Genomic DNA, 115,343 nt, shown 5'->3' on the forward strand with positions numbered 1-115,343 from the left:
TAAAATAAAAAAGATAGCCTACATAGGCTATCTTTTTTATTTTATTTAATTACTGGCACCACTATATGCTACATGTCGTTTCTCAATTCTCTCTTCAATTTCTTTCATATTTTCTTTATTATTTAATAGTGATTGTTTATTTTCAATTAATAATTGTTTAAAAGATTTTCTCACTTTTTTTCTCATTTTCATTGTCCTCCTTGGGGGATGGTTTATATAAAAGATAAAGAATTATCTGTGTGTTCTTATAATAATTGATTGTTGTGAATTCTATTTGAACTTCATATGAAAATCTCGTTTATTTTCTGACAACTTTGTGAACACGAAAAAAAAGACTCTCTAAAACTATGTTGAAATTAATTCACTTCATGATAAAAGTTATTATTTCCATCAACTTTTATCATTATATCTTGTCGAAATATTTATATATTTAAAATTGAGTTCGACATAATTTTATTTATTATCATACTGTTTACAAAAACAAAAAGAAGGTGTCACCAAGTCAAAGTTCGACTTATGCAACATCCCTCTTTCCAAACTATTTATAGCATATTTATTAATATTTCAGGTCTTCCCCAATTCATTTCTTCACAAACAAATCTAAGTTTTTCTTCATCCATTGTGTGTAATCCCTCTTCTAGTAAACATGAAATTGGAACTTCACAGTGAATTTGTGCTAATTGCAACGAAATATTTAAGTTCTCTAAATCACTTTCAATCTTCGTACGCTGCGCTTTTGTTAATGATTCTACATTTTCTAGTACAGCGGATACTGTTCCGTGCTCTTGAATAAGCTTATACGCTGTTTTTTCACCGATACCTTTTACACCTGGATAATTATCACTTGTATCTCCCATGAAAGCTTTTGCATGGACGATTTGCCACGGCTCTACACCTTTTTCTTCCATGATTCTCTCCGGTGTGTAATATTCGTAATTTCCAATTCCTTTACGCAGAAGCATAACTGTAACGTTCTTATCAACAAGTTGAAGTAAATCTGTATCACCAGTTAAAATATAAACTTCAGCTTCATTGCAGTATTGTTTTGCAAGCGTGCCGATACAATCGTCCGCTTCGTAGCCTTTCATACCGATAACTGGAATGGATAATTTCGCAGTCATTTCTTGCACTAAATCAAATTGAGGAATTAATTCTTCTGGTGGCGCTGCACGATTTGCTTTATAATTCGAGAACGATTCTGTTCTAAATGTCGTACTTCCCATATCCCAGCATGTAACGATATGTGTTGGTTCGATCGCTTGCGTAGCTGTTAACAAGTGTTTCATATAACCATGAATCCCGTTCGTAGGGGTTCCATCTTGTCGTTTCATAAATTGTCCGTAGACACTTGTTGCGTAAAAAGCACGAAATAATAGTGCCATACCATCAACTAATAATACTTTTTTCATAATTCCTCTCCTATTAAAAAAATAATAACCTCACGTTATCACGTAAGGTTATATAAATAGATTACCATTCTACGTTTTTGCTCAACTTTGTCTATTATACATTGTTTTTGTATATTTAGCACCATTAACACATTAAGACGTTCTACTACAACAAGTATGCAATATGCCTGAATACGTATTTTTTCCAGTAGAAACAACGACAGCCTTTGCATTTCCACTAACGATATGTGAACCTTTAAAACATACATTTTCAAGCTCAAGTGGATTATAATCTTTCATCCGTTTTAATGGAATAAATCGTTTACGTTCAAGGTGATAGCAGCTTTCAAACTTCTCTATATTCGCTTCGTTTCCCGTTAACACAGACTCATTCACTAATAAATCATCTGCATAAATAATACGTACATCAGCCGGCACAGCATCTCCAGCCGAAAGAAAAATTATATCTCCAGGTACAAGTTCTTGCACTGGTATCTCCATCATTTTCAGTTCACTATTTAGCCCTGTACTACTAGAACATTCTACTCTAGATACAGTAATCGTTTCACGTTGTAATTCATCACACACACGTTGTTTTGAAAAACCTGGAATCATGCCACCAAGCTTCATCATTACTTCTGCGAGAAGTGCTCTTTTTGAAGTTAGTTCATTTCGGCCATATACTTGAATACGTTTTTGTGCCTCTTTCATTGATAGTCCGTCTCTTGTTGTTTTAAAATATGCAAATACAGATTTTACATCTCTTGTTGCAATTTCAATTAATAAATCTTTATTTTTTTGGAGCATTGTTTGTTCTTTTATTGATTTTTTACTTAGTTTATATGACGTGTTACCCACAGTTTTGTTTGCATATAACATATTATCGTCTCCTCCTTTACAACATAGGAAGAAACGCTTTGTTTCTCAATTTATCCACTTTACTGTGAAAGTGTCTCGCGTTTTATAAACGCTACATTATGATAAATATAGAGGGAGGAACAAATCGTTTCCTGCCTACATCATATATTTTTGATTTGAAGTATATGGGTAACGGAACCGAGTCAGAATTTGACATGCTCCTCACCTCCTCGTTTAATTTTATAGTTTATACTATGAAATTACTCATAGCTTGGTAACAAAAAAGGCCCCTACCCTTAAGAGAGTAGCGGCCATTACATACACAAATAAACGATTTCTAATATAATTAGAAATCTACGGACCTCTCCCTCACCGAGTTTTAGCACTGTATAGCATAGGTACATTACCAGCTACGTTAAGAAAAACCTTAATTCGATCATTCCTGTTGACCCATTGGCGTCTCTCGACATTTTTGGGCAGTAGCATTTCTCTATACAGGAGCCTCACCTAACAGAGACTTATTTTCATTACATTGAAAATGTTACTCTTATTTAAAATAGATGTCAACCGTAGCCTATAATTTTTTCAAAAGGTATGGCAAACTAACATATATAAAGTGAAACTTTAATCAGCCCTCACCAATCGGGCTTTTACGGGATAAAATAAAAAACTTTACGTTTAAACGTAAAGTTTTTAATAAGTTATACAACCAGCAATTACAATCCCAATTGAAATTGATAAAAACATAAGAAAAAGACCGACTGCTTGATTATCTTCTTCGAGACTTTTGTTTATATTAAAGCGTGGTGTAAGCCACTCAGCTAAATAAAAGACGATAATTTGAGCCAAAATCCCAACTGCTCCCCACGAAATCATATCAAGAAGTGAAATTGAATTAGCTGCTGTCGAATATAAAACAACAGCTAACCCAAGTAATCGTCCTCCAAGCACATAGCTTACCGCCTTATTTCCTTGGGCCATTAACTTAAATTCCTTTACTTTCGTTGTCACTTCCATCAAGAACAGACCTATACATAAAAGGCCGAGTGTTACTACTAAATATAATAAAAAATTAATCATTTTTTCCCCTCCTTTTTATACCTACCGGTAAATAGTACGATTCATTTCCTGTAATCTTTTCTCCCGCACGAATACCGATACTACTCGCTTTTCCAGCAATTAAAAACGAACCAAACACATATGACAGTTTCTCGATCCCTTTTTCTGTTTCCAAGGATACGACTGGCAGTTCGATATACTTTTGAAATATCGGCAGTGACGCTTTATATGTTTGGTGTGCATTTTGAAGCATAATATTTTCGTCTTTATCGCGAATCGTAATTGTATCTCCTTCTCTCCCAAATGAAGGTTTTTGAACGAAAGAACCTTTTCCTAAAAATAAATCTGGTTCTAAATATGTAGGTAACATATATTCTTTAATCCACTGTTGTTCCTCATTTGTATAAAAGGCCTCTTCTTCTGCTAACCCCCAAATAAGACACTGAATTGATTTTGGCTGAAGTAAAAATGCTGACAAAGGATTTATTATAAAAAGCTTTCCGGCTTTTACAAGTTGTAACAATTCCACACCTACCAAATCTCCTGTTTCAGGATCTTGATCCTCAATTAAATCTTCTATCGGATATGTTTGGCGATATAAAACATCAATCTTCGCCCCATCTTTATCGACTAGAGCATCCTTTGTAATTCTAAGTTCTGACATTGGCACTACTTTATTTTCAACATGGCATAGCTGACTTAAATACATAGTGGTATTCCAATCCTCGATATGTTCATGATGTGCTGTAAAAACAACATTTGGATTATCTAATCCCTTTGTCGCTTCCATTACTGCTTTCGTTACACCAGAAGATAGCAATCGTTCTTGATCCGAGTTTGGATCATCATAGCCTAGATTTCCACATACTTTCCCATTCATTTGAAAGCATTCCATAATAAAAGTTGGTGTATCACTATTAAACTCAAGCATTTTGATTTGGTTATCCTCTGTTACGGCAAAATCAAATCGCGAAATTACAGATTCAGGATAAAGCCCTTTCATTCTAATGAATGATAAGCTCGCAGGAGGAAAACCAAGCTCAAGAAGCTGTTCGTCACTTAAATTTCGCAAAAGTCTAGCAGTCTTAAAAAATATTTTACCCATTCGTTCAGTCGCTAAGTGTACTTGTTCCAAAGTCTGATTTGTTATAGAAAAAACATGAAACAAACTATACTCACATTCATATAAATCCGACCAAAAATTCGGATATTTTAAATAAAATTCTTTTCTATCCCTTATGTATTGCGACATATTTTAGCCCCCAAATCCTCCCTTTGAACCGCTTCCAATTCCACCTTTAAATTCAGCAGACGATTGATACGATTTAAACGCCGATGAATTTTTAAAAGTGGATTTATTTTGATAGTATCGTCCACCATAGAAGTAATGCCCACGATAACCTGAACTACTATCATCACACTGCCATACCCCAAGTTCATCATCCCAATCCCAATCAGAACAACTATTATCATTCGGTTTTGGGGGAAGATCTTGTGCGCAACCAAATAAAGTGCCAGTCATTAAAGACGTTACGACACCACCTACTAGCCATTTCGTTTTTGTCACCTTCGCACTCCCCTTTTTAAATTCTATTCCTATTATATAGGATGGCATGATAAAGTAGAAGAAAAAGGAAGAAGAGGGATTAAATGCGCTTAGAATATCGACTTAATGATGAAACGAAAGGGTATCCTGCTTTATGGAACTACGCCAATATTTCTAATTCTGAAATTATCGCACGCATGACTTGTGAATATTTTATTAAAGAGAAAAATACTTATGTTGTTACTGCAACTTCGGTTGATCCAGACGGAACAGCAGTTATTTATATTCAAAAAGAAGTTTTCACAAATGACCCTTCAGACCCTACATACTCCTACATCGGTTTTGAAATTAGAGAACTAAGTGAAACGAGTTCAAACATAGTAGATAGTCAAGATGTATGGAACTATGAAGAAATTTTACCATCTCTTCATTCAGATATTATATATATTCAGCGAGACGGCATGTCTATGGAGTTCTCCTTAGATTCAAGAGAGATTGATGAAGACAGAAAGTGCTACATTTATTACGGAAACTTCACAGGTGAATCAAGATAATATTGATATATCTATGCAACAAAAAAACCTTACGTATAAAACGTAAGGTTTTTATATAGCCCCACATATGCCGTTCTCTCTAGATGTCCATAAACCTGCTCTCACAGGTGGATGCTCTCACAAATGTTTGTAACTTCCTTCTTAAAAAGATGGCATGTTAGCTACATTTAAATATTGAACTTCCATATTAAACTTATTGGTTTAAGACATGCATAAGCTACGTACACCGTAGGAATTTTATATAAGGTTAGTTGAAATAAGACCCCCGCACGTGCCGCTCCTCGTAAATGTCCAAAAACCCGCTACTCGCAGGTGGATGCCCTCACAGTTACCGTACATCTTCCTCCACAAGGAAGGCTTGATGATGGTCGCTAAATATTGAGCTTCCGTATAACTAACATCGGTTTTAGACATAAATAAGTTACGTACACCGCAGGATGTATTATTTACTTGTCGTTATATTATCACATTGTTTCCAATGTGTAAAATACAAAGTTTTTCGAGCAATCTCTTGCTTGTGACCTTATTTTAATACAAATTATTTTTGCATGCAAGTGATTAATCTTCTTCTTTTGCAATTTGATTTTCTGTATAAGAAATCCAATCACTCCAGCTACCTGCATACAATTTAACATTTTGGAATCCAGCTAATTTTAATGCAACGATATTTGGGCACGCTGTAACACCAGAACCACAATATACAATGGTTTCCTTATCTTTCGAAAGATTTTGGAAGCGTTCTTGTTGCCCAGCTCCATTCTTAAATTGTCCTGATTGCAACATTCCATCCTTCCAAAAATGGTTTACCGCTGTCGGAATATGACCTGCTTTATGATCGACAAGTTCCTCGACACCAGCATAACGCTTTGGCTCTCTAGAATCAATTAATGTAACATCCGCACCTGCACGGATATTCTCTCTGACCGTTTCCATCGTTACAAGCATATGATCTTGTATGTTTGTTTTGAATGTTTTTCGTATAACAACAGGAATTTCCGTTGTTGTCGGTAGTCCATTCTCTTTCCAAGCCGGGAAACCACCATCTAATATATATACTTTCTCATGTCCTACATAGTTACATAACCACCATAAACGAGCAGCATTTGCACCGGCTTGACTGTCATACGCAATTACTTTCGTATGTTCATCAATACCAGCCTCCGAAAGCTTGTCTGCAAACTCCTCAATATTTGGTAAAGGATGGCGGCCACCATGTTCTGCTATAGGACTTGATAAATCTAAATTCAAATCAAAATATAACGCATGAGGAATATGTCCTTCTTCATACTTTTCTCTACCCCAATTAGGATTCGCTAAATCAAAACGACAATCGATTATACGGACATTCTCATCTTCTATATGCTCACGTAACCATTCGACTGTAACTATCATCTTTAAAGACCTTCTTTCTCTTTCAAACGACTTACATACTCCATAACCATTTCTTCTGTAACATATTTACGCTGCAAGGTAACACCATTTTTTGCAAGATCATTAATTTGCTTCGTTACAACATTAATGACATCAACCGAAAATTCTTTCCCATTTGACGCAAGAGATACGGCAGCTTCAATAGCTGCTTCACGCTGTGCATCTAATTGTAAACATGCTTTTACACTTTCATTTTGTTTACGAGAATGTGCTGTAATTGCTTTATGTACTTCCATCTTCTCTTCCCCCTAAATAGTTATACGTTTTTATTCAATTCCATTGCAAGCCGGATCATATCACGACATACAATCCCATTTTCAATAATCTCTTCTTCATAATGCTTCGAAAAGTAATCAAAATCAATAGAAAAAATACGAAATCCACATTTTTGATATAAAGCAAATTGTGAAACACTAGAATTGCCTGTACCAACTTCAAGTTTTGACATACCATATCCTTTAGCAGTTTCTACAGCATGCCTTAATAGCTTCTTCCCAATCCCTTTTCCTTGTAAATGCTCTGCAACCGCAATATTCATGATTTCCATCGTCTTTGGCCTTGTTTCCAAAAGAACATATACACCGATAACACTCCCCCCCTGCTTAGCTACGTATGTTAATCCTCTTTGTACATATGTAGCTATTTGCCGTTCACTTGGATCAGCAAGTAGCAATAAAGACTTCGGTATAGCCTCTTTTGGAATACGTTCTATTACAACAGACATAAAAAATTCCCCCTTCTCTATTGTTCTAAACCCTCCTTGTCTACCATAAGTAATAGAAAGGAGGGATTCACCATGGACAACAATGAGAAAAAATGCAACGTCATCTCTATTGATGGAAAGAAGAAGAAAAGCGACACGTATTCCTATCCAAAATTAGTAGTTGAAAACAAAACATATGAATTTTCTTCATTCGTCTTATGCGGTGAAACACCAGATGGCAGACGACTCGTTCTTACTCATATGATTTCTACCGATGAATTTGCTGGATTTGTAAAATCTTTAGATACTGTACTGCAAAAGAAAATTGAACGAATCTTTTTCTCATAACGACTATATAACATAAATTTCTTTTTCAATCTCTACTAACTGCTTTTGCAATTGTTCTTTACTTTGTTCATATAGAGATACATCGATCGTTTCAGCCAATGCAAACAATATACTTTCATAATAGTTCATCACATCTTGCTGCATCACTTTTTGGAATAAGTTCCACTTCATATCCCACTCTTGCTTATAATGATGAACAAATAAATCTTTTTCATCAGCTACATAGTTTGATACGAACGGTTCTAATACAGATTTAGCGTCTTCTTGCATAAAAGCTTTGTCATTCTTTTCAAAAAAGCTTTTCTCATTTTTAAAATGTGCCAGTGCTTTTTTGAAATCTTTTATTTCAACTGAAGGGAACGGTTCTTTATGTGTAATATCTTTATATTCATACTCCACTATTCCATTCATAGAAATTGATTCATTTTCTACTTTACAGTTCACTACAATTTCGTCCTTTGCACGCTTCATCGCTTCGTCTATCCATTTTTCAAGGCGTAATGATGTCGCACGCATTTCTTGCAATAAATCATGCTGAATAAATGCTACTAATTCCATAACACACTGTTGCAATTGTGTTTTCACATTTCCATCCGTTCGAAGTGACGCCGGATTAATAAATTCAGTAAACACATCGTTATAGCGTAGGAATAGACGCTGTTGCACGTAATAAAGCAACTCTTTCACTTCATTTTGCATCGCCTGTTCTTCAGCAAGTACACTATATGATGAAATGATATGAAGTAGTTGATCACGCTCTGCTTCATATTTTTTCGTTTGCTTCTCTTTCTCTTCATTCCCCTGTTTTGCACCCTTTATCATGTTTACTAAAAGCTGATCTGCCCCTTGCAAAGCACCATATAGAGCATGCACAGAAACAAGCATTAAATCTCTCATCATAAAGGACGTAAATGATTCCTCAAACTTCGTAACCCCAGAGTTTTGTAAAATACCATACTTCTCTTTTTCAACATTCTTTCCTTGTTTCTCTTCAAGCGCACATAAACTTGAAATTGCAAATAAACGCGGATTTCTAATACCGTATTGCAGCAGCTGATCTGCGATATAACCTTTTACCATTTCAAGTTCTTCTTCAGACTCTGCTAAATCCGCCGCATTAATTAAGAAGAACATTTTATCAAGGGCAAAAGTATCTTTTACACGACCAAGCTGAATTAAAAATTCACGGTCAGCACGAGAGAATACATGGTTATAATATGTTACAAATAAAATAGCATCTGCGTTTTTAATATACTGGAATGCAACATCCGTATGGCGAGCATTAATAGAATCCGCTCCAGGTGTGTCTACAAGCGCTACTCCCTGCCTTGTTAAAGCACAATCATAATAAAGTTCCATATACTCAACGAAGCATGATTTCTCTTCATTCGCTACATAATCAGAGAACTCTTCTAATGTAACTTGTACTTGTTCTCCTAAATAAGTAGAAACTGCATCATACCCTTTTTGTACCGCTCGTAAAAAGCTAAATGTTGTTTTTTGCTTCCCAGTTGGTGAAGGATATTTCATAACTTTATCGATTTGCGCTAACGCTTCATCTAACGTAGCAATCTCATAATGAAACAGCTTATAAACAGCTTTCATATCTTCTAATAACGCTTGCTTTGATTTAAACTGAACAATTACTGTTCCGTGTGGTTTTTCCTCTGTAACCGGCAAAATTTGATTAATCGTTGCCGTCGTCGGGTTTGGTGATACAGGAAGTACTTTCTCACCGAGTAAGGCATTGGCAAATGATGATTTTCCAGCACTAAATGCCCCGAATAACGCTACTGTAAATTGTTTTGTTTCCACACGTCTTCTTTTCTCTATTACCTCTTGCTGTACATGTTTCAGCGCAGGCAATGGCTCTAATATCGTTTCAGCTTTTTTCACTTTCTCTAATATCCGCTGAATATTTAAAGCCACCGTTCCTTTCAGCTCTTCTTCATGAACCGCTACGTTATTGTTTACGATTTCCTGCTCTTGTAGTGTAAATTTCTCACTAACAATTTGTGCCTCCCTTTGCAATATCTCATCTATTTGCAACCCTTCAGGCGTAGCAACATGATCGTGCCAAACATTTCGTAAATAGTCTTCATATGCCTCCAAATTGTTACTGTATTGTAATTGTGTTTCTTTCGCCGTTTGCAACATCGTATATGTTTCAATCTCTTCTTCAATACGAGCAACTGCTTCTCTCACCTTTTGCTTTAAAACGACCGCACTTTTATCAAAAATTTGCTGCGCTTTTATAAAATAACGTTTCTTCAGTTCATTCGCTACATCCGCTGTATAAAGAAGTAAGTAATCACCTGTGAAACCTGCGCCTTGTTTAATTACTTCAGCCAACATTTCTGGTCCGAAAGCAATTTCTAACCCATATATGTCTTTCCCAATTTCCTCCGTGAACAATCCTTCTTCTTTTAAGAAGGCTACAATAAATTCCTTCACATGAAAATCAAGCTGCGTTTCAACAGTCTTTTGAAGGGCAGAATAAAACGCCTCTACACGTCTTTGTTTTTCTTGCTCCGTCTTTCCTTTCGCAAATAGCAAACCGACCTTAAATTTTGTTAATTTCGTTTCTAAATATGCATTTGCCAATTCTCTCATTTCAAACGGCATTAAATATGCGTTATCTAATATAGCTTGTAAACCTTTTATAAATTCATTTCTCACATAAGATTCTTTACTTGCCTCACGATTTTTCGCTTCCGTTAACTCTTCCTTCTTTTCAACTACCTCTGAAATAGAAAGTGGTGATGCTAACTCTTCCTCATATTTCAAGAGAGCTTTTTCATTTTCAGAAACAATAAACGAGAAATGTTCCCCCATTAAATATTCTGTTTCTCGCTCCATTCCAGTCCTTACATACTGCTCTTTTTCTTTCATAATAGAAGTAATTAACGCTTCTAAGCTTCTAATTTCATTATGTGGATGGTTCATCATTCGTAATGACGTATAATAAACACCATCTACTTCAATATCCCAGTTAGAGAATGATTGTTTTACACTATCTTTATAATTCTCAAACGATAATTCATTTTCTTTATGTTTATCTATTTGATTTACAACGAGATAAACCGTTTTATTACGTTGTTTCAATTCTTTAACAAATTGTAAATTCACTTCCGATTGGACGTGATTATAATCCATCATATAAAAAATGACATCTGCCAGATGAAGTGTCGACTCTGTCGCTAATTGATGGGCATCATCTGTTGAATCGATCCCTGGTGTATCAACTAACATAACCCCTTCAGGAATCGGCGCGTCGTTTCGATAAATATGAACACCAATTACTTCATCGCCGTCTTTACAAATTTGTTTTAATTCTTCTGCTGAATATGCACCGTCATATTCGTACTGCTCTCCAGATTTAACCGTTACAACAACACGATCCATTCCTTTTTCAATTTTGACAACGTTAGCGCTTGTCGGAATTGGACTTGTCGGTAACAACTGCGCTTTATATAGATGATTCATCATCGTTGATTTCCCTGCAGAGAAGTGACCGCAGAACGCTATCATAAGCTGTTCTTGTTTATATTTTTGAATTACCTCAAACAACTTTAAACTATTCTCTGCATCGCCGTGTTTTTGCCACTCTTCATAAAAACAAACAAGTTTTTTCATACCGTTTGTCTGTACTATGTTTGTCATCCCCTTGTTCCCCTTTATCCAAGATGTATATACTTTTCCCCGCTATTTGCGAGCTCATAACCAGTGAGAGTTACACCTACCCATTGATTACAGTTTCACTTTACTATCATACTAAATTTTCAGCATATTCTCATTAAAAATAAAAAATCCCTTTCATTCTTTTTACAAATGAAAGGGATTTTATGTCATATCACTCATTTTGCTGTTCCTACTCCATTTAAAACATACTTCGCAATAACTGCATATACAGCGACTGTACCTGCTACTAATGCATATACCATACTTACGCACCAACCTTTTTTTGATAATGATTATCACTTTTGAATACAGTTTATCATTAAAGAGAATCATTATCAACACTTTTCATAAAGAAAGCTCCTTATAAGAAGGAGCTTTACTGCCTGTTTTGAAAAAGGTTAAAACTTGTTGTGCACTCTTATTATATCTCATCCTACATAACTTAACAGTTTAAAAAAATGGAAATATCCCCTATCTCCTCCACCTTACATTTCGTATAATAAAAGGGGATTACTTAACAAGGAGGAAAAAAATGACACAAAATCTCACACAAGACGAGAGGATACACTCCATTGATATTATTAGAGGAATAGCTGTACTAGGTATTTTTCTTGTGAATTGGCCTGTTATCGCCGGGGTTGACTCACGTGATCTTTCAGGAATTTACGAAGGGATAGACAGCTACATTCGCCTATTTTACGATATGTTTATTCAAACGAAATTTTATACAATTTTTTCGTTTTTATTCGGATTAGGTTTTTATATTTTTATGAGTCGTGCTGAAGCGAAAACAGATCATCCAAAAATTTTATTTGTTCGCCGCTTACTTATTTTATTATTATTCGGTTTCTTACATTACGTTCTTTTATGGGACGGAGACATTTTACATACTTATGCGATTGCTGGATTTTTCTTATTTTTATTTTATAAGAGAGAACCTCGTACTATTTTAATATGGGCTATCGTTTTATTGAGTATTTTTCAATTCATTATGCTAATGGCTGGTATTACGGTTGCATTGGTACCAAAGGAAGAGCTAGGTTTTTCCTTACCTATCATGCCATTAGAAGACTGGCTGTCACAAATACAAAATCGTTTCCATGCATTTTACGCTGATGGAATTGGATTAAATTTACTTATGCTCCCAGAAACAGTTGGGCTGTTTTTACTTGGTTTATACGCCGGCAAAAAGGATATTTTCCGCCGCGCGAAAGAGTTAGATCCAAAGCTTAAAAAATGGCAAATTATTATGTTCCTTTTTACATTACCAATGTGGTTCTTCATGGTTCGTTACTTCTTATCAAAACCATTTTATGAACCAATTTATATGCAGGTCTTTACAATGTTTAGCGGAAAAACGTTATTCATATTCTACATTTTCACACTAATGCGTTTATTACAAAAAGAAAAATGGCAAACGTTATTACGTCCATTCCAATACGTTGGACGAATGGCATTAACAAATTACATCTCGCATACAATTGTTACATTACTTGTATTCGGGCTATTGTTTAAAAATGATTATCTGGCTCCACTATGGGTTGGACCACTATTCTGCATTAGTTTCTACACGTTACAAATCTTTATTAGCCGCTGGTGGCTTTCACATTACCAATACGGACCACTTGAGTACATTTGGCGTCTTGGTACTTATGGGAAAATGATGCCACTTAAAAAGAAAAGCAAGGTCTCATAACGAGACCTTGCTTTTTTACGCTTCTCTTACTGCACTTTGCATAGATACTGGCTCTTCTTCTACTTTCACTTTGCGCTGCGGCACCATATTAAATACGATATTTAAAAGTACTGCTGACGCACTTCCAAGTACAATTCCGTTATCTGTTAAAATACGAATGCTTTCTGGGAGTTGTGAAAATAATGTAGGAACGACTGTTACGCCAAGCCCAATTCCGACAGAACATGCAACGATTAATAAGTTTTCTTGTCTTCCGAAGTCAACGCTACTTAACATTTTAATACCATATGCCATAACCATACCGAACATCGCTAACATCGCACCGCCCAGTACTGATTTTGGAATAATTGTTGTAATAGCTGCGATTTTTGGAATGAAACCAAGTGCGATTAACATACCACCGCAAGTATAAATAATAACGCGATTTCTTACTCCAGTTAATTGAACAAGTCCTACGTTTTGAGAGTATGTTGTATATGGGAACGCGTTGAAAATGCCACCTAACACCATCGCTAATCCTTCTGCGCGATAGCCTTTTGTTAATTCTTTTTCACCGATTTTTTTATTGCAAATATCAGATAATGCAAAGTATACACCCGTTGCTTCTACAATCCCTACACAAGCAACGAGAATCATCGTAATAATTGGTGTTAATTCAAATGTTGGTGTACCAAAGTAAAATGGTTGAATACCGTGGAACCAATCCGCCTCTCCAACCGCTTGCAAACTTACTTTCCCCATAAACGCTGCAACGATAGTACCGAACAATAGACCTAGTAAAATAGAGATTGAACGAATAAATCCATCAAAGAAACGATACATAATGATGATAAATAATAACACACCAAATGCTAATGCTAAATTTTCAAGACTACCGAAATCCTTACTTCCTACTCCTCCAGCCATATCATTAATTGCTGCTGGAACAAGTGTAACTCCAATTACAGTAACAACAGATCCTGTTACAACAGGTGGAAACAGTTTTACAAGTTTTCCAAATAATTTCGCAAAAATAACCACGAATAACCCAGCAGCAATAATTGCTCCATAAATTGAAGACACACCGTATTGTTTTCCAATCGCAATCATCGGTCCAACGGCTGTAAATGTACAACCAAGTACAACGGGAAGTCCTATACCGAAAAAGCGATTTGATAATGCTTGTAAAATTGTCGCAACGCCGCACATTAATAAATCAATTGAGACTAAATATGTTAACTCTTTTTGATTTAAACCAAGTCCACCGCCCACAATAAGCGGAACGATAATTGCTCCAGCATACATTGCAAGCATATGCTGCATACCAAGCGATGCAATTTTAAATGGATGCTGCTTCATCGTTTATTTCACCTCCGCAGTTTCTTGCTGTACAAATGTAACTGTGTCGTTATCAAGTGATGCAATTTCTGCTAGTGATTCAACACGAACGCCTTGTTCACGAAGCTTCTTTCCTCCATCTTGAAATGCTTTTTCAATAACAATTCCAATTCCTGCAATACTCGCTCCAGCTTGCTCTACTAAACTCATTAAACCTAAAGCAGCCTGACCGTTTGCTAAAAAGTCATCGATGATTAATACACGATCATTTTCATCGATATGATTTCGAGATAATGAAATTTCATTTGTTTCTTGTTTTGTAAATGAATATACGTTTGCAACGTACATATTATCTTGTAACGTTAACGATTTACGTTTTCGTGCAAAAATTACTTTTACACCAAGCTCTAATGCAGCCATAACTGCTGGTGCAATGCCTGAAGATTCAATCGTCACGATTTTTGTAATGTTCTCTTCTTTAAAACGTTTAGCAAATTCTTTTCCGATTTCTTGCATAAGTACTGGATCAATTTGATGATTTAAAAAAGCATCTACCTTTAATACGTCACCAGATAAAACCTTTCCTTCGTTCAAAATCTTTTCTTGTAATACTTTCATGTTTGTTCCCCCTCTTATGCAATAAAAAAACTCCAAAAGCCGCCACCACTCGTTACAAGTGAGAGACGCGCTTTTGGAGTTTCGCAAAAAAAGAATGCTAAACAAGCAATTATATTCGTCCTCACTCATAGTCAAAGTATTTACGGTACTTCGGTAGAAACTTGCAGGCCATATCCCCGCGATTATATGAGTGTAGCTAACTATTTATTTTATAGAAGGATTATAACGTACTTTTTATGCTTTGAAAAGCATTTATCGAAAAAACACGTACAAATTTTTAAAAACTACTATTTTTGTTCGAGTTTTGCAAACTCTTTCATTTCCAATTACAACTTCGTTAAAATGATTGGCCCATCTTTTGTAATCGCAATTGTATGCTCATATTGAGCTGATAATTTCCTGTCCATCGTTCGTGCAGTCCACCCATTTAAATCTACTTTAGAATATCGCATACCTATATTTACAATCGGTTCAATTGTAATTACCATTCCTTCTTGTAACTGAGGTCCTTGTCCTTGTTTCCCAAAATGAAAAATTGCTGGTTCTTCATGAATCTCTTTACCGATTCCATGTCCCGTAAAGTCTCTTGCAACAGAAAAACCTTCATTTGTTACATAACTTTCAATTGCATAGCCAATATCTCCTACATGGTTATCGATTATCGCCTGGTCAATTCCTTTATACAAAGCATTCTCAGCTACTAACAACAACTTTTCTGCTTCATCAGAAACTTTTCCAACTCTATACGTCCAAGCAGAATCTGAAAGACCCCCATTTAAGTTTACTACCGTGTCAATTGTTACAATATCACCCTCAGTTAAAGGAACATCGGCCGGAAACGCATGACACATTTCATCGTTTACAGATGCACATATCGCATATGGATATCCGTTGTACCCTTTCTGCTCAGACGTTGCACCATGCTGTTCTAAATATGCTTCAACAAACGTATTAATTTCTTTTGTAGTAATACCTGGTTTCATCATCTTCGCAATTTCTCTATGACATGAAGCAAGTAATTTTCCAGATTCATGCATTAACTCTATTTCATTTTTCGTTTTAATTATACTCATGCTGTCTCTCCTTACTAAACTTGCTATTTACTATTAAACTTCAATCATACACATCCTCTTCCCAAATTTCAAAACTTCCAATTACAAAAAGTATGATTTATTTCTGCATAAAAAAACAGAAGGAGATTCTTCTGTTTTTTAATCATTTTTACATATATAATTCATTTTCAAAAACTCAAAACAACTACCATTTGTTTTCTGTATAAACGTTCCAACTACTTCAAACCCTGCCCTTTTATACACTTTAATCGCTCTCTCATTAAATATAGCTACTGATAGTGTTATATACTTGCATCCATATTTTTCTTTACTAAAAGCTAGTATAGCGTTTAAGAACTGTAAACCAAATCCGTTCCCAGTTATATTAGGTCTCATTCCAAGACCAATATCAACCGTTCCGTCATTTATTTTACAAACAGTAAAATAACCAATGAGAGTGCCATTTTCCTTCACAGAAAATGTATGATTCCCTCTACTTTCATCATGTAAAAATTCAGCTAAATCTTCTTCATCTGCCTCTATATCGTAAAAGGAATATTTCCCTTCATAATGCCAGTTGTATGCAATTTCTTCTGCTTCTTCTTGCGTCATTACTTTATATGTATAGTCCATTCTCCCATCCCCCTTTAAAAAAGAGCTGCAATTAAGCAGCTCTTTTTTTACAACTCATAAATCTCTTTATATTTCGCTTCTAAATAATCAGCTAAGTAGTTTGCATTTAAGCCTTCACCTGTTACATCTTCTAAAATTTCAAGTGGCTTTTTCGTTTTACCGTATTGGTGAATGTTTTCTGTTAACCATTCACGAATTGGTGTTACGTTTCCTTCTTCTAATAATGCATCAAAGTTCGGAATGTCTTTTAACATTCTTTGCTTAAATTGCGCTGCATACATATAACCAAGTGCATAAGATGGGAAGTATCCAAATGAGCCACCAGCCCAGTGAACATCTTGCAATACACCTTGCGCATCATTTTCCGGACGAATTCCTAAATATGCTTCCATCTTATCATTCCAAGCTGCTGGTAAGTCCTTCACTTGTAATGTACCATCAAATAATTCTTTCTCTAATTCATAACGCACCATAACATGAAGCGGGTATGTAAGCTCATCTGCTTCTATACGAATGAATGACGGCTTCGATTCGTTAATTGCATCATAAAATTCATCGACTGACATATCATCAAATTGACCATCGCTATACTCTTTTAATAAATCATAATTTTTCTTCCAGAATGATTTATTACGGCCGATAAAGTTCTCAAAGAATAATGATTGTGATTCGTGAATACCCATAGATGTACCACTGCAAAGTGGTGTACCTTCAAATTGTTCTGCAATGTTTTGTTCATATACTGCATGACCACATTCATGAATTGTTCCAAATACAGCCATACGGAAATCTTTTTCATCATAGCGTGTCGTAATACGAACATCCCCTCTATTTAATGTAATTTCGAAAGGATGTACTGTTTCATCAAGACGACCTGCTTCAAAGTCATAATTCAATTGCTTTAATAGTTCTAATGTAAAGTTCTTTTGTTTTTCTTTTGAAAACTGTTCCGATAAAGCACTTGTTTTTAATCCTTTTTTAGACTCAGAGATTTCTTTTACAAGCGGCACGATACGCTCACGAAGTTGACCAAATACGTGATCTAAAACTTCTACTGTAATACCTGGCTCATACATGTCTAATAATGTATTGTATTTATATGTTTCATAACCCCAATATGTAATAAATTTCTTTTTAAATTCAACAATTTTTTCTAAGTACGGGCGGAACATTTCGAAATCAGATTTTTCGCGAGCTTCTTCCCACACACTCTCTGCTTTCGCTTCTAATTTCACATAAGCCTCATATTCAGCTTGTGGAATTTTTTTATTTCTATCATATTCTTTCCGACACTCTTCAACCATTTTCTTTGTCGTTTCAGAAAGTTTATCTTCACGTATTAAAGCTTCAAGTTCTGTTAAATAGTTTCCCATCTCATCTGAAGTCGACATAGCAAACACTTCTGACGAAAGCATACCAATTACTTCTGAACGCTGATCTACACCTTTTTTTGGTGCACCTGTTCTTAAATCCCAAAACATTAAACTTAATGCTTCTCCGTAATTCTGTATCTTCTTCACGTATGTTAAAAATTGTTTTTCTACCTCATATGTAGCAACTGTCATCGTATAAAAGCCTCCTTTTTCTACCTCAAACTTAATTCGACACGGAAACATAAATTCCTTTTATAATAGAAAAAAAGCTTGGCAAGCGCCAAGCTTTCTCCTTATAATTCTTTACCTTCTACTGGCAGTACATTTTTCACAGCTGCAACTACTTTCTCATCTTCTGAATCAGATAAGAAGATTGATATAGCACCTTTATCTTCACTTGTACGAATTAAACGCCCAATTCCTTGACGAAGTCGTAAAATCATATATGGTACATCTACATCCCAGAATGGATCATTTACGTGCTTACGTTTCGCTTCAAACACAGGATCGTTTGGAGGGAATGGTAATGACCAAATAATAACGTGTGATAATGATGAACCAGGAATATCTAAACCTTCCCATAAATGAACCGCACAAAGTACAGTCTCTTCTTCATTTTGGAAACGAGAAACGAGCTGGCTAATTTCCTGATCTCCTTCATATAAGAACGGAACCGACATTTGCTCCTTACTTACATACTCTTTGAACGCTGCAAGCTCTTGCGTTGTACGGAATAATACAAGCGTACGTCCATTTGTTTTTTGTATATTTTCAAGTGTATATTGACACTTTCTTTCCCATTCATTTTCTTTCGTATGCGATAGTAAGTTTACTGCCATTTGCTCTTCGTAATCAAACGGTGAAGCAACTGAGAATGATAAGTAATCTTTTACCCCTAGGCTATTAGCTGTAAACGCGAATGAATCATTGTTCGATAATGTCGCAGAAGAGAAAATATACGGTATTTTCTTCGAGAACACTTTCTCTTGTAATACTTCTTCAACTGCACGCGGCATAATCACTAATGTGAAGGCACCATCACCTTCTTCACCCCAAGTAATTACATTTTTCTCGTGCATGAACAGACGAAGTGAATGTTCTAATACATCTAAATGCTCATCAACAATATTTAAATCATACGTGTTTACTGTATGCATTTCACTTTCGAATACTAATGCATCTCCAACTTCACCGATTTTTGCATAAAGTCGTTTCGCTTCAGCTGTTACTTTTTCTGTCACAGTAATTTCTAAACGATCAGAACCGGCAATTTCTTTTTTGTTTTCTTGTAACACATCAAAGAATCGCTCTGTTTGCCAAATTGTTTCTTCTACTAAATGTGCAAACTCCTCACGAATATCGTTTTGTAGCAATCTCGTTAAAAGTTGCTCCATCATTGTTTGCTTTAAACGGTATGTTAAAGCTTTTTGAGCTGCATATTCTACAAGATGTCCTTCATCGAATACAACGCAGCTACTTTCTGGTAATAACGGAATTTGCCCTTCACGCTTACGAGCATCGTACGTCCAAATATGATCCATATAGAAATCTTGAGAACAAATAATTAAATCTGCTGCTTTACGATAATGTTCACGAGAAAGAGTTTGTCCACAACGATGACGAGAATCACAAGTAAAGCAATCTTGGAAGTAATCCCAATTTACTTTTGACCATTCTTCGTCATTTAAAAGCGGAAATTCTTTTCTGTCACCATAGTGAGTAAAGTTTTGCATCGTACCATGATCGAATACAAACTGTGGTAACTCATAATATACGTCTTCAATTACTTCTGGAGCTCGTCCACTCATAACATCTTCAAGTTTACGTAAGCATAAATAATTATCCATTGATTTTGCAAGCCTTACATCAACAGATAGCCCTAATGCTTCAGATAACTTAGCGATGTCCCCTTCTTCTTTCACAAGCTGCTCAATTAACGTTTCATCTGCACAAGCAATAATAGCTGGTTTCCCAGTATAACGCGCGTAACAAATTGCATATAGAAGATATACAATTGTTTTCCCTGTTCCTACACCAGCTTCTGCGAACATAACTTTCTTTTCTTGGAAAGCGCGTTCTAACTGAAACGCCATAAAAATTTGTTCATCACGCTCTTCAAAGCCTTTTTCCGGAAGGATGTCGTAAAACACATCTCCAATCCACTCATTCAACTTATCATAAAAATTATCTTGTTTTCCTACTTCAAATGGTAATCTCTTCTCAGTAAACATCCTTAGCCTCCAACCAAAAAGTTTTTCTATAAAAAGATAATAGCAACTGCTACGCATATGTATGCATTTGCTTTCCCCTGTTGCAATACATAGAAATTCACGAAAAAAAATTTTCCTTTCGAAAAAGGAAAATTTTCTTCTATATTAATGACTTTAAATACCGTTTATCAATCGCTGTTTCATGTGAAAGAGCTGACAAATATTCTTCTTGTGCTTTTTGTATTTCATCTACAATCGCACCTTGACTATCCACTTCTTTTCCGAGCTCATCATACGTACGGTGAATAGCTTTTTGAATCATTGATAATTGAAAATTATCCATATGACTTCCTCCTTTACGCATTACATAATAGCCAGTATATGCGCGCTGGAGGAGTTTTATACTATGAATTACGCGGTGGACGTTTTCCGAAGTATTGGTAGTAATCTGCCACCAAAACAAACTCATAAACCTAGTAATTTAAAGGTTTCCTCTAATTTCTTTTTTCCGAATCATTTGTTACTACTTCCATAATAATATGTCTAGAAAAAAAATACAATGGATTTATGTATTAGACACATCGTTTTATCTTAACATAATTAGATAACATCTTCAATAATTTATTATATCCTAATTATGAGATGACTATTTGATTCAAAACTGGACAATCTCATCGCTTCTCATTAATCATCTGTATTAGCAAAAAGAAATCGCATGATACTAAAGAAAAATAAGAAGACAAAAAACCAGCAAAATACCCTGCTGTCACTAGCAAATTTGTATATTTCACATTAACATCTAATACATTCAAATAACCCAAAATAAGTAAATAGAAAGTAGATAAATTCACGCTCAATTCTGTTATATACCTTATCACATACCATCTTTCTCCATTTAACTTATAACAAGTAAGTTTCTCCCAATAAAAATGATATATAAGAAGTAAAAAAACTGATATTATCCCTCCTAATATCACTAAGTAGGCTAAAAAGTTCATTATCATTACAAATACTAACAGGACCTTCTTTAAATATTGATGAGCCATCAATCCCATAAATTGATTATTTAAATCTACAAAAAAATTATAATCAAAACTTTTAATAAAAAACAAAAAGGTCAACAATAAAAAAAGAATTACTTGTATTTTCTGTAATGAAATTTCTTTAAATTCCTTTATACTACGAATTGCTTGTGTTTCAAGTGCCATCTATTTACCTCAATTCTTAAACTTGTATTTTACAAAAATCACAGTATTTATACCCCTATATTTCTTACTAAATTCAACAATAACTTCCGGTTATTCGACATCTATTAATTTAGATATAAAATTCATCAATTATAACTTCTCCTTTTCAAAAAAGAATTCTTTTTTACACTAGCACACTAATCTCACTATTTTATTAACCTGCCAAAATACCAATAAAAACAAAAACTATAACAATAATTATAATTATAATTAAAACCACACCACATCCAACTATATCCATGGTTTGCCCTTTATTAAATTGCTCTTTCCTTCTTTTATACTCTTCTGCATCATATTCCATGTTAATGAATTCACTGTTTCCAGAACGTTTATTTTCTGCTACTTGTTGCAAAAGTTTGGTGTACAATTTAATATCACATTCTATCAAATCTACATATCCATTATGATATCTAATTATTACATGAAATGTAGAATCATTCTTTGCAGACAAAGCCCCTGCTAACGCTCCTGCACCACCTAATGCAATATTCCCAATAACGCCACGAACTACAGCACTTTGCACATTTTTCACACTATCTTCACTAACAATTTCAAGCATTGAAATATTCTGTTTCCATTTTTTTGTATCAATATTTATCAATTCACTTTTTACTTTTTGCCCAATGATTAATTCTTGATTACGCCAATTTAATGTATATCCTTCTTTTAGTATCTGCCCTGTTACCGTCACCCCTGTAAATGGTTCTAAATTCCCCATCCCTACGCCCTCTTTCCTTTAATAAAATTTGCACTTTACTAATAAAAATACCATATTTTTCCATACACATAAACTTCCTATTATGTACTATTTAAAACGATTTTATATTACCCTTAACAAAAAACAGAAAATTCAGTTTTTTGTTGAAAAACAATTAAGTATAATATCTATTATATTCTATTCTTGCTATCATTATTTATAAGAATCTATAAAATCCAAAGGAGGATATCATGAACGTTCAAACAAAGGGGAATGAACAGATTACAAAGTTATTAGATAACTGGTATATAGAAATTCGAAAAAGAAATTTAAATAATGCAAAGCAACTAAAAAAGGAACTCGATAAAAACATTACCAGTGTAAAAGACGATAAAAATGTACTTTTATACCACTCTTTATTGAACTTCCGTTATCAATACTTGATGGACAGTTTAAGTATTGGCAAAGATAGTTTTAAAGAAATAGAATCTTTTGATATACCAACAGATGAACCTTTATTATATTATTACCATTTTTTCAAGGCAATGCACTCAAACATAACTGGTGATTATAATTTGGCAAAAGAACATTATGAAAAAGCCGAAATTAAATTAAAACAAATCCCAGATCAACTTGAACAAGCAGAATTTTATTTTAAACTTTCTACCTTCAGTTGCCATAACCAACAATATGTTTTAGCACTTAAACAGGTTTCTAAGGCAAAAGAAATTTTTTCTAAATACAATGGTTATGAATTAAACATTGGTTACTGTAATAATCTTTATGGATTAGCATGTATACATTTGAAAGAATATGAATTAGCAGAAGAATGTCTTATCTCTGCATTGGATATATTCCAAAAACAAAACGAAGAACAAGCAACCTTATACGTTCGACATAACTTAGGTTTTATGTATGCAAATCAAAACCTTTCAGAATTAGCAATTCGCTATTTATCCGAAGTAACTGAAAAAATGCCAGCAAACTATAGAGCGATTTTAATTGAAGCATGTGAACATGCAAAAATTAATAATAAAGAAAAAGCATTAGAACTTTTAAAAACAGGTTTAGAAATCAGTTTAAAATTAAAAAATGAGGAATACCAACATCGCTTTAATATCTTACTAACGATAAACAATGAGGTTTCTGGAGAACAATTAGAATCAATAATACTAGCAGGAATGCTCTATTTTGAAAAAGAAAACCTATACGAGTACATTAATGAATATAATGAAAAATTAGCAGTGAAATTTTATCATGAAGGCAATCATTTAAAGGCAAGTAAATACTTCTATCTAAGTTCAAATGCAAGAGAAAAAATTCATGATAAGGGGGCGTTAAAATGAAAAAAGTAATAATTAGTTTAACGGGAATTATGACTGCACTAACATTAACATTTGGTGTACTGGATTCTAAAGATACACATGAAACAATTTATACTGTAAAACAAATGTCGGATGGTCATACTGGTGGTTAATAGGTTGAATTAAAAGGGTGGTTGTAAAATAGATAACCACCCTTTTTTATTTTCATACTTCTTTAAAATCTTTAATTAAATAATTTATTTTGCTTAAAATATCTTTTAAAGTTCATTTAAAACATTTTTATTATGTAAAAGAAGGGCAAAGCCCCACCGAACGAAGTGAGGTACTGAGCCGAAGGCGAATCAAAGAGCGTTAGCGACCTTCCTTTTATACTATCTATTCTTTTTACTATCTATTTTCTATACCTATCACTTTTTGTCCATTTTTGAGACACTTTTTGATATAAGTTTATCAGAAAATGTCACCTTATTTCTCATTTTCGGACAAAAAGTGATATCCCATCGCATTTTAAACAAGTAATTTAATATTCCAAAATGTCCAAGAGGGTATCCTTAATTGCAATTTGGTACTTTTGAGACATGATAAATCTCATTGTTATCAAGGGGTTTGAGGATTCTCTAATTTGCCAACTTTATATATTAAAACGAATTACGAAAACGAAAATCAAAAAGATTCACGACTCAAAAAAACGCCCTCCTAAATTTTGAAGTGAACCCGAATAGTGGTACATGAAAAAGGATGGATATTCCAATCGGACCATTATGGAGCAGTTTGGAATTAAAAATGTTTCCCAAATTAAGACGTGGATGAAGTGGTATCGTACCGGTCAAACGTACCGTTTTCAACAACCTGTAGGAAAACAATATTCTTATGGAAAAGGGCCAAAAGAGTTAAATGAATTGGAACAGCTACGGTTAGAAAATAAACAGTTAAAAACAAAATTACTGATATGGGGAAAGTATCTGGAAATCGAAAGGAATTAAACCCGGAAACTGTAGTTACTTTATGGACCGATTTCAAAACAAAACTAACGGTAAAAGAATTATGTAATGTATTAGAATTACCCTGGTCTACATTTTATCGTTGGTTACAACGAACAGTGGACCTAAGAGATGAGATAGAAGAGAAAATAAAGGATGTTTGTCTTCGGCATAAATTACGATATGGGTACCGAAGAGTGACCGCAACTCTTCGGAAAATGGGGCTGTGTGTATGGAATAGTAGCAACGGTTCTTTTCTTCCCATAAGTCATAATTGTCCTATTCCTCATGTCAATATCAGGCCACTTTAAATTAACTAATTCTTCTCTCCTAAGCCCTGTAGAAATCAATAGGACTATTACCATTTGATTTCTCATTAAAGCATAATTTGTCCCTTTATAATGCCCTCTATCAAAGTGTTCAAGAATACTCTTTACTTACTCATCTGTTAAAACATCTGTTATGGTATCTTCTTTACTAAATTTTATTTTTTTGAATGGGTTTTCTTCGACTATCCCTTCTTCTAGGTACTTAAAATACACCTTTAATGTTCGATTCTTTTCATTTATTGTAGATATACTATTTTTCAACTCATGCTTACAATAAATGAAAAACTCTTTTGCAACTTTTGACGTAACTTTATCAGTGTCAAATATCCCTTTATTTACCCAAAAGGACTCAAATCTTTTCAAAATTTCTTTATAAGATTTCAAAGTATGTTTACTTAAATTACGTAATTCCCTATCATCTAAAAATTCTTGCATTACAATTTTATACAACAAAAAACCTCACCCTTTCTTCCTTTTGGAAAAAAGAATGAGGTTTATTTATTGGGCTAATATTTAATAACTTGTTCTAAGCGAACCAATTATGTTTTAGCCCTTCAAATGCCTTTATACTATGAATTACGCGGTGGACGTTTTCCGAAGTATTGGTAGTAATCTGTACGGATAAATCCGTTAAACAGTTTACGCTTCTTCGACGCATCTTTTCCATAACACTTCTCAAATGCTTCGTAGCTTGTTAATACATACGCTGACCATGTATCTAACGGGCGGAATACTTGTCCCATTTCTTTATACAGTTGTTCAACGAGTGCTTTTTCACTTAAACGTTCTCCGTATGGAGGATTCGTTACAACGTAGCCATAATCCTCTTTTGTTGTGAAATCTTTTACTTGCATTTGTTTAAATGTAATTAAATCGCCTAAGCCTACTTCTTCTGCGTTATCTTGAGCAACTCGAATCATACGATGATCAATATCTGATCCAATGATTTGTAATCGTTGATCATAGTTCGCTAAATCTTCAGCTTCTTGACGAGCTTCACGCCAGTTTTGTTTACCTACCCAGCCCCACTCGTCAGATGCGAAACCACGGTTAAATCCTGGTGCAATGTTTTGTCCAATTAATGCTGCTTCAATCGGAATTGTACCTGATCCACAGAATGGATCAACAAATGGACGATCTGGCTTCCAGTTTGTTAATTTAATTAAAGACGCAGCTAATGTTTCTTTTAACGGAGCTTCCCCTTGATCCATACGGTATCCACGTTTATGAAGTCCAACACCGCTCGCATCAATTGTTAATGTTGCAATATCCTTGAGCATTGCAATCTCAATACGGAATAACGGACCATCTTCTTCAAACCAAGTTGTACGTTTATATGTTGTTTTTAATTTTTCAACGACAGCTTTTTTAACGATACGTTGGCAATCCGAAACACTGAATAATTCAGATTTTAAAGATTTACCGATAACAGGGAATTCGCCATTCTCTGGAATATAATCTCCCCAGTTTAATGCTTTCGTTTTTTCAAATAGCTCATCAAATGTCGTTGCTTTAAATTCGCCAACTTTAATTTTTACACGGTCTGCAGTACGTAACCATAAATTCGTACGACAAATCGCCTTTTCATCTGCTTCAAATGTTACTTTGCTGTTTTCTACTTGACATTCATAACCAAGATCGCGAACTTCTCGGGCAACTAACGCTTCAATACCCATTGCCGCTGTTGCAATTAAAGTAACTTTTCCCATTTGCATTCACCTCTTATGTATATTCAAACAATAATTAATAGCAATTGGTCCTATTAATTATTACATTTTACGAAAAATATTCTCATTAACCATTTTAACTCATACTTTATAACTTCATACAAATAAAAAGCCCTCCTCTAACAAAGGAGAGCTGAGTTATTTCATAGTTGGTTCATAACGTTCTGTAAGCCATGTTCTGTTCCTTTGTACTACAAACGGCCCACGCCTCGTACTCCGGTGGCAATCATCTATCTACAGGTTATAAAACCTGTCCTTTCCCGTCGTTCATTTCCTTGGAAAAGATTCCCCTACCATTATTTGGGTTTCTCGCTCGTGGGGTTTACCTCGTTCCACTCCTATCATTTCTTCAAGGACTTCGTCACTGTGGCACTTTAAAGGTAGTCAAACCATATCCGAAAGGACTTAGGTTTTTTCCCTGCCGTTAAACCAGCCTTACAGCCAGAATACCCTAGCTTATGAATTGGCTAGGCACGAACACTACAGCCATCTCAGGCCGTGCGAGCATGGACTTTCCTCTACAACGTTGGCGTTGCAGCGATTACCCAAACGTTATGACATCCATTAGTATAGTGGAAACAAAAAGATTTTGCAACGTTTTTTTCTATGTAAAATGCTTAAACCTTTTCCCACCTTACATCATTCGTATAACTTACTTCCAAATACAGCTTTTTCTAAGTTAGATAAGCGTTTTAAAATATCCGTATTCGTGTTGTTATAAACCGGTTGTGCCACTGGTGTTTGTACAGGTTGTTGTGGAACTTGCGTTACTGCTAGTTTTTGTTCCTCTAATTCACGCTTTAAACGAGCATTTTGTTGCTTTAATTGCTCAAACTCTTTGTGGAAAGCTTCATAGTCTTTAATGATCATATCAAGAAACTTGTCTACTTCTTCTTGCTGATAACCTCTCATACCTGTTTTAAATTCTTTTTCTAAAATATCTTTCGCTGTTAATTTAATTTTATCCGAAATCATTTTCTTCACCTCAAATTTTTACCAAAACTTTCATTAACTAAATTTTTTCAGAAACAATGCTTTTTGTCAATCATATATACGAGTACTATATTACATATTACTCTGCATTATTCCACTGTTCCTCTTCTATTATATCTTGTAAATCAGAAAAAAGAATGAAATAACTGTGATAATTTTCTATTTCCCCTTTTTTCTTTGCTGATTCTACAATATATTTGGGACTTCCTGGTTTTTCTTCATCGTATACCGCTAAAAGCGCATCACTTTTTTCAATAAAAAATTGATTTTTTAATTTAAATTGCTCTGGGCTTTCATACTTCCGTTTCGTGATACTATCAACATGGTCTGCTTGAGAAAGAATAAATTCGTAATATTCACGATTATCTTCTTTCCAATTTTCTTCTTGTTCTAAAAACGGAGTGAATACCGCTAATTTTAAATCAGGATATTCTACTTGCATTTCAAAAACAACTTCAGCAGCCCATAATTCTACACCTAATTGGCCGCTTATTATAACCCATTCTAAACCATCTTCTACAAAAGTGAGTAATTTACGGTGTAATGCTTTCTTTATACACTCTACTCCTGGATGATCATTTTTAAATATTCCAAGTTCAAATGGCTTATATCCTGTTACTGCAATAACTTTCATATCAACACTCCAATTACAAAAAAAGAACTAGCATTTCGCTAGTTCTAACATATCATTTACTTTTTAAATATTCCACCAACGTTTGGTCCGATATTTGGACCTACTGGTGATACATTGTTTGGTAAAAACGGTGATACATTTGGTCCTGGTCCAAACGGTGATACATTCGGTCCTGGCCCAAATGGAGATATTTGATGACCGTGGTGGTGATGATGATGACCATGGCCACACGGTCCACATCCGCCACCGAATCCTGGGTCGATTGGGTCCACAACATTTACATTTGAATTTGTTTGCGGGAAGAAGTTTTGGTTTTTAATTTGTTGATGATGTACATGTGTTGTATGTGTTGGGAAAATGTGTGGCACCACCGTTGTTGAAAAAGAGTGTGTTACGCATTGTTTCGTCGGATGAATGACAGGAGCAGTCGTACAAATAGGTCCTGTAGGCTTATGCCCTCCAAAGCAAGGATGACAATGATGCATAGTTTTTTCTCTCCTCTCTCGTTAAAAAAATCTGATTACACTTTACAGTATGAGAAAAGAGAGAAAGCCGTTTGTTATATATACCCATTTATTACAAGGAAATTTGTCTAGTCCTTTATTTCATTTATATTGTTTTTATAGACAATCCTTCAACATCACTTACCAAAAAAGCCTCCAACTTGCTTTACAATACCTGTCACTTGATTCATCGCATTCATCATTTGTCCAGCTGTATTCATCATTTTATTTACATCATAGTTACCATCTGATGTTTTAAATTGAGAAACAAAACTAGAAAACTGACTTGGCTGTTGTTGCTTTTGCTTACCCTGCGTCGGGTACGGTTGTTTTGGTGGATAAAACATCGCTTGTTGATTAGCATACGGCGATGGTGGTGGCATATAATATTGCGAATTCATATAAGGCTGCTGCTGTGGTTGATTCATGTATGGTTGCTGAGCTTGTGATTGTTGAGCTTGATTCACATAAGGTTGCTGCTGTTGTGGTTGTTGAGCTTGATTCACATAAGGTTGCTGCTGTTGTGGTTGTTGAGCTTGATTCATAAAGGACACTTCAAACGGTTGATAATAATTTTGATTTCCATAATGAGGCTCGAAAGGATACATATTATACCGTAAATATGTATCCGTATTATATTGGTACATATTTTGCTGTGCATATGGATTCGTTTGCTGATATAAGTTAGGTTGTTGAAACATGCATTCTCTCCTCCTTCACATAAGTTTCTACATATATAATATGTACCTATAAAATAATATGTGTGATGGAGTATCTGTCTATTTTTGTCGGAAGTTTAAATTTTTAAAAAATTAAAAAAGAAAACCCTTCCATGCTATGATAATAAAGAAGAAGATTCTCATGGGGGAGGAATCAACATGGTATTAGGGGATTTAAAACAAGCGTTTTCTCAAAAAAAGGGGTATTGCACAGAGAATGCAAATGAATTATTAGACTTTGCGAGACATTGGTATCTCGAAGGAAAAATATGCATATCAGATTATCGAACATTAATAAAAGAATTAGAAATAAACGGCGCAACAAAACCTACAACAATGACAGAAGCATAAAAATAACAAGAGGGCTCTCCCTCTTGTTATTTACATTGCTCAACTATATTTTGCAAAGTATACGAAATGGCTTGGTGTGTTTCAAAGAATCGTTTACCTTTACCTTTATTTACAAAGCATTGCAACACATTCGTTTGTAAATTATCATATACTTGATCAATTTGCTGTACATGTATATATTTTGGCTTTTCTTCTTTAATCCACTTATAAGCTAATTCTTTCCACTTCTTTAATTCCTCATCTACCATATCTACAAACGGTTTCATATCCTTATAAAAGTCGTATTCGGTTAGTTCTCTCTTTTTTACATTCGCTTCATTATTATACTGCATGAGTTTTTCTGAAGACTGTATTAATGCTTCATTCTTCATTTCTTTCCCACCTTATTATGCACTCACTACGACGTTTTGAAATGTCTTTACCCAATTCCCTTTCTCTTCGTGATGCACTAATTTATTTTCCATATGTTCAATATGCATTTCTGTTATTTCTATCTTATTGCATATTTTTTCACTCGCATCCTTTAATGCATGATTCATTCTAATCCCTATATTCATTTCCAGCAAATCGAGAGAACTTAACATTTGATCCATTTTTTTCATTACATCTTCCTTCTGAACCATCGCCATATACAAAACGCCTCCTTCTTTGCTTTTCCTTTGTCATGTAATTTCGCCGAATGATTCACCACTCCTGCCCACATGACAAAACTAGTTGTTATTCGTCAAAGAAATCATTTCGTATGTCATTTATAGAAATGGTAACAATACAAAAAGGAGGTGTATTACAATGGCAAAGAACAAAAATGAAAAAAAGAAAAACCAAAACAAACAACAAAATAAACCCGAGACTGGCAATCCAAAGCTAGATGGTCCAAACTTCCCTGCTACATAAAGCGAGACTTTATTACGAACAGTTAAATTTCAAGTCACCCTTAATCTCCTACTAGCATTACGTTTTGAGATTAAAGTTGTAGCACACATAGCAGGATTGTTTCAAATTAAGAAGTCCCGTCTTCAAAATGGAAGACGGGACTTCTTTTTTATTATATCATGAACTCATCCATCCTTTTAGCAAAACGATTTGCGATAGATAGCCTATAGATTTGTTCTCTCTTTCTTCTATACCATTCTGTTATATTAACTTCCCCTTTAGGTTCTTCAGGTACAAATAGCACATTCATTTTCATATTTGCACAAAACCAATCTCTCATTTTTATTTCTTCATGTAAAATAACAGGATAAATATCTCTAAGTGTTGGCGTATAAGACTTTCGAGTTTCCTTTGCGTAAACTTCATAATCTTCTCTAGACCCAGTATGTGTAGTTTGCAATGCAAACTTATAAAACGAACCATTATAAATTGGATGAAACAATAACCATGCTAATTTTTTTCCTAGTTCTATACGCTGTTGTAACGTTTCAAATTGATAAACCGAAAATCCATACATTCTCCCTTCAATTGTTGGGAAGATAACTGCACTAATATGAAGTCTTTCTTGTACTTTAAAAAGTGCAGTATGGAATACATGTTTTTTAAAATATGTGTTCTCAATGACTGGTTTTTGAATTTTATTTTGTTCATTTATAATAAGCGCTGTCATAAGCCTATTCATATCTCTTCTTTCCCAGAAAAGTAACCATTCTTTTTCCATAAAAATTGATACGTTGAAATATTGCAACAAATGAAAGAGAGGTGCACGTCTCTTCTTACTTTCCTCATACAATAATAGCTGAGGAAATGCATCTAAAAAAATAATCCAATTAGCCTGTTCGTACAGAATAAATAAATGTTTTTTTACCGTTCTAGGTAAAACAGTAGCATAATATCTCCCTTCTAAATCAGTCATATTCCAGCCCGCATTTCTCGAAACCATACTCGCTAAAAAGGCCCACCTGATTTCACTATTTCTTACATAATATTCTTGATAAGATTGTGTCCGAGAAATATTGTCCACATTAGCTATTTCTGTTTTCTTTTTAATATTGTGAATGATTGCTTTTTCTTCCTCTGTACAAAAATTTTTTTCTCGATTTTGTTTCATTTTCATATAATCATTCCATGTAAACATAAATAAGTCATCATACCTTTCATCAAAAAGGTCACATCTTTTTTCATTTTTTGATATAATCACCTTTGTAAGTAATTCTTAGCAAGTTGGGGGTGGACACACTATGACCATTCGTTACCCAAATGGAAAAAGGTATAATCAAGCTTCACAACCTCAAAAAACACCTATAAAAACACATACTTATAGTAATAGAGGTATGTCCCTTGAAGAGGAATTGAATGAAACAAATCAATATTACTTAACCCATAATATTGCATGTGTACATAAAAAGCCTACACCTCTTCAAATTGTAAAAGTAGATTACCCCGCTCGAAGTGCTGCAGTGGTAAAAGAAGCGTATTTTAAACAACCTTCTACAACAGATTACAACGGTGTATACAAAGGGAAATACATCGATTTTGAAGCAAAGGAAACAAAAAATAAAACTAGTTTCCCACTTCAAAACTTCCACCTTCATCAAATTGAACATATGAAGCAAGTGGTTGCTCATAATGGAATTGCATTTGTTATTATTAAATTTACACTTTTTGATGAATTTTATTTACTAGATGCAAAACATATTATTGCATTTTGGAATCGTCAAAATACTGGTGGACGCAAGTCGATTACGAAAGAAGAAATAGAAGAGCATGGATCCTTATTATCATGCGGTTATCACCCTCGGATTGACTATATCCGTGTACTAGACATGGTTTATTTTTCGTGATAGAGTCATCACTAAGGCTCTTTTTTCGACTTTTGGGGGAGAGAATGAAAGGTAGGAGAAAGTATAATGTCAGATAATTATCGTTCTCGTACAGAACGAAATCATGTGAAAAATCAAGAAAAAAAAACACATAAAGAAGAAAAACCAAAGAAAAAAGGCTCCTTTTTCAAGAAATTTCTTATAGGTTGTCTACTTCTTGGTATCGTTGGTCTTGTAGCCGGCGTTTCCGCTTTCTTTGTTATGGTAAAGGATGCTCCAAAATTAGACAAAGCCAAACTTGTTAATCCTTTATCAACAAAGTTTCTTGATAAAAACGGGAATTTCTTCTATGAATACGGTGCTGAAAAACGAACACACGTTACTTATGATCAAATTCCAAAAGTAGTTGAAAATGCATTCCTTGCAACTGAGGATTCGCGTTTCTATGATCATAATGGAATTGATTTTAAACGAACTACAAAAGCAGTTATGGAAAATGTCACTGGTGGTTTCGGTTCCCAAGGTGGTAGTACGATTACACAGCAAGTCGTTAAAAACTACTTTCTAACGATGGACAAAACTGCTAAAAGAAAAGTACAAGAATGGTACTTATCTTACAAATTAGAGCAACAATACTCTAAACATGAGATTTTAGAAATGTACTTAAATAAGATTAATTTGGGTAACCGTTCATACGGTATTGCGACAGCAGCGCAAAAATATTATGGTAAAGATTTAAAAGACTTGCAATTACATGAAGCTGCTATGCTCGCTGGTTTACCCCAAGGTCCAAACATTTATGATCCAACAAAAAAGGAAAATGTTGAACGAGCAACAAATCGTCGTAATGTCGTATTATCATTAATGAATCGACATGGTTATATAACAAAAGAAGAAATGAATAACGCCGTTAAGATCCCAGTAACTGAGGGCCTTCAACCGTCTTCAGAAGTAACTGAGATGAAGTATCAAGCATTTTTAGATGCGGTTGTAAAAGAAGTTGAAAAAGAATATCCTGATGTAAATATCGGTTCAGATGGTTTAACGATTCATACAACACTTGATCAAGATGCTCAAGATTACGCTGAAAAAATTATGGATAGTAATCTTATTAAGTATCCAAACGATCAATTCCAAGGATCATTCGTATTTATGGATACACAATCTGGAGAAGTTCGAGCAATTGGTGCTGGACGTAAAGAAAATAAGTCCACTTTCAAAGGTCATAATATGGCAACTGATTTAAAACGCCAAGTTGGTTCAACAATGAAACCAATTTTCGACTACGGTCCAGCGATTGAGAATCTTCAATGGTCTACTTACCATCAATTAAATGACTCTGAATATACTTATTCGGATGGCACAAAGATTAAAAATGCTACAGGGAGTTTTAAAGGTGACGTTTCACTTCGTGAAGCATTGAAGAAGTCATTAAACATCCCGGCTTTAAAGACAGCTCAAACAGTTGGACTTAATAAATCAAAAGAGTTTGCTGAAGGTTTAGGCATGACATTTGAAAATGGAGTACATGAATCTACTGCAATTGGTAGTAACGATAGTTCTCCATTAGCAGTAGCAGGTGCATATGCAACCTTCGGTAATGGTGGTAACTATAATAAACCACATTTCGTAAAAGAAGTAACCTTCCCGGACGGGAAAAAGAAAAGCTTTAAACCGAAAGAACAACGCGCTATGCAAGACTATACAGCTTACATGGTAACTGACGTTCTTCGTGACGTAGTAAAACCTGGTTCTGGTGGTACAGGACCAACAGCATATGTTTCAGGTGTTGACGTAGCGGGTAAAACTGGAACGCAAAACTTTGATGCAAAAGATTTAAAGAAATACGGCATTCCAGCTGATGCAAACAGGGATAGCTGGTTCGCTGGATATACACCACAATATACGATGGCTGTATGGACGGGTTACGTAAAGAATGGTCCAGAAAACTACATTAGTGATCGTTATACTAAAATTGCACAGCAAATGTTCCAAGTAATGATGAGCAAATTCGCTACAGATAAATCACGCTTTGAACGTCCTTCTTCTGTACAAGAAATAAACGGAGAATTATACGTAAAAGGTGCGAAAAAAGATGCAATTAAACAAATTAAAGTAGATGCCCCTAGTGGTCTGAATGTCACTTTTGATGGCGCTAGCACAGTTACACTAAACTGGTCTGGACCAGCAGAAGTCGATGCATATGCAGCCAGCTATAAAGCAACTGATGGTTCAAGTGGTAGCCTATCAATAAGTGGTACGACAGCTACTCTTGGTGGTATTAAACCAGGTGTTACTTACAGCTTCTCTGTAGTAGCGAAAAAAGGCACTGGAACAAGCCCAGCAGTTGGTGCATCCTTCACTGCGCCTGGCGGAACTCCAGATGCGAAAAAAGCTGAAGAAGAGGCTAAGAAAAAGGCCGATGAAGAAGCTAAGAAAAAAGCTGATGAAGAAGCCCAGAAAAAGGCTAATGAAGATAAAGTAAAACAAGACGAAGCTAAGAAAAAGGCTGAAGAAGAGGCTAAGAAACAACAAGAACAACAGCAAGAACAACAACGTAAACAGCAAGAAGAAGCTCAAAAGAAAGCTGATGAGGAAGCTAGAAGAAAAGCTGAAGAAGAAGCTAAGAAAAAAGCTGAAGAAGAAGCTAAGAAGAAAGCTGAAGAAGAGGCCAAGAAAAAAGCTGAAGAAGAGGCTAAGAAACAACAAGAACAGCAACACCAAAATACCGGAGGAGATACACCTCACGCAGACGGTGCTGTTGTTACAACAGAGTCCTAATATACAAAAAAGAAGTCCGTTTCTCTTAACGAGAAGCGGACTTCTTTTTTGTTATCATTTTCTTTACATACAGCTTTTCTATTTCGATATACAACTGCGCTAATTGAATATAAGAATGATAATTACTCGGTTTCTTTATAATGAATGAATATCTTTCCATAAAATTAACAGGTTGCACTTTTAATTTATTCGTATTTATTTGCATTTCATTCAAACTATGAACAGGTTGTTCATTTAGCCAATAGACAACCGATAACAAGTGAGCTGCAAAAAGAATCATTGGTCCCTCAGCCTCTTGCTTATTTCTATTTCGAAACAGTATAGCAATGTCTTCATGCTTATTTTTCCATACATTCAACATCGCTGGAATGCTGTTTTCAATTTCCTTCCACGGCTCATACTGTCTTTCAATATCAAATATAAAGTAAGTATTTTGTATTATCTCTTCAAAAGAATTGTCTGTATGATACTTAACTAAATTTACACTTTCTTTAAAAAATGGTAAACAGTGAAATTCTTTCGGTATTTCTATAACTCGCTCCATCCTTTATTTCACCTTCATTCGCTTCTTTCCTTCACGACATACTTCTAACAGTCTGCACTCCTCACATTGCGGTCGTTGTGCTTTACAGTGATAACGTCCAAAGAAAATCATACGATGATGTGTAACTCCCCACTCATCCATCGGTACTTTCTTCATTAATGTTTTTTCTACTTCTAACACCGAATCTTTCCATCTACAAATCGCTAACCGTTTGCTCACTCTTTCTACATGCGTATCAACAGCAATTGCCGGGATGCCATACGCTACCGAAACAACTACATTTGCTGTTTTTCTCCCTACTCCTGGTAATTTCGTCAACTCGTCACGGTCTTCTGGAACTTTTCCATTGTAATCATCCAGCAACATCTGACACAATTTTTGAATGTTTTTTGCTTTATTTCTATACAACCCAATAGAACGTATATCTTGTTGTAACTCTTCCAAAGATACACTTAAATAATCTTCTGGTGTTTTATATTTTTGAAATAAATTTTTCGTCACTTTATTTACAAGTGCATCTGTACATTGTGCAGATAGTGCTACCGCGATTACTAATTCAAAAGGATTCTCATGAATTAATTCACAATGTGCTTCTGGATACATATCCGCCATTGTGTCTAAACAATAGCGAATTTGCGTTTTATTTAACATATACTTCCTCCTATATTACTGCTCCAACCAATTATAAAAAGGCACTTTTCCAGTAAATTTCGTCTCTTGTTTTGTCATTTGTTGTGCTCTTTGTTGATTCGCTCTAAATTTTTGACCTTGATTTTGAGCCTGATCTACCGTTTTAATTCCATTCTTTTTCCATTCAAATAAAATACGATCAATATATCGGAAATTTAGTTTTCCACTCATTACAGCTTCTCTAAGAGCCGCTTGAATTAAATTGGGATGATGTTGATCTTGGTCCTCCCACATTCCTAACGTTTCACATTCGAACGGCGAAAGTGGTCTTCCAAATTCTTTTTCAAATACTGTATATAAATTTACTTGCAGCTGTTTTTTTTCTTTTTGCTCTTCCTCTATCGATTCATCCATTAAGAAATGTAATATTTTTTCCCATAACGGTTGTAAAGAATAACTTTCGCACATCATCGCTTCTGATCTTTGTCCACCTTCTAGTGATAAAAACCCTTTTTGAATCAATGCTTGAATTACTTCCATACATTTCATTTCCGTTATCGTCATCCGTTCAGAAATCTCTGAAGGAGTCGGAAACGAATTACCTGATTCTAAAAATGTGTGTACATGAAGTACGACCATAAATTCCGTCTCATTTAAACCTAATTTTTTATAATGCATCATAAGTAATTTTGGAATTGCAATGCTTCCCTGCTCAAACCACTGTAACATCATTTTCTTTTTCATCACCAAACACCTCGCTCTCTAGTATAACACACCTTTAGCTATTTCTTTTTGCCACAATTCGTCAAAAAAACCTCCCTATTAATGGGGAGGTTTTTTATATTACATGAATGAAATATAAAATTAAGCTTGCACTTTACTTTTCATAAATGTATGGATACGCTCTAATGCTTTCTCTACTTGTTCAAGAGATGTCGCATATGATAAGCGAACATTATTTGGAGCACCAAATCCTGTACCTGGTACAAGAGCCACTTTTTCCTCTTCTAATAGAGCTTTTGCCCAATCATCAACTGTTGCATATCCTGATAAAGCTACAGCTTCTTTTACGTTAGGGAATAAGTAAAATGCACCTTGCGGTTTAATGCAAGTAAAGCCAGGGATTTGAATTAATTTATCATAAATAATGTTTAATCTCTCTTCAAAGGCTTGACGCATTGTTTCCACAGGTTCTTGTGAGCCTGCATATGCCGCAATTGCGCCGTATTGAGCGATTGAAGTAGGGTTTGACGTACTATGACTCGCTAAGTTCGTCATCGCTTTAATAAGCTGCTTATTTCCTGCAGCATATCCAATACGCCATCCTGTCATAGAATGAGATTTAGATACACCATTAATAATAAGTGTTTGTTCTTTTAATGCATTAGAAAGCTGGGCAATTGAAGTATATTCTACGCCACCATAAATTAATTTTTCATAAATTTCATCAGAAACGATTAAAATATCATGTTCTAAACATACTTCTCCAAGCTGTTGTAATTCTTCTTTGCTATAAATCATTCCTGTTGGATTGCTCGGTGAATTAATAATAACTGCTTTCGTTTTCTCTGTAATTGCCTCACGCAGCTGCTTTGCTGTAATTTTGTACTCATTGTCTTCTAAACCTTCTACATAAACCGGCTTACCGCCAGCAAGCTTTACCTGCTCTGGATAGCTTACCCAGTAAGGAGTTGGGATGATAACTTCATCTCCTTCATCAAGTAATACTTGGAATAATGTATACAATGCATGCTTTGCACCATTACATACAATAATTTCAGATGGATCATACGCAATACCTTGATCGCGAGTAAATTTCTTCACAATTTCTTGTTTTAACGATTGTAATCCACCTGTTGGTGTATACTTCGTATGCCCTTCTAACATCGCTTTATGTGCAGCATCCATAATATGCTCTGGTGTATTAAAGTCAGGTTCCCCTGCCCCTAATGCAATTACATCATGACCCTCTGCTTTTAATGCTTGTGCCTTTGCTGTAATTTCTAAAGTTGAAGACGGTGTTAAAGCAGCTACTCGCTTTGCTAATTTCATTTGTAGTTCCCCCTACATCTATTTTTCAATGCTATATCGTCTTAAAAATTTTCCATCTTTAAATTCAAGATAGTAATAACTATAACGATTGTCATCATCAATATATGTAACTTCCCATAGTGGTACATCATTTTCAAAGCCTAATTTCACTTTCATAATCTCTTTCGGCTTACTTTTTGATTCCTTACTTTCATTGCCGACTTGCTCTATTGTTCTTTGTATAGCCTCTTTTTCAGAAATACCTTCGCTCTTTTTCCTTACTACAGTATCCCCTTTTTTCTCAGGCACCCAAACGATAAGTTGTTCTCCCTTTTCATCTGTACCTTGCACGACTATATATGCAGATTTTCCGTTGTAATAATCAACAGATTTCACCTTTGTAAGCTTTGCTTTTTCTTTAGCAATTTCTACAAATTTCGACTCTTTTGGAATTTTCTTTCCCATCGCTTTATTATAAACATACGCCCCATATATTCCGCTAGCAACGATAACAATAATGATTGCAAAGATCCACTTTTTCATTGTATCACTACGTTCTGTAAATCGTAAATACAGCTGTTTCTTTATCTTTTTCGTCTAATGCTAGTCCGAACATGAGGTCCTGCTCTTTTAACGTACGATTTAAACTATCAACAATTTTATACAAATCCGACGAATATTTAATACGCGTCGTTGATAGTACTTCGATTTTCTTCTCCATGAAAAAACTCCTCCGTTACACAAAAATTTCTAATTATAGAAGAACGCAATGCGGTTACAATAAGAGTACATTCTTTATAACCCCTGCTTCATCACCCATCTATTATAGCAGGACATGTACAGCAAAAAAAGGTTTCAAGTCGAAAACCAACACATTTTGTATACAAGAAGTAAGAAAAATAAAATTCCTCCTACCCACATTTTTTACGCCTGAAGTTTATAAGTACTTCAGGCGTATTTTTCTTCCATTTTTATTCATTTGGTGGTTCTTCTAATTGTACTAACAATCCTTCTAATGGTCCTTCATAAAGAGGTACGTTAGGAATCGATTGTAGAAATCGTTTTCCATAGGAAGAACTCGTCAAACGACGATCTAACACTACTACCGTTCCTGTATCTGTATTCGTTCGAATTAAGCGGCCGAATCCTTGTTTGAAACGTAATATTGCTTGTGGAAGCGCTAATTTAGCAAATACATCTTCACCTTGATTTTTTAGCCACTCACCTTTCGCTTCCATCATCGGCTGATGAGGAGGTGTAAATGGTAGACGGACTATAACAAGACAACTTAAGGCATCTCCTGGAATATCTATTCCTTCCCAGAAACTGCTCGTCCCTAATAAAATTGATTTGTCGAATTCTTGAAACTTTCGAATTAAGCGGCTTCGACTTCTATTATTCACACTTTGGGTCAGTAATAAATACCCCTCTAATTCATCATTATTTTTTAAATTCGCATACGCTTCTTTTAACATTTCATACGAAGTGAATAAAACGAGCATTCTGCCTTTTGTGGCTTTCGCTATCTTTGCAATATGTTCCGATACAGATTCAATATATCGCTCATTACTTACTTGCTTAATAAAAGGTACATCCGTTGACACCATTAATTTCATCTGTTCATCATAACGAAATGGCGACGGAACCTTTAAAGTATTTGGAGCGAAATCATGTAAACCAAGTTCCTCTTTTATATAATCAAACGTATCGTTAACTGTTAGTGTTGCGGATGTAAAAATAACACTCTTTTTTTCTGTTAAAAATTCATCAGCAAATCTTTCACCAATATGAACAGGCTGTGCATATAGAACTGTTGAATGAATCGTCCCTTTCGTTTCAGTCTCCATCCAAGTTACATACGAATTCTTTTCTAATACGAGTAACTGTAATGATTCTGCCATCTTTCTCAGCAACTCAATTAAATGCATAAATTCACCTGTTACAACATGCATCTCCCATTCTAACTTACTTTGCAATATATCCACTTGCTTCTCAAGAGCAGTTACTACCCTTCTTAATTCATATATAAAACGATTTGTTAATTCGACGATACTATCCCACAACTTACCTTTTTCTAGTTCTGCGTTATACCTATAGATGAGCGGCATATTATTCGTTCCTTGCTCTTGCTTTGTTTGTTTAAATATAAAAGTACGTAACATTTGGAAGAGTTCATCCGCATCAAACTTAAGTTCCTTCAAACTATAACTTATCATACGGAAAGTTGAACGAGATGCTTGCTCTGATTTTTTCATCATTTTATATACTTTGGAGAGTACATCTTCTGTTTCTAGTGTCCCAAGACGAGATATAACCAATTGAAAATACATACAAGAGAACTGTTCACCCAATGTTCTACTCGCGGCTTCTTCAATATGGTGAGCTTCATCAAAAATAATATGTTCGCATGAAGCGAACAACGGTTCTTCACTTGAAAAATCTTGAAATAATAACGCATGATTTGTAATAACGATATCTGCAAATAAAGCTTTATTCTTCGCTCGCTGGTAAAAACAACGACTAAACCAATTACTTTGCATACCGCCTGGACTATACGCATCGCTACAAATACGATTCCAAAGTAACTTTCCGCCCTCAGGAATATTTAATTCGTCTCGATCACCTGTTTCAGTTTGCAATAGCCAAACTAAAATCTTCGCCTTTGTAAGTGCCATATCATAATTTTTTTCTTCCTCTTGCAAAGCATACTCAAATTTATGTAAGCATAAATAATGCTTTCTTCCTTTTAGAAGAGCTGCCTCAAATGAAAATGGCATTATTTTTTGTAATAACGGAATTTCTTTTTCTAATATTTGTTGTTGGAGTTGTACCGTTTGTGTACTTATAATGACAGGTTCTTCTTTTCTCTTTGCAAAATAAAGACTAGGAAGCAAATAAGCGAGAGTCTTTCCTGTTCCTGTACCGGCTTCAATTAGTGAAAAACGAGAATCTCTTAACGCCGTATATATCTCTTTCATCATCAGTTGTTGACTTTCTCTTCTTTCAAACTTTGGCATATGTGATTCCAATTTATCCATCGTTTTATTCAAGAAAGCATCAAACTTTGATGAACACGTTTCTCCAAGGTTTAAGGAATAGTTCCGCTTTTTCAGCGCAATATTTCGATGTATTTCATACTCCGTTATATCTTCTTTACCGTGCATTACTTTCTTTAAAATATTTTCAGAAAGCACATCAGCTATATCGCTTTGGAACACATCACTTAATTCATAAAGCGATTGCAACGTGACAAGTGGTAACTTTTCAATTTCATTTAAAAATTGTAAAAATAATTCCGCTGTTGCAAGAGCATCACTATCCGCACGATGTGGTTGATCGTGCTCTAGTTCATGTTTCTTAGCTAAATCACGTAATTTATAACTATCGGCTGTCGGCAAAAGAATTTGAGCCAATTCAACCGTGTCGATTTTCGGACAATGTATTTCTGTATATCCAGCTTGCCTTAATTCTTCATTTAAAAAATTCCAATCAAAGTGAACATTATGCGCAACGAAAGCCGCACCTTGTAATAGCTCAACAATCATCGGGGCTACATCTTGAAATAACGGGGCTTGTTTTACAAGACTTTCATCAATCCCTGTTAATTCTGTAATAAATGGTGGGATCTCTCTCTTTGGGTTAACAAAAGATGAAAAAATCTCCAATATCTCTCCATCTTCTACTACAACAGCTGCAATTTGGGTAATTTTATCCTTCCCATCTTTCCAGGAGTTCCCTGTCGTCTCTAAATCAACAACGACATAACGCTTACTCATATATGTAACACCTCAATTTCTTACCTTTCAAACAACAATAATTTATATAATGTTACTATACCACGTTTTATCTCATCTTAATGAAAAGATGCACAAAAAAGCTATCTCCGCAATGGAGATAGCCTTTCTACTTATAATATCGTACCCGCTTTTTCAGCACCTAACATTTCAATAATTTGATTATTATCGTCTAGTACTGCAATTTTTGGTTCTTGTGTATGAATCTCTTCTTCCGTAACTAGCCCATAACAAATAATAATTACTTTGTCCCCTGGTTGTACAAGTCTTGCCGCAGCACCGTTTAAACAAACAACACCACTACCGCGTTCCCCTTTAATAACGTATGTCTCTAAGCGAGCACCATTATTATTATTTACAATTTGGACTTTTTCGTTTTCTACAATATTTACTGCATCCATTAAGTCTTCATCAATTGTAATACTACCTACATAATTTAAATTTGCCTCCGTTACAGTTGCACGATGTAACTTTGCTCTCATCATTGTGCGAAACATAGATGCTCCCCCTTATTTAACCGTTAATGTTATATTGTCAATTAATCTTACATTTTCAAACTTAACTGCAATAGCTAAAATGATTCTTCCTTCGACTTTCTCTACCATTGTTAATGACGGATATGCATATAAATCCGCATAATCTACAGTGCCTTTCGTATGCGTCTCAATATAATCTTTCACAAGATTTGTAATGATTTCCGGATTACGTTCACCTGCCTCAATTCTTTCTTTCGCTATACATAGGCTGCGGTATAAATGAAGAGCTTCTTCACGTTCATCTTGTGATAGGTACACGTTACGAGAACTTTTCGCTAAACCATCTTCTTCCCTTACAATATCAACTGGTACGATTGTAACTGGAATATTGAAATCAGTTACAAATCCTTCAATTACTGCAACTTGTTGAGCATCTTTCATACCGAAATAAGCACGCGTTGGCACCGTAATATTAAATAGTTTCATCAGTACAGTTGCAACACCAGCGAAATGACCAGGTCTTTGTTGACCGCATAATACGTCCGTGCGCTTCACAACTTCTACTGTTATTGTTTGTTCTGCTGGATACATTTCTTCTACACTCGGATAAAATAAATAATCTACACCGTTTTCTTTTGCTACATTTTCATCTCTATCAATATCACGAGGATATCGATCTAAATCTTCATTTGGGCCGAATTGTAGTGGGTTTACAAATACACTTAAAACTACAATTTCATTTTCTTCTCTTGCCTTACGTAATAAAGTAGCATGACCTTCATGTAAATAACCCATTGTTGGAACAAAACCAATACTCTTTCCACTTGCACGAAGTTCGCTTGTAATTTGCTGCATCTCTTGCACTGTAGTTACGATTTTCATTATTGTTTTCCTCCGTATAACGCTAAGCATTCTTCCTCTTTCATTGTGAACGAATGTTTTTCTTCAGGAAATTGCCTTGTCTTTACTTCAGTAACATATTGTGAAATCCCACGCACAATCTCCTCTTGAACAGACGTATATTGCTTCACAAATTTCGGAACACGATTTACGCCGTATGAGATAAGATCATGATAAACAAGCACTTGCCCATCTACTTTTTGTCCTGCACCAATCCCAATTGTTGGTATTGTTAGTTGCTCTGAAATAAGTTCTGCTAACTGCATTGGTACACATTCTAACACAAGCGCTATTGCACCAGCTTCTTCACATTTCTTTGCATCTTCTATTAATTTTTTTGCACTCTCCGCATCTTTTCCTTGCACTTTATATCCACCCAACACTCCTACAGATTGAGGGGTTAAACCTAAATGCGCTACAACAGGAATTCCTGCGTTCGTCAAATATTGAATCGTCGATATAACTTCTCCAGCACCTTCTACCTTCAGTGCGTGTGCCCCGCTCTCTTGAACGATGCGACGTGCATTCACCATCGTTTCTTGTAATGATACGTGATACGACATAAATGGCATATCAGTTACAATAAACGTCTCTTTCGCTCCACGGCGTACAGCTTTCGTATGATGAATCATATCCTCTACTGTTACAGGTACTGTTGAATCGTATCCGAGTACAACCATTCCAAGAGAATCTCCAACTAGAATCATATCAACTTCAGCTTCTTCTGCTAATTTAGCAGATGGATAATCATACGCCGTTAGCATTGTAATCGGCTCACCTTGCTCTTTCATCTTCAAAAAATCTGTTTTTGTTTTCAAAAACTACTCCTCCTTTATGCAGGAGAGAGGAGATGGCCGAAATCATATAAAAAACCCCTCTGACCATAAAAGGGCAGAAGGGTTGTGTGTTAGTCGGCATTATTCATCCCTCTGTCCCAGTCCGTTATTGGATCAAGGCAGAATCCAAGTTATTATTTTTCGTATGACTTCGAATCATGGTGCAGTTCGCTCTGATACTGCCCACATTCGAACTAATTATAGCAAACTACAAAAAGGAATTACTACATTTTTTTGAAAAAATAATTTTTTATTCTTATTACGGTATATGAAATTTAACACGAGAGTATATATGCTATACAGTTTTTATGGAGAATTCAATCCTGAAAAGATACATGTTTTTTCAACGCATGCTAAAAAAGTCCAAGTTAATTTTTTCTGTAATCCATTTAACTGTATAGTATAACTCTTAAACTAATGATGCAGGTTAATTGAGGAAAGTACTTAACAAAGGAGAATTGCAGATGTCTATGAACAGGTGGTTATTTCGATTCAGCAGTTTGCTTGTAATGATTGTATGGTGGATGTCTTTAGGATCCTCCCATGTATTTGCCTCAGTTACTGTCGTAACACCCCCCACCGATTTAACGAAAGTGATTGAGGTTGAACTAAATGATGATTACTTTAATCCAAATGTTATCACGATTCCGCTTGAAGGATCAACAACATTACTATTGAAAAATAAAGGTAAAAACGAGCACACCTTTACAGTGAAAAAACTCGGCATTGACGTCGTAATCGAGTCAGGAAAAGAAAAGAATATTACCGTGAAACCTAAAAATACTGGTACATATGAATTAATATGTCGATACCATCTTCTTAAAGGAATGGCAGGCAAAGTAATCGTCAAATAACATGCCCTGCCAACTCGACGGAAGATATTTTGAAATGAACTTTAAATATGAAAAAAATTTATTATCATGTTACAAATTCAACTCAAAACTATTGAAATAAAAAGAAGTTCCAAAAGAGGAACTTCTTTTACTTAATTTCAATATCTGCAGAATGAATATGATGTACTTTCCCCTCATGATCCTCCAGAAGTAATACACCATCCTCTGTGATTCCTTTTGCTAACCCCGTAATTGTCTCTCTCATCGTTCGAGCGGTAATTTCTTTCCCGATGCTCACAGCGTAACTTTCCCAAAGAATTTTAATGACAGAGAAACCATTTTGTAAATACTCTTCATATAATTTTTCTAGTTGTAAATAGATTTGTTGCATAAGTTCTGCACGAACAATCGGCTTACCTGATTCAATCGCTAATGAAGTAGCAATGTGCTGAATTTCTTCATCAAAATGTTCTTGCTTTTGATTCGCATTAATACCAATGCCCATAATGACAGCATTAATTTTATCAGGATCCGCTTGCATTTCTGTTAATATACCTACAGCCTTTTTACCTTGAATTAAAATATCATTTGGCCATTTTATTCCTACGTTTACACCCGTGCATTTTTCAATTGCCTGTGCAACACTAACGGCCGCTAACAAAGTAAGTTGCGGTGCATGATGAACTGGGATTGATGGGCGTAAAATAATACTCATCCAAATCCCTGTTCCTTTCGGTGAATGCCATTTTCTGCTTAAACGACCTCTTCCCGCTGTTTGTTCTTCTGCTACAACGACAGTTCCTTCTTCTGCACCTTCATAAGCAAGTTTTGCTGCAATGTGCTGCGTTGATTCAACAGTTTCTTCAAAATACACTGTTCTACCAATCCGCTTCGTTTGTAGCCCTAACTGAATTTCATTAGCGGTCACTTTGTCTGGCTTACTTGCAATTCGGTAACCTAATCGACGCACAGCTTCAAGTTCATATCCCTCACTCCGCAGATCCTCCATATGTTTCCACACAGCAGTTCTTGAACAACCAAGTTTATCACTAATTGTTTGGCCGGATACAAACTCGCCATCCGCTTCAGAAAAAACTTGCAATAACTGCTTTCTTATAGTAGATTGCATCCTTGTAGCCACTCCCTTATACGCTCTTTCTCATTAACTACGTTTCCTTGTACGATTGCTTCTTCGATTTTCTGAAGCATCTCAGCAACCCACGGACCAGGCTTTTTGTTTGCCCAGTTTAATAAATCATTACCAGTCACATTCATTTCTTGACGCTCCTGGATTGGCAATGCATGAAACATTGATTGTACTCGTTCAACAGATGTAGGGTCATAGCGTTCAATCATCGCTTCATATACTCTCTCTGCCATTTCAGCGATATGAATTCCCGTTTTATAAAGAAGGACTGTATCCCAATCCTTCTCCTTTCTAGTACGGATTGTCAATAAAACTGCAACAATATCTTTTATTTTTTTATTCGAAAACTTCCATTGACGTAAAAAGACAGATGGATGTTCTTCTCCGATACAATATAAGAAAAATGCCCACGCCTCAATATCCGTTTCGAAAGAATCCCATTTATACTGCGTAGCTTTTAACAGTCTCTCTTCTGACATTTGTAAATATGGCAAATGAGAAAATAGCTTCGTCTCTACTAATTCTTTGAGACCTTTCACACAATATGTACCAGTTAACAGTTTCTCAAACTCTACTGTAATACGCTCAATTGCTATATGTTCTAGCAAATGCCCATACGTTTCAATCGCTTGCTTCGTTTTCATTTCTAATGAAAAACCTAACGTGCTTACAAACCGAATACCACGCATCATTCGCAGGGCATCTTCTTGAAAACGATCCGCAGCATTTCCAACTGTCACAATTTCTCTCTGTTGAATGGCTTCCTGTCCAGCAAATAAATCGACCATTTTGCCTTCTTCTGTCATAGCAATTGCATTCATCGTGAAATCACGACGTTTTAAATCCTCTTCTAATGAACGAACAAATTGAACACTACTAGGTCTTCGAAAATCTTCATATTCGCTTTCTGTTCGAAAAGTAGTTACCTCATAGGGCTCACCATTTTCTACAACAATTACAGTTCCATGCTCAAGACCAACAGGAACATTTCTTGGGAATATAGCCATCACTTCTTCTGGTAGAGCAGATGTCGCAATATCAATATCTCCAATCGGCCTATCGATAATAAGATCTCGTACGCTCCCACCAACAAAATAAGCCTCATGTCCTTGTTGCTTTAATGTCTCAATAATAGAACTAGCTTTTTTAAATCTTTCCATTTTTGTCATCCCTTAGTACGTCATAGTAAATCGTTTCATATTGTGAAACAATTTTTTCTGAGCGAAATTGCTCATAAACACTTTCTCTTGCTCGTTCTCCCATATTACGGTGAAGTTCCTCGTCCTTTAATAGCTGAATAGCTTGATTTGCCACTCCTGTTGTATCGCCAACTTCACATAAATATCCTGTTTCCCCGTGTTGAATAACCTCTGGAATACCTCCAACCCGCGTTCCGATACAAGGTACACCACACGCCATTGCTTCTAATAAAACAAGACCAAAACTTTCCTTCTCTGATAGAAGCAACATTAAATCACTCATCGCAAGTAGTTCTGCAACATTATCTTGCTTCCCTAGGAATAAAACGCGATCTTCAATATGTAAATTCTTCACTATCTGTAAAATCGTACAGAATTCTGGTCCGTCTCCAACAAGAAGCAACTTCGCATCTACTTCTTTAACAATTTTAGCAAATGCGTGAACAACATCCTGCACACGTTTCACTTTACGGAAATTCGAAATATGAATAAGTACTTTTTCACTCTCACTTATACCATATTCTTTCTTTAATTGAGACATATTACGCTTGAAATATACACGTTCGTCTATAAAGTTATATACTGTTTGAATTTCTTTACTTGGTTTTACAAGCTCATGTGTTTCGTTAATTAATGAATGCGAGACAGCAGTAACAACATCCGATTGCTCAATACCAAAACGAATTAAATTATTTAACGAAGGGTCGGAACCTAACACAGTAATATCTGTTCCATGTAAGGTTGTAACAATTTTAATACGCTCTCCGATCATTTGTTTTGCTAAATATGCACAAATTGCATGTGGTATTGCGTAATGCACATGTAAAATGTCTAAGTTTTCTCTTTGTGCAACCTCGGCCATTTTACTTGCTAACGCTAAATCGTATGGTGGATATTGAAATACAGAGTATTGATTTACCGTCACTTCATGAAAATAAATGTTTGGATATACTTTATTTAACCGGAATGGTAAACCCGATGTAATAAAGTGAATTTCATGCCCACGTTCCGCCAATTGCTTTCCTAATTCTGTTCCAACAACTCCAGAACCACCTACAGAAGGATAACATGTAATACCTATTTTTAATTTCATTTACATCCCCCTAATAAATCAGCATGTAATAAAACCGGTTTCTTACTCATAAATCCCTCGGCATACAAGACTCCAACTTCTTTTCCAAACATCTTCTCACGAGCAATCACAGTTTCAACGTAACCTTCTGTTAACGGTGTCTTAACACCATCACTCCCTGTTGAAAACTGACTTTCATACGCTTCTAATGCTTCCACCTTTATAGAGAGGTACTCACTTATATCTATACAAAAATTCGGTTTATGAAAACCATTAATCATATAATTATAAAAAGACTCCACACGATGTGGTGAAAGTTCCGGCATATATTTACGGATTCCTGCTGAAAAAATAGCCTCTTCCACAAGCTTTGCACAATTTGCATGATCTGGATGGCGATCTTCATAGTACGGCGCAAAAACTAGTTTTGGTTTATATGTACGGATCACCTTGACAATTTCACGTATATACTCTTCTTTCATATACAAACCACGGTCTGGCATCGCTAAATTCAGCCTCGTTTTTACTCCCATTATACGAGCTGCGACCTTCGCTTCTTCTTTTCTCAACTCTATCGTTCCATTTGAAGAAAGATCAGCTTCTGTTAAATCACAAATACCTACTTCATACCCTTGCTTTGTATATTTAGCGATGGTACCAGCCATGCCGATTTCAACATCATCGGCATGAGCACCAAACGCTAATATATGTAATCCACTCATAATTGTTCCCCTCATTTTCTTAACTTACGATAATCTAAATCTCCTCGCTCTAATGCGTGCATTAACATTTCAGCACTTGCCATATTCGTTGCAAGTGGAATCGCATATACATCACATAAACGAAGTAATGCATTCACATCCGGTTCATGCGGCTGTGCTGTTAATGGATCGCGGAAGAAAATCACCATATCTAAATCGTTCTTTGCAATCATTGCACCAATTTCTTGATCTCCACCAAGAGGGCCAGATTGATATCTTGTTACAACTAATCCAGTCGCTTCCATAATGCGAAGCCCTGTCGTTCCTGTTGCAAATAATTCATGTTGTTCAAAAATTGGTTTATATGCGTATGCAAACGAAACCATATCATTTTTCTTTTTGTCATGTGCGATTAAGGCAATTTTCATCCGTTGTCTCCCCTTTAGTCGATAATATTTTCTAAACCGTACACAAGATGATCAAGGTTCATTACTGTCTCAATTGATAGTTTTACACCTGACATAAATGATGCACGATTGAATGAATCATGACGAACTGTTAACATTTGTCCATCTCCACCAAACATTACTTCTTGGTGTGCAATAAGCCCTGGCAAACGTACACTATGAATGTGAATACCGTCTACATTTGCACCTCGTGCACCTGCTAGTTGCTCTACTTCATTTGGATGACCTTGCTGCTTTGATTCACGATTTTGACGAATTAACTCTACCGTTTTTACAGCTGTACCAGATGGTGCGTCTAATTTTTGATCATGATGTAATTCAATTACCTCAACATCTTGGAAATATTTCGCTGCCATTTGTGAGAATTTCATCATAAGAACTGCACCAATTGCAAAGTTTGGAGCAATAATTGTTCCTACTGCTTTTTCTTTTGCATTCTCTGTTAAACGTGCCAATTCTTCTTCTGTAAATCCAGTTGTACCAATAACCGAACGAAGTCCACGCTCAACTGCAAGTGTAACGTGTTGTTTCCCCACTTCTGGTGTTGTTAAATCTAACAACACATCTGCTTCTACTTCATCTAAACAAGTATGTAAATCAGCGTAAATCGGCGCATGTAATGCTGGCATGCCAGGTAAATCAGAAATCTTCTCACCACCATGCTTATAATCCACTGCTGCTACTAAATTAAAATGTTCCGTTCTTTCCATAAGAAGGACTGCTTCATGTCCCATACGTCCTCTTGGTCCGGCGATAATTACTTTAATTTCTTTCATTATTCTTTCTCTCCCTCATCAATACGTGTCCAGCGATCTTTATCACGTGTATTAAATTTATTCATTACAATGTTATGTGCTGTCTCTAAATCAATATTTAAACTATTTGCCATACAAATCATAACAAATAATACATCTCCAAGCTCTTCTTCAATACTTCTTTCTTTTTCAGTTGTTTTCTTCGGTTTCTCGCCATAATAATGATTTACCTCTCTTGCAAGCTCTCCCATTTCTTCCGTTAAACGAGCCATCATTGCAAGCGGACTGAAATAACCTTCTTTAAACTGACCAATATATGCATCTACTTCTTTCTGCATATCTTTCATCGTTTTTGCTTCCATACTATTCACCTCTAATCCTTCCTCTTTCATGTTAGCCAATTCATCGCGATTTGACAAATATTATTCCCCGCCAAACACCTATTTGCGACCCATTTTTGGATAGACTATAATAAAGTGAAACTTCTTTTGCGATTTTTTTGCAAAAGATTAGTTGAACTAATCGGGTTCCTATGGCTGGTTCGCCTTTCTTCAGAGCTTTATCTCCTAACAGCCGTTGGTACGGGGTAAAGTGAAACTTCTTTTGCGATTTTTGCAAAAGATCAGCCCACACCAATCGGGTTCCTACGGCTGGTTTGCCCCTCTTCTTTGCTTCATCTCCTATCAGCCTTTAGAGCGGGATAAAGTGAAACTTTCTTTTGCACTTTTCACAAAAAATCAGTCCACATCAATCAGGTTCTTACTATTTTCACTAGCAACTAGAAATTACTTATTATTATGTTTTACCGTTTCAGCGGAGCAATGCAATCATTACATAATTAGGGGGATTTCTATATGACATCAAAATTGAAGATGCGAAATATTATTTTTATTTTAATTGGTTCCGCTATATTTTCTTTCGGTATTGTCAATATCAATATTGAAAACCACCTTGCAGAGGGTGGGTTTACTGGTATTACACTATTATTGTATTTTTTATTTAAGTTTGATCCTTCCTACTCAAACTTAATTTTAAATATCCCTATATTTTTTATTGGCTGGAGGTTACTTGGCAGAACGACATTTTTATATACATTAATTGGAACCTTTAGCGTATCTTTATTTCTATGGATTTTCCAGCGTTACGAAGTACTCAACTTACATTTAAACTTGCAAAATGATATGACACTCGCAGCTTTATTCGCCGGGGCATTTATCGGTATCGGCCTTGGAATAATATTTAAATATGGCGGGACTACTGGCGGTGTAGATATTATCGCACGACTAGCGCACAAATATGTTGGCTGGAGTATGGGGAAAACAATGTTTATGTTTGATGCTGTCGTTATCGTCGTCTCTATTCTTACATATTTATCATACCGCGAGGGCATGTATACGCTAGTTGCTGTTTTTATCGGTGCTAAAGTCATTGATTTTATGCAAGAAGGAGCTTATGCTGCCAAAGGAGCGACTATTATCTCAGAGAAAAACGATGAAATTGCTGCCAAAATTTTATCTGAAATGGAGCGCGGAGCAACCTTTTTAAAAGCTGTTGGATCGTATACAAAAGTGGAACGTAATGTATTGTATTGCGTTGTTGCTAAAAATGAAATCGTGAAATTAAAGAATATCATTACTTCTGTAGATCCTCATGCTTTTGTCGCTGTAAGTGATGTACATGATGTAGTTGGTGAAGGATTTACGTTAGATGAAAATAAAAACCCTTTACATAATTAAATGTAACTAGAAAAGCGCCTTAGCTTTTCTAGTTTTTTATTACAAGTCTTTTAAGCTTCTCAAAATCCTCATGAATAAGCTCCAATAAACTCCGATTATAAAAAATGGAAGCTGGATGAAAAGTCGGAAAAACATGATATTCTTTCTCTGACCATGTAAACTCTGCACTTTGCATATCCTTTAATTTTTGAATGGGCTGTTTTAATAATTGCCCGTGTACATCTGTGATTTTTTTATTTTTTCCTGTTAAACGTTGAAGACCGATATTTCCAAGCGTGACGATAAACTTCGGATGTATTTTCTCTAATTCATAATCTAACAAAGGCGCATGGGCAATTATTTCTCCCTGATTTGGCGTTCTATTATACTTTTTTTGTATGATTTCACCATTTCGTTCTTTTTTCTCTCGCCATTTATAAGGTCTACTCCGAACAGCGCTCGTAATATATACTTCTTCCCTTGTAACGTGAATACGCTCTAAAAAAACCATTAATTGTTTTCCCGCCCTCCCGCTAAACGGAATCCCATTATGAATTTCTGTTTCACCAGGTGCTTCTCCTAACAACATAAATTTGGGATTTTCAGGACCTTGTCCACTTAAAAAACCTTCTAGTTGATAAGGAGCACTACGCTTTTGCACTTGTTTTACTAAATGGTCTGGATATTTCATTTCCCCCACCACCTTTCCGCATTACTTCTATTATTTCTATTTGCAATACATTATATAATTCAATCCACACAACAAAAAAAGACTATCAAAATTGATAGTCTTTAGTCGTCGCTACGCTGCATACCAGTATACATTAATACGAGACGTAATAATTCAAATACAGCTACAGCTGCAGCTGCTACATATGTTAATGCTGCCGCATTTAATACTTTACGAGCTTGCCCATATTCATCTGTTGATACAATACCTAACGCTTCAATTTGTTGCATTGCGCGCTTTGACGCATCAAACTCAACTGGCAATGTAACGAGCTGGAACACAACACCTGCTGCCATTAAAATGATACCTAATAACAATAGTTTTGACATTGTCGCAAATATACCAATCATAATAAATACCCATGATATATTCGATCCAAAATTAGCCACAGGAACTAACGAATGACGAATACGCATAAAGTTATAATCTTGTGCATCTTGAATTGCGTGTCCTACTTCGTGTGCTGCAACTGCTGTACCAGCAACTGAATGTCCATAATAGTTATCTGTTGATAATCGAACCGTCTTAGCGGTTGGATCATAATGGTCTGATAAATGACCTGGTGTTTCTTCTACAGCTACGTTGTATAATCCATTTTCATCTAAAATTTTTCGAGCCACTTCCGCTCCTGTCATACCTGATGTTGAATAAACTTGTGAATACTTGCTATAGGCACTACGTACTCTTGACTGTGCATACAACGGTATGATCATTATGATCGCGAAGTAAATTAAATAAAACATCATGAACCTCCATTGAAGTTTTAATTATAGTACTTCTCATTCTATTTTCTTCTGCCACTATTGTCAATGAATAAACCTTACAATCCATATCTTTATTTATTGCATTATCTATTTTTAGAATGTACATTACTTTTTCTTTTTTCTCTCTCTCCTTTATACTTTCTCCATCCAACATAAGTTAATGTGAATAAAATAAGTCCCCCAGTAATTGTCATAAACCAAATGAGAGAGGGTGCAATTTCATCTTTTTTTACTGTGTGAAATATCTTTTGCAAATCCCCTTTAATAATCCCTAATTGCATTTGGCCGCCTTTCGTTTTTAACATAACGTTACGAAATTCATCTAAATAAGATAAATGAACATTTACACGCTGGACCTCGTTTTCTGGCAAAGCAATCATTAAGCTTGGATAAATAATATTGAATTCATTTAAAAACGTATTTAACGTTTGTTGAAACTGCCCAGCATCTTCTTTTTCCATCGCTTTTTCCATTTGAGAAAAGGCATCCATTACTTTCCTTTCTCTTTCCATCCAAAGTGGTTGATATTTCGATACTTGTGCATCAACAGCAAGTTGTAATGCCAGCACATTATCAATTTTAGCTTGCTTACCTAAACCTTCTTCAGAGAGCGATTGTTGCGCCTTATCGTAAGCTAAAGAAATAACTCTAACTTGATCTGGTGTTACTTCCTGCTTCTTTTCATTCCCCTTTATTAAAAACTGCTCCGAGAAATGTTGTAATACTTGTACCGCTTTTTCATCTTCATTACGCTTCACTAACTGTAACGAGTCGTCTAACAACCCTGTTAGCTCATTCCACTCTTCAGCATATATACGTAACGGAAACATTATAATTAGAAATGCTATCAATCCAATTAATGTTCTCTTCATCCCGGTCCCCCCTTAACTACTAGTACAAAATATGTTAATTTGGACAAGAATAGAACAGAACTAGACCGAAAAATATATTATCGTTTTACAAAGAAAAAAATTCTCTTTAAGCAGAGAATTTTTTCTGTGACATCCTTTTCTTTTTTACGAGATATCTATATAAGCTGTAACAAAGTATACTCCCACCTAAAATGAATAATAAAATAGCACACGCAGCATGCATAAAGAACTCTTCTGGTAACATTAATATAATTGGATCCTTTTCAGGATCAAAAACCCAATAATCATTACTAAATAAAAGTTTATGGAATAATACAAAACTCTTTTCAAAATTAATAGCAATTGGTAACATAAGCGCTATCGGAAAAATGATTGTTAAAATCGATCCGTGCAGTAAAAACTTTTCATTTTTCTTTTTTAATAAATAAATTCCGCCTATCACTGCAATCATAATTGTCGCATACATCACATATTGAATCTTTACTAAAATATTTTTAACATCTACAAAATGAATACGGCCATTTGTGGACATATCTAATGTGGGCAAATGTAATGCTCCGTCATAAAACGGGGATAAATATGTAATAAGCACATCGTAATTTCTTTTAATTTCATCCTTCGTCATATCCGCTAAATCAGGAATATTTAAAAAATCAATTTCAAAATAATACAACCATTTTCCATACACAACTGCCGTTGTTGCTAGTGCAAAAATAGAAAATGCTATGCTATATGAAACAACTAAAGTAATCAATCGATCCAATATTTTTGTACCACTCTTATTTTTCTCCATGTTCTCCCCCTAAATGTTCTAACCATCATAAAGAAAATTGTTTTCTTTGCTCACGTAAGCAACAATAATATGTAATACATAGTACAGCAATACTTAACCAAAACGTAAAATAACCAATTTCCTCTACAAACAAATGCATAATTCCATATCGCGGCATTTGCCAAAATAAATAATCAATTGCATCGTTATGCAACGTCCACACAGCTGCTACTATAAAATGCCATTTTTTTATACGATAGAATGGAGCATATAAAAATCCTTGTATTGCCATCGCGAAGTGCGAAAGCATTAACATGTAGCCCATAAGGCCTATAGGCCCTTTTACGTAAATCATAATCGCGTTTACAACAACAGCCCAAATACCATATTTTATTAAAGTTACAATCGCTAACGCTTCTATTAATCCCCAGTTTCTCTTTGCCAAAAAAGCAATTAAAACAAAGACAAAAAAGAGAGTCGCCATAGGACTATCTGGTACAAACGGCCAAAATATAGGTGACGTTTCTTTCAATTGATTTCCGTACCATATAAATCCATAAATTGTACCTAATAAGTTAACAATTAATAAAAATAATAATACCGAGCGTTGTCTTAACATTGCATACAAGTACACCAATCCGTATGTCCAACACCTTTCAAGCAAAGTAATTCATTCACTAAATCCTACTCTATTATAACAAACTTCATCCAACTAAATAAAAAAGCTGACTACAAATTTTGTAGTCAGCTTTTTTATTATTTTTTATTATACTTTGCAACGAATTCCGAAAGCTTCTTCAGTTCCTCATCCGTACCTTTAAATACACCTTTAGGCATTGAACCTTTTCCCTCTTTCGCAATTTTAGCAATTTCTTCTGGCTTTAAAGTTAAGTTTTGCAGTGCCGGTGCTGCTGCCCCGCCTTGTAAATTGTCACCATGACATGTTAAACAAGTATTTTTTTGCATTAATTTATAGCCATCATCATTTTTATCAACTGGCGCTGTTTTTACAATTGCTCCTTGTTTTTTTGCAGCTTCCCAGTCATGGTGTGCTACAGATTCCCAAGTTAAAAAGATAATCGATGCAATTGCTAAAAGCATAAATCCAGTTGCCACAGGACGCTTCAATGGACGTCTTTCTGGACCTCGATCAAGAAATGGAGCTAACAGTAATGCTCCAAACGCAATCCCTGGCATAATAAATGCTCCAATTACAGTAAATGAACCGGAAGCATACGAATACTTTAATAACTGATACAAGAATAAGAAATACCAATCTGGAAGTGGTATATATCCAGCATCTGTTGGGTCCGCCATTCTCTCAAGCGGCGACGGATGCGCCACTGTTAAACATAAATAACCGATTAAAAAAACTGCACCAACCATCCATTCTTTTAACAAGAAGTTCGGCCAAAATGCTTCTGTTTTCCCTGGGTATTCAGAATAGTCTTTTGGAATATTTGGTTTCCGAGCTACTGGTACCCGAGAATCTCCTACAAACTTCATCCCTTTGCCGCGATGCATAATCTCCCTCCTTTAGTTCTTTCCCCTTTAATTTAGCAATCTCTTATAGTGGACCGGAAATACCTTGTTTGCGAATCATGATGAAGTGGAAGGCCATTAAACCTAGAAGTGCTGCTGGTAAGAAGAAGACGTGAATAGCAAAGAAGCGAGTTAATGTTTGAGCGCCAACAATTTCGGAATGACCAGCGAGTAATGTTTTAATATAAGGACCAATGAGCGGTGTTTGCTCTGCAATTTGAATCCCTACTTTTGTAGCAAATAAAGCTTTCATATCCCACGGTAATAAATATCCGGTAAAACCAAGACCTAACATAACAAAGAAAATAAGAACACCAACAATCCAGTTTAACTCACGGGGCTTTTTATACGCACCTTGGAAGAAAACTCTGAGTGTATGTAAAAACATCATTACAATTACGAGACTAGCACCCCAGTGGTGCATACCACGAACAATTTGCCCATAAGCAACTTCATTTTGTAAATAGTAAACTGATTCCCAAGCATTTTTAATATCAGGCACATAATACATCGTCAAAAACATTCCAGATAAAATTTGAATTACAGTAACGAAAAAGGTAAGTCCTCCAAAGCAATAGACGAATGCAGAAAAGTGATGTGCCGGGTTTACATGTTCAGGTACTTCATGATCAGCGATATCACGCCATATTGGTGTAATATCTAATCTTTCATCCACCCAATCATAAATTTTATTTAACATCTACTTTGCACCCCCTCTTGGCTTCGCTTTTCCTAGATACAGCGTTCCATCTTTCACTTTAGACTCGTACACATCAAGCGGAGCAAGGGGTGGCGTACCTTTAATGTTAATCCCATCTTTTGTATAACGCCCCCCGTGACATGGGCAAAAGAATTGATTCGGATGTGCTTTGTCCGAATTCCAGTTAACTGTACATCCTAAATGTTTACATACTGGAGAGAACGCAACAATGTCTCCGCTTTCATCTTTATGAACCCAAGCTGATTTTGGTTCTTCAGACTTGTACCAACCATCAACCTGCTTCACTTTAAAATCGAAACGCTTCGGCTCTGTTGTAATATCCTTTACTTGCGCAACAGCAACCATATCCGTTCCCGCTTCTTTTCTTAACACCGGATCAAGCGCAAATCGCGTCATCGGCATTAAAATACCGGCAGCCATAAAGCCTCCTACCCCTGTGAGTGTGTAATTTAAAAATTGTCTTCTTGACACGCGATGTTCTTTCTCGCTCACGAAAATTTCCCCCCTCTATCAGAAATTGTCCCCTCGTGATAAATTATATAAAAAATAAAAACTAGGACACTATCATGATATAATACGCTCATGCACAGGTCAATATCATACTACTCATAATAATAAGAACTTTCTGTTTATTATAAGTTTCCCCATTTCTCTTCCAACATCACCATTATATTTTTTATATGTGCATGAATAACTTCTCTTTTTGCTTGATCACTAAATTGTTCTAATGCTAATGAAGGAAACCAAAACAAATCTCCCTGTAACTCTTGCATATCCTCTTTCCATGAAAAATCACTTGTAACATAAGCAATATGCTTAAAACCTTCACTTCGTAAATGATTTGTCCATTCTTGCAAACGACCTTTTTCATTCTTTTGACTTTCTACCAAATACGTAAACGCAGGCAGTAAAAGCACTCTTCCCTTATACTCTCTTTCCAATTCCGTGCTCAACAATTCGATAAATTCACCTTGTTCTACAACCATTTTCATTTCTTTTGCTGCCGAAATTGATAACAGCGGTATTACTCCTGTATCAACATACTCTCTTGCTTGCTCAAACTGTTCCACATCTTTTACAATCCACTTCAAATTCCTTCCCTCCTTCACTTGCAAATGACAGAACTTTCACTTTATATATATTAAACCATACTAAAAGAGGTAAAAAAAGAAAAACTACCCAATATAGGTAGTTTTTCTTGATGAAAGTCTGAAATTTGTAAAAATTTATTAATCCAAATAAATTCTATAAAGTTTTTAACTCTGCCGTTAATCTATGAAACGCTTCCTTATCTTGCTTATCTAACGCTTCATCAATTTGTTTCAAAAGGCGTTCTCTCCTAAACGAAAATACACTTTCTTCCAAAAACCTTTCTGCAAGTAAACGATCTTTTTCATTTACTTCAATATGCTTTGGTAGATATGGGTTTTCTTCTAATACAGCTACATAATTCGCATTTTGAAACGATGATTTAAAGTTGAGTTGAATATAAATATCCTCATCTCGATTTAAACGAATATCATGAAACGATTTTTCAGCATCTGTTGTCATAACATTTTGTTTAAAAAAGTGAAACGGTGTGTCTTTCACACAATTCGCTGACATCACTAAGCCACGCGGACAATATTTTGCATGCTCTACGAAGTGGACTTTATGCATCAATTGGTCGTGACTCATTAAATAATTCAGAATCCATACACATTCACGCTGTTTCAGTTGGTAATTATTCAAAAACCATTTTACAAAATCCTTCTTCTCGTTTACAGAAACAGGGGTATTCATAGCAATTAAGTCCCTCCTCTGTCTTTCTCTTTTCTTTTTAGATTCAAGAAGCGGCATTCAGTTTCCTTCCAACTTATGAAAAATCCTCTAAATTATATAACAACTCTTCAATATGAATTTGTGTCGGGTCTAGTTGTAATAACTGGGTAAATACTTCTTTCGCCTCTTTTCGTTTTCCTTCTTCCAATAAGAAATAACCGTACTCTTCTAAGAAGTCTGGATGATTCTTAAAAGAAGTATATGCACTTTCATAGTGTTTTAATGCATCCGAATACATTTCTAATTGTTTTTTTGCATACGCAAGATCCCAAAGTAGTTGTGTATCTGGTTCTCCACTATCAATAGCACGCTCTACAATTGCAATTAACTCTTCGTACTTTTCTTGTTCTTTTAAGATATATGCATATTTTAATGTTGCACCTAAATGCCCTGGATCTAACTCAAGCGCTTTTTGAAGAACTTCCTCTGCTTCTACTATTTTTCCTAATTTCGCCGCAATGTTCGCTAACTCTACATAAAATGGAACTGAAAGCTCATCTACTTTAATTCCTTCATGAAGCGTTTCATAGCTTTCTTGAAGCATTCCTTCTTTTTCATAGCTTTTCGCTAAATACATGTACAGTGATGCGTACTCAGGGTCTAATTCTTTTAGTTCTTGCCAAGCACCAATTGCTCTCTGATATTCTTCACCTTGGTATAATGTGAAGGCATATCCAAATAATGAGTGAATATCTTTTTGTTCCTCTAGGCCTGCTTCATAATAAGAAATCGCTTCTTCCCAGTTTCCAATCGCGCTTAACGTTTCTGCGAGGCGAAGTGCGATCACAACACCACCCATTACTTTATGTTCCGCTAATAGCGATTCATAATAAGTAATTGCCTTTTGTTCTTCACCTTTACTACTATATAATTCTGCTAACCCAAACGTAATAACAGGTTCATCAGGCATCATTTCTTTCGCCTTTAATAGTTTTTGCTCTGCTACATCATCAAAACCTTGCATTTGGAATAAATCTGCAACAAGTAATAACGATTGAACATATAAATCGTCATTTTCTGGAATATCATGAAGCACTTCAATCGCTTCATCTTCTTTATCTAGATCAATATATAATTCTGCTAAAAATACAGTGAATTCACTTTCTTCTGGATACAGTAAACGTAAGTCTTCAGTAATTGCTAATGCCTCATCTGTAAATCCAAGTGTATGATAGTAACGAGCGATATCATACTTCTCTTCATCATTCGCAATTTTTAATTGTTCTTTTAATAATTGTAATCCTTTTTCCGCTTCACCATTTTCAATATATGAAACAGCTTGTTCAAACTTTTGCATAAACGTCTCCTTTAATTCTAAAAAATATTCTCTTCTGTTCATTTATCATAAGCAACTCACTGTTAGAACGCAACCTTTAGAATGAGCATGCTTCTTCTTATACTTCTTCCTACAGAGTAGTTAATTGTTCAAAAGGTTCGGATATGACACCGATACCTTATCATCATCTTCTATTGTACCGCTTTCTTTTATGACCGTGCAAATAACTTCTCTCACTAATTATCAAGCCATACAAACCGTGGTTTACAGAATAACTTAATTAGCAGTCTTCAACCTTTATTTTGAATGCGATAAAAAAGGCTCCTATAATAGGAGCCTTCACAATCTCTTAAGAATATGTTTCTTCTTTCTGTACTTGCTCATTTACAAGCTCTTTCAGTAACTCTATAATTTCATCATTTTCTTCCTTCAAACCGATAGTAATACGAATACCATCATCGATACCAAATGCAGCACCAGAACGAACGATATATCCTTTTTTCATTAATCGTTCGAAAGCTTCATTACCTGGTATACCGAGTTTTAAGAAAATGAAATTTGTTTGAGATGGATAATAGAATACGTTATATTCTTTACAAAATGCATAATACTGATTTAAACCTTCAGCATTCTTTTGCACACAATCTTGTAAAAAGGCTTGATCTTCTAATGCAGCGAGTGCTACAGATTGGGCTACAGTTGATGTATTGAATGGTAACCTAGCTACTTCTAGCTGTCCGATTAACTTCGCATCCCCAATCGCATATCCGATACGAAAAGCAGCTAAACCATATGCTTTTGAAAACGTGCGTAAAACCATAAGATTTTCATACTTTTCAAGAAGTGGTAATGTTTGCGGATAGTCTTCTGCTTCCGCGTATTCATAATATGCTTCGTCCATAATAACGAGAGCCGACTTAGGAACTGATTCTAAAAATGAAAGTAATTTTTGTTTCTCAACATATGTACCTGTTGGATTATTCGGATTACAAATCCATACAATTTTCGTTTTCTCATCTACTTGCTCTAGCATTGCATCTAAATCGTGAATACCATCTTTAAGTGATACTTCACGAACTTCTGCTCCTTCAATAACAGCATGGTGATGATATTGTGAAAACGTAGGATTCGCCATTACAACGTTTGTTCCTTCATGTAGTAACGCTCGGCTAATCATTTGAATGACTTCATCTAATCCACTACCAAATAGTAGTTGTTCTGCTTTTACACCTAAATGTTCCGCTACTTTTGTCCGAAGTTCAAAGGCATATCCATCTGGATAAAGGGCATATTGGCTCGCTAAAGAAGTTAATGCTTCTGTCACACGTGCTGAGCAACCGAATGGATTTTCATTGGATGCTAATTTCACAATTTTTGATAAACCATATTCTCTTTTTACTTCTTCAATGTTTTTCCCAGGCACATACGCTCTCAAAGTTAACAATTGCTCTTTCACTCTCATTTTTCTTCCCCCAGTCATTTCATTCAATTTGATTACAATACGGTTATAGCCCCTTACTGTAATCTTTTGTCATAACCATCACTATTACGAGAATACCTCTAAATGAGCACTTCACAGCACTTCGCTATCATTTTAAACCATATCTTTTTGAAATGCCTCTAACGCAATATGAACAGTCTCATCTGAAATAGATACGACATTCACTACCCCATATTCCTGCATAAGCACCATATGAATTGCTCCTGCATTTGCTTTCTTATCTTGTTTCATCAATTGAACGAGGCGCTCTACATTCAAATCGCTTGGCATTTTTGGATAGCCGTATTTCAAGAACCACTGCTTCATATCTTCATAAGCAAGATCAACCTTGTACACTTGCTCACTTAAAAATATGGCGAATAACATTCCAACCGCTACACCGTCACCGTGAGTAATATTTCCATACCCTAGCTCTTTTTCAAGAGCATGTCCTAACGTATGTCCAAAATTCAAATGAGCACGTACACCCTTCTCTGTTTCATCTTGTGACACAACATTTGCCTTTACAGGAATCGCCTTCGTTAATATATGGATTAACTTCTCATCATGAAGATCCGCTAATGTTTGCACTTCTTCTTTTAACCAATGGTATAGCTCCACATCACCGATAAGAGCATGCTTTATCACCTCTGCATAACCTGAACGCCACTCTTTTTCAGGAAGAGACTGTAAAAAAGGTGTATGATATACAACTGCTTCTGGCTGATGGAATGCACCAATCATATTTTTACCTAACGGATGGTTAATCGCTACTTTCCCACCCACTGCGCTATCGTGCGCTAATAAAGTTGTCGGAACCTGCACAAAGCGAATACCACGCATAAACGATGCAGCAACAAAACCAGCTAAATCTCCAATCATTCCGCCTCCAAGTGCAAGAATTAAAGAATTTCTATCTAATTTATTTTCAAGAGCTGACGTATGAGCCGCATAGAAATTTTCGAAAGACTTCTCTTTTTCGCCACTTGGTACAACAAACGAAAACACGTGCTGCTCTACTTGTAATGCATCGATAACTGTCTGTAAATGTAGTGATGCAACAGCTTCATCTGAAATAATCATTACGTTAGATACCGCTGGCTGCATATTTTGAACGATCGTTGTTAAGTTTGACAACACTTCTTTACCAACATGTACATCATATTCTTTTGATTTCGTTTGAATATGTATGTTTCCCATTAAAATCCCCTCGCATATTCATTATGTTTCTCAATATTTTCACGAATTAGTTCCATACGATCTAATCCGAATTGTTCTATTAAAGCTGTCGCTAATTCCCAAGCCACAACCGCTTCTGCAACGACACTAGCTGCTGGCACTGCACAACTATCTGAACGTTCAATGCTCGCTGTAAAAGGCTCTTTCGTATCAATATCTACACTTTGAAGAGGTTTATAAAGTGTAGGTATCGGTTTCATCACACCGCGCACAACAATTGGCATTCCAGTCGTCATACCGCCTTCTAATCCCCCTGCATTATTTGTTCTTCGTGTATATCCATGCTCCTCATTCCACAGAATTTCATCATGAACTTCACTTCCTGGTCTATGCGCTGCTTCAAAACCAATTCCAATCTCGACACCTTTAAAAGCATTAATACTCATAATTGCAGCTGCTAATTTCGCATCCAGTTTTCGATCATAATGCACGTAGCTACCTACTCCAATTGGCATCCCTTCCACAATTACTTCAACGATTCCACCAATTGAATCACCATTTGCTTTCGCATCATCAATCGCTTTCATCATTTGGTTACCAGCTTCGTCATCTAAGCAACGTACAGGAGATGCTTCGGTAATACTCTTTAATTCTTCAATTGAACTATACGTAATCTCCTTAGCTTGTACACCGCCAATTTCAATTACATGGCCCGCTACTTTAATACCAAGTTCTGCTAACACCTTTTTAGCAACCGCACCAGCAGCAACACGCACCGTCGTTTCGCGCGCTGACGAACGTTCCAGTACATTCCTCATATCTCTATGACCATATTTAATCGCACCATTTAAATCAGCATGCCCAGGCCTTGGTTTTGTCACTTTCCTTTTCATCTCTTTTTCTTCTTGCTCAGTTAAAGGCTCCGCCCCCATAATTTTTGTCCAGTGTGCAAAATCACGATTTTCAACAACAAGTGCAATAGGGGAACCTAATGTTTCTCCATGTCTAACACCACTTAAAATTTGCACTTGATCCGTTTCAATTTGCATGCGTCTACCGCGCCCATATCCCTTTTGCCTTCTAGCTAACTCTTCGTTTATATCATCTGCTACTAAAGACAATCCTGCCGGAACACCTTCTATAATCGTTGTAAGTTGTGGACCATGAGATTCACCAGCTGTAATATATCGCATACGTTATTCCTCTTTTCGTATATGTATTTATCTCACTATATTAACTTTTATCATTCTAAAAATATTAAAGAAATTATATCATAAATCGACCATTTTCTTATTCTATATTTCCGATAGTCCTAATTTAAATATCAATATATCATAACAGTTCAAACTTCGTAACTAACTGAAAATAAAAAAAGTGCAAGAAGAATACCCCTATTCTCCTTGCACTTTTTACTATTATCACAGTGATTAAAGCGTTTACAAATTATTTCAAAATAATTAGTAAATCCATTCATTCATTAATTTTGAGTAGTCAACTAATTCTTCTTCTTTAAAGAAAATAGCAATCTCGCGCTCTGCGCTTTCTAAAGAATCAGAACCATGGATAATGTTTTTCGCAACAGTTACACCGAAATCTCCACGAATTGTTCCAGGAGCTGCTTCATGTGGTCTTGTTTTCCCCATCATGTTACGAGCTGTATCTACTACACCTTCACCTTGCCATACCATTGCGAATACAGGTCCAGATGTAATAAAGTCTACTAACTCACCAAAGAAAGGTTTTTCCTTATGCTCAGCGTAGTGTTGTCCAGCAATTTCTGGAGTGACTTGCATTAATTTTGCACCAACTAATTGAAAGCCTTTTTTCTCAAAACGAGCTACAATTTCCCCAATGAAGGCACGTTGTACACCGTCTGGTTTTACCATTAGAAATGTTTTTTCCATAAAAAATCTCTCCACTTCTGAATTATGTATGTAATTGTATATCCCCACACACATATTATCACCCTTATCACAATTGTGCAATAGTTTTGAAATAGAGAGATTATTTTATTTTTTAGAATAAACCTTAAAATTTTCGTTTTCCAATATACTTTGCAACATTTTGTAATGCGTACTTTGCTTTTCCACGTGGGAGTGGTTTTATTATTTCTAAAGCTTTATGTAAATAACGTTCACTAAACGCAAATGCTTGATCAATTGCTGTACTATTTTTTACAGCATCAATAATTTCTTGCATTTCACTTGCTGTTGAATTTTCATGTACAGATGTGATTTTCTGACGAAGTACGGGATCTTCCATCGCATATAAAGCAGGAAGTGTAATATTCCCTTGTAGTAAATCTCCACCAGCAGGTTTTCCAAGTTTCTCTTCTGTAGAAACGAAGTCTAAAATGTCATCAATAATTTGATAAGACATTCCTACAAAATACCCATACCAAAATAGACGATTTACCGTATCACGATTAGCACCAGCAGCAATCGCTCCCAATTGACAACTCGCGGCAATTAATAATGCTGTTTTTCGCTTTATTCTTCTTAAATACGTTCTTAAATTTTGGTCATAATTGTATTTATCTTTAATTTGTTCAATTTCACCTTTACAGACTTCTAAAATAGTATGTGATAACGCTTGATGTGCCTCTGGAATTTCGATATTGGTTATACATTCAAGAGACTTAGCGAACAGATAGTCCCCTGTATACATCGCAATACGATCTCCCCATTTCGCATTCACAGTCGCACTGCCGCGTCGTAAAAATGCAGCATCAATAACATCATCGTGAACAAGAGAAGCCATATGAATAAGTTCTAACGCAACAGCAACATGCTTAATCGCATCTAACTTATAATCTCCAAATTTCCCTGCAAGCAACACAAATACAGGACGAATTCGTTTCCCACCAGCTTCAATCAGCTGTAATGCTGCCTCTTCTACTAATGGCTGTTCAGAAGCGACTGTCTTTTTTAATTCTTTTTCTATCACATTAATATCCGATCGTAAAAAAGAGTACATAAGTTGTAACTTCATATTGTTCACCTTAACCTAAAACTTCTTTTTTCTATTTTGATTCTGGTTTAATACCTAAATGCATTGCTGCTACCCCAAAAGTAAATGGTTTCACTTGCACACGTTCAAGTCCAGCTTGCTCAAACATTTGAGCCAATTCTTTCATCCCTGGGAACGTACTAGCAGATTCTTGAAGCCATGAATATTCTTTATAACTTTTCGCAAACATCTTTCCAAATAATGGCATGATATATTTAAAGTATAAAATATACCCTTGTCGAAAACCAATCATTGTTGGTTGAGATGTTTCTAAACAGATTACTTTTCCACCTGGTTTTACTACACGCGTCATTTCTTTTAATACGTGCATATAATCCGGTACGTTACGTAAACCAAACCCAATCGTCACATAATCAAACGTATTATCTTCAAACGGAAGTTCCATTGCATTCCCATGTAGAAGTTCTACTTGTTTTAATTGTAACGCCTCTACCTTTTGCTTACCGACAGATAACATATTTTCACTGAAGTCTAAGCCAACAACCTTTCCTTGCTCACCTACGGCTCCAGCTAGCGCAATTGTCCAATCTGCGGTTCCACAGCATACATCAAGCGCTTGACTGCCTGGTTGTACATCCATAATTCGCATCGTTTCTTTCCGCCACGCTTTATGTCTTTGAAAACTAATTACAGAATTCATCACATCGTATTTATCAGAAATCTTTTCAAATACGTCATGTACTCTTTCTTCTTTTGATTGTTGCATGCTCGTACCTTCTTCCAATGTAAAATTGCTTATGTCTTCTATTTATTCCTTAACACAGAATTTATTTCATTTATGTCTGTGTGATTTTCTAAAAATTGTTTTTCTTTCTTTCTCAATTCCTTCATCCAACCATTAATCACTACTTCTGCTTTATCCCCTAAAGCATCTTGCATAGCTTGAAAAACAGGTGAATGTTGCTTATCAGCATACAATTGAATTTCTTTTTGAAGGCGATTTCCACCTAATACGTATGTGATAAATGGCTTCCAATGTGATAACTGAAAATGATCACATGTTTTTTGAAGGAGCGCAGACTCAATCGTTACTATGCTTTTCATTATGTCATCCGTCGTTTCATGCGCTTTTTGGTATAACATAATTTTGTGTTCATTTATCTCTTTAATTCCTTCAGCAAGTGCACGAATTAAAACAATATCACGATTCATAGACAATAAATAATAATATAGTCCACTATAGTAATCGCCTGCAAGTACTGTTAATTGACGACATTTATGGAATCCAATCTCTTCCTCGCCTGCTTTATTCGATACCCTTTCATGCGTATCAAGCGCAATTTGTACAAGCATAATTGTTACTACGTAATGCTCAATTTGTTCTATATGTAAGTTTGCACTCTTTAAAGCACCATATAACAATGCTATCTTTTCTTCATCAATAAATGGTTCTTCAATATAGTTTATAAAATAAGGATGGCGTAATTTCTCCATCAATTTTTCTTTTATACCCGCATACCCTCCGTAGATGTCACACACAAAAAATCACCCTTGTTTTCTAATTCATAAAACTTATTATAACACATACACTCTATTTTCTATAACCAAAACTTGGCTACACCTACCATTCATGTAAGCAATCTTTCTAATCTCACTCTGTCTAGTTAAAACTATATCATTTATTTACTAAAAAAAAAAAAGAAAAGCAGTTTCCCGCTTTTCTTTACTTCGTTTTAATAAACGATAAAATTTCACTGCGCGCTGCAGCATCATTTTCAAGCACACCACGCACTGCTGTCGTTACTGTTTTCGCACCTGGTTTTTTCACACCACGCATCGTCATACACATATGTTCTGCTTCTACTACTACCATTACACCATGAGGCTCTAGTACTTCCATAATAGAGTTCGCTACTGTTGATGTAATACGTTCTTGCAGTTGTGGGCGACGTGCAATTGTATCTACGGTACGAGCTAATTTACTTAACCCTGTTACCTTTCCACCTTGCGGAATATATGCAACGTGAGCAACTCCATAGAATGGTACTAAATGATGCTCACACATCGAATAAAATGGTATATCTTTTACTAGTACAAGCTCTTCGTGATCTTCTCCGAATACTTTATGCAAATGCTCTTTCGGATCTTCATGCATACCTGAGAACACTTCTGCGTACATTTTTGCAACACGCTTTGGTGTATCAAGTACTCCCTCACGATTTGGGTCATCCCCAATCGCCTCTAAAATAAGGCGTACTGCATGTTCAATTTGTTCTAAATTAACTTTTGCCATCCGCTAGCCCTCCCGAAAACCTAAAAGTGATACGAACACATTCTAGCATATTTATGTTTTTAAAAGCAAAAAGAAGAGTTCCCAAAAAGGAAACTCTTCTTCCCTGTTAATATGTAAGGATTATTTAACCGCATCTTTTAACGCTTTACCAGGTTTGAATGCAGGTACTTTACTTGCAGCGATTTCAATCTCCTCACCTGTTTGTGGGTTACGACCTTTACGAGCCGCACGCTCACGAACTTCGAAGTTACCGAATCCGATCAGTTGTACTTTATCACCTTGTTTTAAAGCTTCTAAGATAGAATCAAAAACAGCGTCTACTGCTTTTGTTGCGTCCTTTTTAGAAAGGGAACTTGCTTCTGCAACAGCATTGATTAAATCTGTCTTGTTCATGCCATTCACCTCCTCCCAAAGATAAGACTGTATAATGATCATAAAATGAGTCTTACTTTCATTTGTAGGCAATTTTTGCAAATTCTATACTACAAAGATGTAGATAAATCATTATCAACGCCTATATTATACGATTCTCCTTTATAATTCAATATTTTTAAGGAAATTGTTACTCTTAAAATGTGAAAATCTGATGAAACTTGACAATTTACAACAATGTATTAGATAATGACTGTTTATTTTTCTATTTTATAATAAAAAAAAACAAAAAATCCCTCTACAATGAGAGGGATTTTTTCTTATAGTATAATCGCAATTAATCCGCCAGATCCTTCATTAATAATTCTTTCTAGCGTTTCTTTTAATTTATATCTAGCATTTTCTGGCATTAAAGATAATTTCGCCTGAATTCCTTCTCGAACAATCGAGCTAAGTGAACGTCCAAATATATCAGAATTCCAAATTGATAACGGGTCATCTTCAAAATCTTGCATTAAATAACGAACTAATTCTTCACTTTGCTTTTCAGTACCAATAATCGGCTCAAACGTTGACTCTACATCTACTTTAATCATATGAATAGATGGCGCTACCGCTTTTAACTTCACACCAAACCTTGAACCGTGACGAATAATTTCTGGCTCATCTAAGCTCATATCCGCTAATGCAGGTGCTGCTACACCATATCCTGTTTGCTTAACCATACGCAGTGCATCCGCCACTTGATCGTACTCTATTTTCGCATGAGATAAATCGAGCATAAGCTTTAATAAATGATCTTTCCCTCGAATTTCTACTCCTACTACTTCTTTTAAAATCTGATCATATAATTCATCTGGCGCATATAAATCAATCTCCGCCACACCTTGCCCCATATCAATGCCAGCTAGGCTCGCTCGATCAATAAATTCATATTGACTAAACTGCCAAACAACGCGATCCACATCACGAAGACGTTTTATATCCTTCACAGTTTCTTGAACTGCTTCTTGATAACTTTGACGCAACCAATGCCCTTCATTTAGCACCATTACCCAACTCGGAAGGTTCACATTCACTTCTAATACAGGGAATTCAAATAGCGCTTCACGAAGTACATTATATACATCTGTTTCTCTTAAACTCTCCACACTCATTGCAATAACCGGGATATCATATTCTTCTGATAAACTTTGGCGTAATTGCTCTGTATCTGGATGATACGGCTGTACCGTATTAATTATCATAATGAAAGGTTTTCCTACTTCTTTCAACTCATTTACAACGCGTTCTTCTGCCTCTATATAATCTCTTCTTGGAATTTCACCAATTGTTCCATCTGTTGTAATTACAACACCAATTGTTGAATGTTCTTGAATTACTTTACGCGTGCCGATTTCTGCAGCTTCATGGAATGGAATAGGTTCTTCATACCAAGGGGTATTAATCATACGCGGGCCATTCTCATCTTCATAGCCCTTCGCTCCAGGAACCGTATATCCAACACAATCTACTAATCGAATATTCACTTCAAGTCCTTCATCTACTTCGATAGAAACCGCTTGGTTTGGAACAAACTTCGGTTCCGTCGTCATAATTGTACGACCAGCAGCACTTTGAGGCAATTCATCCTGCGCTCTTTGACGGTCAGACTCATTCTCAATATTTGGAATAACTACAAGTTCCATAAATTTTTTAATGAATGTTGATTTCCCTGTTCGAACAGCTCCTACAACTCCAAAATAAATATCACCGCCTGTTCGTTCTGCAATATCTTTAAAAATATCTACCTTTTCCAAGTGATTCCCTCCCTCAAAATTTTTGGGAATAATTCCGCGTTTATAGTCAACTAATACCTTCTCTAACGTTGCCTATAATATCTGATATAATATAATGGTATTCTAGAAGTTCGGACAATATATCATATAATTTTGTCCAATTTCATATGACTATTAAAAAATATCTTTTGTTTGCATCGTAAGTTGTATAACATAAAAAACCTTTCTTCTAGAACTTATTCACTAAAAGAAAGGTTCATGACTTATCATTTTAAAAAAATTGGTTCTCCGTCCTTTACTGTGTACGGTAAAGAATAAGCTGGTACAAACGGGGAACCTTTCGAAAGTATATTTCGAATATCTTCTCCCTCTGTAAACTGCCCTTCATTTTTTTTCAAAGCGTCATATAAGTCGATTCTATAATCAACAAAAACTTCTCCTTTTTCATTAATTACAAAAGGAAGTCCTTTACCAGAATATGGACTTGTCACTTGTGGCACATCTTTATATCCTAGTTTTTTGAAATCCAATTCATATACACCATCTGAAATTACTTTTTTAAAAGGTGGATATTGATGTTCATCACGATACATCCTAAGCTTTAAAGATAGTTCCTGAATTTGTTCAGCCATCCTAACATCAATTAACTTTACTGTTGGATTTGTTTCAACGTCTATTAATACGTATTGATATACTCCTCCACTTTCATACGCATTCCCTGGCGCTTCTTGTATGTAACGCGGGGCAATCTGTTGAAAATCGATTGGATACTTTTGATAAATAGGTGTACTCATATCCCTCGTCTTAATTGGCAATATCCCATCATTTTGCTCCTTAAATGTCACAACAGCTTTTTGAACAACCTGTAGCTGATCTTCATAAGGAACCGCATTTTGCTTCATATTTTCTTTCGGATACAGACACCCCGTTAAAAGGCTCATACAACAAAATATTAAAATAATATGGAATTTTTTCACTAGCATCACCTTTTCATACTAATCTAATTTGCTCCGTATGTAGTATTTTCGAGACCATTCCATTTACTGCTGTACAGGTCCACTAAATACAACAAGAAAAATAACAATTCCTGACACAATCATAAGGGTGTACGCTACTAACGCTGTAATCCCTTTCAAAAATTTATTCTTTATTCTATGTCTACTTAATAAAATAAAACTTACTGCAAAAAACATAAATCCAATTGCCCCTAAAGCCAACCACATTTTCATAAGCCCTTCTGACATATACACACCCCTTTTTATTAATCTATTTTTATACTATTTTAACAAATTAAAATCTTTAAACAAATACAAAAAGAACATTTTACTACAAATCGCGAGTATGTAACTTTAATCAATAGGTTTTCCAGCATTTCTCACCAATCTAGGCAAAAATAAAACCGAAGCGATTGTATCTCTCGCTTCGGTTGACCAAATATGCCCAAAAACAGCTCTATTCCCATTCTTTCATGGCTATCATATGCAATCTCCAAACTCTTTGTTTCTCATAATTTATTTTTTAAACATTTTGCTTAACGAACCAAAATCTGTTGGCATATTATTATTAATAATCGCTTTTACAATTTGATCCTCTTGCTCTTTCGGCACTTCACGTCCCGCCATAAGAGCCACTTGATGAATTAATTGACGAAGCACAGTTTCATCACGTAAATTCGCATTTTGCACGGATGATGCTAATTTAAAAATATCCTCTTTATTTACTTTCGCTTCCTTCTCAATATTATTAAAAATATTATTATCCATTCTTTTCACCCTCTCCTCAAGTTACTCTTCATCCTATGCAAAAATGAAAAAATGGTGAAAAGACCCAAAAAATAAAAAAGCGACAGAAGTACAAATGTACTTCTGTCGCTTTTCTTTACAGTAAATCAGGTATAGCTTCCACTTCATGTTTTCGAACACGTCCCATCAATGAGCCTACTGCATCTTTTACGTTATTCCCATTGAACAGCACGTCATATAAAGCAGCTGTAATCGGCATTTCAACTTCCATTTTCTCTGCCAATTCATGAGCAGCTTTCGTTGTTCTTACACCTTCCACAACCATACCCATGCTTTCTAACACTTCTTCTAAAGAGTGTCCTTTTCCAAGCATATTTCCAGCGCGCCAATTTCGGCTATGAACACTTGTACAAGTTACAATTAAGTCTCCCATACCAGTTAGACCAGCAAACGTTAACGGATTCCCGCCCATTTTTCTTCCTAAACGAGCAATCTCTGTTAAACCACGTGTCATCAATGCCGCCTTTGCATTATCACCTAATCCAAGACCATCAGTTATACCAGCAGCTAATGCGATAATATTTTTTAACGCACCACCAAGTTCAACTCCAACGATATCTGGATTTGTGTATACACGAAAATAACTATTCATAAATAAATCTTGTACTTCCTCAGCCGCTTCCATACGCTTTGCTGCAGACGTAACTGTTGTCGCTTGTCGTAAACCGACTTCTTCAGCATGACTCGGTCCAGACAGTACAACAACATCTTTAATTAAGTGCTCTGGAATTTCTTCCTCAATCACTTCCGAAATACGTTTTGACGTACCAGGTTCAATTCCTTTGCTCGCATGAATCCAAGTAATTGGTTCAGTAACAATTTCTTTCATCTCTTGTAATACATCTCTGTACGCTTTCGTTGGTACTACTAGCAGTACTGTATTTACATCTACTAATGCTTCTTCTAAAGAAGAGTAGGCTACGATTGTGCTTGGCAATGTAATGCCTGGGAGATATCGACTATTCTCATGTTTCGTATTAATTTCATCCATAAGTTCTGGGCGATTTCCCCAAATACGTACATCATGTCCATTGTCAGCTAATACCATCGCTAACGCTGTTCCCCAGCTACCTGCTCCTACTACTGTGATTTTTGTCATAAAATCACATCCTCTCCATTAGTCTCTTGCTCTAGCGATAATGTGAATCGGCGTTCCTACGAAGCCAAATGATTCACGTAAGCGATTCTTTAAGAAACGCTCATATGAGAAGTGCAATAATTCTGGATCGTTTACAAACACAACAAATGTCGGTGGTTTTACCGCAACTTGTGTTGCATAGAAAATTTTCAGACGGCTACCATTATGAGTTGGCGTCGGATTCATCGCTACCGCATCCATAATTACATCGTTTAATACGTTCGTTTGAATACGGATACTATGACTTTCATTTACCTCATCGATAACCGGTATTAATGTTTGTGTACGTTTTCTCGTTTTTGCAGATAAGAACACAATTGGTGCGTATTCTAAGAATTGGAAATGAGCACGGATATTTTCTTCAAATGCTTTCATTGTTTTTTCGTCTTTTTTCACTGCATCCCATTTATTTACAACGATAACAACAGCTCGCCCTGAATCATGAGCATATCCAGCGATTTTTTTATCTTGCTCAATAATTCCTTCTTCACCATCTAAAACGACTAAAACAACGTCAGAACGTTCAATCGCTCTTAGCGCACGAAGTACACTATATTTTTCTGTACTTTCATACACTTTTCCTTTTTTACGCATACCAGCTGTATCAATAATTACATAATCTTTTCCATCTTTACTATATGGTGTATCGACAGCATCACGAGTTGTTCCTGCTACATTACTAACAATTACACGCTCTTGACCAAGAAGAGCATTTACAAGTGATGATTTCCCTACGTTTGGACGTCCAATTAAAGAGAAACGAATTGTGTCTTCATCATATCCGTCTTCTTCAATCTTTGGAAAATGTTGTGCAGCTTCGTCTAGTAAGTCACCTAACCCTAATCCGTGTGTACCTGAAATTGGGAATGGTTCGCCAAATCCTAATGCATAAAAGTCATAAATGTCACTGCGCATTTCCGGATTGTCTACTTTATTTACTGCAAGTACAACCGGTTTATTTGAACGATATAAAATTTTTGCAACTTCTTCATCAGCTGCTGTTACACCGTCACGACCGTTTGTCATAAAAATGATAACATCCGCTTCATCAATTGCTACTTCAGCTTGTTGACGAATTTGTGTCAAAAACGGCTCGTCTCCAATATCAATTCCGCCCGTATCAATAATGTTAAATTCATGATTTAGCCATTCTCCAGCGCTATAAATACGATCGCGCGTTACACCTGGAATATCTTCTACGATTGAAACTCTTTCTCCAACAATTCTATTGAAAATAGTAGATTTCCCTACGTTCGGGCGACCTACTATCGCTATTACTGGTTTCGGCATATACTTTCATCCTTTCAACTTGCTTCTGTTTATTATGTAAAAAACCCTTCTTTGTGCAAGAAGGGATTTGCATTCCAGAATATTTCTCAACGTATCAAAACACCTCACATTATAACACACGTTGCTAATGTTTCACAATAATATATACATTCTCTTGTAAGCGATGTGCAATACCATCTAAAATTGCTTCTAAATTATTTGCAACAAATTCTAGTTCCTCCGTCGATTCGCAAACGAATAAAGGAGCACCACCTGCAAATTTTTCTGGAGTCGTTGTTATAACTGCCAGAATAACACTTTCTAACATCATCTCTTATCTCCCCTTCCTTTTGGGGCTTCCGATGACATATGGACAGCACTTTCTAACGTTGGTACATTTCCTATGACACCTATCGCTTTCTCTGCATTTTGATCTTGCGGCAGGACAAAAATCCCAACCCTGCCATCCTCTAAATCACGCTTTGCTAACGGTACAAGCGCTGGTGTACCAGAATCTCTATAAATCCCTAACGCTACTGAAACATCGTGTAAAATAGCTTGTCGTTGCCCTAAATTTGAGATTGTAACCATCGCATCAATTGATTTCGGCTTTAAAATAAAACCCATACCATATTTCATAATTTCTTCTTGTCTTGCTGGCAATCCAATATTCATAATGTAAATATTGTCAATATAAAGCCCTGCTCCTTCAAAACGAAGCGGAACGTGCTCAATTTCAACAAGATCATGTAGCCTTTTACCAGACATTAATTTTTTCGCGATAAAAAATGCGATTATAGCCATAATTACTCCTGCAATCCATGAACGGAATCCTATATACGCAAACGTCGTTGCAAACGACGTTAACATTGCCAAATAGTTGCGACTTTCAAAAACCAATGCAATTCCTTCAATGTATGTATTTCCACGCGGTACGAGCTCATACCCATCTAATTGTTGAAGCGTATTTCTTTCCATATTACGTACATCACGAAATTGTGTCGCTGCTAATGTAAGAAATGTAATGGCAGAAAAATCTTTTTTCAAAATAGACGGGATTGCAATCGCTCCTAAAGCAGCTGCAATTAACCCCATTGCAATATGAATAATTTTCCCATGTAGCCTCGTCGGATATTGCCGCGTATCCGTCCGAAGCATTAGCACCCTTGTAACTGTCCCCGCTATTACGCCGCATAAAATGGCTGGTGTATATTCAGTCATGTATTACCCTCGCCTTTCTTTTACGTGTTTTTCTCTTAAACCGTTCCATGTATACTGATGCTTTTGCAATCCAAAACAATATTGCCATGAATAATGTAGAAATGGCGACGATATCAAAAAATGCTAAACTACCGTAATCATATGGAAAATTCAATTTCCTAAAAATAAATGTCACTAGCAGCTCTCCTTGTAACATCCCTACATATAGAGAACATAATCGTAATATGCGATCCCCATGCAATAACACCGATGCATACACAAGAGCACTACTTAGCAGAAACACTCTATCCACCACAATCCAAATCGGATCATATATTTCTAACAGATGAAAACTTGTATATAACATTGCAATAATAAGTGCCGAAAGTAAGCTATACACTTTTTTCCAGACAGAATATAGCGTGATCCCTATAAAAGAAATAATACAAAGTAAAAGAGCATTTACTGATACCACGAATGAGGCAATCGTTACATGTAACGGAGAGCAAATTATAAAAATCAGTATACAAGCGCCTAACTTCCACCGGATAGGGTCCTTTTTCATAAAAAAGGTTACAATGATCCACCCTATCCAAGCTACAAAATAAAAAGTACTTCCATCCATCAACTTCACCTCCTATGTTTTCCATTATGGGAACTTTTTATGAAAGTTAATCCACTTTATTTACGCATAGTTTTTTCTTATAACAGCAACACTTTTAACAAGGAGGTGTTATTCATTATGGGTAAAGATCGCCAAGAACGAAAACTACGAGAATCACGCCGCGTTGAATCCGATCGTGATCAATCACTACAATATCCAGGTGCAACTGGACTTGATACACCAGAACAGGCTCGAAAACAAAACCAGCACTAATTAATACAAAAAGACGGTTTCTATATTGTACGAAACCGTCTTTTACATAATCAGTTTAATGATTTCTATTTATATTGAAATAATATTTCGCGCACTATATCCTCCCATTACTTCTTTTTACCTTCACCTATTCCCATTAAAAATTAAGTTCTCTCCAGTAATTCGACAACACACCATCTACATTTTTCAACCCTTTTTCAATTACAATTTTTACGAAATGATATTTTTATATAATGCTAATTCCATTCTCCACTTTATATTACGAAAAAGAATAGAACAAAAAAAAATCAACCGAATGGTTGATTTTTTATCTCCTACTATAATGCGCAGTATCAATACCACGCTGCATTAACCAATGATATGTTTCACCCTTTACAACAAGAGGTACAGATTGCAACTCTTCTATCGTCTTCGCACCAAGAGCTGTCATTATAAATTTCAAATCTGTATGTAGAAGCTCAATTTCATCTACTAACTTCTCGATACCATCTTGCATTAAAATACGTAAAAAATAACCAGCAAACGCAGTTGTATTCGCCCCTAATGCGATTGCTTTCGCTACGTCAAGCGCTGTTTGTATACCCCCAGATGCAATAAAAGAGAGGTTATTATTTGTAGAGGTTGCTTCAATAATCGAGGTTGCTGTTTGTATGCCCCAGTTATTAAAATAAGAAAGCATTCGCTGTCTTCTTTCGTTTTCAACAGCAGCAAAATTCGTACCACCTTGCCCACCAATATCAATTGCTGTTACACCTACGTTCACTAACTGTTGCATTGTTTCCTTACTCATCCCAAATCCAACTTCTTTTACAATGATAGGAACTTTACTATTTAAAACAATTTTCTCAATGCGCTGAAGTACTCCAGTAAAATCACGGTCTCCTTCTGGCATCGTTAACTCTTGTATGACATTTAAATGAATTTGTAATGCATTCGCTTCAATCATATCAACGGCGCGCTCTGCCTGCTCGATAGTTGCCTCACTACCTAAATTAGCAAAGAAAATACCATTTGGGTTTACCTTTCTAATCACCTTATAAGAAGCAGCTTCACTTTCATCTTTTAACGCCGCCATTTGCGAACCTACAGCCATAGCAAGGTTATGATGTTTCGCTACGTATGCTAATTGCTCATTAATATGTAACGTTTTCTCTCCTCCACCACCAGTCATCGCATTGATAAAAATCGGCGAACTTAGTGAAAGTTCGCCGATTTTTGTTTCACATGTTATTGTGTCATAATTTGAATTTGGCAAGCTTTGATGCACAAAATCAATATCATGAAAGCCATGCGTACGAGACTGACCAGTAGAAAGAGCGTATTCAATATGATCTAATTTACGTTTTGCCCTTACCACTTGTACCCCTCATTATTTCTTTAATTTTTTCAGTTGTTCACCAATAATATCACTTAATTGGAAAGTAGCAGAATCAGCATTTGGCTCATACTGACTATAATCTTCAGTTACATTATTTTCCTCAAGCGCTTCTTTTATACTTAAAGAAATACGTTTCTCTGCTACGTGAACTTCAAGTACTTTCACTTTTACTTCTTGTCCCATTTCCAATACTTCATTCGGATTTTTCACGTGACGATTTGCAATTTGAGATACGTGTACAAGCCCTTCAACGCCCGGTAAAATCTCAACGAATGCACCAAATGTAACAAGGCGTTTTACTACTCCCTCACGAATATCTCCAGCTTTTATTTCGCCAGCAACGTTTTCCCAAGGTCCTGGTTGAGCTGCTTTAATTGATAAAGAAATACGTTGTGTATCAGCATCAACAGATAACACCTTTACCTTAACCTTTTGACCTTGCTCTAACACTTCAGAAGGTTGCTCTACACGTTCGTGTGAAATTTGTGAAATGTGAACTAAACCGTCCACTCCACCAACGTTAACGAATGCGCCAAAGTCAGTTAATCGTTGTACTGTTCCTTCAACAACGTCCCCTTCTTTTAATGAAGAAATTGCTTCTTTTTTCTTAGAATCTAGTTCTAATTCTACTACCGCTTTATGCGAAAGGATTACACGATTTTTTTCACGGTCTAATTCAACAATTTTCACCGCTAATGTTTTACCTTTATAGTCAGTAAAGTCTTCTACATAATGTACTTCTACAAGTGAAGCTGGAATAAAACCGCGAACACCAAGGTCCACAACTAATCCGCCATTCACAATATCTTTTACAGTAACATCAAATACATGACCAGAAGTAAATTTCTCTTGTAGTTCTACCCATGCTTTTTCTGCATCAACAGCACGTTTAGATAAGACAAGATCATCTTCTTCTAATTTAATAATTTTCAACTCTAGTGTTTGATCTAATTCTACAACATCGCTTGCTTTTTCAATATGAACGTTAGCTAATTCACTAATTGGAATTACGCCATCTGTTTTGTATCCAACATTTACAAGCACTTGTTTCTCTTCAACCTTCGTTACAGAACCTGTAACAACGTCACCAACTTGTAATTCTTTTGAATCCATAACTTCTTCATTCATTTTCTCTACCATGGAAATACCTCCCTACAGAATTGACAAAGCATTTTTTATGTATATACGAAATGAAAACAAAGTTTTCATTTGCATGTTTAAGAATTTCTCATCACATACTCTTTTTCAATAACATTCACAAGAAAATATATTAAACCTATATAAATAGTATACAGCAAAACCAGCTTGAAAAAAGTATGTTTTGAAATATAATAGCGAATATATTCTGACAGTTTCATTCCTCTTTAACTAACTTCTTACAAATCAGCTCATTTGTCAAGGAAAGAGACTCACAATTCACGTATCCTTTACATTTCTATTTAAACAAAAAAAGAAAGAGGACTATCCCCTTTCTTTATTTCGCAAACACTCCAGAAACAATGCTCATAATTTTTTGGACAACTTCTTCAATTGATAAAGAAGTCGTATCTAATTCCAATGCATCATCAGCCTTTTTTAGTGGAGAAACTTCGCGTTCTGAATCTAATTTATCACGCTGAGCAATTTCTTCTTTTAGCTGCTCTAAATTAGAATCGAAACCTTTATTTAAATTTTCTAAATGTCTTCTTTCCGCTCTTTCTTCAACAGAAGCAAGCATAAAGATTTTCACTTCAGCATCCGGTAATACATGTGTACCAATATCACGGCCGTCCATTACAACGCCGCCTTTTTTCGCTAACTCTTGCTGACGACGTACCATTTCTTCACGAACAAGGCGATGTTTCGCTACAATAGATACTCGATTCGTCACATCAGGTGTACGAATTACTTCAGAAACATCTTGTCCATTTAAAAATACAAGCTGTGTATTTTCTCCTTGCTGAAACTCAATATTTACATTCTTTACAACTTCCATTAACTGCTCTTCATTTTCAATGTCTACTTTTTGTTCAAGGGCTGCATATGTAAGCGTACGGTACATTGCGCCTGTATCAATATAAACGTAAGAAAGTTCCTTCGCAACAACTTTTGCCACTGTACTTTTCCCAGCAGCTGCTGGACCATCTATAGCAATTGAAATTCGTTTATCCATTGTAACACCTCATTTTTTCACTTATAAAACAAAACGAAAAGCAGGTGTTCACCCTGCTTCTTCTCATTTGCTTCACGTCATTAAATCCTCAATTATTGTAGCATAATCCTTCATAGAAGAAAATGAAAACTACCTATTCACCTGCAAGATTTCCACTTTGTTTTTTACCATGACACCCTCATAATAAACAATTTTAGATAAATATTTCACTGATGACTTATGTATAAATAACAATTGCACAATAGAAAGACAAATGAATTGTATTATTAATATACGAATAAAAATTCTCTCCATCTTTTTCACCGGAATTCTTCCCTCCTATACTATATTTGCACATTTCGTTTCATAATTTTATACATCGTACATATAGCAGTTAATTTTATTGTCATTTTCGAGGCATACTTTTATACATTTCCATTGTCGAATTTACTCAAAACATGTTATGTTCTAAATGTATTTTTTTACTTGAAAGGGGTATAAGCATTGAAAAGAATCCTAGTTTTACACACAGGTGGAACAATTGCAATGGAGGAAGATAAAGAAACTGGGGTCGTACAACCAGGTGAAAAAAATCCTCTTTTAAAATTCATTCCTGATTTAGAAGGCGATGTTGATTTAATCGTTGAAGATGTGTTCCACCTACCATCTCCTCATATGACACCGAGCGAAATGTTACAATTACAAGTCATCATTGATGAAAGAGTAAAACAAGACAACATTCATGGCGTAGTCATTACGCATGGCACGGATACATTAGAAGAAACAGCTTATTTCTTAGATTTAACAGTACAAGCAACTATTCCGATCGTAGTGACAGGTGCAATGCGCTCTAGCAATGAGTTAGGTGCTGATGGTCTATATAACTTCTTATCAGCTGTAAAAGTTGCTAGTTGTGATGAAGCTGCAGAAAAAGGTGTTTTAGTCGTATTAAACGACGAAATTCATTGCGCTACAAATGTAACGAAAACACATACAAGTAATGTTGCAACATTCCAAAGCCCACAATACGGACCAATTGGAATGGTAACAAAACGCGGCGTTGTCTTCCATCACGCTTTAGTACATCACGAAACATATACGATAAACAAAGTGTCTAAAAATGTAGTTGTTCTAAAAGCATATGCTGGCATGGATGATACATTATTAGCAGCAATCGAAAATCTTCCTGTAGACGGCATTGTTATCGAAGCTCTTGGACAAGGTAATCTCCCTCCAAGAACACTACCTAGTCTAGAAAGATTATTAAATAGAGGTATTCCTGTCGTATTAGTTTCTCGCTGTTTCAACGGTATCGTTCAAGACGTATATTCGTATGAAGGTGGCGGTAAACACTTAAAAGATATGGGCATTGTATTCACATACGGCTTAAATGCACAAAAAGCACGCATTAAATTACTTGTTGCATTAGAGAATACAAATTCTCATGAATCCATTCAAAATATGTTTATGCACGAATAAAAAGGAGCTGTCGAGGTTTTCCCGACAGCTCCTTTTTATTTTTCTCTTGATGCAATGGTCTGCGCAATCGCATCTCCATGAAATCTTCCGTTCTCGATAAATATTTCATTTGCATTATTTCCAGCAGCAATGACACCTGCAATGAAAATATTTTCAGCATTCGTTTCCATTCTATCCTCTGTATAAATTGGACGTCCTGTTTCTTCATCAATCTGAACACCCATCTTCGTTAAGAAGCTATGATCAGGATGATAACCAGTCATCGCAAATACAAAATCGTTTTTGATTGTAAGAGCTTCACCATCAACTGTAAACGTTAATGTATGCTCAGTAATTTCTTTCACATGAGCCCCAAAATGCATTTGAATTGTACCATTTCGTACTAACGCCTCAAATTCCGGCAAAATCCAAGGCTTTATGCTTGGTGAATACTCACTTCCACGATACATTACCGTTACACGTGCACCAGATTTAACAAGTTCTAACGCGGCATCTACACTCGAGTTTTTCCCACCTATAACTACTACATCTCGATCAAAATAAGGATGCCCCTCTTTAAAATAGTGAGCTACTTTCTTCAATTCCTCACCTGGAACATTCATATAATTTGGATTATCATAATATCCAGTTGCTACAACAATATATTTCGCTATATATATTTCCTTACTTCCGTCACGCTTTGTCGTCTCAACCTGAAAAACTTCTCCATCTTTTTGAACTTTCTCCACTCGCTCAAAAGCATTTACACGTACAGATTTACGTCTTACTACTTCACGATAATACGCAAGCGCTTGATTTCGAACTGGCTTACGATTTTCTGTAATAAAAGCTACATCACCAATTTCTAATTTTTCACTAGAAGAGAAAAATGTTTGATGAGTTGGATAATTATAAATGGCATTTACAATGTTTCCTTTTTCAATTACTAACGGATTTATCCCTACCTTTTGCAACGAAATTGCAGCCGCTAATCCGCACGGACCGCCTCCGATTATAATAACTGTTTCTTTCTGCATACTCGTCCACTCCTAGTCTTCTACCAATACACTATTTATAAAAACAAGAAAAAACCTACTTACAGCAGTAGGCACCTATCTTTATTGTATTCATTTTTCATATATTTGTCATCTAAACGAAACGTACATCCGATAGACATCTGCTAAAAACTGCTGAAATTTAATACCTTGTTTCCCTAATACATTCTCAGGATCAATCTTTCTAGCTGGATCAAGCGTTTTATGTGACACGATATCTTTTTTCGGATTTAAGCCAAAGTTTTGGCATAAATACGCATGATACCATGTAAAACGATTATATGCTTCCCAAAAGTTAACATCACCACCATAACAAAGTTCCACTCCAATGGCCGCCTTATTCGCGTCATAGCCATATAAGTCATTATCCGTCGGCACACCATATCGAACATGATACGCAACTTCATTTATAGGAATAATCTCCAATATTGTTTTATCATCTATAAATGTATGCGCCGAAGCTTTCGGTTGTAATTCATTAAAGTAATCTCGATTCCCTATCGCATTGCTTCCAGGATTCCCCGTATCATGGCTTACAATAAATCTCACTTTAGTCAGAGGAATCCCCGGTCGTGAACTTCCATATCCAATATAGTTGCGCTCTATAGGAAACATCGCCATTGCTACCAACTCCCGCTCTAGAAGATTACCTTACTTCCTTATATATGTATTCGGTAGCAATGTCCTTATCGCATATTTCTTACGCGAAGAGAAAATCGAAAATATTTGAAGTGAACACCATAAACAACAAGATACTTACAGCCACTCCATAAAAACCGTAAAACCAAACACAATCTTCTTTCGTATCTAAACCGAAAAATTTATTTACCGATTGTAATAATGTGCCACGCTTGCTTTGTTTGTTTCGTAATACTTCCACTCGCTCTACAACATCTGCTGGCATCATAAATCTTTGGTCTACTGTCATTTTCATCATTTATCTCTCCTTAAAATCATTTCCGTTTTGTTTATCTAAGGAGAGTATAGCACGTTTGTTCGTATAGAACAAGCGTTCTTTTTATTTTTATTTTATTTTATTTTTCAGCAAGCCAAGTAAAAATCGAGATTACAACGGCAATAATCGGCCCTACTACAACCACACCAAATACCAAAAACAGTAGCCCTTCCCCGAACATCCGAACGGTACTTATTTTTCGAGCTTTCATCGTTCTTGCAAGTTCTCCCTCTAACCTCTTAACCTTCTCTTCTAATTGTTCTACTCGTTCCAGCATTTCATTCTCCATATACAACACCTCATTTAATACTTCAACAAAAAAACGTGATTCCCTCGAAAGGAAATCACGTTTTCTCAAGATATAATATTTTATACCCAACCTCTGAAGCGGCTTGCTTCAGCCATTTTACGAACACCAACCATGTACGCCGCTAAGCGCATGTTCACTTTACGAACTTGTGCTGTTTCATAAATAGAATCAAATGATCTTACCATTACTTTTTCTAAACGTTGTTCTACTTCTTCTTCAGTCCAGTAGTAACCTTGGTTGTTTTGTACCCACTCAAAGTAAGATACTGTTACACCACCAGCACTTGCTAACACGTCTGGAACAAGCAAAATTCCGCGATCTGTTAAAATTTTAGTCGCTTCTAATGTTGTTGGACCATTTGCAGCTTCAACAACGATTTTTGCTTTAATATCATTAGCATTTTCTTCTGTAATTTGGTTCTCAATTGCAGCTGGTACTAAAATATCGCAATCAAGTTCTAACAATTCTTTGTTTGAAATTGTATTGTTAAATAGCTTTGTTACTGTACCGAAGCTATCACGACGGTCTAATAAATAATCAATATCTAATCCGTTTGGATCATGTAACGCGCCGTAAGCATCTGAGATTGCAATAACTTTCGCACCTGCATCATGCATAAATTTAGCTAAGAAGCTACCAGCATTACCGAATCCTTGAACAACAACGCGTGCACCCTTAATATCAATGCCACGTTTTTTAGCAGCTTCGCGAATACAAATTGTTACACCTTTCGCTGTTGCTGTTTCACGTCCATGTGATCCACCTAATACAAGCGGTTTACCTGTAATAAATCCTGGTGAATTAAATTCATCAATACGGCTATACTCATCCATCATCCACGCCATAATTTGAGAGTTTGTGAATACATCTGGAGCTGGAATATCTTTCGTCGGACCTACGATTTGGCTAATTGCTCGTACATAACCGCGGCTTAATCTTTCTAACTCACGGAATGACATTTCACGTGGATCACAGATAATTCCACCCTTACCTCCACCATATGGTAAATCAACAATACCACATTTTAAACTCATCCAGATTGAAAGTGCTTTCACTTCATTTTCTGTTACATTCGGATGGAAGCGAATTCCACCTTTCGTTGGACCAACAGCATCATTATGTTGCGCACGATATCCTGTAAATATTTTAACAGTCCCGTCATCCATACGAACTGGTATTTTCACTGTCATCATACGAATTGGTTCTTTTAATAATTCATATACTTCGTTTGGATAACCCAATTTTTCTAACGCTTCACTAATAACAATTTGTGTTGAATTCAATAGTTCAAAATGTTGTTCCCTTTGTTGTTGTGTTTTTGTTTGAGTTCCCTTTTCGGCTACCATAGTAAGTAAACCCCCTGTAATTTCACTTGTTTAGTAAACCTTCATTGCCTAGTATACACCCTTAAATTTGGAATGCAATAGAAAACGCTAACAAATATATACAAACTATTTTCTGTTGCAAGCGTTTTCACTATTATTATAGTCCTTTTATTACTTTTAGAAAAGTAAAATACTTAAATATTTAAATATTTTTTATTCTCATCAACCACACTCCCATAAAACTGCATATTTTATTTTCAAAAAGTATGTTCGAGTATTTACAATCCTCCCTTCCCTTCTCCAAATAAAAACAAAACCTCAGCTATGTTGTATTAGCTGAGGTTTTGTTTTTTCACAAAGTAATTGTGTATTTGTTCTATCGCGTTAACATCCATTAATTCTTTACCGTACTCCATGATGCGATAAATGGTTGCTGTAGACGGATTACCGTATTCCGCTAAAATAGCTATAAAATCCGCCTTTAACAATTGAATTTGTTCCTCTTCTTCCACCCAAAGATAGAAGCGCTCATCCCACGTATATAGCTTTCCGCCAGTTACACCAAGGTTATATAAGCGATTCGACAGGTTAATTACGTCATCTAGCGTAGCAAACTCATATAATATATGCTCACTTTCATCTAGAGTCACTTGCATTTCAATAAACTCGTCACGGAACTCATCATCTGTATCCATTTCTTGATTTTCTTTCGTTACAATTACAACCATCCCTTGTGCTTGTAGAGAAAACACTTCAACTGCAATCGGACCATCTGCTTCAAACCCTAATTCCTTATTTGCTTCTTGCATCATATCACGAAATAATTGCTGTACTTTCGGTGCATTTCTCCATAAATCTTCTTTCGTTAATCCTCGTTCAGATAAATCATCAAATGTTAGAAAAATTTTTATCTTATTGTAATTTAATCGTTCCAGCCTCATCTCATACCCTCCCTACGTAACCAATGCATCTAATTTTTATTATATGAAATAGAAAATAGATGGTTCTTTTCGAACAACTATTCCGACATTTTTAACCATCCATCCCATTCTTCTTTCGTATCACCAATTAAGATTGTTTCAATGTCCAACTGGTTTAGAACGCCTAGCTTTCCGATAAATCCAACAGAAAGAGATTCCCTTTTTTCTTGTAATACATTTATAAAGTTCATCGTCTTTTTCATTTCTTGTTCGTCAGCAAAAGATATAAATACATATTTCGGCTGTATTTCCTCTACCGCTGATAACATACCATCTTCAGCTAAGCTTGTCCTAATATATATCGCCTCATATCCTTTTAAGCGTAAATAAGTTGAAAAAATAAATCCTTTCAATGCATCCTTTTCTAACACAATAACTTTGTGTAAAGAGGAAAACATTGAGGCATTGTGATACACCATCCCTAGACGCGTTTGTAAAAATGATAGTGCATATTGAAATTGCACCATTGAAATCTCATTATTATTTTTTGACGTTAATAATTTGTCTGTCACTCGAAGAACGATACTGGCAACAACCTTTTCTGTTGAATATATACTAAAAGCTTCGTTTAATAATGCAGCAATTGTAATTTCATCAAATTTTAACAAAGCTTGTAGCAAATCGTCCACTAAAACAACTTCTTTATCGAAATGTATCTCTTTTTGAACTGTACTCTGCAAACGATTCTCTTCTAATAACTGAACTGCTTGTCCAATCATCATACCGGAAGAAACTTTTTCCATTAACCATTTTAAAATTTGAATATGCTCTTCTGTATATAAGCGATGCCCAGCTTGATTCCGCTTTGGGGCAATAATTTGATATCGTCTTTCCCATGCACGAAGCGTACTCGGCTGAACTCCAATTATATTCGAAACGGCTTTTATATTATATTTCCCACTAAGAGTTGGCATCATTTCCCTCCGCACAATGTAATGATATGTGTTTGAGCAGGTGCTCGGAAACGAAGTGGTATCAATGTTGTTCCATACCCATTACTAACAAAGAGAATCGTATTCAAATGGTTATATACGCCACCTTTTAAATATTTTTTAGATGGGAATAATCGGATTTGTCCTCCATGCGTATGTCCACTTAACACAAGTGAAATCTGTTCATTTCCAGACATTTTTTTTATTATATCAGGGTTGTGACTAACTAGGATACGAAAACCATCTTCTTTACAATCCGCCAATGCCAAATCTAGACGATCACGGTGCAATCCAACATCATCTATACCAAGCAAACAAATTTTCTCTCCTAATTCAGACTCAAATACCACTCTTGTATTATCTAAAACTTTTACGTTATTTTCTAATAATAACGCATCTAATTCATGATATTCTATCTCATAATCATTGTTTCCCCACACAAAATATACAGGACCTATCTCTCTTAACTTTTGAATATTCGCAGAGATTTTTGATAAAGAGACACCTTGCTCTGCTAAATCTCCTCCGATAATTACGAGATCTACTTTTCCTTTTACTTGTTCAATTAACAAATTCGAAATGACCCTTCTATGAATATCAGAAATAAAAAACACATTTACTTTTTGAAAACTTTTCGGAAATTCTTTAAATACTAAAGTATGTTCCAACACCGTATTACGCATCGCTTCTTTATACATCACAAAAAGTAATAAAATCCCCATGCCTATGAGAGTACTGAATAATATAATCCATATCATATTTTTGACTCCCTCCTCATAAAGATAATCCTAGGCTTTTATAACAAACTGTGATCGCTTAACTCGCTAGCTTTCTTGCTTTGTGGACTTATCTTTTATCGGAATTTTTAATTCTTGACCTGCACTCACTTCATCTTCTTGCAAGTTATTATACTTTTTAATTACTTCAATTCCATTTCCATCTGAAAAATATTGCTTCGCTATACTTTCTAAAGTTTCTCCCTCTTTCACAGTATGCGTTATTACTTTTTCAGAATGTTTCTGCGACTCAGATTTAGCTGAATCAAAGAAGATTACTTCAAACGCACTTTTTCCAGCATTATTACTATCACCCTTCACCTGAATATATTTATCCGTGTACCACAAAATACTAATCGGCAGCAGAATGAATAGAAATGTTAAAACCCGGACGAAAATGTGATTTATTTTAAACTTTTGTTTTTTCTCTTTATTTCTATGAATTTCACTACGCGGCGGTAAACTTTCTTTTTCTTCCACTCGCTCAACTTCTAATTCCTCTTCAAAATCAGGAATTCGTTTCCTCATGTTGTTCACCACCACCTTCCATTTATTTTCTTAATTGGAGTCCCATTATAAAATCAACAAGAAAGTGTGCAAAGATTGTTATAAACAAATTTCCTGTCCATTCAAATACATAACCAAAGACAAAACTAATGAAACAGACGAAACAAAACAAAAATGGCTTTGTTATATAACGAATATGTAACACTGCAAATACGAAGCTCGCAATTACAATTCCAAAATGAGTCTGTACTACACCTCTAAATAAAAATTCTTCTGCAAAACCAATCAAGAACGTAATAACGAGTAAGTGTAGAACGGACATTCCTCGAAACATCTTATCGTTAATACCACCATCATCAAACCAAGACTCCGGAAACACTCGCATTGCAACATAATCTAATAACACAATACCAATCGCTAACAAACCACCTATAATAAGTATAGATACTGGTTCCCATTTCCATAAATTAAAGACTTCTTTTACATCTTGAAATAATATATATGCCAGTAAACAGCCAATACCGATAATAATTAACTGTGTTATATATAGATTCAGCCTTATTTCCTGCGGACTCATATCTTCAACATTATGCCTTTGAATGTTCATCATTCCTCCATCTTTTCTAGGCCGAAAAGCTTTTGTAACTCTGTTTCCCAATTATAGTCGAAATCCGATTGTTGCGCTCGTCTTTTTTTATAATCTTCTTTGGTAATACCGCAATAATCGCAGCAATTCATTAACTCTTGCTCTTTCCTATAACCGAACTGTTGCAGCACATATTCACGTCTACACCCTTTAACTTGTATCCATGACTTCATATTTTCTAGCTCACTATATTTATTACGCAACCTTATTTCTACTTCAGCTATTAATCGGTTCATGATTTCATCTGACAAACCTTCTAATAATAATCTTCGTTGTTGTATAATTCCAACCTGTTCGAGATGATAACGAACGAAACGCCAATATTGCTCATTAAATCTTGCTGCATTATAACAAATTTCTTCTACATCTTCTATTGGTAATTCTTTCGTTTGAAACATTCTTTCTTGTAGTAAAGAAAATAAAAATTGTATTTGTGACTTACTTGGCAATTCATCCTCAATGATTGAAATTGGTAAATCATGATCCAACGGACTACATAATAAAATAGCTATACTCGGTTCGCCATCTCTTCCAGCTCTTCCGATTTCTTGTAAGTAAGAAGCTATATTAGTTGGATAATGAAAATGAATAATATATCGCGTATTCGCCTTATTTACCCCCATACCAAATGCACTTGTGCATATTACAAGTTGCAATTGATTGTTCATAAACTGCTGTTGAATTAACATACGCTCTTCATGTTCCATACCACCATGATAAAAAGCTACACCAGTAACACCTTTCCCTCTCAAGTATTCCGTTAATCTTTCTGTCCACGCTCTACTTGAGCAATAAACAATCCCCGGCCCTTGTAAATACATCACCTGCTCTAAAAGCGCCTCTTTCTTTTCTTCTATCGTCTCTACAAATTGCACATCCATTGCAATATTAGGACGATCAATAGAGTATACATGTTCCGCGGCACCCTTTAAATTTAAACTATCTGCGATATCCTGCAGTACCCCTTTTGTCGCTGTGGCTGTCAATGCTAATACTGTAGGAGAACCAATATTTTCAATAACTACATTTAGTTTTTTATAGTCCGGTCTAAAATCATAACCCCATTGAGAAATACAATGAGCCTCATCAACAACAAATAATGAAATATGAATTTTCTTCAATTCCCTAATTAATAACTCCGACTGCAACATCTCTGGTGAAACAAAAATAAATTTATATGAAGATAATTTTTTCATCGCTTCTCTTTTTTCATTTAATGTCCGAAAACTATTAAATGCTATCACTCGGTCTTTCACAACATACTTTAATTGTGTCACTTGATCTTCCATTAAAGATAATAACGGTGATACAACAAGCACGGTTCCTTCTCGCATAAGCCCCGGAAACTGATAGCACATAGATTTCCCTCTTCCAGTCGGAAGCATTGCTATCACATCTTTTCCTTCTAATAAATCTGTAATTACTCCTTTTTGACCTGGACGAAATTCAGAATATCCAAACCACTTATATAAATATTCTTCAAGTTTCATTTACACCCTCCATCCGCGCTAATACAAGACGAACTTCAAAATAAGAGATATCTTCTCCAACCGCTTGTTTCAAAACACGTAACTTCCGCGTTTGCAATGCTTCAATTACTTTTATTACTTTGTCTATCTTTTCTTTTTCCATAAACATTTCAATAGAAAAATCTTTTTCTCGCAAAGCAATTTCAACAAAATGATCTTCTATCGTTGCAACCTTTAAATTCCGAATCGTCGCTATTTCTTCTAAAGAACGTCCTTGTCTCCAAAAATTATATGTTTTTTTCGTGGATAAACTAAATAATTCAGCTCTCTCATTTGGATAAGATATAATTTCAGCTAATAGTGGAAATTCATTTTCTTTATCACGAACTTCTTGTATAAAGAAATGTATTGTACCCCAAAATAAAAAATACACCCTGAATATATCTTGTTTCGTAATTTCTGCTAATTGTTGCAATGTACAACCAATGCGTTCATAACCTGTTAATCGATATGTTACAATCGTCGCTTCTATCGCATTACTCTTTTCTAAAAGATTATGTACTTCCGTCCATAGTTTTCTCGCCAACTCACTTCTCTTATATGGCCTTCCTGTTAGAAAACGTTTCACCCACATCATTATTTCTGTATCTTGCTGAATTGGAATAAACCTCGTATTATTCTGTTGTAAATTTGATATGGTTTGAATAATTAATGATAATCTTTTCCAAAATGTTTCACCTAATTCACCATAATGTAAACCATGCAAATGCGCCGGAAAAGCATAAACTTCCTCCCATTTATGTAACTGCATTTTACCCGTAGGTGTTAACACATATGTATTTTCATGTATTTCTTGAATAAAATCCGCTTGCAACAACTTTGCAACTTCACCATCATAGTCATTTCTATTTAATGATTTATATATTCCGAACAAAAAAGAAATTCGGAACATATTTCCATCTTGTAAAGTTTGCGAAGAACGTTTGCCCTTTAGTAAATAATAAATAGAAGAAACGGTTCTTTCACCATTCAATTGTTTTAAACAATGCAACAAAGTATATTGTATTTGCATGACCGCTTCCACCTTCCAATCTTAACTTCATTCTTTTCAGTACAATTACACTATCTACTGTCGCTCATTAAACTTATCATATAAGAACTATATACTTGTATATATTCTATTGTATCAAACGAAATCATATTTACGTATTTTGAAAATCTTATGACATAATTCAAAAATAAGTTGACACTCTAATTGATAAGCATTATCATTATAATTTTATGTTGAAAAGTTTTACAAACCGTTTTACAATAAGGTTATAATTTTTATGGCGAGCTTTTCACATACATATTATCAGGAGGGAAAAAAGATGGCAAAATATACAATCGTTGATAAAGATACTTGTATTGCATGTGGTGCTTGTGGCGCTGCTGCACCAGACATTTATGACTATGATGATGAAGGTATTGCATTTGTAACATTAGATGATAACCAAGGTATCGTTGAAATTCCAGATGTATTAATTGAAGATATGATGGATGCATTCGAAGGCTGTCCAACTGACTCAATTAAAGTTGCTGACGAATCATTCGACGGAGACGCTTTAAAATTCGAATAGTCTTTTATTAACTTCAAAAAATGCCCCTCATATTGATGAGGGGCATTTTTTGTATCTAAACTTTATTTTCCTTAATAAAAAACCATTAGTAGTTTCACACTACTAATGGTTTTAGTATATATTATGCATTTTTCATTTTTGCAAACACCCATACTTTCAGGCGTGAGAATAATGCTACAAATACAATTGTTACAACAATCCCTTTAATTAAATTAAATGGTAAGATCGCCGTTACAACCGTTGTTCTTATAGCTTCGCTAGACATAGCCGGTGAATTTAAAAACCAAGTGTAAGCCGGGAATATGATGATGTAGTTTAATACACTCATAATAAGTGCCATTGTAATTGTCCCTAGCATTAATCCTGTAGTTAAACTCTTCACAGTACGATACTTTCTAAATAAGAAAGCTGCTGGTCCAATAAATAAACATCCTGCAATAAAGTTTGCAATTTCTCCAACTGGTACTCCCGTTAAACTTCCTTGAATCCCGTAATGTAAAATGTTCTTTATCGCCTCTACAATGACTCCTGCTACTGGTCCAAAGATAATTGCTGCAATTAGAGCTGGTACATCACTAAAATCAATTTTCAAAAATGGCGGAAGCCCTGGGAACGGGAAATCCAACATCATTAGTAAATATGCAATACTACTTAGCATCGCTACACTCACCATCTGCACTACACTGTTTTTTTGTTTCATCTTTCTCTCTCCTTTTCCATCGATCATCTCATGGAAAGTGGAAAGGTTCTGCTATGCCTATTTTTCATAGAACGAAAAAACCCTTTGTGTTTTACACAAAGGGAGAATTTAAGGCACATCAAACAGACGTTCAAATCCATATCTTTTTTGAACGCTTGAACCTCCATCTTCTCCCATCCAGACTATACTGTCGGCTTTGGAATCACACCAAATCCTGCCTTAACGGCTCGCGGGCTTAGAACAAAATCATAAATAGTTCATCACCGCCGGTCGGGATTTTCACCCTGCCCCGAAGATAGACCGATATTCTATTTTCCCCTTCATTATACAACAACCTCATAGCATTGTGAACTAAAAAATTGTAACTTATTTAAAATTAGTTATTTATTTTTCGTAAAAACAAATAAATTGCGAGATATTTTACAATACAATCCATATTTTTTATTATTCGGCATTTCTCTTTTGAATTACCTAGTCATATATAATTAAAAGTGATAAGATATTGAATTGTTAAGATAAGAACATTTTCTGAGTTATGGAGGAAATGTCATGAAAAAAGACAAGAGACATTCTATTCGAGAAGCAATGAAAAAAAACTTAAGAAAAGAATACTTTTACTTAAAAAAAGAATTACTTTTCGACTGCCCAATTGATTTAGGCACATTCTCAAACGAGACATACTATGCTACTTTCGATGAAGATGGCATCAGTATTTATCAGTATGATAAAAAAACAGAAAGTAAATTAAAATTGTGTGAGCGTCATCCGTGGAAGAGTTGGAATAAAGTGAAGATTGATCACTATTTGACAACTTCTCAATTTATTTTTCAGGGTGAGCGAAATTGGATCTTATCTCTTTTTCAAAAAGGAAAAGAAGCTCAAAAAATTATTGAAGAGCATACATCTTTACAAACAGAAGTTGTTTCCCGCTCTTTCTTAAAAAAACTTCCTGGTTTTCGTTCTAATACACCACTGAATAAATACATCGGTAGTATTTGTTACACTGCACTTATTGCATTTTTATTAAAATGGATGATTCCATTTCAAGCACCACAAATCGCCCTGTATTCTATTTCGATTGGTTGTATGCTTCTTGGCCTACTTTGTTTGACAATCGGTTTAATTGAACCGACTATCGTACTGTTTCGAACAAAAGAGAAAACAAGAACAAAAGTTTTTTACTTATATAGCTATTTAGCTATTTCTGGATTTATATGTGTCTTTATTTTTTGGTAAAAGAAGCCGTCCCAAAATAAATTTTGGGACGGTTTTCTTTTAGATATAGATGCTCTGATTCACTCAATAGTTCTAGCAAAAGCGCCCATATAATTTCATTTACATTGAATCTTATTTAAGAAGAACATAAATTTGTTCAAAGTTTAATTTTTGAGGCGTTTCCTTTACTTAACATATAATTGTTGATTAGGATAAATTAGCTCTTGCTGCAATCCATTTTTTTCTTTAATTTCCTTAAGTGTCATACTAAATTTCCGTGCAATACTAACTAAAGTATCTCCTTTTTGTACGACATATAATGACGAAGAAACAACTTCATTTCTTTGTTCACTTAAAACAAGCAATGGGTTCATCGCATTCTTTTTCGCCATCGTCCATCTTCCTTGATGAAGTTCTAGATGTAAGTGCGCACCTCGCGATTCTCCCGTGTTCCCTACTTCTCCAATTTTTTCTCCTTTGGAAATATAATCTCCTTGATTCACATATCTCTTATTTAAATGTGCATATACAGCCTCATATTCTCCGTGTTTAATAAATACAACATTTCCATAACTACTTGAATAATAAGACCTCGTTACCTTACCATCTTGGATAGCTGCCACAGGCGTTCCAATCGGCGCAGCTACATCAATACCATAGTGTTTTCCATGCCTTGTCCCAAAATAATCACTTATCTGACCTTCAACAGGCCATGTCCATCGATTTTCTTCTGCATAAACATGTAATTGAGATACAAACAGTATACTCAATAACATGACACCGCATTTTAAAACTTTCATATACATCCTCCGTTTTCTAATTACCACCATACCTTCTCTATTTTGGTATATTACAGAAAAAAGTATACAAAAAAAGAAAGTGAATTACTCCACTTCCTTCTCTTTTTTATCACGAAAAACTAATGCACTACGGTTATACTCCACATCTTTCACTTGTAATCGCGCATTTATTACTCGAGCTATCGCAAACAAATAATCAGATAATCTATTTACATACTTTAATACAACTTCATTTATTTTCACTTCTTTTTGCAATGATACTATAGAGCGTTCTGCTCTCCTTACAACAGTACGTGAAATATGAATAGTAGCCGCCGCCTCGCTACCACCTGGCAAAATAAAGCGTTCTAGTGGCGGGGCTTCTTCTATATATAAATCAATCTTTCTTTCTAAACTTTCAACCATCTCAATTGTCACTTTATAAGGAATTTTTTGTTCCACTATTGCCAAGTCTCCTCCACAATCAAATAGTTCATGTTGAATATTTTCGAGCTCATTGTAAATATCTATAAAAGCCCCACCTTGAAGCTTAGTCATTGCATATCCAATATGAGAATTTGCCTCGTCTATTGTTCCATACGCTTCCACACGGATATCATCTTTATCAACCCTGCCACCTATTACACTTGTCGTTCCTTTATCTCCTGTTTTTGTATATAATTTCATTTCTTCACAGCACCTCTCTTGTTATTTTTAATTCGACCAAGATAGAAAAAAGTTCTACCATTCTTTATTTAATTGAGTTTACAAAAAAATAAAAAACAGCAGAACTTTATTCATTATCAACTTTAAAAACGTATATCTAAATTATACGATTCGGTAAATATACAGAGAATGTAGTTCCTTCTCCAACAACACTTGATACAGAAATTTTACCATCATGGCCTTGAACAATATTTTTCGCAATCGCAAGCCCGAGTCCTGTTCCACCCTTTTTCCCACGTGTTCTTGCTTTATCAGCTTTATAGAAACGATCAAATAAAAATGGAATATCTTCTTCTGGAATGCCTGCACCCGAATCTTGTACTTCAAAAATAAGACCATTATTTTTCGTATCAATTACAAGCGTTACATGTCCGCCTGCGTTCGTATGACGTATTGCGTTATCAATTAAATTCGTCAATACTTGTTCCATACGATCTGCATCAAACGGGTATTGTTCAATTGGATCTTTGAAATCAACCGTTAACGCGACCTCTTTATCCTTTGCAATCCCTTGGAATTTACGACCAATTTTTTCAACAAACGGATGTATATCCACTTCACCAATATGTAACTCTACATGACCGCTTTCCATACGAGCTAGATCTAACAATTCATTTACAAGTTTACCTAAACGAACAGATTCATCATAAATAATTTGAACAAACTCATCAATTTCCTCTTTCGTTTGCACAATATCATCTAAAATCGCTTCACTATACCCTTGCAACATTACCATCGGTGTACGAAGTTCATGCGATACATTCGCAATAAAGTCTTGACGCATCTTTTCAAGACGACGTTCTTCCGTCATATCTCGCAGTACTGCTACAGCTCCACGAATTTTCGTTTGATTGTAAAGCGGCGTCATAAGAACTACATAGTTTCCTTTTTGTAAATTAATTTCAACAACTTGTTGTTGTTCGCTTTCTACAACGAGATGGAATAATTCCACAAGTTCAGAAGGTAGTTTTTTACTGAGCTCTATCTCTTTTTCTTCTTGCCAAACTTGTAAGAAATGTTCGGCCGGCGGATTAATAACTACGACTTCCCCTTCTTGATTTAACGTAATAACCCCATCTGCCATACTACTCAAAATACTTGCTAACTGCTCTTTTTCTTGTTGCAAGGCGTTCATATTAAACTTCAACTGTTTTCCCATTTGATTTAAGGCTGTTGCAAGCTCACCAATCTCATCCTGAGATACCATAGGAGCCTTTGCATCAAACTTCCCACGTGACACTTCAAAAGCAACCTCACGCATTTTACGAAGCGGCGCTGTGATCCGAGTAGATAAGAAGAACGCAAAGAAAGTTGTTAATATAATCGCAATTCCAGCCGATAAGAAAATAAAATCAGTCGTTCTTTCCATACCTTGTATCGGTACTTGTAAAGATTCATATACGAACACTGCACTTTGATTTTTTGATTGCATTGGTTTTCCGACGATCATAATATCATTTTCGGTGTTTTTATTCTTCCTACTATTAGACGCTTTTCTAACTTTATTTTTAATTTCTTTTTTGTCTGTAAACACAGCCGCTAATTCTTTATCTTCTTTTAAGTCATCCATTGTAAGAGTGACTAACCCTTCTTGTTTCGGTGAAGAAGAGATTTCCTTACCGTCTTCTACAATAATAATCCTTGAAAGTGGATCAGAGAATTTGTACGCGATATTCTCAATCGTTTTTACATCGGCACCTTCTTCAATTAACTCTGAAACACTTGTTGCAACTTTTTGAAGTCTAGCTTCACTCATTTCGACATAATACGTTCTAAAAAACTGTGAAAGTAAAATCGCAACAAATCCAAGAACAAACGAAACGAGAAGTAATATGGTCATCCATAACTTCCCTACTACACTTCTCCAAAGCATCAGTCGTTCACAACCTCAAACTTGTAACCTACACCCCAAACAGTAACGATCATTTTCGCAGCATCTGGTGATTTTTTGCTTAACTTCTCACGTAAACGTTTTACATGTGTATCGACTGTACGTAAATCTCCAAAGAATTCATATTGCCATACTTCTTTTAACAGCTGCTCACGATCGAATACTTTATCAGGAGCTTTCGCTAAAAATAATAGTAACTCATATTCTTTCGGCGTTAAGTTTACTTCATTACCATCTGCAGTAACACGGTGTGCATCGTTATCAATTGTTAAGTGCGGGAATACAGTAACATCTTTTGTCGTTGTATCTTGTGTAAAGAATGTTGTTGGTACAGCACGACGTAATACCGCTTTCACACGTAGTACGACCTCACGTGGACTAAATGGCTTTACAATATAATCATCTGTTCCAACTTCAAATCCTTGTACTCTATTTACTTCTTCACCTTTTGCTGTCAGCATAATAATTGGTGTCGCTTTCTTCTCACGAACCCCTTTACATACTTCAATGCCATCTTTACCAGGCATCATAAGATCTAATAAGATTAAATCGTAATCATTTTGCAACGCCATTTCTAAAGCTGTATCACCATTATCTGCTTCTTCAATCGTATATTGTTCTCTTTCTAAGTACATTTTCAATAAACGACGAATACGATCCTCATCATCTACAATTAAAATTCTTGATTCATTTTCCATCTCTACCCGCTGCGCACTCTCACCTCAGCGGTTCACACCTACCCTTCTTTAACTATTATGTTGCGCTATTCTTGTTTATTTAAGCAATCTTCTAAATGTTTCACTTCCCATATTATGCTTCACAAGAATAATAAATTTTGTTCAATTTTTTTCCAAAACTATGTATTTTTTTTGAACAGTATATAATGTCCTCGACATCATTTTACAAAATCAACCGCTACTTTGTCATGTTTTTCTCAAAAAAGAAGAAAAGTTGACAAAAATAAAATAGGAAAGTGACATGCACTCCCCTATTTTATTTCTCTATGCATATGAATGTAAACCGGCAATAATTAAGTTTACTACAATAAAGTTAAACATAATGATTGCAAAACCAATTACTGCAAGCCAAGCTGATTTCTCTCCATGCCACCCTTTAGATAATCGTAAATGTAGTACCGCAGCATAAAAGAGCCACGTTATAAGTGCCCAAACCTCTTTCGGATCCCAGCCCCAAAAGCGCGTCCACGCTATTTGAGCCCAAATCATCGCAAAAATTAACGCTCCTAATGTGAACACTGGGAATCCAATTGCAATAGATCGATATCCGATTTCATCTAGTAGATCACTATTCGTATTCTTTACTAACGGCTGAAGTGCCGCCGATACTCGCTTCCGTAAAACAAGTCTTAATACAATATACAGTAATGTTCCAACTAACACTGACCAAATAACAGTATTTAATTTTTTCGCATTTACAATTGCTGGAACTTCAACTGCCGGTTCTAATTTATTTTCTGTCAGTAACTTCCCTTCATGCGGTCCAACTAAAGCCGGAAGATTGTACTTCATTTCCGCTTGCTGTTCATTTTTGTCAATCCATTGAAACTTCGCTTCATATTTCATACTAGAAAATACCGTTGTTACCCCAATAAATCCAACTGTACAAACAAGTGTAAATACTACCGTCTCTAGCCAAAATGTACGTTTACTTCTCGTCGATTGATCTACATTTTTCAATAAATACATAACGCCTGTAATAAAACTAATCGCTAAAATGGCTTGTCCTGCTGCTGCAGTCGTCACGTGAATATGTAACCAATTACTTTTTAAAGATGGAATAAGCGGAGATATTTCCCTCGGAAACATACTTGCATAGGCAATTAATAAAAGCGCAACTGGTAATGCAAATAGTCCGATTATGCTTACACGGTACATAAAATACATAACAATAAATGCTCCTACAAGCATCATGCCGAAAAATGTACCGAATTCAAAAAAGTTACTAACTGGCGCATGCCCTGATGCAATCCACCTTGTAACAAAATATACTGTTTGTGCTATAAACCCTAAAATTGTAATCGTTATTCCTACATTTGCCCATTTATGACCCTTTTCTTTAATGGCTCCCCCAAAAAATAGAGTCGCAATTAAATATAAAATAAATGCGGTAAAGAGAAAGTTACTACTTATTTGCACCATATCGTTTCCCCACCTTAACTAATTTTTTTATCAATTACTTTATCATTTGGCTGTGGAATTGCTGTACCTTCTATTACTCTTTCAATATCTTTCTTTAAACCGAACCAATTTTTATTTGTATGCCCTGCAATCCACCATTCATCATTAACACGTTGTATCCAAATACGGCGATGATTCCAATACATACCTTGAATGACACCAACCATAAATATAAATCCTCCAATGCCGAGAATCCAAAGCGTTAAATCTTTTCTTACAGTAAGTGCTGTTGCATTTTGCATTTCAACACCTGCAAACGACATTTTATATTTGTTGTTTCCATCTGGTTCTATATTTTGCTGAATACCAACAAAACTCACTTCACCATCTGGTGTTTCAGGTGTAAACATTTTAAATACAAATGCAGGATTGTTTGGTAATTTCGTTTTTGTATTTGGTTTTCCATTCTCATCAAAATAAAAATCAGGAAAATAGCTTAATAGTTCTAGAGAATAACCATTTCCTAAATCATATTTTTCCTTAGGATTCGTTAAATCTACTTTAATTGGTCCCCACTTTTGATTATTTTCTTTATTTTGCAAGTTAAAGGACATACTTTTAAATTCACTTTCTTTATAAGAAACTTGATACACTGCAAATTGATCAAATTTCAGTGGTTCATTCACTCGAATTTCCGCTTCTTTTACTTTTTCTAATTTCGGTTTTTGTCCTGCTATATTTTCTCCTACCGCTTTATATAATACGGCATTCGTTTGGAAGTTTTTCGCAATCATTTTATCGCCTACACGATCAATCGCTTCATCAAAAACTTCCTTGTCCTTACTTTTATCATAAACTTCTTTTATAAATTTCTCGTTTTTTAAGTAGTATTGTCCATCCGTCCCTGGTATTTCTTTCGTTTCACCGTCACGTAACCAAAGTGCTTCGTCTACGTACATACTCGGTAAAAAACGAAGCATCGCACCGAATAAAAAGATAATAAGACCGATATGATTTACATATGGACCCCAACGCGAGAAGCGTCCCTTTTCTGCTAAAACGTTTCCGTCTTCCACTTTCACGTTATAGTTTCTTTTCTTTAAATTCTCTTGCACTCTTTCCAGGTCACCTTCTTGCGGTGTACCAGTCCCATATAATCTCTGTCTCTTTAAAAAACTAGGATGTCTTTTTACGCCTTGCTTTTTTAAAGCTTTATAAAGTGGAATAACGCGGTCTAAACTACATATCACAAGTGAAATACCGATAGAAGCAATCAAAATCATATACCACCATGAACCGTATAAATTATTAAACCCTAATTGATAGTATAATTGTCCTAAAAATCCGTATTCTTGTTTATAATATTCAGCTGGTGCAATACCTGGAGTTATGTACATTTCTTGCGGAAAAATAGTTCCTATCGCTGATGCAGCTAAAGTTATTACGATTAGCCATACACCTACTTTTACAGAAGAGAAAAAGCTCCAAATTTTATCGACTATCGTTTTTGTCTGCGTGAGAGATCTCCGTGCACTCCCCTCATAGCGCATATCCAATAGTTTTGCATTTTCATTGCTTTCAAATGGTTTCCCGCAAGCTTCACAAAAAACGGTTCCTATCGGATTAACATGTCCACATTCACATTTAATTTCTTTCAACACTCTCACCGCCCCTGTATCTATATGTACTATTGTATATTCTAACCTCAAGTTACCGCAATACTCAGAATTTTTAAACCAGAGGCACTATAAACACGCACCCCTTATGTAAAGGCTTTCTTTATTACGGAGTAATTTTCTTTAAATACCCTTCTAACTGTTCTTTCGTTTGTTCCCCTATAATTTGCTCCACTACTTTTCCATCTTTATCAATCAAAAAGCTTGTCGGTAAAGGACCTACTCCATATGTTCCTATAATCTTTTGTCCTTTATCAATGGCAACTGGGAATTTCAAACCATATTGGTTCACAAAGTTCTTTACTGCAATATCCGTTTCATCTGCATCTAACGCTATGATTTCAACGCCTTTTTCTTTATACTTTGGATATAATTCATTCATATAAGGCATTTCTTTTTCACAAGGTTTACACCACGTGCCCCAAAAGTTTAAAAATACACCTTTTCCCTTTAAATCTTTTAGTTCAATTTTCTTTCCTTCTAAATCCGTCACAATAAAGTTAGGTGCTTCTTTTCCGATTTGCATTTTCTCTTTATTAGCAAAGAATCCTTGATAAAGGGTAAATCCTACAGCACCACATAAAATGAGTAGAATAATAACGCGAAATAATAAGCGATTTTTCTTCATATTACCTCTCCTCTCCTCGGCAAGTGTTATGTATTATCTTCTGTAAATGTTGTATTGAATAAATCACCAGCAGAGCACTCCACTGGTGAATTTTTAACTCTATAGCTTATCTTGGCTTTGTAGAAGCAAGCGCGCGTAATTGTTTCACCTCATGTGGTGTCAATTCTCTCGCATCACCAGGTCGCAGGCTTCCTACTTCTAAGAAAGCATAACGTTCACGTTTTAATTTCACTACTTTACAGTCTAACGCTTCAAACATACGACGTACTTGACGATTACGTCCTTCATGAATTGTTAATTGTACAATAGCCATCTCTTTACGCTTGTCCCAAGAAATAATTTTCACACGTGCTGGTGCTGTTTTACCGTCTTCTAACGTAACACCGCGTTCTAACATGCGAATTTTCTCACCTGTTAATGGCCCTTTTATTTTTGCAACATATGTTTTTTCAACTTTATATCTAGGATGCATTAATACGTTTGCGAAGTCCCCATCGTTTGTCATTAATAATACGCCAGACGTATCATAATCTAAGCGTCCGATTGGGAATAAACGTTGTGTAATTTCCGGGAAAAAGTCCGTTACAACACTTCTTCCTTTATCGTCTGATACACTTGAAATTACGCCAGTTGGTTTATATAGTAAAAAATAAACAGGTTCTTCTTTTTCAAGAGGGATATTATTTACTTCTACTTTATCTTGAGGAGTTACTTTTGTCCCTAACTCTTTCACTATTTTTCCATTAACTTTCACTTTTCCTTGCTGAATTAATTCCTCAGCCTTTCTTCTCGATGCAATACCTGCTTGCGCAATCACTTTTTGTAATCGTTCCATTTCTTTTTTTCACCTCGAATTTATCTTACCTTACATTAGAAAGACTTGGCAACCGCATACGCTTTACGGCTATTCGCTTCATCTTACTTAAACAACATAGCGATGATAATAAACATATAAAGGTCAAATCATGTTTTTACCCTTTATTATTGTCCATATTTTTCATATTTCTCACAATAAAAGTTCATCATTTTGTCAAAAATACCACATAAAAAAACCACTATTAAGCTACACCTTAATAGTGGTCGTATACGTATTATAAGCGAAATAGCGTAAAAAATGAATAGTATTACTGAAACAATAAAGAAACGAACACAATTGAGCATATAATCCCGATTAAATCTGCAAAAAGCCCTACTTTTAGTGCATCCCCCATTTTTCTAATCCCAACCGCTCCAAAATATACAGTTAAAATATAGAAAGTCGTATCTGTGCTCCCTTGCATCGTAGAAGCCAATCTCCCAATAAACGAATCTGGCCCATATGTTGCAATTAAATCGGTCGTAATACTTAAACCAGCAGATCCTGAAATAGGGCGTATAAGTGCTAAGGGTACAATTTCTGCTGGAACATGGATCAAATCTAACATTGGCTTCATTACCGATATCATTGCATCTAACGCACCTGAAGACCGGAATATAGAAATAGACACAAGCATTCCAACCATAAACGGTAAGATGGAAATTGCAATTTGAATCCCTTCTTTTCCTCCCTCAACGAACGATTCATACGTCGGCACTTTCTTTATTGTGCCATATAAAAGGATAAAACCAATTACACAAGGGATTACCCATAAGGAAATTGTATTTACAATGCTCATTTTTTCCGCCCCTTTCTACTCCTTCTTCGGTAAAAATAGCGGTCAATCCAAATTGCCCCAATCATAGAAAGTACTTGTGCAATAAATGTTACCCCAACAATTTCAGTAGGATTCGCTGATTCATACGTCATTCGAATGGAAATGACTGTCGTAGGAATTAATGTAATAGCTGATGTATTTAATGCTAGAAACGTCACCATAGAACGGCTCGCCGAATCCTTTCCTCCATTTAACTCTTTCAGTTGTTCCATCGCTTTAATACCAAGAGGGGTCGCTGCATTACCTAGACCAAAAAAGTTTGCCATCATATTTGATAGAATAAATCCCATAGACGGATGATCCTTTGGTATTTCTGGAAACAACCTTTTTACTATCGGCATAAAAAGTGTAACTAATTTTTTTAACAATCCGGCTTCCTCTGCAATTTTCATTAAACCGAGCCAAAATACTAAAACACTAATAAGTCCTATACAAATCGTTACCGCATCTTTTGCTCCGTCAAATACAGCTTTATTCACTTCTTCCATCGTTCCATTTATCATGGCGTATACAATCCCAATGACAGCCATCGCTACCCATACGAGATTAACCATCGTTCCCAACACCTATCATGTAAGAAAAAATTTCTTTCACATTATTCCAGTAAAGTCCCGTTGTAGCTACTAACTTTCGTTTACTATAAAATAAATTCCGTTCTCCAACTTTTTCATTACCAACATAAATGTCTGTCTTCCCAACCTTTACTCCATCCGTAAGTTTTGTACTTTTATCGAGTTCAACTTTTAATACTACGTTCTTTTTTTCTTCTTCAGTTAACGGTACCGAAAAACTATTTTTCGTATAAACATGGTTGGCATACTTCTTTTCATTTATTTCAGCAATTGCTCCTTGTCCTAAAACTTTCGTTTGTTTGAAACGGTCAAAACCTTTATCAAACAAATTCATATGATCATCCCAATCACTAGAGGCACTCAAAGTTACGACAATTAAATCTAGTCCACCTTTTGATGCCGTTGTAACAAGCGTTCGCCCAGCTTTCTTCGTAAAGCCTGTTTTTCCCCCTGTTGCAAATTCATAATAAGACGTTACCAGCTTATGTTTATTTTTCCATGGGTAATCCCAAGAATCTGATTTATATGTTTTGGTTCCAAAGATTTTCTTAAATGTCTCGTTTCCCATTGCATATTTCGTTAATAATGCCATATCGTAAGCCGACGAATAATGTGATCCATCTCCATCTAAGCCATGAGGGTTTGAGAAGTGCGTATCTTTCATTCCAATTTCTTTCGCTTTTTGATTCATTAAATATACGAATCCATCTATACTCCCACCCACACTTTCAGCAATTACTTGCGCTGCGTCATTACCAGATCTAAGCATGAGTCCGTATACTAAATCTTCTAACTTCACTTTTTGTCCAGGCTTTAAATAGATTGCCGATCCTTCCACCCTCACCGCTTCATTACTAACTGATACCATTTCTTTCATCTTCCCTGATTCAGCAGCTAATAAGGCGGTCATAATTTTTGTTATACTAGCAATTTTTTGAGGCTCATGTTCTGCCTTTCCGTATAATACACGACCAGACTGTTGCTCCATTAATACAGCATTTCGAGCACTAACATTGCTGTTCATCTTTGCATATGTAGGAATCGGCATAACGCTTGCATACATCATAAGAAGCGTAATGATTACACAAATTCGTCTCATATTTCCCCCCACGTCCTTTTGGCACTTTTTGTACAAGTGTATGCTTGGCCTTTTAAAATATGAACGAAATCTTCCTTCTACTTCCATTAAAAAAGACGCAGAGAATTTGCGTCTAATATGGTGTCCATTCAATTTGTTTCGCAGTTTCAAACCTTTTTTCTACATCAGGCCAATTTACAACATTCCACCAGTTTTTAATATATTCATCTTTTCGATTTTGGTATTGTAAATAATACGCATGTTCCCAGACATCTAGTACAAGGAGCGGTATCGTATCCCATTGTGTAAATAATTGATGAAGTGTACTTTGCAAAATTTCTAACCTTCCAGACCGGGGTACCCAAACGAGAATTGCCCAGCCTGAACCTTCTACTTTAGAGGCTGCTTCTGTAAAATGTTTTTGGAAACGTAAAAAGCTCCCAAAATCTTGTTCAATTTGTTGTGAAAAAGTTCCTCTTGGACTTCCACCACCGTCTTTTTTCATGTTATTCCAAAATATCGTGTGTAAGTAATGACCTGACCCATGAAAAGCCGCTTCCCTTTCCCAATGCTTAATTAAATCAAATTTATTTGTTTTTCTCGCTTCTTCCATCATCTTCTCTGCTTTATTTAATCCTTCCACGTAACTCCGATGATGTTTATCATGATGTAACATCATAATTTCTTTAGAAATATACGGTTCTAACGCATTATATGGATAAGGTAATGGCGGGAGTGTATGTCCTCCAATTGGGACAGCTCGTTCACTATCCCCTCTTTCATATAATTCATATTCCTCTTCTTCTTGCATAAATACTTCCTGCAAGTGATGCTGAATATGTTCTACATCATCGCTTATTTCATACATAAACTCTGCATCTGTTTCATACTCATGCTCTTTCATACGCTCTAATAACGTCTGAATTTTATAAGCAAGCATATGGACATCATACACTTCCATTGCGCGACTATCTAATACGTGAAGAACACTTTCACACCAATTTTCTACTTCATGAAAGTAATCTGTAAATACACCTTGCTGATTCATGTTGCACCTCCCTAATGCTATCCACTTAACTATATTCAATGAAAATCCCTTATATAACTGTACAAAAGGAAAAGAAGCTAAGTCACCTTAGCTTCTTTTCCTCAATCAATATTTGTGTAACATCTTTGTCTGATAATCCGTCTCATAATATTCTAGTTCTTCACGCATCAATTGAAATTTACCTTCTAAACTCTTCATCACTTGCTCTAAAGATGCAGGTGGTGTTTGTTGAAAAACGATAGAATTTTTCCCTGTATATGCAGACCGACTATTTTCATACCAATGATCACTCTTCGGTGAAAAAAACTCTGCAATTACTTGATGGTAAATCTTATATAAAATTTTTTCAGCTGCTGTTTTTCGAAATGGCTGGCTATTCAACAAAACAAAACATGCATCCTGTCCTTCTTCGCAAAAAACGAGAAGTCGTCTCATTGATGCTAATAACCCTTTATAATATCGCTCATTCCCTGCTGGTGTTTCCTCTAATAAAGAAGGTAACGTATGATAATTTACATAATTGGTTATCAAATTAATAGCATCTTCTAAAAATATAGAAACTTGTTCTGTTTGATTTTCAACCATCAAATTAGACATTTTTTCTCTCTCCTTTGCCATTTCACGCTATTTCTACTCTTTTATTTTTATGTAATTCAGCCAATATTTCTTGTACTTTCGACACCGTTCCCTCATCAAAATATTGTTGAAATTCTTCCATATTATTTAAATACAAACGTTTTTGCGCACGAAGCTCCTTATCTTTCATTAAACAACATATCGCTACAATATCGCGCAAATATATGTTTTGTTCTTCTACTTTATACACTGGATTTCCTTCAAAAGGAGTAATTTCTTGTAAAACTTCTTCAAAATATCGAACGTATAAAACCGAAAAAGTTTTCTCTTTACCATTTAATATATATGTCACTTCAGATCTGTTAAAAAAATCCTCTGATGTATTAGGTTTCTCTTTTTCTAACTCATATCCTACGTAACCTTTTATAATCATATACTCCCCCCTCACCCTTCTTTCACCTTATTCTAACTTAATTTTCTGATAAACGAAATATTCTTTTAAATATACCTATATAAAAAATAGCTCCCCTATACAGGAAATTACCTTTTTATTTTTCTTGAAGTTTGTCATAATAATATTATTGTCTCAGTTTTCTTATACAAGGAGAGTTGTATTTATGTCGTTTTCATGGAAACGTTTCTTACAAATCGGGAAAATTATCTTCCCATTTGTTGTATTAACAATTGTATTCTTTCAAGCAAAAAAAGAATTAGCGGGCATTTCTTTTTTAGAAGCGATTGATACAATTAAAAACATTCCAACTGGAGGAGTCTTTTTAGCAATTACACTTGGTGCATTCGCTGTATCAACAATGTTCTTTTATGACTATGTTATGCTTCGTTACTTAAAAGCTGATATTCCTGTCCAAAAGATTTTCCGTATCTCGTGGATTGCTAATACTTTAAATGGATTTATCGGGTTTGGTGGTCTTGTTGGAGCCGGCGTACGCACAATGCTTTATCGTCCATATATAAAAGAAAATGGAAAACTTATTAAAAGTATCGCTTGGATGACAACTGCCTTTATTAATGGATTAGCCATTCTTTCATTTCTTGGTCTTATCGGAATATTAGACACGAGATTTATTTTGCATGAAAAACCATGGCTATGGCCTGTTCTTATCTTCTTCGCTCTTTTCGTCCCTATATATATCGGATTTTCTAAATTAAAAAATAGAAAAGCGACGCAAACAGAGGAACAAGAAGAAGAGGAGAAAAACCCAACTGTTTTATACTCATTAGTTTCATTAGTCGAATGGGTATCTGCTGGTATTGTTATGTACGTCATATTACTATTATTTGGCATTGAAATCGAATTCCAAAAGTTTTTAGGCGTATATGTTATTGCTGCTTTAGCTGGTGTCGTTAGCCTTGTTCCTGGTGGCCTTGGATCATTTGATCTTGTCTTCTTAACTGGGCTTGGGCAATACGGTATCGATACAGGTGTTTTACTCCCTGCTATGTTATTATATCGTCTCGTCTATTACATCTTGCCCTTCTGCCTTGGTCTCATTTTTGCAGCTTTTGAAATGACAGGAGTAGCCATTAAAAAGTTTGAAGATAAACCTTTTATTGCGCCTGCATTAGAGACAACTGGTGTTATATGGACTTTGCAGCGTGACTTTCTAGGAAAGTTAGGTTCTTGGGCATCTGCTGCTTTAACAGTATTTGCTGGCTTAATGGTTATTTTATCAACCATTCTACCGACAAGTATAAATCGGGCACACGCCTTACATATTCTAGCTCCAAAACATCTTATTCAATTTTCTTTTAGCTTATCCCTAACATTCGGTATTCTCCTCCTCATTCTTTCGCGGGGGATATATTACGGAACAAAACGTTCTTATTATATGACGATTGTTTCTTTAATTGGAGCTGCTATTTTTAACACACTAAAAGGAATTGATGTTGAAGAAACTTTTATTTTATTAATCGTACTCGCTGTATTGTATATGCTTCGTAAAAGGTTTGTACGTGAGAAAATGGAAGTCTCACTTTCCGATATCGTAAAAGTTTTTATATTCCTACTTGTAACGTTATATTTATATAAAAACTTAGGTATTTTATTTGCAGGTGCAAAAGAAGCTTTCAAACCTGATTTTGTCGTTCGTAATATTACACAAGTGAAACGAAGTGCATTAGCAGCTGCCTTTTTTGTTCCTACTTTTTTACTAATTGGTTCACTCATTGCAAATCGTTATCGAAATGAATTTCCTGGGCAACCAGCTAATGATAAACGATTACAAAACTTCTTAGATGAACATGGTGGAAATGTGCTTAGTCATTTAGGTTTTTTAGGAGATAAACAGTTCTTTTTCAGTAGTGATGGAAAAGCACTCATTCTCTTCTCAATAACTGGAAAACGGCTTATTGTACTAGGTGATCCAATTGGGGACCCTTCCTCCTATCGTACTGTATTGCAAGAGTTTTTAGCTGAGGCTGATCGATTTGGATACATTTGTGTATTCTATCAAATTGAAAGTAAATGGATGAGTTTATACCACGATTTTGGTTATAACTTCTTTAAGCTTGGTGAAGAAGCTGTTGTTGATTTAAATACCTTTACAATAACAGGAAAGAAACGCGCTGGCATGCGAGCTACTTTCAACCGTTTTGAAAGAGAAGGCTATACATTCTCTATTCATGAGCCACCTTTCTCCGACGAATTATATGAAGAGTTAAGAAAAGTTTCAGATGCATGGCTTGGTGGAAAAAAAGAGAAAGGTTTTTCACTCGGATACTTCGATCGTGAATATATTAGTCGCGCTCCTATCGCAACATTATCTGATGCGGATGGAAAAATTATTGCATTCACAACATTCATGCCTGTATATCAAAACGGATCATTATCTGTCGATTTAATGCGATATTATCCAGATGCGCCTAGCGGCATTATGGACGCAATTTTCATCCACTTATTCCAGTGGGCAAAAGAAAATGAATACCACTCCTTTAATATCGGTATGGCACCACTTTCAAATGTTGGTTTATCCACACAGTCTTTCTGGTCTGAACGAGTGGCTGCTGCAATCTTTAATAACGTTCGTTATACGTATAGTTTCAGCGGATTACGACATTTTAAAGAAAAATATAAACCAGCATGGAGCGGTAAATATTTAGCATTTAGGAAGAATCATTCTTTACCAATTACAATGCTCTCTGTAACAAAATTAATAGGAAAAAGAAAAAACAGCTAAATTCTTAGCTGTTTTTTCTTTTTTGAACTTGTACAATAAATTCTTTTTCATACTTCTTACCATTTATATAGAAATTCCCCCACATTTTATACGTGCCCTCGGCAGGAAATGTAATTCGGTATTGTAATTGCTCATCCGTATCTACAGGCATAGCGTATAAAAAATTCTCCTTCGTTTCATCCACTATATAGAGTGACTCTACTTCTCCTCTCTCTGAATGCAATTTCAATTTTTCACCCTTTTTCGCTTGAAACTGAAATGTTAACGTAACTGGTTCATTCGGATGTAATGCGCCAAATAAAAGAGAAACTTCATACTCTCCTATTTTTTTTGTAAGTACACTGTCGATTGGAAATTTCACTTTTTTCTTATTGTTCTCCTCTTTCGTTCTACCAAAATTCTTCCTAGCGAATGACTCTACGGACTTATTTTTGTCTTCGTATAAAAATATTGTATATTCTTCGTCTTTCGCTATTTTGGAAGATAACTTATATGACCCGTTCCCTGCAAATGTGGGTTTAATTTGTTGTATGTTTTTTAACTGTCCATCTACAATCACTGCCCGCATTTGATCATTTACACCACGAATTTCATTATTCTTGTTGTTTAACAACTGAAATACAATATCTACTTTCTCATTTCCCTTTCCATTTGAAACATCCCACTTTACTTCCTGAACATCTCCTACAGTCTCTTCGTTTTCTTGATATTTTTTTATGTAAAATCCTCCTGCCACAATAAGTACTAACGCAATAAGCCCAATGACAAGATTTTTCAAAACATCACCTACCATTTTTATTGTCTCTATTCATACAAAACTTCTTAAGATATATATTCTAGATTATGATTTATGAAATCCTCCTATTTTGTACATATTACAAATAATAAAAAGATTTTAATTGAAAGGATTCGTAGTGTATAATGCAAATGATATTGATTTCTATCAATACATTATAAGGAGGACTTTTTTATGAGTGTACATATCGAAGCAAAACAAGGCGAAATCGCTGAATCTATTCTATTACCTGGTGATCCATTACGTGCAAAATATATCGCTGAAACATTTCTAGAGGACGTTACTTGCTATAATAATGTGCGTGGTATGTTAGGTTTCACTGGAACTTATAAAGGAAAACGTGTATCTGTTCAAGGTACAGGTATGGGTGTTCCTTCTATTTCTATTTATGTAAACGAATTAATCCAAAGCTACGGAGTTAAAAATTTAATTCGCGTTGGAACTTGCGGTGCAATTCAAAAAGATGTAAAAGTTCGTGATGTTATTATCGCAATGACGGCTTGTACTGATTCTAATATGAACCGTTTAACATTCCCAGGATTTGATTTTGCACCAGCTGCAAACTTTGACCTTTTAAAGAAAGCTTATGATGCTGGAACTGAAAAAGGATTACACGTTCGTGTCGGTAACGTTTTAACAGCAGATGTGTTTTATCGTGAAAGCATGGACATGGTTAAAAAACTTGGAGATTACGGTGTATTAGCAGTAGAAATGGAAACAACTGCTCTTTACACATTAGCAGCGAAATACGGTGTAAATGCATTATCTGTATTAACAGTTAGCGATCACATCTTCACTGGCGAAGAAACAACATCTGAAGAGCGTCAAACTACATTTAACGAAATGATTGAAATCGCTTTAGATGCAGCAATTCAACAATAATTACACTAAAGAACTTGTCATACGTCTGGCGAGTTCTTTTTATGTGACTTTTTATAAATAACTACTTTATAAAGAGACAGATTTCTCCCCTCTACTTTCTTGTAACGTTTGTTATAATGAAGTGAAACTTTAATCAGTGGAGGTTTTTTCCATCCCCCATTGATTATTAGTTGAACCAATCGGATTTTACGGGCAATTGATCTCCCGCCTAACTCCCTTGTATTCGCCGAATTTTGAAGTGGGAGTCTTATTGCCCGTTAAAGCGGGATAAAGAAATCATTTACAGTATTTCTCATAAGAGGTGACGCAGTGAAAAACAGAAGTATCGTCTTTAAACTATTTTTATTAACATCCACTTTATTTACAATCATATTCCTACTTTTTTTCCTAGGACAATCTCTATTTTTAGAGAAATTTTATATTAATAAGAAAGTAAAAACAGTCCAAACTGCTTTTGAAAAATTCGTAGATAATTATGATAAAAGTGATAAAAGTTATGAGCAGGTTAGAAAATTAAAACAAGAATTTCATGATAAAACAAATGCCGATATGCAGTTTTTGGATTCTAACGGTATTATTAAAAGTGATAACAATTACTATATCGATGTATTTAATCCCAACAATAATAAACAGTATTCTATTCCACTTAATAATCTTTTAACACCAGAAGAATATAATAAATTCGAAAATTTAGGTTTAAAAAAAGATGTAATAATCAATGTTGATGGAGTCGTACAAGAGAATAATATAATCACACCACAAAAATTAGGAACGAATTATAATCAATGGCAGAACGAACATTTCTATTCGGATTTTCAGTCAATTAATGGTAACCCTTCTAAGAACAGACTTGCAAGCCGATACAAATCTACAACTCGAATTGTCTTTACAGGTGTTATAACTAAGTTACAGCTCCCATCCAAAGCGGAGGTTCGTCTTGCAAATGATATTGAAACATTACAAGCCGTTCAATATTTTGCAGATATGATTAGAGAGGGAACTTCTAACTCGAACCAATTAAGTACTTTCATATTAGATGGCGGAGAAAATATAAAAAATAGTATCTTTGTAAAACCGATTATAGAAAATGGAAGGATTACAGAATACACTTTTGCGATAGCATCTTTGCAGCCTGTTAATGAAGCGATGCTCGTTTTAAAAGATTATTATGTCTATGCCTTAATCATCGTGTTTCTCGTAATTATTTTGTTATCCTTCTACTACTCAAAAATCATTGTTAAGCCATTAATTAAAATAAATCGTGTTACAAAAAAAATGGCTAATTTTGATTTCAGCGAGAAATTACCTGTTACAGCTGACGATGAAATTGGCGGGCTTTCTGGCAGTATCAATACATTATCTGTAAATTTAAAAGATCGAATCGATCGATTAAATGTTGCTAATACAAAGTTACAACAAGATATTGAACGTGAACGTCAATTAGAAAAAACAAGAAAAGAATTCATTTCTGGCGTATCACACGAATTAAAAACACCGCTAAGTGTAATTAGAAGTTTTGCAGAAGGAATTAAAGATGGTGTTAGTAAGGATACTTCGTATTATACTGATGTTATTTTAGAAGAAACAGAAAATATGAACAGGCTGATTGTTGAAATGTTAGAATTAGCAAAGTTGGAATCTGGTACTTACAAACTAGATATGACGACGTTCTCAATCGGTGAATTAACGCAACAAGTCTACACAAAATTATTATTTAGCATGGAAGAAAAACATTTACAAGTGAACATCGATGCAGACTCTTCTATACTTGTTAAAGCAAATCGCAGTCGCATTGAGCAAGTAGTTGTGAACTTACTAAGTAATGCAATCCGTTATACGCCAGAGGGAGAAAAAATACAAGTCTCCATTATAGAAGCAGAAGATACCGTAAAAGTCGAAATCGAGAATACAGGAAACCCTATCCCTGAAGAAAGTCTTGAAAAAATTTGGGATCGCTTCTATCGTCTAGATGCATCGCGTAGCCGTCACACTGGAGGTACCGGTCTCGGATTATCTATTGTAAAAAACATTTTAGACCTCCATCATGCCGAGTATGGTGTGTATAATACGACTAACAGTGTTGTATTCTATTTCAATTTACAAAAAGTAAAAGAAGTCAAATAATTTGTCTTAATTTCACTAGGAGTTCACATGAAATTCACACTCTCCCTTTATAGTAAGAAACAAGTTAATCCTTTCCTTTACACATATAAAAGAGGAGAGTGCGTGAAATGAAACAAGCAGGACAACCTATTCAAAATGAAAAACAATTAGAAACTATCAAAAATATACTTTTACAATCTTCGAAACGTGATGGCTTATTATTCGTATTAGCTGTAAATTCTGGCTTAAAAGTAAGTGAAATCTTACAATTAAAAGTTAGTGATGTAATCGATGAAAATGAAAATGTTCGCCATTCCATTTTATTTTACAATGAAAAAGTGAAGAAACATAAATGGTTTGCTGTAAATGAAGACTTACAGCACGCAATCGAAGACTACATGAAAGAACGTAAAACTTGGAAACGTAATGAACCATTGTTAAAATCTCAAAAAGGAACAAAATCTATTACGAGACAACATGCATGGTACATTTTAAACAAAGCTGCAAAAGAAGTTGGATTAGAAGGGATTAGCTCACATACACTTCGAAAAACTTGGGGTTATTGTGCATACAAATCAGGTGTTGATATCGCATTTTTACAACACTTCTTTGATCACAGTACTCCATCAAAAACTTTA

The 115,343-nt window shown here is 35.3% G+C and carries 126 protein-coding genes, 3 other RNA genes, 1 pseudogene and 3 riboswitches (1 of these 133 running past the window's edge); of the genes and pseudogenes, 20 read left to right on the forward strand and 110 right to left on the reverse strand.

Annotated features, from left to right (window positions below; genetic code table 11):
• Window positions 1-45: 45 nt before the first annotated feature.
• The 6 genes from DN404_RS08215 to DN404_RS08240 all read right to left on the reverse strand — a co-directional run bounded on the left by DN404_RS08215 (window position 46) and on the right by DN404_RS08240 (window position 4,872).
• Complete coding sequence (locus tag DN404_RS08215) at window positions 46-186, reverse strand: FbpB family small basic protein (protein ID WP_001228048.1); 141 nt, start codon at window positions 184-186, stop codon at window positions 46-48.
• Window positions 187-542: 356 nt separating this feature from the next.
• Window positions 543-1,409: a 5'-3' exonuclease gene (locus DN404_RS08220; RefSeq protein WP_000757073.1), complete on the reverse strand. Its 867-nt coding sequence runs from the start codon at window positions 1,407-1,409 to the stop codon at window positions 543-545.
• A gap of 132 nt (window positions 1,410-1,541) precedes the next feature.
• Window positions 1,542-2,267, reverse strand: a complete 726-nt coding sequence (locus DN404_RS08225; protein ID WP_000964947.1) for a P-type ATPase actuator domain-containing protein — start codon at window positions 2,265-2,267, stop codon at window positions 1,542-1,544.
• A gap of 335 nt (window positions 2,268-2,602) precedes the next feature.
• Window positions 2,603-2,768, reverse strand: a riboswitch (M-box (ykoK) riboswitch).
• A 171-nt stretch (window positions 2,769-2,939) separates the two neighbouring features.
• Window positions 2,940-3,326, reverse strand: coding sequence for a DUF350 domain-containing protein (locus tag DN404_RS08230; RefSeq protein WP_000606868.1), 387 nt, complete (start codon window positions 3,324-3,326; stop codon window positions 2,940-2,942).
• Complete coding sequence (locus tag DN404_RS08235) at window positions 3,319-4,557, reverse strand: glutathionylspermidine synthase family protein (RefSeq protein ID WP_000084947.1); 1,239 nt, start codon at window positions 4,555-4,557, stop codon at window positions 3,319-3,321. Before DN404_RS08235 ends, DN404_RS08230 begins: the two co-directional genes overlap by 8 nt.
• Before the next feature lie 3 nt (window positions 4,558-4,560).
• Complete coding sequence (locus DN404_RS08240) at window positions 4,561-4,872, reverse strand: hypothetical protein (RefSeq protein ID WP_000169030.1); 312 nt, start codon at window positions 4,870-4,872, stop codon at window positions 4,561-4,563.
• An 83-nt stretch (window positions 4,873-4,955) separates the two neighbouring features.
• Here DN404_RS08240 and DN404_RS08245 point away from each other — a divergent pair, with 83 nt between their 5' ends.
• Window positions 4,956-5,405 (forward strand): hypothetical protein, encoded by a 450-nt coding sequence (locus DN404_RS08245; protein ID WP_001235526.1) that lies wholly within the window; start codon window positions 4,956-4,958, stop codon window positions 5,403-5,405.
• A gap of 54 nt (window positions 5,406-5,459) precedes the next feature.
• Here the strand turns inward: DN404_RS08245 and ssrS (DN404_RS08250) are convergent.
• The 5 genes from ssrS (DN404_RS08250) to DN404_RS08270 all read right to left on the reverse strand — a co-directional run bounded on the left by ssrS (DN404_RS08250) (window position 5,460) and on the right by DN404_RS08270 (window position 7,560).
• Window positions 5,460-5,643, reverse strand: a non-coding RNA gene (ssrS, locus tag DN404_RS08250) — 6S RNA.
• 21 nt (window positions 5,644-5,664) lie between these two features.
• Window positions 5,665-5,847, reverse strand: a non-coding RNA gene (gene ssrS / locus DN404_RS08255) — 6S RNA.
• A gap of 116 nt (window positions 5,848-5,963) precedes the next feature.
• Window positions 5,964-6,797 carry a sulfurtransferase gene (locus DN404_RS08260; protein ID WP_149214967.1) on the reverse strand — a complete coding sequence of 278 codons (834 nt, stop codon included), beginning with the start codon at window positions 6,795-6,797 and terminating at the stop codon, window positions 5,964-5,966.
• 2 nt (window positions 6,798-6,799) lie between these two features.
• Window positions 6,800-7,072 carry a YpbS family protein gene (locus DN404_RS08265; protein ID WP_000451817.1) on the reverse strand — a complete coding sequence of 91 codons (273 nt, stop codon included), beginning with the start codon at window positions 7,070-7,072 and terminating at the stop codon, window positions 6,800-6,802.
• A 20-nt stretch (window positions 7,073-7,092) separates the two neighbouring features.
• The gene (locus DN404_RS08270; RefSeq protein WP_006924352.1) at window positions 7,093-7,560 is read right to left on the reverse strand and encodes a GNAT family N-acetyltransferase; all 468 of its coding nucleotides are present in this window, start codon (window positions 7,558-7,560) and stop codon (window positions 7,093-7,095) included.
• A gap of 72 nt (window positions 7,561-7,632) precedes the next feature.
• On the opposite strand from DN404_RS08270, the gene DN404_RS08275 reads away from it, so the two are divergent.
• Entirely contained in the window at window positions 7,633-7,887 is a 255-nt protein-coding gene (locus DN404_RS08275) for a DUF3931 domain-containing protein (RefSeq protein WP_000369740.1), read from the forward strand.
• Window positions 7,888-7,890: 3 nt separating this feature from the next.
• Here the strand turns inward: DN404_RS08275 and DN404_RS08280 are convergent, their stop codons facing one another.
• The gene (locus DN404_RS08280; RefSeq protein WP_149214968.1) at window positions 7,891-11,550 is read right to left on the reverse strand and encodes a dynamin family protein; all 3,660 of its coding nucleotides are present in this window, start codon (window positions 11,548-11,550) and stop codon (window positions 7,891-7,893) included.
• Window positions 11,551-12,100: 550 nt separating this feature from the next.
• Between DN404_RS08280 and DN404_RS08285 the strand changes: the two genes are divergently transcribed.
• Complete coding sequence (locus tag DN404_RS08285; RefSeq protein ID WP_006924354.1) at window positions 12,101-13,264, forward strand: DUF418 domain-containing protein; 1,164 nt, start codon at window positions 12,101-12,103, stop codon at window positions 13,262-13,264.
• 15 nt (window positions 13,265-13,279) lie between these two features.
• Here DN404_RS08285 and pbuX read toward each other — a convergent pair whose 3' ends face one another.
• The 9 genes from pbuX to DN404_RS08335 form a co-directional block, all read right to left on the reverse strand.
• Window positions 13,280-14,602, reverse strand: a complete 1,323-nt coding sequence (pbuX, locus tag DN404_RS08290; protein WP_000809213.1) for a xanthine permease PbuX — start codon at window positions 14,600-14,602, stop codon at window positions 13,280-13,282.
• Between the two features lie 3 nt (window positions 14,603-14,605).
• Entirely contained in the window at window positions 14,606-15,199 is a 594-nt protein-coding gene (locus DN404_RS08295; protein ID WP_149214969.1) for a xanthine phosphoribosyltransferase, read from the reverse strand.
• 108 nt (window positions 15,200-15,307) lie between these two features.
• A riboswitch (purine riboswitch) is annotated at window positions 15,308-15,409 on the reverse strand.
• A gap of 116 nt (window positions 15,410-15,525) precedes the next feature.
• Window positions 15,526-16,272, reverse strand: a complete 747-nt coding sequence (locus tag DN404_RS08305) for a type I methionyl aminopeptidase (protein WP_000022486.1) — start codon at window positions 16,270-16,272, stop codon at window positions 15,526-15,528.
• 138 nt (window positions 16,273-16,410) lie between these two features.
• Window positions 16,411-16,884 carry a GNAT family N-acetyltransferase gene (locus DN404_RS08310; RefSeq protein WP_000386765.1) on the reverse strand — a complete coding sequence of 158 codons (474 nt, stop codon included), beginning with the start codon at window positions 16,882-16,884 and terminating at the stop codon, window positions 16,411-16,413.
• A 47-nt stretch (window positions 16,885-16,931) separates the two neighbouring features.
• A complete protein-coding gene (ypwA, locus tag DN404_RS08315; RefSeq protein ID WP_000215074.1) occupies window positions 16,932-18,449 on the reverse strand; it encodes a carboxypeptidase in 1,518 nt (505 codons plus the stop codon).
• Between the two features lie 101 nt (window positions 18,450-18,550).
• Window positions 18,551-20,488 (reverse strand): ATP-dependent DNA helicase, encoded by a 1,938-nt coding sequence (locus DN404_RS08320; RefSeq protein WP_000493700.1) that lies wholly within the window; start codon window positions 20,486-20,488, stop codon window positions 18,551-18,553.
• 139 nt (window positions 20,489-20,627) lie between these two features.
• Window positions 20,628-20,810, reverse strand: a complete 183-nt coding sequence (locus DN404_RS08325) for a DUF3921 domain-containing protein (protein ID WP_000368570.1) — start codon at window positions 20,808-20,810, stop codon at window positions 20,628-20,630.
• Between the two features lie 328 nt (window positions 20,811-21,138).
• A complete protein-coding gene (locus DN404_RS08330) occupies window positions 21,139-21,675 on the reverse strand; it encodes a hypothetical protein (RefSeq protein WP_255445030.1) in 537 nt (178 codons plus the stop codon).
• Window positions 21,676-21,868: 193 nt separating this feature from the next.
• Window positions 21,869-22,432, reverse strand: coding sequence for a hypothetical protein (locus DN404_RS08335; protein WP_149214970.1), 564 nt, complete (start codon window positions 22,430-22,432; stop codon window positions 21,869-21,871).
• A 230-nt stretch (window positions 22,433-22,662) separates the two neighbouring features.
• On the opposite strand from DN404_RS08335, the gene DN404_RS08340 reads away from it, so the two are divergent.
• From DN404_RS08340 to DN404_RS08345, 3 genes and pseudogenes are all read left to right on the forward strand, one after another.
• Complete coding sequence (locus DN404_RS08340) at window positions 22,663-23,757, forward strand: Rap family tetratricopeptide repeat protein (RefSeq protein ID WP_001102770.1); 1,095 nt, start codon at window positions 22,663-22,665, stop codon at window positions 23,755-23,757.
• A complete protein-coding gene (locus tag DN404_RS30920) occupies window positions 23,754-23,888 on the forward strand; it encodes a hypothetical protein (RefSeq protein ID WP_013141855.1) in 135 nt (44 codons plus the stop codon). Before DN404_RS08340 ends, DN404_RS30920 begins: the two co-directional genes overlap by 4 nt.
• A 576-nt stretch (window positions 23,889-24,464) precedes the next feature.
• Window positions 24,465-24,949 (forward strand): annotated as a pseudogene (locus tag DN404_RS08345) (IS3 family transposase); the annotation flags it as partial.
• Here the strand turns inward: DN404_RS08345 and DN404_RS08350 are convergent.
• From DN404_RS08350 to DN404_RS08385, 8 genes are all read right to left on the reverse strand, one after another.
• Window positions 24,893-25,093, reverse strand: a complete 201-nt coding sequence (locus DN404_RS08350) for a tyrosine-type recombinase/integrase (RefSeq protein WP_071732564.1) — start codon at window positions 25,091-25,093, stop codon at window positions 24,893-24,895. The pseudogene DN404_RS08345 and the gene DN404_RS08350 sit on opposite strands and share 57 nt — an antisense overlap.
• Window positions 25,094-25,153: 60 nt before the next feature.
• Complete coding sequence (locus DN404_RS08355) at window positions 25,154-25,495, reverse strand: phage integrase SAM-like domain-containing protein (protein ID WP_255445031.1); 342 nt, start codon at window positions 25,493-25,495, stop codon at window positions 25,154-25,156.
• 119 nt (window positions 25,496-25,614) lie between these two features.
• Window positions 25,615-26,754 carry a THUMP domain-containing class I SAM-dependent RNA methyltransferase gene (locus DN404_RS08360; RefSeq protein WP_000521224.1) on the reverse strand — a complete coding sequence of 380 codons (1,140 nt, stop codon included), beginning with the start codon at window positions 26,752-26,754 and terminating at the stop codon, window positions 25,615-25,617.
• A gap of 180 nt (window positions 26,755-26,934) precedes the next feature.
• Window positions 26,935-27,325: RNase P RNA component class B (gene rnpB, locus DN404_RS08365), an RNA gene on the reverse strand.
• A gap of 86 nt (window positions 27,326-27,411) precedes the next feature.
• Window positions 27,412-27,747, reverse strand: a complete 336-nt coding sequence (gpsB, locus tag DN404_RS08370; protein ID WP_000622431.1) for a cell division regulator GpsB — start codon at window positions 27,745-27,747, stop codon at window positions 27,412-27,414.
• A gap of 97 nt (window positions 27,748-27,844) precedes the next feature.
• Window positions 27,845-28,399: an SLOG family protein gene (locus tag DN404_RS08375; RefSeq protein WP_000862910.1), complete on the reverse strand. Its 555-nt coding sequence runs from the start codon at window positions 28,397-28,399 to the stop codon at window positions 27,845-27,847.
• A gap of 56 nt (window positions 28,400-28,455) precedes the next feature.
• Window positions 28,456-28,884: a CotD family spore coat protein gene (locus tag DN404_RS08380; RefSeq protein WP_000546270.1), complete on the reverse strand. Its 429-nt coding sequence runs from the start codon at window positions 28,882-28,884 to the stop codon at window positions 28,456-28,458.
• A gap of 155 nt (window positions 28,885-29,039) precedes the next feature.
• Window positions 29,040-29,603, reverse strand: a complete 564-nt coding sequence (locus DN404_RS08385; protein ID WP_149214971.1) for a YppG family protein — start codon at window positions 29,601-29,603, stop codon at window positions 29,040-29,042.
• Window positions 29,604-29,780: 177 nt separating this feature from the next.
• On the opposite strand from DN404_RS08385, the gene DN404_RS08390 reads away from it, so the two are divergent.
• Entirely contained in the window at window positions 29,781-29,972 is a 192-nt protein-coding gene (locus tag DN404_RS08390) for a YppF family protein (RefSeq protein WP_000242652.1), read from the forward strand.
• 26 nt (window positions 29,973-29,998) lie between these two features.
• Here the strand turns inward: DN404_RS08390 and DN404_RS08395 are convergent, their stop codons facing one another.
• Window positions 29,999-30,343 (reverse strand): YppE family protein, encoded by a 345-nt coding sequence (locus tag DN404_RS08395; RefSeq protein ID WP_000786939.1) that lies wholly within the window; start codon window positions 30,341-30,343, stop codon window positions 29,999-30,001.
• A gap of 15 nt (window positions 30,344-30,358) precedes the next feature.
• Window positions 30,359-30,601, reverse strand: a complete 243-nt coding sequence (locus tag DN404_RS08400; RefSeq protein WP_001252036.1) for a hypothetical protein — start codon at window positions 30,599-30,601, stop codon at window positions 30,359-30,361.
• Window positions 30,602-30,686: 85 nt separating this feature from the next.
• On the opposite strand from DN404_RS08400, the gene DN404_RS31305 reads away from it, so the two are divergent.
• Window positions 30,687-30,866: a hypothetical protein gene (locus DN404_RS31305; RefSeq protein WP_001987054.1), complete on the forward strand. Its 180-nt coding sequence runs from the start codon at window positions 30,687-30,689 to the stop codon at window positions 30,864-30,866.
• Between the two features lie 151 nt (window positions 30,867-31,017).
• Here the strand turns inward: DN404_RS31305 and DN404_RS08405 are convergent, their stop codons facing one another.
• Window positions 31,018-32,043 (reverse strand): DUF2515 domain-containing protein, encoded by a 1,026-nt coding sequence (locus DN404_RS08405; RefSeq protein ID WP_042866562.1) that lies wholly within the window; start codon window positions 32,041-32,043, stop codon window positions 31,018-31,020.
• A 103-nt stretch (window positions 32,044-32,146) separates the two neighbouring features.
• Between DN404_RS08405 and recU the strand changes: the two genes are divergently transcribed.
• Entirely contained in the window at window positions 32,147-32,749 is a 603-nt protein-coding gene (recU, locus tag DN404_RS08410) for a Holliday junction resolvase RecU (RefSeq protein WP_000155598.1), read from the forward strand.
• A 66-nt stretch (window positions 32,750-32,815) separates the two neighbouring features.
• Window positions 32,816-35,509: a PBP1A family penicillin-binding protein gene (locus DN404_RS08415; protein ID WP_149214972.1), complete on the forward strand. Its 2,694-nt coding sequence runs from the start codon at window positions 32,816-32,818 to the stop codon at window positions 35,507-35,509.
• Between the two features lie 25 nt (window positions 35,510-35,534).
• On the opposite strand, the gene DN404_RS08420 is transcribed toward DN404_RS08415, so the two are convergent.
• The 10 genes from DN404_RS08420 to panB all read right to left on the reverse strand — a co-directional run bounded on the left by DN404_RS08420 (window position 35,535) and on the right by panB (window position 44,702).
• Window positions 35,535-36,053: a YpoC family protein gene (locus tag DN404_RS08420; protein ID WP_016122187.1), complete on the reverse strand. Its 519-nt coding sequence runs from the start codon at window positions 36,051-36,053 to the stop codon at window positions 35,535-35,537.
• Between the two features lie 3 nt (window positions 36,054-36,056).
• On the reverse strand, window positions 36,057-36,704 hold the full coding sequence (gene nth / locus DN404_RS08425) for an endonuclease III (protein WP_000933030.1): 648 nt from the start codon (window positions 36,702-36,704) through the stop codon (window positions 36,057-36,059).
• 15 nt (window positions 36,705-36,719) lie between these two features.
• Window positions 36,720-37,427, reverse strand: coding sequence for a DNA replication protein DnaD (dnaD, locus tag DN404_RS08430; RefSeq protein WP_000728542.1), 708 nt, complete (start codon window positions 37,425-37,427; stop codon window positions 36,720-36,722).
• A 120-nt stretch (window positions 37,428-37,547) separates the two neighbouring features.
• Window positions 37,548-38,735: an aspartate transaminase AspB gene (gene aspB, locus DN404_RS08435; RefSeq protein ID WP_000761560.1), complete on the reverse strand. Its 1,188-nt coding sequence runs from the start codon at window positions 38,733-38,735 to the stop codon at window positions 37,548-37,550.
• An 18-nt stretch (window positions 38,736-38,753) separates the two neighbouring features.
• Window positions 38,754-39,257 carry a cell wall elongation regulator TseB-like domain-containing protein gene (locus DN404_RS08440; RefSeq protein ID WP_000758739.1) on the reverse strand — a complete coding sequence of 168 codons (504 nt, stop codon included), beginning with the start codon at window positions 39,255-39,257 and terminating at the stop codon, window positions 38,754-38,756.
• A 7-nt stretch (window positions 39,258-39,264) separates the two neighbouring features.
• Window positions 39,265-39,435: a YpmA family protein gene (locus DN404_RS08445; protein WP_000412179.1), complete on the reverse strand. Its 171-nt coding sequence runs from the start codon at window positions 39,433-39,435 to the stop codon at window positions 39,265-39,267.
• A 250-nt stretch (window positions 39,436-39,685) separates the two neighbouring features.
• Window positions 39,686-42,490 (reverse strand): ATP-dependent DNA helicase DinG, encoded by a 2,805-nt coding sequence (dinG, locus tag DN404_RS08450; RefSeq protein WP_149214973.1) that lies wholly within the window; start codon window positions 42,488-42,490, stop codon window positions 39,686-39,688.
• Window positions 42,491-42,621: 131 nt separating this feature from the next.
• Window positions 42,622-43,005, reverse strand: a complete 384-nt coding sequence (gene panD / locus DN404_RS08455) for an aspartate 1-decarboxylase (protein WP_000490184.1) — start codon at window positions 43,003-43,005, stop codon at window positions 42,622-42,624.
• A 12-nt stretch (window positions 43,006-43,017) separates the two neighbouring features.
• Window positions 43,018-43,866, reverse strand: a complete 849-nt coding sequence (gene panC, locus DN404_RS08460; RefSeq protein WP_149214974.1) for a pantoate--beta-alanine ligase — start codon at window positions 43,864-43,866, stop codon at window positions 43,018-43,020.
• The gene (gene panB / locus DN404_RS08465) at window positions 43,866-44,702 is read right to left on the reverse strand and encodes a 3-methyl-2-oxobutanoate hydroxymethyltransferase (protein ID WP_000851108.1); all 837 of its coding nucleotides are present in this window, start codon (window positions 44,700-44,702) and stop codon (window positions 43,866-43,868) included. The genes panC and panB overlap by 1 nt, the downstream gene beginning before the upstream one ends.
• A 482-nt stretch (window positions 44,703-45,184) precedes the next feature.
• On the opposite strand from panB, the gene DN404_RS08470 reads away from it, so the two are divergent.
• A complete protein-coding gene (locus DN404_RS08470) occupies window positions 45,185-45,574 on the forward strand; it encodes a cupredoxin domain-containing protein (RefSeq protein WP_000062388.1) in 390 nt (129 codons plus the stop codon).
• 127 nt (window positions 45,575-45,701) lie between these two features.
• On the opposite strand, the gene DN404_RS08475 is transcribed toward DN404_RS08470, so the two are convergent.
• The 7 genes from DN404_RS08475 to DN404_RS08505 are packed head-to-tail and all read right to left on the reverse strand — an operon-like array spanning window position 45,702 to window position 51,256.
• Window positions 45,702-46,682 carry a biotin--[acetyl-CoA-carboxylase] ligase gene (locus tag DN404_RS08475; protein WP_001192063.1) on the reverse strand — a complete coding sequence of 327 codons (981 nt, stop codon included), beginning with the start codon at window positions 46,680-46,682 and terminating at the stop codon, window positions 45,702-45,704.
• Window positions 46,667-47,860 carry a CCA tRNA nucleotidyltransferase gene (locus DN404_RS08480; protein ID WP_000439321.1) on the reverse strand — a complete coding sequence of 398 codons (1,194 nt, stop codon included), beginning with the start codon at window positions 47,858-47,860 and terminating at the stop codon, window positions 46,667-46,669. Before DN404_RS08480 ends, DN404_RS08475 begins: the two co-directional genes overlap by 16 nt.
• On the reverse strand, window positions 47,847-48,992 hold the full coding sequence (bshA, locus tag DN404_RS08485) for an N-acetyl-alpha-D-glucosaminyl L-malate synthase BshA (RefSeq protein WP_000768304.1): 1,146 nt from the start codon (window positions 48,990-48,992) through the stop codon (window positions 47,847-47,849). The genes DN404_RS08480 and bshA overlap by 14 nt, the downstream gene beginning before the upstream one ends.
• Entirely contained in the window at window positions 48,989-49,693 is a 705-nt protein-coding gene (gene bshB1 / locus DN404_RS08490) for a bacillithiol biosynthesis deacetylase BshB1 (protein WP_000015673.1), read from the reverse strand. The genes bshA and bshB1 overlap by 4 nt, the downstream gene beginning before the upstream one ends.
• Window positions 49,694-49,704: 11 nt before the next feature.
• Window positions 49,705-50,100: a methylglyoxal synthase gene (gene mgsA / locus DN404_RS08495; protein ID WP_000684765.1), complete on the reverse strand. Its 396-nt coding sequence runs from the start codon at window positions 50,098-50,100 to the stop codon at window positions 49,705-49,707.
• Between the two features lie 14 nt (window positions 50,101-50,114).
• Window positions 50,115-50,915 (reverse strand): dihydrodipicolinate reductase, encoded by an 801-nt coding sequence (dapB, locus tag DN404_RS08500; RefSeq protein ID WP_000658810.1) that lies wholly within the window; start codon window positions 50,913-50,915, stop codon window positions 50,115-50,117.
• Window positions 50,915-51,256 carry a nucleotide pyrophosphohydrolase gene (locus DN404_RS08505; protein WP_002108639.1) on the reverse strand — a complete coding sequence of 114 codons (342 nt, stop codon included), beginning with the start codon at window positions 51,254-51,256 and terminating at the stop codon, window positions 50,915-50,917. Before DN404_RS08505 ends, dapB begins: the two co-directional genes overlap by 1 nt.
• A 492-nt stretch (window positions 51,257-51,748) precedes the next feature.
• Between DN404_RS08505 and DN404_RS08515 the strand changes: the two genes are divergently transcribed.
• Entirely contained in the window at window positions 51,749-52,630 is an 882-nt protein-coding gene (locus tag DN404_RS08515) for a YitT family protein (RefSeq protein WP_000202121.1), read from the forward strand.
• Between the two features lie 28 nt (window positions 52,631-52,658).
• Here the strand turns inward: DN404_RS08515 and DN404_RS08520 are convergent, their stop codons facing one another.
• The 29 genes from DN404_RS08520 to DN404_RS08660 form a co-directional block, all read right to left on the reverse strand.
• Window positions 52,659-53,300: a uracil-DNA glycosylase gene (locus DN404_RS08520; RefSeq protein WP_006924397.1), complete on the reverse strand. Its 642-nt coding sequence runs from the start codon at window positions 53,298-53,300 to the stop codon at window positions 52,659-52,661.
• A 101-nt stretch (window positions 53,301-53,401) separates the two neighbouring features.
• The gene (locus DN404_RS08525) at window positions 53,402-54,085 is read right to left on the reverse strand and encodes a zinc metallopeptidase (protein WP_011109966.1); all 684 of its coding nucleotides are present in this window, start codon (window positions 54,083-54,085) and stop codon (window positions 53,402-53,404) included.
• 101 nt (window positions 54,086-54,186) lie between these two features.
• Window positions 54,187-54,975, reverse strand: coding sequence for a sporulation protein YpjB (gene ypjB, locus DN404_RS08530; RefSeq protein ID WP_000831584.1), 789 nt, complete (start codon window positions 54,973-54,975; stop codon window positions 54,187-54,189).
• 106 nt (window positions 54,976-55,081) lie between these two features.
• A complete protein-coding gene (gene lit / locus DN404_RS08535; RefSeq protein ID WP_000414378.1) occupies window positions 55,082-55,768 on the reverse strand; it encodes a lipoprotein intramolecular transacylase Lit in 687 nt (228 codons plus the stop codon).
• 25 nt (window positions 55,769-55,793) lie between these two features.
• Complete coding sequence (gene lhaT / locus DN404_RS08540) at window positions 55,794-56,384, reverse strand: lipoprotein heptaprenylglyceryl N-acetyltransferase LhaT (protein ID WP_025709269.1); 591 nt, start codon at window positions 56,382-56,384, stop codon at window positions 55,794-55,796.
• 119 nt (window positions 56,385-56,503) lie between these two features.
• Window positions 56,504-57,271 (reverse strand): menaquinol-cytochrome c reductase cytochrome b/c subunit, encoded by a 768-nt coding sequence (gene qcrC, locus DN404_RS08545; protein WP_000554603.1) that lies wholly within the window; start codon window positions 57,269-57,271, stop codon window positions 56,504-56,506.
• A 43-nt stretch (window positions 57,272-57,314) separates the two neighbouring features.
• Complete coding sequence (gene qcrB, locus DN404_RS08550) at window positions 57,315-57,989, reverse strand: menaquinol-cytochrome c reductase cytochrome b subunit (RefSeq protein ID WP_000932700.1); 675 nt, start codon at window positions 57,987-57,989, stop codon at window positions 57,315-57,317.
• Window positions 57,990-58,502: a menaquinol-cytochrome c reductase iron-sulfur subunit gene (gene qcrA, locus DN404_RS08555; RefSeq protein WP_001290418.1), complete on the reverse strand. Its 513-nt coding sequence runs from the start codon at window positions 58,500-58,502 to the stop codon at window positions 57,990-57,992.
• Window positions 58,503-58,642: 140 nt separating this feature from the next.
• On the reverse strand, window positions 58,643-59,101 hold the full coding sequence (locus tag DN404_RS08560) for a YpiF family protein (RefSeq protein WP_000871312.1): 459 nt from the start codon (window positions 59,099-59,101) through the stop codon (window positions 58,643-58,645).
• A 154-nt stretch (window positions 59,102-59,255) separates the two neighbouring features.
• Entirely contained in the window at window positions 59,256-59,792 is a 537-nt protein-coding gene (locus tag DN404_RS08565; protein WP_001095925.1) for a ReoY family proteolytic degradation factor, read from the reverse strand.
• A gap of 73 nt (window positions 59,793-59,865) precedes the next feature.
• Window positions 59,866-61,128: a tetratricopeptide repeat protein gene (locus DN404_RS08570; RefSeq protein WP_001168671.1), complete on the reverse strand. Its 1,263-nt coding sequence runs from the start codon at window positions 61,126-61,128 to the stop codon at window positions 59,866-59,868.
• Window positions 61,129-61,456: 328 nt separating this feature from the next.
• On the reverse strand, window positions 61,457-62,569 hold the full coding sequence (hisC, locus tag DN404_RS08575) for a histidinol-phosphate transaminase (protein WP_006924421.1): 1,113 nt from the start codon (window positions 62,567-62,569) through the stop codon (window positions 61,457-61,459).
• Window positions 62,570-62,701: 132 nt separating this feature from the next.
• The gene (gene aroB / locus DN404_RS08580; RefSeq protein ID WP_000526821.1) at window positions 62,702-63,787 is read right to left on the reverse strand and encodes a 3-dehydroquinate synthase; all 1,086 of its coding nucleotides are present in this window, start codon (window positions 63,785-63,787) and stop codon (window positions 62,702-62,704) included.
• Entirely contained in the window at window positions 63,787-64,959 is a 1,173-nt protein-coding gene (gene aroC / locus DN404_RS08585; protein ID WP_001269384.1) for a chorismate synthase, read from the reverse strand. Before aroC ends, aroB begins: the two co-directional genes overlap by 1 nt.
• Before the next feature lie 264 nt (window positions 64,960-65,223).
• Entirely contained in the window at window positions 65,224-65,670 is a 447-nt protein-coding gene (gene ndk / locus DN404_RS08590) for a nucleoside-diphosphate kinase (RefSeq protein ID WP_000415883.1), read from the reverse strand.
• Between the two features lie 124 nt (window positions 65,671-65,794).
• Complete coding sequence (gene hepT / locus DN404_RS08595; protein WP_000776077.1) at window positions 65,795-66,757, reverse strand: heptaprenyl diphosphate synthase component II; 963 nt, start codon at window positions 66,755-66,757, stop codon at window positions 65,795-65,797.
• 31 nt (window positions 66,758-66,788) lie between these two features.
• Entirely contained in the window at window positions 66,789-67,502 is a 714-nt protein-coding gene (gene menG, locus DN404_RS08600; RefSeq protein WP_001187674.1) for a 2-heptaprenyl-1,4-naphthoquinone methyltransferase, read from the reverse strand.
• 38 nt (window positions 67,503-67,540) lie between these two features.
• Window positions 67,541-68,275 (reverse strand): heptaprenyl diphosphate synthase component 1, encoded by a 735-nt coding sequence (locus DN404_RS08605; protein ID WP_000332854.1) that lies wholly within the window; start codon window positions 68,273-68,275, stop codon window positions 67,541-67,543.
• A gap of 184 nt (window positions 68,276-68,459) precedes the next feature.
• The gene (gene folE / locus DN404_RS08610; protein WP_001151482.1) at window positions 68,460-69,029 is read right to left on the reverse strand and encodes a GTP cyclohydrolase I FolE; all 570 of its coding nucleotides are present in this window, start codon (window positions 69,027-69,029) and stop codon (window positions 68,460-68,462) included.
• A gap of 120 nt (window positions 69,030-69,149) precedes the next feature.
• Window positions 69,150-69,422 carry an HU family DNA-binding protein gene (locus DN404_RS08615; protein WP_001043860.1) on the reverse strand — a complete coding sequence of 91 codons (273 nt, stop codon included), beginning with the start codon at window positions 69,420-69,422 and terminating at the stop codon, window positions 69,150-69,152.
• Window positions 69,423-69,721: 299 nt separating this feature from the next.
• The gene (gene spoIVA, locus DN404_RS08620; protein WP_000416519.1) at window positions 69,722-71,200 is read right to left on the reverse strand and encodes a stage IV sporulation protein A; all 1,479 of its coding nucleotides are present in this window, start codon (window positions 71,198-71,200) and stop codon (window positions 69,722-69,724) included.
• 245 nt (window positions 71,201-71,445) lie between these two features.
• Window positions 71,446-72,156: a hypothetical protein gene (locus DN404_RS08625; protein WP_000713407.1), complete on the reverse strand. Its 711-nt coding sequence runs from the start codon at window positions 72,154-72,156 to the stop codon at window positions 71,446-71,448.
• A gap of 63 nt (window positions 72,157-72,219) precedes the next feature.
• A complete protein-coding gene (locus tag DN404_RS08630; protein WP_001289008.1) occupies window positions 72,220-72,423 on the reverse strand; it encodes a DUF2768 domain-containing protein in 204 nt (67 codons plus the stop codon).
• A 267-nt stretch (window positions 72,424-72,690) separates the two neighbouring features.
• Entirely contained in the window at window positions 72,691-72,942 is a 252-nt protein-coding gene (locus DN404_RS08635; RefSeq protein ID WP_000369754.1) for a stage VI sporulation protein F, read from the reverse strand.
• A gap of 115 nt (window positions 72,943-73,057) precedes the next feature.
• Entirely contained in the window at window positions 73,058-74,080 is a 1,023-nt protein-coding gene (locus tag DN404_RS08640; RefSeq protein WP_000161763.1) for an NAD(P)H-dependent glycerol-3-phosphate dehydrogenase, read from the reverse strand.
• Between the two features lie 18 nt (window positions 74,081-74,098).
• Window positions 74,099-75,409, reverse strand: a complete 1,311-nt coding sequence (gene der, locus DN404_RS08645; protein ID WP_001125893.1) for a ribosome biogenesis GTPase Der — start codon at window positions 75,407-75,409, stop codon at window positions 74,099-74,101.
• A 124-nt stretch (window positions 75,410-75,533) separates the two neighbouring features.
• Window positions 75,534-75,719 carry a capping complex subunit for YIEGIA gene (locus DN404_RS08650; RefSeq protein WP_000979059.1) on the reverse strand — a complete coding sequence of 62 codons (186 nt, stop codon included), beginning with the start codon at window positions 75,717-75,719 and terminating at the stop codon, window positions 75,534-75,536.
• A complete protein-coding gene (locus tag DN404_RS08655) occupies window positions 75,716-76,609 on the reverse strand; it encodes a YIEGIA family protein (RefSeq protein WP_053512851.1) in 894 nt (297 codons plus the stop codon). The genes DN404_RS08650 and DN404_RS08655 overlap by 4 nt, the downstream gene beginning before the upstream one ends.
• Entirely contained in the window at window positions 76,602-77,213 is a 612-nt protein-coding gene (locus DN404_RS08660; RefSeq protein ID WP_006924441.1) for a YphA family membrane protein, read from the reverse strand. The genes DN404_RS08655 and DN404_RS08660 overlap by 8 nt, the downstream gene beginning before the upstream one ends.
• Before the next feature lie 117 nt (window positions 77,214-77,330).
• Between DN404_RS08660 and DN404_RS08665 the strand changes: the two genes are divergently transcribed.
• The gene (locus DN404_RS08665) at window positions 77,331-77,465 is read left to right on the forward strand and encodes a YpzI family protein (protein WP_000513900.1); all 135 of its coding nucleotides are present in this window, start codon (window positions 77,331-77,333) and stop codon (window positions 77,463-77,465) included.
• A 307-nt stretch (window positions 77,466-77,772) separates the two neighbouring features.
• On the opposite strand, the gene DN404_RS08670 is transcribed toward DN404_RS08665, so the two are convergent.
• The 4 genes from DN404_RS08670 to DN404_RS30450 all read right to left on the reverse strand — a co-directional run bounded on the left by DN404_RS08670 (window position 77,773) and on the right by DN404_RS30450 (window position 81,298).
• Window positions 77,773-78,822 carry a type 2 isopentenyl-diphosphate Delta-isomerase gene (locus tag DN404_RS08670; protein ID WP_000251036.1) on the reverse strand — a complete coding sequence of 350 codons (1,050 nt, stop codon included), beginning with the start codon at window positions 78,820-78,822 and terminating at the stop codon, window positions 77,773-77,775.
• Window positions 78,823-78,834: 12 nt separating this feature from the next.
• Window positions 78,835-79,983, reverse strand: coding sequence for a 30S ribosomal protein S1 (gene rpsA / locus DN404_RS08675; protein ID WP_000229559.1), 1,149 nt, complete (start codon window positions 79,981-79,983; stop codon window positions 78,835-78,837).
• 334 nt (window positions 79,984-80,317) lie between these two features.
• Window positions 80,318-80,995 (reverse strand): (d)CMP kinase, encoded by a 678-nt coding sequence (cmk, locus tag DN404_RS08680; RefSeq protein WP_000361252.1) that lies wholly within the window; start codon window positions 80,993-80,995, stop codon window positions 80,318-80,320.
• Between the two features lie 129 nt (window positions 80,996-81,124).
• Complete coding sequence (locus DN404_RS30450; protein WP_000738054.1) at window positions 81,125-81,298, reverse strand: YpfB family protein; 174 nt, start codon at window positions 81,296-81,298, stop codon at window positions 81,125-81,127.
• 180 nt (window positions 81,299-81,478) lie between these two features.
• Here DN404_RS30450 and ansA point away from each other — a divergent pair, with 180 nt between their 5' ends.
• On the forward strand, window positions 81,479-82,453 hold the full coding sequence (gene ansA, locus DN404_RS08685) for an asparaginase (RefSeq protein WP_000822010.1): 975 nt from the start codon (window positions 81,479-81,481) through the stop codon (window positions 82,451-82,453).
• A gap of 35 nt (window positions 82,454-82,488) precedes the next feature.
• Here ansA and DN404_RS08690 read toward each other — a convergent pair whose 3' ends face one another.
• The 12 genes from DN404_RS08690 to DN404_RS08745 all read right to left on the reverse strand — a co-directional run bounded on the left by DN404_RS08690 (window position 82,489) and on the right by DN404_RS08745 (window position 92,459).
• Window positions 82,489-83,469 carry a YpdA family putative bacillithiol disulfide reductase gene (locus tag DN404_RS08690; protein ID WP_086389311.1) on the reverse strand — a complete coding sequence of 327 codons (981 nt, stop codon included), beginning with the start codon at window positions 83,467-83,469 and terminating at the stop codon, window positions 82,489-82,491.
• Between the two features lie 108 nt (window positions 83,470-83,577).
• Window positions 83,578-84,108, reverse strand: a complete 531-nt coding sequence (locus DN404_RS08695) for a peptidoglycan recognition protein family protein (protein WP_001240655.1) — start codon at window positions 84,106-84,108, stop codon at window positions 83,578-83,580.
• A 79-nt stretch (window positions 84,109-84,187) separates the two neighbouring features.
• On the reverse strand, window positions 84,188-84,424 hold the full coding sequence (locus tag DN404_RS08700) for a DUF3961 domain-containing protein (protein WP_001983018.1): 237 nt from the start codon (window positions 84,422-84,424) through the stop codon (window positions 84,188-84,190).
• Window positions 84,425-84,521: 97 nt separating this feature from the next.
• Entirely contained in the window at window positions 84,522-84,731 is a 210-nt protein-coding gene (locus tag DN404_RS08705; protein ID WP_000426763.1) for a hypothetical protein, read from the reverse strand.
• A gap of 80 nt (window positions 84,732-84,811) precedes the next feature.
• Window positions 84,812-86,098: an NAD-specific glutamate dehydrogenase gene (gudB, locus tag DN404_RS08710; RefSeq protein ID WP_000225173.1), complete on the reverse strand. Its 1,287-nt coding sequence runs from the start codon at window positions 86,096-86,098 to the stop codon at window positions 84,812-84,814.
• 311 nt (window positions 86,099-86,409) lie between these two features.
• A complete protein-coding gene (locus tag DN404_RS08715; RefSeq protein WP_001235402.1) occupies window positions 86,410-87,018 on the reverse strand; it encodes a genetic competence negative regulator in 609 nt (202 codons plus the stop codon).
• A gap of 77 nt (window positions 87,019-87,095) precedes the next feature.
• A complete protein-coding gene (locus tag DN404_RS08720) occupies window positions 87,096-87,971 on the reverse strand; it encodes a MerR family transcriptional regulator (RefSeq protein WP_025709291.1) in 876 nt (291 codons plus the stop codon).
• A complete protein-coding gene (locus DN404_RS08725) occupies window positions 87,971-88,747 on the reverse strand; it encodes a metallophosphoesterase (protein ID WP_025709293.1) in 777 nt (258 codons plus the stop codon). The genes DN404_RS08720 and DN404_RS08725 overlap by 1 nt, the downstream gene beginning before the upstream one ends.
• A 66-nt stretch (window positions 88,748-88,813) precedes the next feature.
• The gene (locus tag DN404_RS08730; RefSeq protein WP_001231553.1) at window positions 88,814-89,293 is read right to left on the reverse strand and encodes a LysM peptidoglycan-binding domain-containing protein; all 480 of its coding nucleotides are present in this window, start codon (window positions 89,291-89,293) and stop codon (window positions 88,814-88,816) included.
• A 22-nt stretch (window positions 89,294-89,315) separates the two neighbouring features.
• Entirely contained in the window at window positions 89,316-89,879 is a 564-nt protein-coding gene (locus DN404_RS08735) for a CPBP family intramembrane glutamic endopeptidase (RefSeq protein WP_001025780.1), read from the reverse strand.
• Entirely contained in the window at window positions 89,879-91,408 is a 1,530-nt protein-coding gene (gene recQ, locus DN404_RS08740; protein WP_000762962.1) for an ATP-dependent DNA helicase RecQ, read from the reverse strand. Before recQ ends, DN404_RS08735 begins: the two co-directional genes overlap by 1 nt.
• Window positions 91,398-92,459 carry a YpbB family protein gene (locus DN404_RS08745; protein ID WP_001167004.1) on the reverse strand — a complete coding sequence of 354 codons (1,062 nt, stop codon included), beginning with the start codon at window positions 92,457-92,459 and terminating at the stop codon, window positions 91,398-91,400. Before DN404_RS08745 ends, recQ begins: the two co-directional genes overlap by 11 nt.
• Before the next feature lie 298 nt (window positions 92,460-92,757).
• Here DN404_RS08745 and DN404_RS08750 point away from each other — a divergent pair, with 298 nt between their 5' ends.
• The gene (locus tag DN404_RS08750) at window positions 92,758-93,006 is read left to right on the forward strand and encodes a ferredoxin (RefSeq protein ID WP_001151993.1); all 249 of its coding nucleotides are present in this window, start codon (window positions 92,758-92,760) and stop codon (window positions 93,004-93,006) included.
• A 121-nt stretch (window positions 93,007-93,127) separates the two neighbouring features.
• Here DN404_RS08750 and DN404_RS08755 read toward each other — a convergent pair whose 3' ends face one another.
• Window positions 93,128-93,706, reverse strand: a complete 579-nt coding sequence (locus DN404_RS08755) for an ECF transporter S component (RefSeq protein ID WP_000810856.1) — start codon at window positions 93,704-93,706, stop codon at window positions 93,128-93,130.
• A gap of 161 nt (window positions 93,707-93,867) precedes the next feature.
• Window positions 93,868-94,007, reverse strand: a riboswitch (FMN riboswitch).
• 248 nt (window positions 94,008-94,255) lie between these two features.
• Here DN404_RS08755 and DN404_RS08760 point away from each other — a divergent pair.
• Window positions 94,256-94,942, forward strand: coding sequence for a hypothetical protein (locus tag DN404_RS08760; protein WP_149214976.1), 687 nt, complete (start codon window positions 94,256-94,258; stop codon window positions 94,940-94,942).
• A 164-nt stretch (window positions 94,943-95,106) separates the two neighbouring features.
• Here the strand turns inward: DN404_RS08760 and DN404_RS08765 are convergent, their stop codons facing one another.
• The 14 genes from DN404_RS08765 to DN404_RS08830 all read right to left on the reverse strand — a co-directional run bounded on the left by DN404_RS08765 (window position 95,107) and on the right by DN404_RS08830 (window position 108,160).
• Complete coding sequence (locus DN404_RS08765; protein ID WP_000866119.1) at window positions 95,107-95,721, reverse strand: peptidoglycan DD-metalloendopeptidase family protein; 615 nt, start codon at window positions 95,719-95,721, stop codon at window positions 95,107-95,109.
• Window positions 95,722-95,805: 84 nt separating this feature from the next.
• Complete coding sequence (locus DN404_RS08770; RefSeq protein WP_149214977.1) at window positions 95,806-96,387, reverse strand: cob(I)yrinic acid a,c-diamide adenosyltransferase; 582 nt, start codon at window positions 96,385-96,387, stop codon at window positions 95,806-95,808.
• Between the two features lie 136 nt (window positions 96,388-96,523).
• Window positions 96,524-98,299 carry a sensor histidine kinase ResE gene (gene resE / locus DN404_RS08775; RefSeq protein WP_074618958.1) on the reverse strand — a complete coding sequence of 592 codons (1,776 nt, stop codon included), beginning with the start codon at window positions 98,297-98,299 and terminating at the stop codon, window positions 96,524-96,526.
• Window positions 98,299-99,015 carry a DNA-binding response regulator ResD gene (gene resD / locus DN404_RS08780; protein WP_000426861.1) on the reverse strand — a complete coding sequence of 239 codons (717 nt, stop codon included), beginning with the start codon at window positions 99,013-99,015 and terminating at the stop codon, window positions 98,299-98,301. Before resD ends, resE begins: the two co-directional genes overlap by 1 nt.
• A gap of 303 nt (window positions 99,016-99,318) precedes the next feature.
• Window positions 99,319-100,476 carry a cytochrome c biogenesis protein ResC gene (gene resC, locus DN404_RS08785; RefSeq protein ID WP_000250079.1) on the reverse strand — a complete coding sequence of 386 codons (1,158 nt, stop codon included), beginning with the start codon at window positions 100,474-100,476 and terminating at the stop codon, window positions 99,319-99,321.
• Window positions 100,477-100,490: 14 nt separating this feature from the next.
• Window positions 100,491-102,116, reverse strand: coding sequence for a cytochrome c biogenesis protein ResB (gene resB, locus DN404_RS08790; protein WP_000910523.1), 1,626 nt, complete (start codon window positions 102,114-102,116; stop codon window positions 100,491-100,493).
• A gap of 121 nt (window positions 102,117-102,237) precedes the next feature.
• A complete protein-coding gene (resA, locus tag DN404_RS08795) occupies window positions 102,238-102,759 on the reverse strand; it encodes a thiol-disulfide oxidoreductase ResA (RefSeq protein WP_000742192.1) in 522 nt (173 codons plus the stop codon).
• A gap of 106 nt (window positions 102,760-102,865) precedes the next feature.
• On the reverse strand, window positions 102,866-103,594 hold the full coding sequence (gene rluB, locus DN404_RS08800) for a 23S rRNA pseudouridine(2605) synthase RluB (protein WP_000440556.1): 729 nt from the start codon (window positions 103,592-103,594) through the stop codon (window positions 102,866-102,868).
• Between the two features lie 289 nt (window positions 103,595-103,883).
• Window positions 103,884-104,414 (reverse strand): spore maturation protein SpmB, encoded by a 531-nt coding sequence (gene spmB / locus DN404_RS08805; RefSeq protein ID WP_000029514.1) that lies wholly within the window; start codon window positions 104,412-104,414, stop codon window positions 103,884-103,886.
• Entirely contained in the window at window positions 104,411-105,007 is a 597-nt protein-coding gene (gene spmA, locus DN404_RS08810; RefSeq protein ID WP_000247811.1) for a spore maturation protein SpmA, read from the reverse strand. The genes spmB and spmA overlap by 4 nt, the downstream gene beginning before the upstream one ends.
• A complete protein-coding gene (dacB, locus tag DN404_RS08815; RefSeq protein ID WP_001252638.1) occupies window positions 105,000-106,124 on the reverse strand; it encodes a D-alanyl-D-alanine carboxypeptidase DacB in 1,125 nt (374 codons plus the stop codon). The genes spmA and dacB overlap by 8 nt, the downstream gene beginning before the upstream one ends.
• Window positions 106,125-106,236: 112 nt before the next feature.
• Window positions 106,237-107,151, reverse strand: coding sequence for a superoxide dismutase (locus DN404_RS08820; RefSeq protein WP_001075741.1), 915 nt, complete (start codon window positions 107,149-107,151; stop codon window positions 106,237-106,239).
• A 105-nt stretch (window positions 107,152-107,256) separates the two neighbouring features.
• Entirely contained in the window at window positions 107,257-107,748 is a 492-nt protein-coding gene (locus DN404_RS08825) for a YpuI family protein (RefSeq protein ID WP_000067557.1), read from the reverse strand.
• A gap of 22 nt (window positions 107,749-107,770) precedes the next feature.
• Window positions 107,771-108,160: a hypothetical protein gene (locus tag DN404_RS08830; RefSeq protein ID WP_000584367.1), complete on the reverse strand. Its 390-nt coding sequence runs from the start codon at window positions 108,158-108,160 to the stop codon at window positions 107,771-107,773.
• A 184-nt stretch (window positions 108,161-108,344) separates the two neighbouring features.
• Between DN404_RS08830 and mprF the strand changes: the two genes are divergently transcribed.
• Window positions 108,345-110,924 carry a bifunctional lysylphosphatidylglycerol flippase/synthetase MprF gene (gene mprF / locus DN404_RS08835; RefSeq protein ID WP_000010848.1) on the forward strand — a complete coding sequence of 860 codons (2,580 nt, stop codon included), beginning with the start codon at window positions 108,345-108,347 and terminating at the stop codon, window positions 110,922-110,924.
• A gap of 4 nt (window positions 110,925-110,928) precedes the next feature.
• Here the strand turns inward: mprF and DN404_RS08840 are convergent, their stop codons facing one another.
• Window positions 110,929-111,717, reverse strand: coding sequence for a hypothetical protein (locus tag DN404_RS08840; RefSeq protein ID WP_000232610.1), 789 nt, complete (start codon window positions 111,715-111,717; stop codon window positions 110,929-110,931).
• 177 nt (window positions 111,718-111,894) lie between these two features.
• Between DN404_RS08840 and deoD the strand changes: the two genes are divergently transcribed.
• The 3 genes from deoD to DN404_RS08860 all read left to right on the forward strand — a co-directional run.
• A complete protein-coding gene (gene deoD, locus DN404_RS08845) occupies window positions 111,895-112,602 on the forward strand; it encodes a purine-nucleoside phosphorylase (protein ID WP_000110707.1) in 708 nt (235 codons plus the stop codon).
• A gap of 309 nt (window positions 112,603-112,911) precedes the next feature.
• Entirely contained in the window at window positions 112,912-114,726 is a 1,815-nt protein-coding gene (locus tag DN404_RS08855) for a sensor histidine kinase (protein ID WP_149214978.1), read from the forward strand.
• Between the two features lie 107 nt (window positions 114,727-114,833).
• A protein-coding gene (locus tag DN404_RS08860; protein ID WP_000806236.1) for a tyrosine-type recombinase/integrase crosses the window boundary here: on the forward strand, window positions 114,834-115,343 show its 5' portion. 21 nt of this gene lie beyond the right edge of the window; the window shows 510 of its 531 coding nt (coding positions 1-510); its start codon is at window positions 114,834-114,836; the stop codon falls past the right edge of the window.

The organism is Bacillus sp. TE8-1 (assembly GCF_008368855.1).
Taxonomy (GTDB): Bacteria; Bacillota; Bacilli; order Bacillales; family Bacillaceae_G; genus Bacillus_A; species Bacillus_A cereus.

What these genes read in the sequence shown, in the direction of transcription:
- DN404_RS08215 (WP_001228048.1), bottom strand. Translation starts at nt 186, where the DNA reads ATGAGAAAAAAAGTGAGAAAATCTTTTAAACAATTATTAATTGAAAAT.
- DN404_RS08220 (WP_000757073.1), bottom strand. Translation starts at nt 1,409, where the DNA reads ATGAAAAAAGTATTATTAGTTGATGGTATGGCACTATTATTTCGTGCT.
- DN404_RS08225 (WP_000964947.1), bottom strand. Translation starts at nt 2,267, where the DNA reads ATGTTATATGCAAACAAAACTGTGGGTAACACGTCATATAAACTAAGT.
- DN404_RS08230 (WP_000606868.1), bottom strand. Translation starts at nt 3,326, where the DNA reads ATGATTAATTTTTTATTATATTTAGTAGTAACACTCGGCCTTTTATGT.
- DN404_RS08235 (WP_000084947.1), bottom strand. Translation starts at nt 4,557, where the DNA reads ATGTCGCAATACATAAGGGATAGAAAAGAATTTTATTTAAAATATCCG.
- DN404_RS08245 (WP_001235526.1), top strand. Translation starts at nt 4,956, where the DNA reads ATGCGCTTAGAATATCGACTTAATGATGAAACGAAAGGGTATCCTGCT.
- DN404_RS08260 (WP_149214967.1), bottom strand. Translation starts at nt 6,797, where the DNA reads ATGATAGTTACAGTCGAATGGTTACGTGAGCATATAGAAGATGAGAAT.
- DN404_RS08265 (WP_000451817.1), bottom strand. Translation starts at nt 7,072, where the DNA reads ATGGAAGTACATAAAGCAATTACAGCACATTCTCGTAAACAAAATGAA.
- DN404_RS08270 (WP_006924352.1), bottom strand. Translation starts at nt 7,560, where the DNA reads ATGTCTGTTGTAATAGAACGTATTCCAAAAGAGGCTATACCGAAGTCT.
- DN404_RS08275 (WP_000369740.1), top strand. Translation starts at nt 7,633, where the DNA reads ATGGACAACAATGAGAAAAAATGCAACGTCATCTCTATTGATGGAAAG.
- DN404_RS08280 (WP_149214968.1), bottom strand. Translation starts at nt 11,550, where the DNA reads ATGACAAACATAGTACAGACAAACGGTATGAAAAAACTTGTTTGTTTT.
- DN404_RS08285 (WP_006924354.1), top strand. Translation starts at nt 12,101, where the DNA reads ATGACACAAAATCTCACACAAGACGAGAGGATACACTCCATTGATATT.
- pbuX (WP_000809213.1), bottom strand. Translation starts at nt 14,602, where the DNA reads ATGAAGCAGCATCCATTTAAAATTGCATCGCTTGGTATGCAGCATATG.
- DN404_RS08295 (WP_149214969.1), bottom strand. Translation starts at nt 15,199, where the DNA reads ATGAAAGTATTACAAGAAAAGATTTTGAACGAAGGAAAGGTTTTATCT.
- DN404_RS08305 (WP_000022486.1), bottom strand. Translation starts at nt 16,272, where the DNA reads ATGAGTATAATTAAAACGAAAAATGAAATAGAGTTAATGCATGAATCT.
- DN404_RS08310 (WP_000386765.1), bottom strand. Translation starts at nt 16,884, where the DNA reads ATGGACTATACATATAAAGTAATGACGCAAGAAGAAGCAGAAGAAATT.
- ypwA (WP_000215074.1), bottom strand. Translation starts at nt 18,449, where the DNA reads ATGACAGTTGCTACATATGAGGTAGAAAAACAATTTTTAACATACGTG.
- DN404_RS08320 (WP_000493700.1), bottom strand. Translation starts at nt 20,488, where the DNA reads ATGTTTACTGAGAAGAGATTACCATTTGAAGTAGGAAAACAAGATAAT.
- DN404_RS08325 (WP_000368570.1), bottom strand. Translation starts at nt 20,810, where the DNA reads ATGGATAATTTTCAATTATCAATGATTCAAAAAGCTATTCACCGTACG.
- DN404_RS08330 (WP_255445030.1), bottom strand. Translation starts at nt 21,675, where the DNA reads ATGGCACTTGAAACACAAGCAATTCGTAGTATAAAGGAATTTAAAGAA.
- DN404_RS08335 (WP_149214970.1), bottom strand. Translation starts at nt 22,432, where the DNA reads ATGGGGAATTTAGAACCATTTACAGGGGTGACGGTAACAGGGCAGATA.
- DN404_RS08340 (WP_001102770.1), top strand. Translation starts at nt 22,663, where the DNA reads ATGAACGTTCAAACAAAGGGGAATGAACAGATTACAAAGTTATTAGAT.
- DN404_RS30920 (WP_013141855.1), top strand. Translation starts at nt 23,754, where the DNA reads ATGAAAAAAGTAATAATTAGTTTAACGGGAATTATGACTGCACTAACA.
- DN404_RS08350 (WP_071732564.1), bottom strand. Translation starts at nt 25,093, where the DNA reads ATGAGAAATCAAATGGTAATAGTCCTATTGATTTCTACAGGGCTTAGG.
- DN404_RS08360 (WP_000521224.1), bottom strand. Translation starts at nt 26,754, where the DNA reads ATGGGAAAAGTTACTTTAATTGCAACAGCGGCAATGGGTATTGAAGCG.
- gpsB (WP_000622431.1), bottom strand. Translation starts at nt 27,747, where the DNA reads ATGATTTCGGATAAAATTAAATTAACAGCGAAAGATATTTTAGAAAAA.
- DN404_RS08375 (WP_000862910.1), bottom strand. Translation starts at nt 28,399, where the DNA reads ATGAAAGTTATTGCAGTAACAGGATATAAGCCATTTGAACTTGGAATA.
- DN404_RS08380 (WP_000546270.1), bottom strand. Translation starts at nt 28,884, where the DNA reads ATGCATCATTGTCATCCTTGCTTTGGAGGGCATAAGCCTACAGGACCT.
- DN404_RS08385 (WP_149214971.1), bottom strand. Translation starts at nt 29,603, where the DNA reads ATGTTTCAACAACCTAACTTATATCAGCAAACGAATCCATATGCACAG.
- DN404_RS08390 (WP_000242652.1), top strand. Translation starts at nt 29,781, where the DNA reads ATGGTATTAGGGGATTTAAAACAAGCGTTTTCTCAAAAAAAGGGGTAT.
- DN404_RS08395 (WP_000786939.1), bottom strand. Translation starts at nt 30,343, where the DNA reads ATGAAGAATGAAGCATTAATACAGTCTTCAGAAAAACTCATGCAGTAT.
- DN404_RS08400 (WP_001252036.1), bottom strand. Translation starts at nt 30,601, where the DNA reads ATGGCGATGGTTCAGAAGGAAGATGTAATGAAAAAAATGGATCAAATG.
- DN404_RS08405 (WP_042866562.1), bottom strand. Translation starts at nt 32,043, where the DNA reads ATGTTTACATGGAATGATTATATGAAAATGAAACAAAATCGAGAAAAA.
- recU (WP_000155598.1), top strand. Translation starts at nt 32,147, where the DNA reads ATGACCATTCGTTACCCAAATGGAAAAAGGTATAATCAAGCTTCACAA.
- DN404_RS08415 (WP_149214972.1), top strand. Translation starts at nt 32,816, where the DNA reads ATGTCAGATAATTATCGTTCTCGTACAGAACGAAATCATGTGAAAAAT.
- DN404_RS08420 (WP_016122187.1), bottom strand. Translation starts at nt 36,053, where the DNA reads ATGGAGCGAGTTATAGAAATACCGAAAGAATTTCACTGTTTACCATTT.
- nth (WP_000933030.1), bottom strand. Translation starts at nt 36,704, where the DNA reads ATGTTAAATAAAACGCAAATTCGCTATTGTTTAGACACAATGGCGGAT.
- dnaD (WP_000728542.1), bottom strand. Translation starts at nt 37,427, where the DNA reads ATGAAAAAGAAAATGATGTTACAGTGGTTTGAGCAGGGAAGCATTGCA.
- aspB (WP_000761560.1), bottom strand. Translation starts at nt 38,735, where the DNA reads ATGAAATTAGCAAAGCGAGTAGCTGCTTTAACACCGTCTTCAACTTTA.
- DN404_RS08440 (WP_000758739.1), bottom strand. Translation starts at nt 39,257, where the DNA reads ATGAAAAAGTGGATCTTTGCAATCATTATTGTTATCGTTGCTAGCGGA.
- DN404_RS08445 (WP_000412179.1), bottom strand. Translation starts at nt 39,435, where the DNA reads ATGGAGAAGAAAATCGAAGTACTATCAACGACGCGTATTAAATATTCG.
- dinG (WP_149214973.1), bottom strand. Translation starts at nt 42,490, where the DNA reads ATGAGTAAGCGTTATGTCGTTGTTGATTTAGAGACGACAGGGAACTCC.
- panD (WP_000490184.1), bottom strand. Translation starts at nt 43,005, where the DNA reads ATGTTTCGCACAATGATGAGAGCAAAGTTACATCGTGCAACTGTAACG.
- panC (WP_149214974.1), bottom strand. Translation starts at nt 43,866, where the DNA reads ATGAAAATCGTAACTACAGTGCAAGAGATGCAGCAAATTACAAGCGAA.
- DN404_RS08470 (WP_000062388.1), top strand. Translation starts at nt 45,185, where the DNA reads ATGTCTATGAACAGGTGGTTATTTCGATTCAGCAGTTTGCTTGTAATG.
- DN404_RS08475 (WP_001192063.1), bottom strand. Translation starts at nt 46,682, where the DNA reads ATGCAATCTACTATAAGAAAGCAGTTATTGCAAGTTTTTTCTGAAGCG.
- DN404_RS08480 (WP_000439321.1), bottom strand. Translation starts at nt 47,860, where the DNA reads ATGGAAAGATTTAAAAAAGCTAGTTCTATTATTGAGACATTAAAGCAA.
- bshA (WP_000768304.1), bottom strand. Translation starts at nt 48,992, where the DNA reads ATGAAATTAAAAATAGGTATTACATGTTATCCTTCTGTAGGTGGTTCT.
- bshB1 (WP_000015673.1), bottom strand. Translation starts at nt 49,693, where the DNA reads ATGAGTGGATTACATATATTAGCGTTTGGTGCTCATGCCGATGATGTT.
- mgsA (WP_000684765.1), bottom strand. Translation starts at nt 50,100, where the DNA reads ATGAAAATTGCCTTAATCGCACATGACAAAAAGAAAAATGATATGGTT.
- dapB (WP_000658810.1), bottom strand. Translation starts at nt 50,915, where the DNA reads ATGAAAGAAATTAAAGTAATTATCGCCGGACCAAGAGGACGTATGGGA.
- DN404_RS08505 (WP_002108639.1), bottom strand. Translation starts at nt 51,256, where the DNA reads ATGGAAGCAAAAACGATGAAAGATATGCAGAAAGAAGTAGATGCATAT.
- DN404_RS08515 (WP_000202121.1), top strand. Translation starts at nt 51,749, where the DNA reads ATGACATCAAAATTGAAGATGCGAAATATTATTTTTATTTTAATTGGT.
- DN404_RS08520 (WP_006924397.1), bottom strand. Translation starts at nt 53,300, where the DNA reads ATGAAATATCCAGACCATTTAGTAAAACAAGTGCAAAAGCGTAGTGCT.
- DN404_RS08525 (WP_011109966.1), bottom strand. Translation starts at nt 54,085, where the DNA reads ATGATGTTTTATTTAATTTACTTCGCGATCATAATGATCATACCGTTG.
- ypjB (WP_000831584.1), bottom strand. Translation starts at nt 54,975, where the DNA reads ATGAAGAGAACATTAATTGGATTGATAGCATTTCTAATTATAATGTTT.
- lit (WP_000414378.1), bottom strand. Translation starts at nt 55,768, where the DNA reads ATGGAGAAAAATAAGAGTGGTACAAAAATATTGGATCGATTGATTACT.
- qcrC (WP_000554603.1), bottom strand. Translation starts at nt 57,271, where the DNA reads ATGCATCGCGGCAAAGGGATGAAGTTTGTAGGAGATTCTCGGGTACCA.
- qcrB (WP_000932700.1), bottom strand. Translation starts at nt 57,989, where the DNA reads ATGTTAAATAAAATTTATGATTGGGTGGATGAAAGATTAGATATTACA.
- DN404_RS08565 (WP_001095925.1), bottom strand. Translation starts at nt 59,792, where the DNA reads ATGAATACCCCTGTTTCTGTAAACGAGAAGAAGGATTTTGTAAAATGG.
- DN404_RS08570 (WP_001168671.1), bottom strand. Translation starts at nt 61,128, where the DNA reads ATGCAAAAGTTTGAACAAGCTGTTTCATATATTGAAAATGGTGAAGCG.
- hisC (WP_006924421.1), bottom strand. Translation starts at nt 62,569, where the DNA reads ATGAGAGTGAAAGAGCAATTGTTAACTTTGAGAGCGTATGTGCCTGGG.
- aroB (WP_000526821.1), bottom strand. Translation starts at nt 63,787, where the DNA reads ATGGGAAACATACATATTCAAACGAAATCAAAAGAATATGATGTACAT.
- aroC (WP_001269384.1), bottom strand. Translation starts at nt 64,959, where the DNA reads ATGCGATATATTACAGCTGGTGAATCTCATGGTCCACAACTTACAACG.
- ndk (WP_000415883.1), bottom strand. Translation starts at nt 65,670, where the DNA reads ATGGAAAAAACATTTCTAATGGTAAAACCAGACGGTGTACAACGTGCC.
- hepT (WP_000776077.1), bottom strand. Translation starts at nt 66,757, where the DNA reads ATGAAGTTACAACTTATGTACTCTTTTTTACGATCGGATATTAATGTG.
- menG (WP_001187674.1), bottom strand. Translation starts at nt 67,502, where the DNA reads ATGCAACAATCAAAAGAAGAAAGAGTACATGACGTATTTGAAAAGATT.
- folE (WP_001151482.1), bottom strand. Translation starts at nt 69,029, where the DNA reads ATGGCAAAAGTTAATTTAGAACAAATTGAACATGCAGTACGCCTTATT.
- DN404_RS08615 (WP_001043860.1), bottom strand. Translation starts at nt 69,422, where the DNA reads ATGAACAAGACAGATTTAATCAATGCTGTTGCAGAAGCAAGTTCCCTT.
- DN404_RS08630 (WP_001289008.1), bottom strand. Translation starts at nt 72,423, where the DNA reads ATGTCAGAAGGGCTTATGAAAATGTGGTTGGCTTTAGGGGCAATTGGA.
- DN404_RS08635 (WP_000369754.1), bottom strand. Translation starts at nt 72,942, where the DNA reads ATGGATAATAATATTTTTAATAATATTGAGAAGGAAGCGAAAGTAAAT.
- DN404_RS08640 (WP_000161763.1), bottom strand. Translation starts at nt 74,080, where the DNA reads ATGACAAAAATCACAGTAGTAGGAGCAGGTAGCTGGGGAACAGCGTTA.
- der (WP_001125893.1), bottom strand. Translation starts at nt 75,409, where the DNA reads ATGCCGAAACCAGTAATAGCGATAGTAGGTCGCCCGAACGTAGGGAAA.
- DN404_RS08650 (WP_000979059.1), bottom strand. Translation starts at nt 75,719, where the DNA reads ATGATGTTAGAAAGTGTTATTCTGGCAGTTATAACAACGACTCCAGAA.
- DN404_RS08655 (WP_053512851.1), bottom strand. Translation starts at nt 76,609, where the DNA reads ATGACTGAATATACACCAGCCATTTTATGCGGCGTAATAGCGGGGACA.
- DN404_RS08660 (WP_006924441.1), bottom strand. Translation starts at nt 77,213, where the DNA reads ATGGATGGAAGTACTTTTTATTTTGTAGCTTGGATAGGGTGGATCATT.
- DN404_RS08665 (WP_000513900.1), top strand. Translation starts at nt 77,331, where the DNA reads ATGGGTAAAGATCGCCAAGAACGAAAACTACGAGAATCACGCCGCGTT.
- rpsA (WP_000229559.1), bottom strand. Translation starts at nt 79,983, where the DNA reads ATGGTAGAGAAAATGAATGAAGAAGTTATGGATTCAAAAGAATTACAA.
- cmk (WP_000361252.1), bottom strand. Translation starts at nt 80,995, where the DNA reads ATGGATAAACGAATTTCAATTGCTATAGATGGTCCAGCAGCTGCTGGG.
- DN404_RS08690 (WP_086389311.1), bottom strand. Translation starts at nt 83,469, where the DNA reads ATGCAGAAAGAAACAGTTATTATAATCGGAGGCGGTCCGTGCGGATTA.
- DN404_RS08695 (WP_001240655.1), bottom strand. Translation starts at nt 84,108, where the DNA reads ATGGCGATGTTTCCTATAGAGCGCAACTATATTGGATATGGAAGTTCA.
- DN404_RS08700 (WP_001983018.1), bottom strand. Translation starts at nt 84,424, where the DNA reads ATGATGAAAATGACAGTAGACCAAAGATTTATGATGCCAGCAGATGTT.
- DN404_RS08705 (WP_000426763.1), bottom strand. Translation starts at nt 84,731, where the DNA reads ATGGAGAATGAAATGCTGGAACGAGTAGAACAATTAGAAGAGAAGGTT.
- gudB (WP_000225173.1), bottom strand. Translation starts at nt 86,098, where the DNA reads ATGGTAGCCGAAAAGGGAACTCAAACAAAAACACAACAACAAAGGGAA.
- DN404_RS08715 (WP_001235402.1), bottom strand. Translation starts at nt 87,018, where the DNA reads ATGAGGCTGGAACGATTAAATTACAATAAGATAAAAATTTTTCTAACA.
- DN404_RS08720 (WP_025709291.1), bottom strand. Translation starts at nt 87,971, where the DNA reads ATGCCAACTCTTAGTGGGAAATATAATATAAAAGCCGTTTCGAATATA.
- DN404_RS08725 (WP_025709293.1), bottom strand. Translation starts at nt 88,747, where the DNA reads ATGATATGGATTATATTATTCAGTACTCTCATAGGCATGGGGATTTTA.
- DN404_RS08730 (WP_001231553.1), bottom strand. Translation starts at nt 89,293, where the DNA reads ATGAGGAAACGAATTCCTGATTTTGAAGAGGAATTAGAAGTTGAGCGA.
- DN404_RS08735 (WP_001025780.1), bottom strand. Translation starts at nt 89,879, where the DNA reads ATGAACATTCAAAGGCATAATGTTGAAGATATGAGTCCGCAGGAAATA.
- recQ (WP_000762962.1), bottom strand. Translation starts at nt 91,408, where the DNA reads ATGAAACTTGAAGAATATTTATATAAGTGGTTTGGATATTCTGAATTT.
- DN404_RS08745 (WP_001167004.1), bottom strand. Translation starts at nt 92,459, where the DNA reads ATGCAAATACAATATACTTTGTTGCATTGTTTAAAACAATTGAATGGT.
- DN404_RS08750 (WP_001151993.1), top strand. Translation starts at nt 92,758, where the DNA reads ATGGCAAAATATACAATCGTTGATAAAGATACTTGTATTGCATGTGGT.
- DN404_RS08755 (WP_000810856.1), bottom strand. Translation starts at nt 93,706, where the DNA reads ATGAAACAAAAAAACAGTGTAGTGCAGATGGTGAGTGTAGCGATGCTA.
- DN404_RS08760 (WP_149214976.1), top strand. Translation starts at nt 94,256, where the DNA reads ATGAAAAAAGACAAGAGACATTCTATTCGAGAAGCAATGAAAAAAAAC.
- DN404_RS08765 (WP_000866119.1), bottom strand. Translation starts at nt 95,721, where the DNA reads ATGAAAGTTTTAAAATGCGGTGTCATGTTATTGAGTATACTGTTTGTA.
- DN404_RS08770 (WP_149214977.1), bottom strand. Translation starts at nt 96,387, where the DNA reads ATGAAATTATATACAAAAACAGGAGATAAAGGAACGACAAGTGTAATA.
- resE (WP_074618958.1), bottom strand. Translation starts at nt 98,299, where the DNA reads ATGCTTTGGAGAAGTGTAGTAGGGAAGTTATGGATGACCATATTACTT.
- resD (WP_000426861.1), bottom strand. Translation starts at nt 99,015, where the DNA reads ATGGAAAATGAATCAAGAATTTTAATTGTAGATGATGAGGATCGTATT.
- resC (WP_000250079.1), bottom strand. Translation starts at nt 100,476, where the DNA reads ATGGTGCAAATAAGTAGTAACTTTCTCTTTACCGCATTTATTTTATAT.
- resA (WP_000742192.1), bottom strand. Translation starts at nt 102,759, where the DNA reads ATGAAGAAAAATCGCTTATTATTTCGCGTTATTATTCTACTCATTTTA.
- rluB (WP_000440556.1), bottom strand. Translation starts at nt 103,594, where the DNA reads ATGGAACGATTACAAAAAGTGATTGCGCAAGCAGGTATTGCATCGAGA.
- spmB (WP_000029514.1), bottom strand. Translation starts at nt 104,414, where the DNA reads ATGAGCATTGTAAATACAATTTCCTTATGGGTAATCCCTTGTGTAATT.
- spmA (WP_000247811.1), bottom strand. Translation starts at nt 105,007, where the DNA reads ATGGTTAATCTCGTATGGGTAGCGATGGCTGTCATTGGGATTGTATAC.
- dacB (WP_001252638.1), bottom strand. Translation starts at nt 106,124, where the DNA reads ATGAGACGAATTTGTGTAATCATTACGCTTCTTATGATGTATGCAAGC.
- DN404_RS08820 (WP_001075741.1), bottom strand. Translation starts at nt 107,151, where the DNA reads ATGAATCAGCAAGGTGTATTTACAGATTACTTTCATGAAGTAGAAAAT.
- DN404_RS08825 (WP_000067557.1), bottom strand. Translation starts at nt 107,748, where the DNA reads ATGTCTAATTTGATGGTTGAAAATCAAACAGAACAAGTTTCTATATTT.
- DN404_RS08830 (WP_000584367.1), bottom strand. Translation starts at nt 108,160, where the DNA reads ATGATTATAAAAGGTTACGTAGGATATGAGTTAGAAAAAGAGAAACCT.
- mprF (WP_000010848.1), top strand. Translation starts at nt 108,345, where the DNA reads ATGTCGTTTTCATGGAAACGTTTCTTACAAATCGGGAAAATTATCTTC.
- DN404_RS08840 (WP_000232610.1), bottom strand. Translation starts at nt 111,717, where the DNA reads ATGGTAGGTGATGTTTTGAAAAATCTTGTCATTGGGCTTATTGCGTTA.
- deoD (WP_000110707.1), top strand. Translation starts at nt 111,895, where the DNA reads ATGAGTGTACATATCGAAGCAAAACAAGGCGAAATCGCTGAATCTATT.